Annotated in this window: 95 protein-coding genes, 2 tRNA genes, 5 rRNA genes, 1 pseudogene and 1 riboswitch (2 of these 104 running past the window's edge); of the genes and pseudogenes, 69 read left to right on the top strand and 34 right to left on the bottom strand. The window is 65.6% G+C overall.

Translation table 11 applies throughout. The features are described 5' to 3' along the window. From BSY239_RS18065 to rrf (BSY239_RS18035), 7 genes are all read left to right on the top strand, one after another. A 23S ribosomal RNA gene (locus BSY239_RS18065) occupies positions 1-2,747 on the top strand (it extends 132 nt beyond the left edge of the window). A 173-nt stretch (positions 2,748-2,920) separates the two neighbouring features. Beyond that, positions 2,921-3,033, top strand: a 5S ribosomal RNA gene (gene rrf / locus BSY239_RS18060). Positions 3,034-3,380: 347 nt separating this feature from the next. Beyond that, positions 3,381-4,909 (top strand): 16S ribosomal RNA (locus tag BSY239_RS18055). Positions 4,910-5,023: 114 nt separating this feature from the next. Further along, positions 5,024-5,100: transfer RNA gene (locus BSY239_RS18050), tRNA-Ile, on the top strand. A gap of 26 nt (positions 5,101-5,126) precedes the next feature. Next, positions 5,127-5,202: transfer RNA gene (locus BSY239_RS18045), tRNA-Ala, on the top strand. 367 nt (positions 5,203-5,569) lie between these two features. Then, positions 5,570-8,448: ribosomal RNA gene (locus tag BSY239_RS18040) — 23S ribosomal RNA — on the top strand. 173 nt (positions 8,449-8,621) lie between these two features. After that, positions 8,622-8,734: ribosomal RNA gene (rrf, locus tag BSY239_RS18035) — 5S ribosomal RNA — on the top strand. The 16S, 23S and 5S rRNA genes sit together here with 2 tRNA genes alongside, the layout of an rRNA operon. 104 nt (positions 8,735-8,838) lie before the next feature. Here rrf (BSY239_RS18035) and BSY239_RS18030 read toward each other — a convergent pair. Continuing rightward, positions 8,839-9,792: an MBL fold metallo-hydrolase gene (locus tag BSY239_RS18030; protein WP_069048016.1), complete on the bottom strand. Its 954-nt coding sequence runs from the start codon at positions 9,790-9,792 to the stop codon at positions 8,839-8,841. Between the two features lie 51 nt (positions 9,793-9,843). Continuing rightward, positions 9,844-10,581, bottom strand: a complete 738-nt coding sequence (locus BSY239_RS18025) for an FFLEELY motif protein (protein WP_069048015.1) — start codon at positions 10,579-10,581, stop codon at positions 9,844-9,846. A 241-nt stretch (positions 10,582-10,822) separates the two neighbouring features. Here BSY239_RS18025 and BSY239_RS18020 point away from each other — a divergent pair, with 241 nt between their 5' ends. Continuing rightward, on the top strand, positions 10,823-11,671 hold the full coding sequence (locus tag BSY239_RS18020; RefSeq protein WP_236944100.1) for an esterase/lipase family protein: 849 nt from the start codon (positions 10,823-10,825) through the stop codon (positions 11,669-11,671). Here the strand turns inward: BSY239_RS18020 and phhA are convergent. Beyond that, positions 11,593-12,447, bottom strand: a complete 855-nt coding sequence (phhA, locus tag BSY239_RS18015; RefSeq protein WP_069048013.1) for a phenylalanine 4-monooxygenase — start codon at positions 12,445-12,447, stop codon at positions 11,593-11,595. The genes BSY239_RS18020 and phhA overlap by 79 nt on opposite strands. 11 nt (positions 12,448-12,458) lie before the next feature. Next, a complete protein-coding gene (hppD, locus tag BSY239_RS18010; RefSeq protein ID WP_069048012.1) occupies positions 12,459-13,589 on the bottom strand; it encodes a 4-hydroxyphenylpyruvate dioxygenase in 1,131 nt (376 codons plus the stop codon). A 124-nt stretch (positions 13,590-13,713) separates the two neighbouring features. On the opposite strand from hppD, the gene BSY239_RS18005 reads away from it, so the two are divergent. The 10 genes from BSY239_RS18005 (at position 13,714) to BSY239_RS17960 (ending at position 25,019) form a co-directional block, all read left to right on the top strand. After that, the gene (locus tag BSY239_RS18005) at positions 13,714-14,187 is read left to right on the top strand and encodes an Lrp/AsnC family transcriptional regulator (protein WP_069048011.1); all 474 of its coding nucleotides are present in this window, start codon (positions 13,714-13,716) and stop codon (positions 14,185-14,187) included. 107 nt (positions 14,188-14,294) lie between these two features. Further along, positions 14,295-15,032, top strand: coding sequence for a GNAT family N-acetyltransferase (locus BSY239_RS18000; RefSeq protein WP_083240061.1), 738 nt, complete (start codon positions 14,295-14,297; stop codon positions 15,030-15,032). A gap of 97 nt (positions 15,033-15,129) precedes the next feature. Next, the gene (locus tag BSY239_RS17995; RefSeq protein WP_083240060.1) at positions 15,130-15,996 is read left to right on the top strand and encodes an HlyC/CorC family transporter; all 867 of its coding nucleotides are present in this window, start codon (positions 15,130-15,132) and stop codon (positions 15,994-15,996) included. A 73-nt stretch (positions 15,997-16,069) separates the two neighbouring features. Then, entirely contained in the window at positions 16,070-17,908 is a 1,839-nt protein-coding gene (lnt, locus tag BSY239_RS17990) for an apolipoprotein N-acyltransferase (RefSeq protein ID WP_069048009.1), read from the top strand. 125 nt (positions 17,909-18,033) lie between these two features. After that, positions 18,034-19,494 (top strand): hypothetical protein, encoded by a 1,461-nt coding sequence (locus tag BSY239_RS17985; RefSeq protein WP_069048008.1) that lies wholly within the window; start codon positions 18,034-18,036, stop codon positions 19,492-19,494. Between the two features lie 104 nt (positions 19,495-19,598). Next, the gene (glyQ, locus tag BSY239_RS17980; protein WP_069048007.1) at positions 19,599-20,504 is read left to right on the top strand and encodes a glycine--tRNA ligase subunit alpha; all 906 of its coding nucleotides are present in this window, start codon (positions 19,599-19,601) and stop codon (positions 20,502-20,504) included. Positions 20,505-20,525: 21 nt separating this feature from the next. Further along, a complete protein-coding gene (glyS, locus tag BSY239_RS17975) occupies positions 20,526-22,673 on the top strand; it encodes a glycine--tRNA ligase subunit beta (RefSeq protein ID WP_069048006.1) in 2,148 nt (715 codons plus the stop codon). A gap of 100 nt (positions 22,674-22,773) precedes the next feature. Continuing rightward, positions 22,774-23,358, top strand: coding sequence for a D-glycero-beta-D-manno-heptose 1,7-bisphosphate 7-phosphatase (gmhB, locus tag BSY239_RS17970; RefSeq protein WP_069048005.1), 585 nt, complete (start codon positions 22,774-22,776; stop codon positions 23,356-23,358). A gap of 9 nt (positions 23,359-23,367) precedes the next feature. Beyond that, positions 23,368-24,117 carry a lysophospholipid acyltransferase family protein gene (locus BSY239_RS17965; RefSeq protein ID WP_069048004.1) on the top strand — a complete coding sequence of 250 codons (750 nt, stop codon included), beginning with the start codon at positions 23,368-23,370 and terminating at the stop codon, positions 24,115-24,117. Between the two features lie 8 nt (positions 24,118-24,125). Beyond that, a complete protein-coding gene (locus BSY239_RS17960; RefSeq protein WP_069048003.1) occupies positions 24,126-25,019 on the top strand; it encodes a M48 family metallopeptidase in 894 nt (297 codons plus the stop codon). 137 nt (positions 25,020-25,156) lie between these two features. Here the strand turns inward: BSY239_RS17960 and BSY239_RS17955 are convergent, their stop codons facing one another. After that, positions 25,157-26,338 carry an MBL fold metallo-hydrolase gene (locus BSY239_RS17955; protein ID WP_069048002.1) on the bottom strand — a complete coding sequence of 394 codons (1,182 nt, stop codon included), beginning with the start codon at positions 26,336-26,338 and terminating at the stop codon, positions 25,157-25,159. A 129-nt stretch (positions 26,339-26,467) separates the two neighbouring features. On the opposite strand from BSY239_RS17955, the gene BSY239_RS17950 reads away from it, so the two are divergent. Next, the gene (locus BSY239_RS17950) at positions 26,468-26,869 is read left to right on the top strand and encodes a MerR family transcriptional regulator (RefSeq protein ID WP_069048001.1); all 402 of its coding nucleotides are present in this window, start codon (positions 26,468-26,470) and stop codon (positions 26,867-26,869) included. Between the two features lie 24 nt (positions 26,870-26,893). Beyond that, the gene (locus BSY239_RS17945; protein ID WP_069048000.1) at positions 26,894-27,259 is read left to right on the top strand and encodes a DUF1304 domain-containing protein; all 366 of its coding nucleotides are present in this window, start codon (positions 26,894-26,896) and stop codon (positions 27,257-27,259) included. A 4-nt stretch (positions 27,260-27,263) separates the two neighbouring features. Here BSY239_RS17945 and BSY239_RS17940 read toward each other — a convergent pair whose 3' ends face one another. Continuing rightward, positions 27,264-27,860 (bottom strand): IMPACT family protein, encoded by a 597-nt coding sequence (locus BSY239_RS17940; protein WP_069047999.1) that lies wholly within the window; start codon positions 27,858-27,860, stop codon positions 27,264-27,266. A 176-nt stretch (positions 27,861-28,036) separates the two neighbouring features. Here BSY239_RS17940 and BSY239_RS17935 point away from each other — a divergent pair, with 176 nt between their 5' ends. From BSY239_RS17935 to BSY239_RS17895, 9 genes are all read left to right on the top strand, one after another. Then, on the top strand, positions 28,037-28,420 hold the full coding sequence (locus BSY239_RS17935) for a PaaI family thioesterase (RefSeq protein ID WP_083240218.1): 384 nt from the start codon (positions 28,037-28,039) through the stop codon (positions 28,418-28,420). A gap of 33 nt (positions 28,421-28,453) precedes the next feature. Further along, positions 28,454-29,635: an isovaleryl-CoA dehydrogenase gene (locus BSY239_RS17930; protein WP_069047997.1), complete on the top strand. Its 1,182-nt coding sequence runs from the start codon at positions 28,454-28,456 to the stop codon at positions 29,633-29,635. A gap of 28 nt (positions 29,636-29,663) precedes the next feature. Continuing rightward, positions 29,664-30,323, top strand: coding sequence for a carbonate dehydratase (can, locus tag BSY239_RS17925; RefSeq protein WP_069047996.1), 660 nt, complete (start codon positions 29,664-29,666; stop codon positions 30,321-30,323). Between the two features lie 39 nt (positions 30,324-30,362). Then, positions 30,363-32,150 carry a bifunctional isocitrate dehydrogenase kinase/phosphatase gene (gene aceK / locus BSY239_RS17920; RefSeq protein WP_069047995.1) on the top strand — a complete coding sequence of 596 codons (1,788 nt, stop codon included), beginning with the start codon at positions 30,363-30,365 and terminating at the stop codon, positions 32,148-32,150. Positions 32,151-32,180: 30 nt separating this feature from the next. After that, positions 32,181-33,365 carry an acetyl-CoA C-acyltransferase gene (locus BSY239_RS17915; RefSeq protein WP_069047994.1) on the top strand — a complete coding sequence of 395 codons (1,185 nt, stop codon included), beginning with the start codon at positions 32,181-32,183 and terminating at the stop codon, positions 33,363-33,365. Positions 33,366-33,383: 18 nt separating this feature from the next. Beyond that, a complete protein-coding gene (locus BSY239_RS17910; protein ID WP_069047993.1) occupies positions 33,384-34,511 on the top strand; it encodes an acyl-CoA dehydrogenase family protein in 1,128 nt (375 codons plus the stop codon). A gap of 116 nt (positions 34,512-34,627) precedes the next feature. Further along, positions 34,628-36,019 (top strand): Trk system potassium transporter TrkA, encoded by a 1,392-nt coding sequence (trkA, locus tag BSY239_RS17905; protein ID WP_069047992.1) that lies wholly within the window; start codon positions 34,628-34,630, stop codon positions 36,017-36,019. A 17-nt stretch (positions 36,020-36,036) separates the two neighbouring features. Continuing rightward, on the top strand, positions 36,037-37,509 hold the full coding sequence (locus tag BSY239_RS17900; RefSeq protein WP_069047991.1) for a TrkH family potassium uptake protein: 1,473 nt from the start codon (positions 36,037-36,039) through the stop codon (positions 37,507-37,509). Positions 37,510-37,518: 9 nt separating this feature from the next. Further along, a complete protein-coding gene (locus tag BSY239_RS17895; protein ID WP_069047990.1) occupies positions 37,519-38,982 on the top strand; it encodes a TrkH family potassium uptake protein in 1,464 nt (487 codons plus the stop codon). Positions 38,983-39,096: 114 nt separating this feature from the next. Here the strand turns inward: BSY239_RS17895 and BSY239_RS17890 are convergent, their stop codons facing one another. Continuing rightward, on the bottom strand, positions 39,097-39,801 hold the full coding sequence (locus BSY239_RS17890; protein ID WP_069047989.1) for a glutathione S-transferase N-terminal domain-containing protein: 705 nt from the start codon (positions 39,799-39,801) through the stop codon (positions 39,097-39,099). Positions 39,802-39,903: 102 nt separating this feature from the next. Between BSY239_RS17890 and BSY239_RS17885 the strand changes: the two genes are divergently transcribed. From BSY239_RS17885 to BSY239_RS17875, 3 genes are read left to right on the top strand one after another with little or no spacing between them, the layout of a single operon-like run. Next, complete coding sequence (locus BSY239_RS17885) at positions 39,904-40,329, top strand: rhodanese-like domain-containing protein (RefSeq protein WP_069047988.1); 426 nt, start codon at positions 39,904-39,906, stop codon at positions 40,327-40,329. After that, complete coding sequence (locus BSY239_RS22905; protein ID WP_069047987.1) at positions 40,326-40,700, top strand: YchJ family protein; 375 nt, start codon at positions 40,326-40,328, stop codon at positions 40,698-40,700. Before BSY239_RS17885 ends, BSY239_RS22905 begins: the two co-directional genes overlap by 4 nt. Further along, a complete protein-coding gene (locus BSY239_RS17875; RefSeq protein ID WP_069047986.1) occupies positions 40,697-41,365 on the top strand; it encodes an HAD family hydrolase in 669 nt (222 codons plus the stop codon). The genes BSY239_RS22905 and BSY239_RS17875 overlap by 4 nt, the downstream gene beginning before the upstream one ends. Here the strand turns inward: BSY239_RS17875 and BSY239_RS17870 are convergent. Continuing rightward, positions 41,339-42,391, bottom strand: coding sequence for an AraC family transcriptional regulator (locus BSY239_RS17870; RefSeq protein ID WP_442905753.1), 1,053 nt, complete (start codon positions 42,389-42,391; stop codon positions 41,339-41,341). The genes BSY239_RS17875 and BSY239_RS17870 overlap by 27 nt on opposite strands. 114 nt (positions 42,392-42,505) lie before the next feature. Between BSY239_RS17870 and BSY239_RS17865 the strand changes: the two genes are divergently transcribed. From BSY239_RS17865 to BSY239_RS17825, 9 genes are read left to right on the top strand one after another with little or no spacing between them, the layout of a single operon-like run. Further along, the gene (locus tag BSY239_RS17865; RefSeq protein ID WP_069047984.1) at positions 42,506-44,128 is read left to right on the top strand and encodes a carboxyl transferase domain-containing protein; all 1,623 of its coding nucleotides are present in this window, start codon (positions 42,506-42,508) and stop codon (positions 44,126-44,128) included. A gap of 4 nt (positions 44,129-44,132) precedes the next feature. Further along, positions 44,133-44,636, top strand: a complete 504-nt coding sequence (locus tag BSY239_RS17860) for a DinB family protein (RefSeq protein WP_069047983.1) — start codon at positions 44,133-44,135, stop codon at positions 44,634-44,636. A 31-nt stretch (positions 44,637-44,667) separates the two neighbouring features. Then, positions 44,668-45,804 (top strand): acyl-CoA dehydrogenase family protein, encoded by a 1,137-nt coding sequence (locus tag BSY239_RS17855; protein WP_069047982.1) that lies wholly within the window; start codon positions 44,668-44,670, stop codon positions 45,802-45,804. 2 nt (positions 45,805-45,806) lie between these two features. Continuing rightward, on the top strand, positions 45,807-46,598 hold the full coding sequence (locus tag BSY239_RS17850; RefSeq protein ID WP_069047981.1) for an enoyl-CoA hydratase/isomerase family protein: 792 nt from the start codon (positions 45,807-45,809) through the stop codon (positions 46,596-46,598). Between the two features lie 6 nt (positions 46,599-46,604). Beyond that, the gene (locus tag BSY239_RS17845) at positions 46,605-47,234 is read left to right on the top strand and encodes a DUF4126 domain-containing protein (RefSeq protein ID WP_069047980.1); all 630 of its coding nucleotides are present in this window, start codon (positions 46,605-46,607) and stop codon (positions 47,232-47,234) included. Then, entirely contained in the window at positions 47,234-49,240 is a 2,007-nt protein-coding gene (locus BSY239_RS17840) for an acetyl/propionyl/methylcrotonyl-CoA carboxylase subunit alpha (RefSeq protein ID WP_069047979.1), read from the top strand. The genes BSY239_RS17845 and BSY239_RS17840 overlap by 1 nt, the downstream gene beginning before the upstream one ends. 44 nt (positions 49,241-49,284) lie before the next feature. Further along, complete coding sequence (locus BSY239_RS17835; RefSeq protein ID WP_069047978.1) at positions 49,285-50,205, top strand: 2-hydroxyacid dehydrogenase; 921 nt, start codon at positions 49,285-49,287, stop codon at positions 50,203-50,205. Positions 50,206-50,218: 13 nt separating this feature from the next. Beyond that, positions 50,219-51,127: a hydroxymethylglutaryl-CoA lyase gene (locus BSY239_RS17830; RefSeq protein ID WP_069047977.1), complete on the top strand. Its 909-nt coding sequence runs from the start codon at positions 50,219-50,221 to the stop codon at positions 51,125-51,127. A gap of 13 nt (positions 51,128-51,140) precedes the next feature. Then, the gene (locus tag BSY239_RS17825) at positions 51,141-51,782 is read left to right on the top strand and encodes a LysE family transporter (protein ID WP_069047976.1); all 642 of its coding nucleotides are present in this window, start codon (positions 51,141-51,143) and stop codon (positions 51,780-51,782) included. Between the two features lie 27 nt (positions 51,783-51,809). Here BSY239_RS17825 and BSY239_RS17820 read toward each other — a convergent pair whose 3' ends face one another. Further along, positions 51,810-53,744, bottom strand: coding sequence for a hypothetical protein (locus BSY239_RS17820; protein ID WP_069047975.1), 1,935 nt, complete (start codon positions 53,742-53,744; stop codon positions 51,810-51,812). Between the two features lie 33 nt (positions 53,745-53,777). Then, complete coding sequence (locus BSY239_RS17815) at positions 53,778-55,679, bottom strand: hypothetical protein (RefSeq protein WP_069047974.1); 1,902 nt, start codon at positions 55,677-55,679, stop codon at positions 53,778-53,780. Positions 55,680-55,836: 157 nt separating this feature from the next. Between BSY239_RS17815 and BSY239_RS17810 the strand changes: the two genes are divergently transcribed. Genes BSY239_RS17810 through BSY239_RS17800 form a run of 3 tightly spaced genes read left to right on the top strand, consistent with a single transcriptional unit; the run spans position 55,837 to position 57,271 of the window. Then, positions 55,837-56,340 (top strand): YbaK/EbsC family protein, encoded by a 504-nt coding sequence (locus tag BSY239_RS17810; RefSeq protein ID WP_069047973.1) that lies wholly within the window; start codon positions 55,837-55,839, stop codon positions 56,338-56,340. Positions 56,341-56,354: 14 nt separating this feature from the next. Further along, positions 56,355-56,594 carry a DUF1289 domain-containing protein gene (locus tag BSY239_RS17805; protein ID WP_069047972.1) on the top strand — a complete coding sequence of 80 codons (240 nt, stop codon included), beginning with the start codon at positions 56,355-56,357 and terminating at the stop codon, positions 56,592-56,594. A gap of 5 nt (positions 56,595-56,599) precedes the next feature. Continuing rightward, positions 56,600-57,271, top strand: coding sequence for a 2-hydroxychromene-2-carboxylate isomerase (locus BSY239_RS17800; protein WP_069049077.1), 672 nt, complete (start codon positions 56,600-56,602; stop codon positions 57,269-57,271). Position 57,272: 1 nt separating this feature from the next. On the opposite strand, the gene BSY239_RS17795 is transcribed toward BSY239_RS17800, so the two are convergent. Beyond that, positions 57,273-58,001 (bottom strand): aspartate/glutamate racemase family protein, encoded by a 729-nt coding sequence (locus BSY239_RS17795; RefSeq protein WP_069047971.1) that lies wholly within the window; start codon positions 57,999-58,001, stop codon positions 57,273-57,275. A 430-nt stretch (positions 58,002-58,431) separates the two neighbouring features. On the opposite strand from BSY239_RS17795, the gene BSY239_RS17790 reads away from it, so the two are divergent. The 8 genes from BSY239_RS17790 to BSY239_RS17755 all read left to right on the top strand — a co-directional run bounded on the left by BSY239_RS17790 (position 58,432) and on the right by BSY239_RS17755 (position 67,238). Beyond that, positions 58,432-60,006: an ABC transporter substrate-binding protein gene (locus BSY239_RS17790; protein ID WP_236944210.1), complete on the top strand. Its 1,575-nt coding sequence runs from the start codon at positions 58,432-58,434 to the stop codon at positions 60,004-60,006. A gap of 67 nt (positions 60,007-60,073) precedes the next feature. After that, positions 60,074-61,024, top strand: a complete 951-nt coding sequence (locus tag BSY239_RS17785) for an ABC transporter permease (RefSeq protein WP_069047970.1) — start codon at positions 60,074-60,076, stop codon at positions 61,022-61,024. A gap of 16 nt (positions 61,025-61,040) precedes the next feature. After that, positions 61,041-61,934 carry an ABC transporter permease gene (locus BSY239_RS17780; RefSeq protein WP_069047969.1) on the top strand — a complete coding sequence of 298 codons (894 nt, stop codon included), beginning with the start codon at positions 61,041-61,043 and terminating at the stop codon, positions 61,932-61,934. Then, complete coding sequence (locus tag BSY239_RS17775) at positions 61,931-62,974, top strand: ABC transporter ATP-binding protein (RefSeq protein ID WP_069047968.1); 1,044 nt, start codon at positions 61,931-61,933, stop codon at positions 62,972-62,974. The genes BSY239_RS17780 and BSY239_RS17775 overlap by 4 nt, the downstream gene beginning before the upstream one ends. Next, the gene (locus tag BSY239_RS17770; RefSeq protein WP_069047967.1) at positions 62,971-63,963 is read left to right on the top strand and encodes an ABC transporter ATP-binding protein; all 993 of its coding nucleotides are present in this window, start codon (positions 62,971-62,973) and stop codon (positions 63,961-63,963) included. Before BSY239_RS17775 ends, BSY239_RS17770 begins: the two co-directional genes overlap by 4 nt. A 22-nt stretch (positions 63,964-63,985) precedes the next feature. Then, the gene (locus BSY239_RS17765; RefSeq protein ID WP_069047966.1) at positions 63,986-65,191 is read left to right on the top strand and encodes an amidase; all 1,206 of its coding nucleotides are present in this window, start codon (positions 63,986-63,988) and stop codon (positions 65,189-65,191) included. Positions 65,192-65,235: 44 nt separating this feature from the next. Beyond that, positions 65,236-65,973 carry a GntR family transcriptional regulator gene (locus tag BSY239_RS17760; RefSeq protein WP_069047965.1) on the top strand — a complete coding sequence of 246 codons (738 nt, stop codon included), beginning with the start codon at positions 65,236-65,238 and terminating at the stop codon, positions 65,971-65,973. Next, on the top strand, positions 65,970-67,238 hold the full coding sequence (locus BSY239_RS17755) for a Zn-dependent hydrolase (RefSeq protein WP_069047964.1): 1,269 nt from the start codon (positions 65,970-65,972) through the stop codon (positions 67,236-67,238). The genes BSY239_RS17760 and BSY239_RS17755 overlap by 4 nt, the downstream gene beginning before the upstream one ends. Position 67,239: 1 nt before the next feature. Here the strand turns inward: BSY239_RS17755 and BSY239_RS17750 are convergent, their stop codons facing one another. Continuing rightward, positions 67,240-68,310, bottom strand: a complete 1,071-nt coding sequence (locus BSY239_RS17750; RefSeq protein ID WP_069049075.1) for a substrate-binding domain-containing protein — start codon at positions 68,308-68,310, stop codon at positions 67,240-67,242. Positions 68,311-68,377: 67 nt separating this feature from the next. On the opposite strand from BSY239_RS17750, the gene BSY239_RS17745 reads away from it, so the two are divergent. The 3 genes from BSY239_RS17745 (at position 68,378) to BSY239_RS17735 (ending at position 73,457) form a co-directional block, all read left to right on the top strand. Further along, positions 68,378-70,093 carry an NADH-ubiquinone oxidoreductase-F iron-sulfur binding region domain-containing protein gene (locus tag BSY239_RS17745; protein ID WP_069047963.1) on the top strand — a complete coding sequence of 572 codons (1,716 nt, stop codon included), beginning with the start codon at positions 68,378-68,380 and terminating at the stop codon, positions 70,091-70,093. Further along, positions 70,090-72,924, top strand: a complete 2,835-nt coding sequence (locus BSY239_RS17740) for a molybdopterin-dependent oxidoreductase (protein WP_069047962.1) — start codon at positions 70,090-70,092, stop codon at positions 72,922-72,924. The genes BSY239_RS17745 and BSY239_RS17740 overlap by 4 nt, the downstream gene beginning before the upstream one ends. A 95-nt stretch (positions 72,925-73,019) precedes the next feature. Then, positions 73,020-73,457 (top strand): universal stress protein, encoded by a 438-nt coding sequence (locus BSY239_RS17735; protein WP_069047961.1) that lies wholly within the window; start codon positions 73,020-73,022, stop codon positions 73,455-73,457. A 123-nt stretch (positions 73,458-73,580) separates the two neighbouring features. Here the strand turns inward: BSY239_RS17735 and BSY239_RS17730 are convergent, their stop codons facing one another. After that, positions 73,581-74,714, bottom strand: a complete 1,134-nt coding sequence (locus BSY239_RS17730) for an ABC transporter substrate-binding protein (RefSeq protein ID WP_083240057.1) — start codon at positions 74,712-74,714, stop codon at positions 73,581-73,583. A 131-nt stretch (positions 74,715-74,845) separates the two neighbouring features. On the opposite strand from BSY239_RS17730, the gene uvrA reads away from it, so the two are divergent. Continuing rightward, positions 74,846-80,866, top strand: a complete 6,021-nt coding sequence (gene uvrA, locus BSY239_RS17725; RefSeq protein WP_083240056.1) for an excinuclease ABC subunit UvrA — start codon at positions 74,846-74,848, stop codon at positions 80,864-80,866. On the opposite strand, the gene BSY239_RS17720 is transcribed toward uvrA, so the two are convergent. After that, the gene (locus BSY239_RS17720) at positions 80,867-81,769 is read right to left on the bottom strand and encodes an SMP-30/gluconolactonase/LRE family protein (RefSeq protein WP_069047960.1); all 903 of its coding nucleotides are present in this window, start codon (positions 81,767-81,769) and stop codon (positions 80,867-80,869) included. Positions 81,770-81,870: 101 nt separating this feature from the next. Between BSY239_RS17720 and BSY239_RS17715 the strand changes: the two genes are divergently transcribed. Continuing rightward, positions 81,871-82,191: a hypothetical protein gene (locus BSY239_RS17715; protein ID WP_083240055.1), complete on the top strand. Its 321-nt coding sequence runs from the start codon at positions 81,871-81,873 to the stop codon at positions 82,189-82,191. Here BSY239_RS17715 and BSY239_RS17710 read toward each other — a convergent pair whose 3' ends face one another. Genes BSY239_RS17710 through BSY239_RS17700 form a run of 3 tightly spaced genes read right to left on the bottom strand, consistent with a single transcriptional unit; the run spans position 82,192 to position 84,716 of the window. Next, positions 82,192-82,575: a hypothetical protein gene (locus tag BSY239_RS17710; protein WP_069047958.1), complete on the bottom strand. Its 384-nt coding sequence runs from the start codon at positions 82,573-82,575 to the stop codon at positions 82,192-82,194. 57 nt (positions 82,576-82,632) lie between these two features. Beyond that, positions 82,633-83,907, bottom strand: a complete 1,275-nt coding sequence (locus BSY239_RS17705) for an MFS transporter (RefSeq protein WP_069047957.1) — start codon at positions 83,905-83,907, stop codon at positions 82,633-82,635. Next, on the bottom strand, positions 83,904-84,716 hold the full coding sequence (locus BSY239_RS17700; protein WP_069047956.1) for an HAD-IIB family hydrolase: 813 nt from the start codon (positions 84,714-84,716) through the stop codon (positions 83,904-83,906). The genes BSY239_RS17705 and BSY239_RS17700 overlap by 4 nt, the downstream gene beginning before the upstream one ends. 100 nt (positions 84,717-84,816) lie before the next feature. After that, positions 84,817-84,905: riboswitch (S-adenosyl-L-homocysteine riboswitch) on the top strand. A gap of 63 nt (positions 84,906-84,968) precedes the next feature. Here BSY239_RS17700 and ahcY point away from each other — a divergent pair. The 5 genes and pseudogenes from ahcY (at position 84,969) to BSY239_RS17675 (ending at position 89,194) form a co-directional block, all read left to right on the top strand. After that, on the top strand, positions 84,969-86,402 hold the full coding sequence (gene ahcY / locus BSY239_RS17695) for an adenosylhomocysteinase (RefSeq protein ID WP_069047955.1): 1,434 nt from the start codon (positions 84,969-84,971) through the stop codon (positions 86,400-86,402). Positions 86,403-86,407: 5 nt separating this feature from the next. After that, positions 86,408-87,175 (top strand): TlyA family RNA methyltransferase, encoded by a 768-nt coding sequence (locus tag BSY239_RS17690; RefSeq protein WP_069047954.1) that lies wholly within the window; start codon positions 86,408-86,410, stop codon positions 87,173-87,175. Between the two features lie 42 nt (positions 87,176-87,217). Further along, a complete protein-coding gene (gene metF, locus BSY239_RS17685) occupies positions 87,218-88,048 on the top strand; it encodes a methylenetetrahydrofolate reductase [NAD(P)H] (RefSeq protein ID WP_069047953.1) in 831 nt (276 codons plus the stop codon). A gap of 134 nt (positions 88,049-88,182) precedes the next feature. Next, a pseudogene (locus BSY239_RS17680) lies at positions 88,183-88,449 on the top strand (septal ring lytic transglycosylase RlpA family protein); the annotation flags it as partial. Positions 88,450-88,594: 145 nt separating this feature from the next. Beyond that, complete coding sequence (locus tag BSY239_RS17675; RefSeq protein WP_069047951.1) at positions 88,595-89,194, top strand: OmpW/AlkL family protein; 600 nt, start codon at positions 88,595-88,597, stop codon at positions 89,192-89,194. A gap of 20 nt (positions 89,195-89,214) precedes the next feature. On the opposite strand, the gene BSY239_RS17670 is transcribed toward BSY239_RS17675, so the two are convergent. The 5 genes from BSY239_RS17670 to paaA form a co-directional block, all read right to left on the bottom strand. Further along, positions 89,215-90,327: a 2Fe-2S iron-sulfur cluster-binding protein gene (locus BSY239_RS17670; protein ID WP_069047950.1), complete on the bottom strand. Its 1,113-nt coding sequence runs from the start codon at positions 90,325-90,327 to the stop codon at positions 89,215-89,217. A 155-nt stretch (positions 90,328-90,482) separates the two neighbouring features. Continuing rightward, positions 90,483-91,010, bottom strand: a complete 528-nt coding sequence (gene paaD / locus BSY239_RS17665; protein WP_069047949.1) for a 1,2-phenylacetyl-CoA epoxidase subunit PaaD — start codon at positions 91,008-91,010, stop codon at positions 90,483-90,485. A 9-nt stretch (positions 91,011-91,019) separates the two neighbouring features. Continuing rightward, the gene (gene paaC, locus BSY239_RS17660; protein ID WP_069047948.1) at positions 91,020-91,871 is read right to left on the bottom strand and encodes a 1,2-phenylacetyl-CoA epoxidase subunit PaaC; all 852 of its coding nucleotides are present in this window, start codon (positions 91,869-91,871) and stop codon (positions 91,020-91,022) included. Next, a complete protein-coding gene (paaB, locus tag BSY239_RS17655) occupies positions 91,871-92,164 on the bottom strand; it encodes a 1,2-phenylacetyl-CoA epoxidase subunit PaaB (protein ID WP_069047947.1) in 294 nt (97 codons plus the stop codon). Before paaB ends, paaC begins: the two co-directional genes overlap by 1 nt. Beyond that, complete coding sequence (gene paaA / locus BSY239_RS17650) at positions 92,161-93,174, bottom strand: 1,2-phenylacetyl-CoA epoxidase subunit PaaA (protein WP_069047946.1); 1,014 nt, start codon at positions 93,172-93,174, stop codon at positions 92,161-92,163. The genes paaB and paaA overlap by 4 nt, the downstream gene beginning before the upstream one ends. 276 nt (positions 93,175-93,450) lie before the next feature. Here paaA and BSY239_RS17645 point away from each other — a divergent pair, with 276 nt between their 5' ends. Continuing rightward, a complete protein-coding gene (locus BSY239_RS17645) occupies positions 93,451-93,951 on the top strand; it encodes a CAP domain-containing protein (protein ID WP_236944099.1) in 501 nt (166 codons plus the stop codon). Positions 93,952-93,962: 11 nt separating this feature from the next. Here BSY239_RS17645 and BSY239_RS17640 read toward each other — a convergent pair whose 3' ends face one another. Continuing rightward, a complete protein-coding gene (locus tag BSY239_RS17640) occupies positions 93,963-94,880 on the bottom strand; it encodes a 23S rRNA (adenine(2030)-N(6))-methyltransferase RlmJ (RefSeq protein WP_069049071.1) in 918 nt (305 codons plus the stop codon). A gap of 205 nt (positions 94,881-95,085) precedes the next feature. Here BSY239_RS17640 and rplM point away from each other — a divergent pair, with 205 nt between their 5' ends. From rplM to erpA, 5 genes are all read left to right on the top strand, one after another. Further along, on the top strand, positions 95,086-95,517 hold the full coding sequence (gene rplM, locus BSY239_RS17635) for a 50S ribosomal protein L13 (protein ID WP_056267763.1): 432 nt from the start codon (positions 95,086-95,088) through the stop codon (positions 95,515-95,517). Between the two features lie 12 nt (positions 95,518-95,529). Then, positions 95,530-95,922: a 30S ribosomal protein S9 gene (gene rpsI, locus BSY239_RS17630; protein WP_069047945.1), complete on the top strand. Its 393-nt coding sequence runs from the start codon at positions 95,530-95,532 to the stop codon at positions 95,920-95,922. A gap of 149 nt (positions 95,923-96,071) precedes the next feature. After that, positions 96,072-96,731 carry a DUF6776 family protein gene (locus BSY239_RS17625; protein WP_335583408.1) on the top strand — a complete coding sequence of 220 codons (660 nt, stop codon included), beginning with the start codon at positions 96,072-96,074 and terminating at the stop codon, positions 96,729-96,731. A 31-nt stretch (positions 96,732-96,762) separates the two neighbouring features. Next, on the top strand, positions 96,763-97,161 hold the full coding sequence (locus BSY239_RS17620) for a bactofilin family protein (RefSeq protein WP_069047943.1): 399 nt from the start codon (positions 96,763-96,765) through the stop codon (positions 97,159-97,161). Positions 97,162-97,271: 110 nt separating this feature from the next. After that, the gene (erpA, locus tag BSY239_RS17615; RefSeq protein WP_069047942.1) at positions 97,272-97,637 is read left to right on the top strand and encodes an iron-sulfur cluster insertion protein ErpA; all 366 of its coding nucleotides are present in this window, start codon (positions 97,272-97,274) and stop codon (positions 97,635-97,637) included. A gap of 69 nt (positions 97,638-97,706) precedes the next feature. On the opposite strand, the gene BSY239_RS17610 is transcribed toward erpA, so the two are convergent. Beyond that, the gene (locus BSY239_RS17610; RefSeq protein ID WP_069047941.1) at positions 97,707-99,062 is read right to left on the bottom strand and encodes a peptidoglycan DD-metalloendopeptidase family protein; all 1,356 of its coding nucleotides are present in this window, start codon (positions 99,060-99,062) and stop codon (positions 97,707-97,709) included. A gap of 200 nt (positions 99,063-99,262) precedes the next feature. Here BSY239_RS17610 and tyrS point away from each other — a divergent pair, with 200 nt between their 5' ends. Next, on the top strand, positions 99,263-100,525 hold the full coding sequence (tyrS, locus tag BSY239_RS17605) for a tyrosine--tRNA ligase (protein ID WP_069047940.1): 1,263 nt from the start codon (positions 99,263-99,265) through the stop codon (positions 100,523-100,525). 73 nt (positions 100,526-100,598) lie between these two features. Here the strand turns inward: tyrS and BSY239_RS17600 are convergent, their stop codons facing one another. The 10 genes from BSY239_RS17600 to glgB form a co-directional block, all read right to left on the bottom strand. Further along, entirely contained in the window at positions 100,599-101,279 is a 681-nt protein-coding gene (locus tag BSY239_RS17600; RefSeq protein WP_069047939.1) for an ankyrin repeat domain-containing protein, read from the bottom strand. Beyond that, complete coding sequence (locus BSY239_RS17595; protein WP_069047938.1) at positions 101,276-101,767, bottom strand: GlcG/HbpS family heme-binding protein; 492 nt, start codon at positions 101,765-101,767, stop codon at positions 101,276-101,278. The genes BSY239_RS17600 and BSY239_RS17595 overlap by 4 nt, the downstream gene beginning before the upstream one ends. 104 nt (positions 101,768-101,871) lie before the next feature. Beyond that, the gene (locus BSY239_RS17590) at positions 101,872-102,510 is read right to left on the bottom strand and encodes a response regulator transcription factor (RefSeq protein WP_156775527.1); all 639 of its coding nucleotides are present in this window, start codon (positions 102,508-102,510) and stop codon (positions 101,872-101,874) included. Further along, positions 102,507-103,979 (bottom strand): sensor histidine kinase, encoded by a 1,473-nt coding sequence (locus BSY239_RS17585; protein ID WP_069047936.1) that lies wholly within the window; start codon positions 103,977-103,979, stop codon positions 102,507-102,509. The genes BSY239_RS17590 and BSY239_RS17585 overlap by 4 nt, the downstream gene beginning before the upstream one ends. Before the next feature lie 38 nt (positions 103,980-104,017). Then, the gene (locus BSY239_RS17580; protein ID WP_069047935.1) at positions 104,018-106,486 is read right to left on the bottom strand and encodes a glycogen/starch/alpha-glucan phosphorylase; all 2,469 of its coding nucleotides are present in this window, start codon (positions 106,484-106,486) and stop codon (positions 104,018-104,020) included. Positions 106,487-106,542: 56 nt separating this feature from the next. Then, the gene (gene glgA / locus BSY239_RS17575) at positions 106,543-108,063 is read right to left on the bottom strand and encodes a glycogen synthase GlgA (RefSeq protein ID WP_069047934.1); all 1,521 of its coding nucleotides are present in this window, start codon (positions 108,061-108,063) and stop codon (positions 106,543-106,545) included. Then, positions 108,060-109,319, bottom strand: coding sequence for a glucose-1-phosphate adenylyltransferase (gene glgC / locus BSY239_RS17570; RefSeq protein WP_069047933.1), 1,260 nt, complete (start codon positions 109,317-109,319; stop codon positions 108,060-108,062). Before glgC ends, glgA begins: the two co-directional genes overlap by 4 nt. A gap of 89 nt (positions 109,320-109,408) precedes the next feature. Beyond that, a complete protein-coding gene (gene malQ / locus BSY239_RS17565) occupies positions 109,409-110,914 on the bottom strand; it encodes a 4-alpha-glucanotransferase (RefSeq protein ID WP_069047932.1) in 1,506 nt (501 codons plus the stop codon). 7 nt (positions 110,915-110,921) lie between these two features. Then, on the bottom strand, positions 110,922-113,078 hold the full coding sequence (glgX, locus tag BSY239_RS17560) for a glycogen debranching protein GlgX (RefSeq protein ID WP_069047931.1): 2,157 nt from the start codon (positions 113,076-113,078) through the stop codon (positions 110,922-110,924). Then, positions 113,078-113,679, bottom strand: partial view of a 1,4-alpha-glucan branching protein GlgB gene (glgB, locus tag BSY239_RS17555; protein ID WP_069047930.1) — the 3' end only. 1,324 nt of this gene lie beyond the right edge of the window; the window shows 602 of its 1,926 coding nt (coding positions 1,325-1,926); the start codon falls outside the window, past its right edge; it ends in the stop codon at positions 113,078-113,080. The genes glgX and glgB overlap by 1 nt, the downstream gene beginning before the upstream one ends.

Here is a 113,679-nt window from a genome sequence, read left to right as displayed (position 1 = left end):
CTAGCAGTAGGTATCGCATGATGAATACATAGTCATGCGAGGCGAACCGGGTGAACTGAAACATCTCAGTAGCTCGAGGAAAAGACATCAACCGAGATTCCGAAAGTAGTGGCGAGCGAAATCGGAAGAGCCTGTTAGTGATAGCACAAGACTTAACGGAACGCCTTGGAAAGGGCGGCCATAGCGGGTGATAGCCCCGTACGTGAAAAGACCTGTGTGGTACTGAGCTAACGACAAGTAGGGCGGGACACGAGAAATCCTGTCTGAATATGGGGGGACCATCCTCCAAGGCTAAATACTCATCATCGACCGATAGTGAACAAGTACCGTGAGGGAAAGGCGAAAAGAACCCCGGGAGGGGAGTGAAATAGATCCTGAAACCGCGTGCTTACAAAAAGTAGGAGCCTCGAAAGGGGTGACTGCGTACCTTTTGTATAATGGGTCAGCGACTTACATTCAGTGGCAAGGTTAACCGAATAGGGAAGCCGTAGAGAAATCGAGTCCGAATAGGGCGATTCAGTCGCTGGGTGTAGACCCGAAACCAAGTGATCTATCCATGGCCAGGATGAAGGTGCCGTAACAGGTACTGGAGGTCCGAACCGACTAGTGTTGCAAAACTAGCGGATGAGCTGTGGATAGGGGTGAAAGGCTAAACAAACTTGGAAATAGCTGGTTCTCTCCGAAAACTATTTAGGTAGTGCCTCAAGTATTACCATCGGGGGTAGAGCACTGTTTTGGCTAGGGGGTCATGGCGACTTACCAAACCAAGGCAAACTCCGAATACCGATGAGTACAGCTTGGGAGACAGAGCACCGGGTGCTAACGTCCGGACTCAAGAGGGAAACAACCCAGACCGCCAGCTAAGGTCCCTAAAACGGGCTAAGTGGGAAACGAAGTGGGAAGGCTAAAACAGTCAGGATGTTGGCTTAGAAGCAGCCATCATTTAAAGAAAGCGTAATAGCTCACTGATCGAGTCGTCCTGCGCGGAAGATGTAACGGGGCTAAGCCAGTTACCGAAGCTGCGGATTTGCAATTTATTGCAAGTGGTAGGAGAGCGTTCTGTAAGCCTGTGAAGGTGTCTTGTAAAGGATGCTGGAGGTATCAGAAGTGCGAATGCTGACATGAGTAGCGTTAAAGGGGGTGAAAAGCCCCCTCGCCGTAAGCGCAAGGTTTCCTACGCAACGTTCATCGGCGTAGGGTGAGTCGGCCCCTAAGGCGAGGCAGAGATGCGTAGCTGATGGGAAACAGGTCAATATTCCTGTACCGATTACAAGTGCGATGTGGGGACGGATCTTAATAGGTTATCCGGCTGTTGGATGTGCCGGTTTAGACAGATGTAGGCGACACGTAGGCAAATCCGCGTGTCATATACCGAGGCTGTTGATCGAGCGAGCTTGCTCGCGAAGTAACTGAACGAGGTCCCAGGAAAAGCCACTAAGCTTCAGCTTGTAATTGACCGTACCGCAAACCGACACTGGTGCGCGAGATGAGTATTCTAAGGCGCTTGAGAGAACTCAGGAGAAGGAACTCGGCAAATTGACACCGTAACTTCGGAAGAAGGTGTGCCCTAGTAGTGTGATGAGAACATCTGAGCACGAATGGGTTGCAAAAAATTGGTGGCTGCGACTGTTTATTAAAAACACAGCACTCTGCAAACACGAAAGTGGACGTATAGGGTGTGACGCCTGCCCGGTGCTGGAAGATTAATTGATGGGGTGCAAGCTCTTGATCGAAGTCCCAGTAAACGGCGGCCGTAACTATAACGGTCCTAAGGTAGCGAAATTCCTTGTCGGGTAAGTTCCGACCTGCACGAATGGCGTAACGATGGCCACACTGTCTCCTCCTGAGACTCAGCGAAGTTGAAATGTTTGTGATGATGCAATCTCCCCGCGGAAAGACGGAAAGACCCCATGAACCTTTACTGTAGCTTTGTATTGAATTTTGAACAGATCTGTGTAGGATAGGTGGGAGGCTTTGAAGCAGGGTCGCTAGATCTTGTGGAGCCAACGTTGAAATACCACCCTGGTGTGTTTGAGGTTCTAACCTAGGTCCATTATCTGGATCGGGGACAGTGCATGGTAGGCAGTTTGACTGGGGCGGTCTCCTCCCAAAGTGTAACGGAGGAGTTCGAAGGTACGCTAGGTACGGTCGGACATCGTGCTAATAGTGCAATGGCATAAGCGTGCTTAACTGCGAGACTGACAAGTCGAGCAGATGCGAAAGCAGGACATAGTGATCCGGTGGTTCTGTATGGAAGGGCCATCGCTCAACGGATAAAAGGTACTCTGGGGATAACAGGCTGATACCGCCCAAGAGTTCATATCGACGGCGGTGTTTGGCACCTCGATGTCGGCTCATCTCATCCTGGGGCTGTAGCCGGTCCCAAGGGTATGGCTGTTCGCCATTTAAAGAGGTACGTGAGCTGGGTTTAAAACGTCGTGAGACAGTTTGGTCCCTATCTTCCGTGGGCGCTGCAGATTTGAGGAAGCCTGCTCCTAGTACGAGAGGACCGGAGTGGACGCACCTCTGGTGTACCGGTTGTCACGCCAGTGGCATTGCCGGGTAGCTAAGTGCGGAAGAGATAACCGCTGAAAGCATCTAAGCGGGAAACTCGTTCCAAGATGAGATCTGCCGGGGCCTTGAGCCCCCTAAAGAGTCGTTCAAGACCAGGACGTTGATAGGTTAGGTGTGGAAGCGCAGCAATGCGTTAAGCTAACTGATACTAATTGCTCGTGAGGCTTGACCCTATAACTTTGATAAAATCTCAAAGTCAAATGTCAAACGACAGAAATGTCATGTGTATGCCGGTATGAATCGATACGTCGATTCAACTCGTTGGCAGCAATCAAAAATCAGCTGATTCGAAGCTCTATGAATTCGTTCCGGTTGTGCACTCGCACAGCCAGAACAACAAGTTATGCCTGACGACCATAGCGAGGTGGTACCACTCCTTCCCATCCCGAACAGGACAGTGAAACGCCTTTGCGCCGATGATAGTGCGGGTTCCCGTGTGAAAGTAGGTCATCGTCAGGCTCTTACCCAGCCCCCAAACCCCCTCGCGCCTCCCGGTGCTTGGGGGTTTGGGCTTTATAAGTGTAGGGGTATGTTTTTGGCCAGATAAGTTTTTCAAAAACTTTGACAGCGAAGCAAAAACTGATGTATACTACGAGGCTCAGCTGATCGCAGCTAAGCAAGCAGACGAAAGTGGTGAAAGTCGCTGAATCTGACGGATCATTAAAAATACACAGCCGATAAGCGTGGGCGTTTGAAGGCGATTGCGAAGCGGACTCGAAAGAGTCCAAGTCGCAAGACTTTAAACGCTCATGAGAATAGAAGTGAAGTTCACTTCAATTCCGTTTTTATGAGTAATTTTCAAGATCGAACTAAAGAGTTTGATCCTGGCTCAGATTGAACGCTGGCGGCATGCTTTACACATGCAAGTCGAACGGTAACAGGCCGCAAGGTGCTGACGAGTGGCGAACGGGTGAGTAATGTATCGGAACGTGCCCAGTCGTGGGGGATAACGCAGCGAAAGCTGCGCTAATACCGCATACGATCTATGGATGAAAGCGGGGGACCGTAAGGCCTCGCGCGATTGGAGCGGCCGATATCAGATTAGGTAGTTGGTGGGGTAAAGGCTCACCAAGCCAACGATCTGTAGCTGGTCTGAGAGGACGACCAGCCACACTGGGACTGAGACACGGCCCAGACTCCTACGGGAGGCAGCAGTGGGGAATTTTGGACAATGGGCGCAAGCCTGATCCAGCAATGCCGCGTGCAGGAAGAAGGCCTTCGGGTTGTAAACTGCTTTTGTACGGAACGAAACGGTCCTGGTTAATACCTGGGGCTAATGACGGTACCGTAAGAATAAGCACCGGCTAACTACGTGCCAGCAGCCGCGGTAATACGTAGGGTGCAAGCGTTAATCGGAATTACTGGGCGTAAAGCGTGCGCAGGCGGTTTTGTAAGACAGGCGTGAAATCCCCGGGCTTAACCTGGGAATGGCGCTTGTGACTGCAAAGCTGGAGTGCGGCAGAGGGGGATGGAATTCCGCGTGTAGCAGTGAAATGCGTAGATATGCGGAGGAACACCGATGGCGAAGGCAATCCCCTGGGCCTGCACTGACGCTCATGCACGAAAGCGTGGGGAGCAAACAGGATTAGATACCCTGGTAGTCCACGCCCTAAACGATGTCAACTGGTTGTTGGGTCTCTTCTGACTCAGTAACGAAGCTAACGCGTGAAGTTGACCGCCTGGGGAGTACGGCCGCAAGGTTGAAACTCAAAGGAATTGACGGGGACCCGCACAAGCGGTGGATGATGTGGTTTAATTCGATGCAACGCGAAAAACCTTACCCACCTTTGACATGTACGGAATTTGCCAGAGATGGCTTAGTGCTCGAAAGAGAGCCGTAACACAGGTGCTGCATGGCTGTCGTCAGCTCGTGTCGTGAGATGTTGGGTTAAGTCCCGCAACGAGCGCAACCCTTGTCATTAGTTGCTACGAAAGGGCACTCTAATGAGACTGCCGGTGACAAACCGGAGGAAGGTGGGGATGACGTCAAGTCCTCATGGCCCTTATAGGTGGGGCTACACACGTCATACAATGGCCGGTACAAAGGGTCGCAAACCCGCGAGGGGGAGCTAATCCATCAAAGCCGGTCGTAGTCCGGATCGCAGTCTGCAACTCGACTGCGTGAAGTCGGAATCGCTAGTAATCGTGGATCAGCATGTCACGGTGAATACGTTCCCGGGTCTTGTACACACCGCCCGTCACACCATGGGAGCGGGTCTCGCCAGAAGTAGTTAGCCTAACCGCAAGGAGGGCGATTACCACGGCGGGGTTCGTGACTGGGGTGAAGTCGTAACAAGGTAGCCGTATCGGAAGGTGCGGCTGGATCACCTCCTTTCTGGAAGAAGAGCAATCAAGCTCAAACGCTCACACTTATCGGTTGTTGGAAGGAAGTCGCCAGCGATCCAGTTCATTCGCAAGAGTGGATCTGGGGAGATCAAGCGACCGGCTTGGGTCTGTAGCTCAGTTGGTTAGAGCACCGTCTTGATAAGGCGGGGGTCGTTGGTTCGAGACCAACCAGACCCACCATCCCCTCCAATGAGTCAAGACATCCTGGGGGATTAGCTCAGCTGGGAGAGCACCTGCTTTGCAAGCAGGGGGTCGTCGGTTCGATCCCGTCATCCTCCACCATCACTTCAGGTTGCGACTTGCAACCCCTTGTCTGTTTCAACATCAAAGCGTCCTGTGCTGCAGGGTGCTTTGATGTTGATCGGTATCTATCGATCAATAGATTGCCCTCGGGTGATCACGGCTGTTCTTTAAAAATTCATAGAGTCGAATCAGCGTTGCTGATGGAAAGCACATATTCGTAAAGGTTTCATGTGCACCGTGCCATCAGCAACAAGAATTTTTGATTGCGTCAACGAATATTCAATTTAGTCGAAAGATATGAATTGAAACGGCATAACGCGTCAGGTGCAAGACCTGACAGACATTTGCTTGATGTGATTTTGTGTTTTGCTGGGTTGAACGACCTGGTGAGACGTCAAAGTTATAGGGTCAAGTGAATAAGAGCACGTGGTGGATGCCTTGGCGATGATAGGCGACGAAGGACGTGATAGCCTGCGATAAGCTTCGGGGAGCTGGCAAATTAGCTTTGATCCGGAGATTTCCGAATGGGGAAACCCACCTAGCAGTAGGTATCGCATGATGAATACATAGTCATGCGAGGCGAACCGGGTGAACTGAAACATCTCAGTAGCTCGAGGAAAAGACATCAACCGAGATTCCGAAAGTAGTGGCGAGCGAAATCGGAAGAGCCTGTTAGTGATAGCACAAGACTTAACGGAACGCCTTGGAAAGGGCGGCCATAGCGGGTGATAGCCCCGTACGTGAAAAGACCTGTGTGGTACTGAGCTAACGACAAGTAGGGCGGGACACGAGAAATCCTGTCTGAATATGGGGGGACCATCCTCCAAGGCTAAATACTCATCATCGACCGATAGTGAACAAGTACCGTGAGGGAAAGGCGAAAAGAACCCCGGGAGGGGAGTGAAATAGATCCTGAAACCGCGTGCTTACAAAAAGTAGGAGCCTCGAAAGGGGTGACTGCGTACCTTTTGTATAATGGGTCAGCGACTTACATTCAGTGGCAAGGTTAACCGAATAGGGAAGCCGTAGAGAAATCGAGTCCGAATAGGGCGATTCAGTCGCTGGGTGTAGACCCGAAACCAAGTGATCTATCCATGGCCAGGATGAAGGTGCCGTAACAGGTACTGGAGGTCCGAACCGACTAGTGTTGCAAAACTAGCGGATGAGCTGTGGATAGGGGTGAAAGGCTAAACAAACTTGGAAATAGCTGGTTCTCTCCGAAAACTATTTAGGTAGTGCCTCAAGTATTACCATCGGGGGTAGAGCACTGTTTTGGCTAGGGGGTCATGGCGACTTACCAAACCAAGGCAAACTCCGAATACCGATGAGTACAGCTTGGGAGACAGAGCACCGGGTGCTAACGTCCGGACTCAAGAGGGAAACAACCCAGACCGCCAGCTAAGGTCCCTAAAACGGGCTAAGTGGGAAACGAAGTGGGAAGGCTAAAACAGTCAGGATGTTGGCTTAGAAGCAGCCATCATTTAAAGAAAGCGTAATAGCTCACTGATCGAGTCGTCCTGCGCGGAAGATGTAACGGGGCTAAGCCAGTTACCGAAGCTGCGGATTTGCAATTTATTGCAAGTGGTAGGAGAGCGTTCTGTAAGCCTGTGAAGGTGTCTTGTAAAGGATGCTGGAGGTATCAGAAGTGCGAATGCTGACATGAGTAGCGTTAAAGGGGGTGAAAAGCCCCCTCGCCGTAAGCGCAAGGTTTCCTACGCAACGTTCATCGGCGTAGGGTGAGTCGGCCCCTAAGGCGAGGCAGAGATGCGTAGCTGATGGGAAACAGGTCAATATTCCTGTACCGATTACAAGTGCGATGTGGGGACGGATCTTAATAGGTTATCCGGCTGTTGGATGTGCCGGTTTAGACAGATGTAGGCGACACGTAGGCAAATCCGCGTGTCATATACCGAGGCTGTTGATCGAGCGAGCTTGCTCGCGAAGTAACTGAACGAGGTCCCAGGAAAAGCCACTAAGCTTCAGCTTGTAATTGACCGTACCGCAAACCGACACTGGTGCGCGAGATGAGTATTCTAAGGCGCTTGAGAGAACTCAGGAGAAGGAACTCGGCAAATTGACACCGTAACTTCGGAAGAAGGTGTGCCCTAGTAGTGTGATGAGAACATCTGAGCACGAATGGGTTGCAAAAAATTGGTGGCTGCGACTGTTTATTAAAAACACAGCACTCTGCAAACACGAAAGTGGACGTATAGGGTGTGACGCCTGCCCGGTGCTGGAAGATTAATTGATGGGGTGCAAGCTCTTGATCGAAGTCCCAGTAAACGGCGGCCGTAACTATAACGGTCCTAAGGTAGCGAAATTCCTTGTCGGGTAAGTTCCGACCTGCACGAATGGCGTAACGATGGCCACACTGTCTCCTCCTGAGACTCAGCGAAGTTGAAATGTTTGTGATGATGCAATCTCCCCGCGGAAAGACGGAAAGACCCCATGAACCTTTACTGTAGCTTTGTATTGAATTTTGAACAGATCTGTGTAGGATAGGTGGGAGGCTTTGAAGCAGGGTCGCTAGATCTTGTGGAGCCAACGTTGAAATACCACCCTGGTGTGTTTGAGGTTCTAACCTAGGTCCATTATCTGGATCGGGGACAGTGCATGGTAGGCAGTTTGACTGGGGCGGTCTCCTCCCAAAGTGTAACGGAGGAGTTCGAAGGTACGCTAGGTACGGTCGGACATCGTGCTAATAGTGCAATGGCATAAGCGTGCTTAACTGCGAGACTGACAAGTCGAGCAGATGCGAAAGCAGGACATAGTGATCCGGTGGTTCTGTATGGAAGGGCCATCGCTCAACGGATAAAAGGTACTCTGGGGATAACAGGCTGATACCGCCCAAGAGTTCATATCGACGGCGGTGTTTGGCACCTCGATGTCGGCTCATCTCATCCTGGGGCTGTAGCCGGTCCCAAGGGTATGGCTGTTCGCCATTTAAAGAGGTACGTGAGCTGGGTTTAAAACGTCGTGAGACAGTTTGGTCCCTATCTTCCGTGGGCGCTGCAGATTTGAGGAAGCCTGCTCCTAGTACGAGAGGACCGGAGTGGACGCACCTCTGGTGTACCGGTTGTCACGCCAGTGGCATTGCCGGGTAGCTAAGTGCGGAAGAGATAACCGCTGAAAGCATCTAAGCGGGAAACTCGTTCCAAGATGAGATCTGCCGGGGCCTTGAGCCCCCTAAAGAGTCGTTCAAGACCAGGACGTTGATAGGTCAGGTGTGGAAGCGCAGCAATGCGTTAAGCTAACTGATACTAATTGCTCGTGAGGCTTGACCCTATAACTTTGATAAAATCTCAAAGTCAAATGTCAAACGACAGAAATGTCATGTGTATGCCGGTATGAATCGATACGTCGATTCAACTCGTTGGCAGCAATCAAAAATCAGCTGATTCGAAGTTCTATGAATTCGTTCCGGTTGTGCACTCGCACAGCCAGAACAACAAGTTATGCCTGACGACCATAGCGAGGTGGTACCACTCCTTCCCATCCCGAACAGGACAGTGAAACGCCTTTGCGCCGATGATAGTGCGGGTTCCCGTGTGAAAGTAGGTCATCGTCAGGCTCTTACCCAGCCCCCAAACCCCCTCGCGCCTCCCGGTGCTTGGGGGTTTGGGCTTTGTGGGGTCCGCTTTAGGTGCGCGTGAATGGCATCCAGCGTTGGTTAACTCAGGCGTCGACGATCCTGTCGCCCTGCACCCGCAGTGCATTGCTTTTGGCCAGATCGGCAATCAGTGAGTTGAGTGATTCGTGCAGGGCCTCGGTATCAGGTGACACGGGGCGCCGCTCAAGGCTGCGTATGTACGGTGTCTTTGTATACCAGGCAAGCAAGTCGTCAAAGGTGACGGACTGCCACTCCAGCAGTTTGAACTTGAGCAGTACCTTCAGTGCATATCTGCGGTGTTTCTCGGGGGTTTTCACGAACTGATCCAAGCGGCTGCGCGCACGTTGCAGCGCGCCCTCCACGTCGTCAAACACTGCCCCATGGCCCGGTATCACTGCCGCGGGCTTCAACGCTTCGATCACAGACAATGTGTCGGAAACTTCCTCGAAGGCGTCGATGCCTTCCAGCTCGGGAAACACCACGCCAAAGCCGTTCTCCCACAAGGCGTCGGCTGAAATCAACACCCTGCTGGAAGGCTCGAACAGGACAATGGAATGGGGATCGTGCCCTTTGGCCGCATGGATCTCCCAGTGGGCATGGCCCAGCCGGATCGTGTCGCCGGGAAACAGGACTCCATGGAAGTTGAAGGCGGGACAGGTCTGTCCCGTGGGTTCGTGGGTGAGTGTTACCGGGTCCCAGTTTGCAACCGCCTCAGCCTGGCCCGGAGGAATCCGGGTTTTGAGTTGGGGAAACGCCGCCTGAAGTGCTGCGTTGCCACCGCAGTGATCGCTGTGCAGATGGGTGTTCAGGAGCAAATCCAGTGGCCGTGTCTGCAGCGCGTCCTGAACAAGGGAGACGGTCTGACTTGAGTGCGTGCAATAGCCCGAGTCCACCAGTGCTGTTGATTCATCACCTTGAAACAGCACATTGTTGGACGACAGCCAACCGCGCTCGAAGACAGTGATGCCCAGGCGATTCAAGCGTGATGCGGTGCATGCAGGCGAATTCGTTTCATTCATGAGAGAGAGACCTTCGGTTGATCATCAGCGTTTCTGAAAGGGGCGTGTTCTTCAGGCTCTGCTATCGAGTTCTTCGTCCAGTCTGCGGCGGCAGGCCGCCAAATCTTCGTCAAACAAGGCTTGTACCCAGCCCGATTCCCTTCCTCGAATCGTGTCGAGGAAAGGGCGCGCGTCGCCCAACGCGGCAAACGCGTCAAAACCAGTCTCCAGAAAGTGCTGCAGTGCATCGAGCCCCGCGGCCCTCGCAGGATTGCGCATCATGCGGAGCCCGAGTCGCAGGGTTTTCATGCGGGTGAGACGCTGCAACTCGAGCCCCATGTGTTGCACCACCGCGAGCTGGCGCTCGCGCGATGCGCGCGCGTCCGTGCTCCGCCAGGCGACGATGTAGCGCTCGGACGGCGAATGGGCTGCATCAAGGCTGAGCCAATGGGTGGCCAGCTGATGATCCAACACCTCGGTCAATGCGTGGGTTTCGGACAGGTCGGTTGCCAGCTGTGCCACCGCTTCTGGAAAAAGGCGCTCCAAGGCGCCAGCGATCCGGGCAAACTGGGCATCGCGCCTGGCGAAATCGTGCACGCCGTAGAGCTCGTCCAGAAAGAAACGTGTCGCCGGTGCGTATTTGGGGTGTTCCAGAAAGTCGGCGTAAGTCCCGCGAAAACGGCGCGCCTGCAGGTGCTTGATCTCGTCCACCGCGGCCTGCAAGCCTTCGGCTTGCGCTTGAGCGCGCAACTGGCTGACGCGCGAAAGGTGCGAGCGGATGAGGTCGGAGGCACTGGTGGGCGGGCTCATGGGCAGTCTGGAGACAGTCTAGCCCCACCGGGAGTGCCAGGGTGTCACGCAGGGAGATCGGTCCGGCACTTCAGTCAACCCGTGCCATAGTTTGCCCATGCACACCCTGCCGCCCAACAGCATCAACGATCAAGAACGTCGAACCTCTTCGCTCGCACGCCTGCAACAAACGCTGCTGTTGGTCGGTGTCGCCAGCGGGCTGGCCTGGGTTTGGTGGTCCTGGCCTCGTTCCCTGACGGCCATGCTTGCAGGCACGGCCCTGATGACCCTGGGCTATGCGGTGATCCTGGGCATCGAAACCGTGGCCGCTGCGACCGTCAACCGCACCGACGGCGCGCAGCGAGCCAGTGCCGCCGAGTGGTTGGGCGCTTGGTGGCAAGAGGTGAAGGTGGCGCCTGAGGTTTTCGCCTGGCGCCAACCGTTTCGCTGGCGTCAATGGCCCGACACCACCACGGCGCCGCCGGCTTCGCCGCCCGCGGTGGTGCTCGTGCACGGCTTCTTCTGCAATCGGGGGTTCTGGTTGCCCTGGATGGAGCGGCTGCACGAGCGCGGTGTGCCCTTCGTCTCGGTCAATCTGGAGCCGATCTTCGGATCGATCGACGACTACGCATCGACCGTCGATGAAGCTGTGACGCGCGCCACAAGCTTGACGGGCCACGCGCCCACCCTGATCTGCCACAGCATGGGTGGACTGGCGGCTCGGGCCTGGTTGGCGGCCACGCCCGGCGCGGTATCACGGGTTCAAAAGATCATCACGATCGGTACACCGCACCGCGGCACCTGGCTGGCACGTTTCAGCCACCTGGCCAACGGGCGCCAGATGCGCCACGACTGCGACTGGCAGAAGAGCCTGCTCGAGCGCGAGTTGGTGCTTCACCCACAGCGCAACGCTGACCGGTTTGTCTGCTGGTACAGCAACACCGACAACATCGTCTTTCCGGCCTCCACCGCCACCCTGCCGGGCGCAGACAACCGACTCGTGGCGGGCGCCGCCCACGTGGCACTCGCCTTTCACCCGAAAGTGATGGAGGAGTCGCTGGCGATGGTGTCGTCGGCCGACAAGTCGCCGAGCGAACGCACGGCTTCGTAGAGTGGCGCGAAGTCGGGCGCCGTCATGTCGAACAACTGATCGAAGCTGTCGATGACGAAGTAGATGGCTTGATAGTCGTCGATCTTGTAGCGCGTGCGCATGCAACGCAAGAGATCGAGAGCGATGCGCTTCGGCTGCAGGCTGGTGACGCTGTGCCGCAGCTCACCCGACGAGCTCAGGATGCCGGCGCCATAGGCGCGCAGTCCGCCGGCCTGGCGGATCAACCCGAACTCGATCGTGTACCAGTACAGCCGCGAGAGCAGCTCGCCCGCGCCCAGGTCGTGCGCCTTCAGGCCACCCGCGCCGTAGCGCTGCACATAGTCCGCGAACACCGGGTTGAACAGCAGCGGTACGTGGCCAAACAGGTCGTGAAACACATCGGGCTCGACCACGTAATCGAACTCGTCGGGTGTGCGGATCCAGTCCGTCACCGGAAAACGCCGATTCGCCAGCAGGTCAAAAAAGGGGCGTTCGGGAATGAGGCCAGGCACCGCCACCAATTCCCAGCCGGTGGCGGGCTTCAGGCGTTTGTTGATGTCCTCGAAGCGCGGGATGCGGTCGCGGGCCCCCAATGAAGGGAGGGCTTCGATGAAGGCATCGCAAGCCAGGCCTGGCAGCAGCGCTGTCTGGCGCTCGTAGAGCCGGCGGTAGGTGTCGTGGTCGGCATCCGAGTACGCGGCCCAGTTTTGCGCGCAGGTGTAGTCGGCCTGCGCGCGCGCATAGTCGCCGCGCGGCGGGCGCTCGCTGGCGCCATAGACAACGGGTTCAACGGCCATTGCAATGCCTCTCAGGCTTTCAACACACCGCGGCGCACCTGGTCGAGCTCCATCGTCTCGAACAAAGCCTTGAAGTTGCCCTCTCCGAAGCCTTGATTGCCTTTGCGCTGGATGAACTCGAAGAAGATCGGGCCGAGCTGGTTTTCGCTGAAGATCTGCAGCAGCAATTCACCTGGCGTGCCGTCCACGAGGATGTTGCGCTGCTTCAGCGCTTCCACGTCTTCACCGTGGTTCGGGATGCGCTTGGGCAGCAGCTCGTAGTAGGTCTCGCTGGTGTTGAGCAGCTTCACGCCACTGAGTTCCAGCGCGTCCACCGTGTCGTACAGGTTGGTCGAACCCATGGCGATGTGCTGGATGCCTTCGCCGTGGTAGCGGTCCAGGTACTCCTGGATCTGTCCGGCCTTCTCGTTGCCTTCTTCGTTGATCGGGATGCGGATCTTGCCGCAGGGGCTGGTCATAGCCTTGCTCTTCACGCCGGTGGCCTGGCCTTCGATGTCGAAGTAGCGCACCTCGCGGAAATTGAACAGGCGCTCGTAGAAGCCCGCCCATTCGTCCATGCGGCCGCGGTGCACGTTGTGCGTGAGGTGGTCGATGTAGGTCAGACCATGACCCACCGGGTTGAGCTCGGCGCCGGAGTTCTCGGCGATGGGCTGGAAGTCCACGTCGAAGAAACCGATGTTGCCGATGTCGCCCGTTTGGGCGCCGTTCTTGCCGCGCCACTGGTCGATGAAGTAGATGATGGAGTCGCCAATGCCCTTGATGGCCGGGATGTTCAGCTCACCTGGGCCGGCCGACTGCGCGTAGCCCCAGGCGCCCAGGGAGATGGCGCGTTCGTAGGCTGCCTTGGCATCGCCCACACGAAAGGCAATGGCGCAGACGCTCGGGCCGTGCAGACGTGCGAAGCGCTGGGCAAAACTGTCGGGTTCGGCGTTGATGATGAAGTTGATCTCGCCCTGGCGGTACAGCGTCACCGCCTTGCGGCGGTGCCTTGCAACCGGCTTGAAACCCATGCGCTCGAACAGCGCGCCCATGGCCACGGGGTCGGGCGCAGCGTACTCGATGAACTCGAAGCCGGCGGTGCCCATGGGGTTCTCCCATTCGGTGGCGGCGGTTTGTGCGACGTCGGGCAATGCGTTGTTCATGTCTGTCTCCGGGAGCGTGGGAAATGTCGGGCTGTGGGCCACTGTATCGGCGCAGCCTGTCACGATTCCGGCGTTTTGGGGCGCTCCGCTTGTCGTTCTTGCAGGAAAGCTGCATAGTTGGCTCATGGAAGCATTGGACAAGCTTGATCGCCACATATTGCGCAGCCTGCAGGCCGATGGCCGCGCCACCTACGACCAGATTGCCGAGACGGTGGGCCTGTCGCCCAGCGCCGTACTGCGGCGTGTGCGCCGCCTGGAAGAGGCGCAGGTGATCGACCGTTATGTGGCGCTGGTGCGGCCGGAAGCGGTGGGCCTGGGCCTCACGGCCCATGTGAACGTGCGGCTGGAGAAACACGCCGGCAGTGGCAAACGCAACCCCATGGACGAGTTCCGGGCCAGCGTCATGGCGTGGCCCGAGGTGGTGGAGTGCGCAGCGCTCACTGGCGAAATGGACTTTCAGTTGCGCCTGGTGGTGGCCGACATGGCGGCGTATTCGCGCTTCATGATGGACACCTTGCTCAAACACCCCAGCGTGCAGGACTGCAAGACCAGTTTTGTCATGGACCGTGTGAAAAGCACGACCGCGCTGCCGCTGTAGAGCACGCGCCGCACGACCGGCGGTCGCTCGCTGCCCGCCCATCGGGAAACCGCCCGTTTAGGGACTTCAGTCCTTGTCGATATAGGGATAACCCTTACAGTCTTGCCATGGTCAATCCCTCCCGTTGGTTCAAGTTCGCAACCCCACCCGCCCAGGCGACGGTGGGCACGGTTGCGAGCGCCGCGCGAACGTCGGACGATCGCCACTTCCCGTCCAGCAGCGTGGTGGTGCCCATCCGCTCCATTGGCCCTGGCCAACGAGAACGCATCCTCGATCACTTGCTCGCCCTCGAGCCTCACGACCGCTACCTGCGCTTCGGTTACGCCGCCAACGACGAGCAGATCACGCGCTACGTGGACCAGCTCAACTTCGATCGCGACGAACTCTTCGGCATCTTCAACCGCCGGCTCGACCTGATCGCCATGGCCCACCTGGCCTTCTCGATCGACCCGCAATACACCAGCTGCGCCGAATTCGGTGTGTCGGTGTCCAAGAGCGCGCGCGGCCGCCGTTATGGCAGCCGCTTGTTTGAACGCGCGGTCATGCACGCGCGCAACGAAGGGGTGACACAGCTGTTCATCCATGCGCTGTCCGAGAACACCGCCATGCTGAAGATCGCGCGCCACGCAGGCGCCATCATCGAGCGCGACGGCTCGGAGTCCGAAGCCCACTTGCGGCTTCCACCGGCCGACTTCGACTCGCGCGTGACCGAACTGGTCAACCAGCAAGTCGCCCTCACCGACTACCACCTCAAGGTCCAGGCCAAACAGTTCTGGCGCTTGCTGAGCGTGTTGCAGGACATCCGCCAGGGCGTGCGCGATGCCCGTGATCGGGTGCGCGGCTGACAGCTGGTCGGTGGATCGGTGCGGCCTGGCCGCATTTTTGCTTTGAGTCACCGGCTTGCGGTATCCTTTCGCACCGTTACAACTCCCCCAACCTTCAGTGGCCGAATCCTCTCCCAGTGGTGGGCCGCAGCGCAGCCTGCGGCATGTCGACAAGCGTGGTTTCCTGCAAAAGCTCGCGGAGTTCATCCACCCCGGGCCGGACTCCAAGGACGAGCTGATCGAAACCCTCGCCGACGCCGAGGACAACGACATCATCAACGCCGAGTCGCGGGTGATGCTCGAAGGTGTGATCCGCATCGCCGACATGACCGCTGGCGACGTGATGGTCGCCACCCCGCGCATGGATGTGCTGGACATCGACGCGCCCTACGACGAGTTGCTTCATCTGGTCATCGACACAGCGCACTCGCGCTTTCCGGTGTTTGAGGGCGAGCGCGAAAACATCATCGGCATCCTGCTGGCCAAAGACTTGCTCAAGCTGCAGCGCGCGCCCGAGCTCAACATCCGCGCCTTGCTGCGCCCGGCCACCTTCGTGCCCGAAACCAAGGGTCTCAACGATCTGCTGCGCGAGTTCCGCGGCAACCGCAATCACCTGGCCATCGTGATCGACGAGTTTGGCCGCGTGGCCGGCCTCATCACCATCGAAGACGTGCTGGAAGAAATCGTCGGCGAGATCGAAGACGAGTTCGATGTGGCCGAGGACGAAGGCGATGTGTTTGCGCTGGCCGACAGCACCTGGCGCGTCAGCGGCGACACCTCGATCGAGCGCATCAACGAATCGTTCGGCCTCAAGCTCTCCGAAGACGACTTCGACACCATCGGCGGCATGATCGCCCACGCCATGGGACATGTGCCCAAGCGCGGTGAGGTGCACGAGCTCGAAGGCCTGCGCTTTGTCGTGCTGCACACCAAGGGTGGTGCGGTGAAGTGGTTCAAGGTCTCGCCGGTTCCGGCCGAGCCCTGAGCCGCGCCCCGAGCCCGACCCGGTCATGCGCAGCCTCTTTGGATCGCTCCACACCCCGTCGAGCTTCAACCCGATGAGCCGCCGCCCTCCGGGGCGCAGCGCACGCGGCAGCGGTTTTTTCTGGTTCTGGATATGCCTGCTGGGCGGCGTGTTGCAGGCCGCGTCCATCGCCTGGCCGTTCACCGGCTGGAGCCTGCCGGGCATGACCGCCGGGCAGCCCAGTGGCTTCTGGCAGATCGTCTCGTTGTCCCTGCTGGTTCTCGCATTGCAGTACGCCACGCGCGTGGGGCAGGCGGCCTGGCGGGGCTGGGTGTTTTCCACCGCCTGGCTGTCGGGCACCTTCTGGTGGCTGTTCATCTCGCTGCACACCTTTGGGGGGCTGCCGGCCTGGCTGGCGGTACTCGCGGTGCTCGCGCTCGCCGGTCTGCTGTCCATTTATTACGCCGTGGCCGTGGGCCTGCTCTGCAGTTGGGCGCCTGTGTCGCGCACCGCGCAGGCGCTGTTGTTTGCGTCGCTCTGGACCCTGGCCGAGCTGGCGCGCGGCCACTGGTTCACCGGTTTCCCCTGGGGGGCGGGCGGCTACGCACAGGTGGACCTGATGGCGCCCTGGGCACCGCTCGTGGGCGTGTACGGCATGGGTTTCCTGGCGGCGATCCTGGCCTACGCCGTGGCCTCCATGGTCTCGGGTCTGTGGCGGCGCCTGAGCACCTGGCTGGCATCGCCGGTGAGCCGGCCGGTCAGTCGCACAGCCGCGGGTTCCCGCATGGCTGCACCGGGTGCGCGCGTGCAGGCCCGTGTGGTGCCGGGCTTGACCGACGGATGGTGGGGCCTGGCGCGCTCATTGATCTTGCTGCTTCTGGTGGGTGGTTTGCTGGTGAGCATGCTCGGGGGTGGGCAGGCCTGGCGGACCCTGGGGCAGCGCGGCACTGCGAGCACCGGCGAGCTGCGGGTGTGGCTGTTGCAAGGCAACATCCCGCAGGACCAGAAATTCGTGCCTGGCACCGGCATCGCACAGGCCTTGTTCTGGTACCCGCAGCAGATCGGCCTGGCGGTGGAAGCCGCGCGCGCCAACCCCGCCATTGGGCCGCAGCTCGTGGTGGCGCCCGAGACCGCTGTGCCGCTGCTGCCCAACCAACTCGGCGCTGAATTCTGGAAGCCCTTGCTCGGCGGCCTGGCCGAGCAGCCCGCCGCCGGCGTGAGCGCCATGGTCGGCCTGCCATTGGGCAGCCTGGAGCAGGGCTATACCAATTCGGTGTGGGGCCTGACCCCCGCGACGGCCGCGAAGGAGCGGGCCCGGGTCGATGTACCGGGTGCGCTGGGTGCCGGCATCTACCGCTACGACAAAAACCATCTCGTGCCGTTCGGTGAATTCATCCCGCCGCTGTTCCGCTGGTTCACCGATCTCATGAACATCCCGCTGGGCGACTTCAACCGCGGTGGTCTGGCCCAGCCTTCGTGGGCAGCGGCGGGGCAGCGCATCGCGCCCAACATCTGTTTTGAAGACCTGTTTGGCGAAGAGCTGGCCGCGTCGTTCACCGACGCCGCCACCGCGCCCAGTGTCTTGATCAACCTCAGCAACATCGCCTGGTTCGGCGACTCGGTGGCCATCGACCAGCACCTGCAGATCTCGCGCCTGCGCGCCATCGAGCTGGGCCGGCCCATGCTGCGGGCCACCAACACCGGCGCCACGGCGGTCATCGACCACAACGGCGTGGTCACGCACCAGCTGGAGCGCCTCACGCGCGGCCGGCTGGAGGCCACCGTGCAGGGACGCAGCGGCATCACACCCTACGCACAGTGGACCGCGCGCTGGGGTCTGATGCCGATGTGGGTCGGCTGCCTGGTGCTGGTGCTTGTCATTGCGTCGTTGCGCAGCCTGGGTCGCCGCGGCGGCCGCACCCGCCGGCGCTGAGCCGCTGCGAGGCATCAGCGATTCGGCAGGAATCGCTCAGAAGTCCATCAGACACCACGCCGGGGGCGTTGGTACAACTCAGGACCCCCGACCGTGTTGGCGGGGCATCCTTGAGGGCTTTCTCCATGGCGTCATCCATTCCGTTCGACCATCCCGCGCTGGTGCTGGGACACGTCGTCAACACCGATCTGCTCAGCCGGCTGGAGAAGATCGCCGGTCTGCAGGCCAAGACCGATGCCGCGTTCGAGCGCATGAACTCCTTCATAGCCATGCGGCGCGGGCTGAGCATGACGATCAACGAGCTGGTCAGCCTGGGGGTGGACATCACCGAACTCAAGGCACGCATTGCCGAACTCAACCAGCACGTGAGCGACGCCGCGCGCGACTACATGACGGCACGCATCACCAACGACACCGGTGTGCAGCAACTGCGCGAAGAGGTGGCGGCGATTGAAAACGTGGCGGGGCTGGAGAGCCCGCTGGACTTTTCAGGCGTGCAGGTCGAGCGCCTGCCGCTGGCGTCCGACTCCATCAAGATCGATCTCCAGTACTTTTCATACGGCAGCAACGACGACACCAGCGCGACGGCGATTGCCAACATCGAGAGCGTGATCAGGGAATCGACCTCGTCGCTGGGCCCGGCGGCGCGGGACGTGCCCAAGGCCGCTGCGGCGCAGGTGCATCAGCAGCTCAAGAACCACAGCCTGATCGGCACCATCGTGATCACCGCCAGCGCCACCCACCGTTCCTCGGCGATGTTGCAACCGCTCAATCTCGACGTGGACAAGGCGGTGGAGGTGTGGAACAGCGTGCACGGCAAGGCGGGCGAGGGCATCAACACCACCGATCTGGCCTCGATGATCCAGGCCTCCGAAGCCCAGGGTGGCACCGCCGACGCCAACAGCCTCACCCTGCTCACCGGTGCGAACTACGGCTCCAGCTTCATCGGCATGGTGCACATGGTCAACAACGAAATGACCGGCACCGGCCTGGGCGCCGAGCAGGAAGAGGCGGTGCAGGACCAGATGCGCATGGGGGGCTGGCTCAAGGCCGCGACCGGGGGTTTTGGCGTGGACGAATCGGTGCTGGACAACGTGCGCAAGCTGCTCAGCACACAAAACGTGTCCACCCACGTCAACCTCATCGTGCTGGGCAGCGTGCCCTCGCTGGCCTCGTCGCAGTTGCGCATGGGGGTGGCGAGCTTGCTCGACGACCCGCAGCGCACCGGCGCCAGCGTGCCTGGCCGGTCCTACGACTCACACCAGACCGCAAGCTCCATGGCCGAGGGTTCGCTCAAGGGCGGCCAGCAGGTGGCCCTGCAGAGTGGACTGATGCAAAGTGTCATCCAGGGGCTGGGCAGCATCGACCACGGCAGCAACAAGGTCGTTGACCTCAACACCTTGATGAACTCGTTCGACAACTACATCACCCAGGTCTCGGACGTCAAATCGGTGGGCATTCCGATCAGCTTTTTCTTCAAGAAGATCTCCAAGGCCCACATCGCGCGCCTGTGGCTCGACAAGTACTTCGCCCTGGCCAAGACCAAGGGCGATCCCAGCGCCGCGAAGAACGCCGCTGCGAAGTGAACAGGCGCGCCCGGCCGGGCAGGGCGCGCCCGTAAAATCGGGAGTTTGCGTGGCCGTGCCCGGCGCGCTCCTTCTTTCTTCTGCGCGGCCCACGCGCCAGCCCCATGTTGACCTTCCAGCAAATCATCCTGACCTTGCAGTCCTACTGGGACAAGCAAGGCTGCGCCCTGCTCCAGCCCTACGACATGGAGGTGGGCGCCGGCACCAGCCACACCGCCACCTTCCTGCGCGCGCTCGGCCCCGAGCCCTGGAAAGCCGCCTACGTGCAGCCCAGCCGCCGCCCCAAGGACGGCCGCTATGGCGAAAACCCCAACCGCCTGCAGCACTACTACCAATACCAGGTGGTCCTGAAGCCCGCGCCGAGCAACATCCTGGAGCTCTACCTCGGCAGCCTGGAAGCGCTGGGCTTCGATCTGAAAAAGAACGACATCCGCTTCGTGGAAGACGACTGGGAGAACCCCACGCTCGGCGCCTGGGGCCTGGGCTGGGAGGTCTGGCTCAACGGCATGGAGGTCACGCAGTTCACCTACTTCCAGCAGGTGGGCGGCATCGACTGCAAGCCCATCACCGGCGAGATCACCTACGGCCTGGAGCGACTGGCCATGTACCTGCAGGGCGTGGACAACGTCTACAACCTCCAATGGACCAACACCTTGAGCTACGGAGATGTGTACCTGCAGAACGAGAAGGAGCAGTCGGCCTACAACTTCGAACACAGCGACGCCGACTTTCTGTTCACCGCCTTCACCGCGCACGAGAAGCAGGCCAAACACCTGATGGAGCAGCAGCTCGCACTGCCTGCATATGAGCAGGTCTTGAAGTGCGCACACAGCTTCAACCTGCTGGACGCGCGCGGCGCCATCAGCGTGACCGAACGCGCCGCTTACATCGGCCGCATCCGCAACCTCGCGCGTGGCGTGGCCCAGAGCTACTACGAGAGCCGCGAGCGCCTGGGTTTCCCCATGGCGCCGCGCGAGTGGGTGGACCAGATGGTGAAGAAGGCCGCGTGAGCGCCCGGAGAAAGAACAAGAATGACCGCACAGAACCTGCTCGTTGAACTGTTTGTTGAAGAGCTGCCCCCCAAGGCTTTGAAGAAACTTGGCGACGCCTTCGCCACCGTGCTGGCCGACCAGCTCAAGGCCCAGGGCCTGGCATCGGCCGATGCGGTGGTGACGGCGTTTGCCTCCCCGCGCCGCCTGGCCGCGCACGTCACGGGCTTGCTGGGCCGTGCAGCCGACAAGGCCGTGTCGCAAAAGCTCATGCCGGTGAGTGTGGGCCTGGACGCCAGCGGCCAGCCCACGCCCGCGTTGCTCAAACGCCTGGGCGCGCTCGGTGCCGACGCAACCGCCGTGGCCGGCCTCAAGCGCGCACCCGACGGCAAGGCCGAGGCGCTGTTCTTCGAGAGCGTGGCGCCCGGCGTCGAGTTGGCTGCGGGCCTGCAGAAAGCGCTGGACGAATCGCTCGCCAAGCTGCCCATCCCCAAGGTCATGAGCTACCAGCTGGAGACCGATTGCGAACTGCCCGGCTGGAGCAGCGTGAACTTTGTGCGGCCGGCACACGGGCTGGTCGCTTTGCACGGCAGCAGCGTGGTGCCGGTGAAGGCGCTGGGGCTCACCTCGGGCAACAGCACACAAGGCCACCGCTTTGAAGCTGCGGTGTCGCCGGTGGTGTTGAAAGACGCCGACAGCTATGCGGCCACGCTGCTGAAGGACGGCGCCGTGATCGCCTCGTTCGCCGAGCGCAGGGCCGAGATCGTGCGCCAGCTCGCTGCCGCCGCCGCGAAAGTGGGCGGGGGCTGCAAGCCCATTGAAGACGACGCGCTGCTCGACGAAGTGACCGCGCTGGTCGAGCGGCCCAACGTGCTCATCTGCGCGTTCGAGCCGCAGTTCCTCGGCGTGCCGCAGGAATGCCTGATCCTCACGATGAAGGCGAACCAGAAATACTTTCCGCTGCTCGACGCCGCCGGCAAGCTCACCAACCAGTTCCTGGTGGTCAGCAACATCAGCCCGAGCGATGCGAGCGCGGTCATCGGCGGCAACGAACGCGTGGTGCGCCCGCGCCTGGCCGACGCCAAGTTTTTCTTCGACCAGGACCGCAAGAAGACGCTGGCTTCGCGCGTCGAGGGTCTGGGCAAGGTGGTCTACCACAACAAGCTGGGCACGCAGGGTGAGCGCACAGAGCGTGTGCGGGCAATTGCCGAATGGGTAGCGGCGAAAATTGGCGCCGATGTCGAGCAAGCGGGAAGAGCAGCAACGCTGGCCAAGGCCGATTTGCTGACCGACATGGTGGGTGAGTTCCCCGAGCTTCAGGGCATCATGGGTGGCTACTACGCCCGCCATGACGGTGAACATGCGGATGTTGCCGCTGCTATTGCTGATCAATACCAGTTGCAGCGTGACCATACCAACGCAGCGAACTTGATCTCGATGACATTGGATATCGCAGACCGCGTTGAGACTCTCGTTGGAATCTGGGGCATTGGCCTCAAGCCAACGGGTGAGAAAGATCCCTTTGCGCTGCGGCGCCACGCTCTGACGTTGATCAATCGCTTCGAATTGCTTGGACTGGCGTCGAGTCTCGGAGCTGGCCACATGCAACTACAACTGTCGAGCCTGCTTGACTTTGCTAAGCAGCAGTTCAAGCCTGGACTCATCAGTGCCGAGGTGTGCACTGAGTTGACAGAGTTCATCTACGACCGTTGTCAAAACCGCTTGGTGGCAACTTTCAAGCAACGTGTCGAGGTTGCCGATGCAGTCGTTTCAATGCGCCCACCTTTGCATGACATCTCAGCTCGCATTCAAGCAGTAGAGAAATTCTCAAAGCTGCCCGAAGCCCCCGCCCTCGCCGCCGCCAACAAACGCATCGGCAACATCCTCAAGAAATCCGAAGGCGACGTGGCGGCCACGGTGAACGAAGCCGTCCTGATCGAGCCAGCCGAGAAAGACCTGTTTGCCGCCATGCAAACCACCGTGCCCGCCGCCAACGCGAAGTTCGACGCCGGCGACTACACCGCCAGCCTGCAGTCCCTTGCCGCGCTGCGCGCCCCGGTCGATGCCTTCTTCGACGGCGTCATGGTCAACGCCGACGACCCAGCCCTCAAAGCCAACCGCCTCGGCTTGCTCAAGCAACTGCACGACGCCATGAACCGCGTGGCCGACCTCTCGCGCCTGGTGGCATGAGGACCCCCACGCTCCACCGCTTCGCGGGTCGCTGCCCCCCATGGGGGTGCGGCCTTGCTTGGGGCGGCCCTGCGCTGCGCCCCTCCTTCGGAAGCCCGCCATGAAACTCCTCATCCTCGACCGCGACGGCACGCTCAACCGGAGCCGCGACGACTACGTCGCTTCGCCGGACGAGTGGGAGGCGCTGCCGGGTGCGTTGGAGGCGGTGGCGCGGCTCAACCAGGGGGGCTGGCGTGTGGTGCTGGCCACCAACCAGTCCGGCATCGGGCGGGGTCTGTTCGACATGGCGTCGCTCAACGCCATCCACGCCAAGATGCACCGCCAGCTGGCCGCGGTCGGCGCGCGGGTGGACGCGGTGTTTTTCTGCCCGCACGCGCCCGATGAAGCTTGTGCGTGCCGCAAGCCCTTGCCCGGCCTGTTCACCCAGATCGGCGAGCGTTTCGGCGTCTCGCCGGCATCGGTGCCGGCGGCCGGCAATGCCTTGCGCCATGTGAAGGCTGCCGCCGCCGCGGGCTGCCCGCCCCACCTGCTGCTCACCGGGCAGTCCGAGCACCTGCGCGGCCGCGTGGGTCACGGCACGAACACCGATCTCGCCGCGCTCGCGCCCGACCTGCCACCGGGCACCCACACCCACGACGACCTCGGCGCCTTTGCCGACTGGCTGCTCGCGCAGCCCACGACCTGAACGCCTTCCATGTACCTCCTCAATTTCCTGCGCTCGGTCCTGCACACGCTCTTCATGGTGGTGACGGTGATCCCTTGGGGGCTGGCGGTGCTGATTGCTGCGCCCTTTCTCAACAGCACGCAGATCTACTGGATGTGCGCCGGCTGGCTCAAGCTGGCGGTCAGCGGCGGCACGGTCATCCTCGGCATCAAGAACCACGTGATCGGGTTCGAGAACCTGCCGGTGGGCAGCACCGCACCGGCGGTGTTGCTGGTCAAGCACCAGTCCACCTGGGAGACCTTCAGCATGCCCGCGCTCATGCCGCACCCGCTGGCCTATGTGTTCAAGAAAGAGCTGCTGTACGTGCCGTTCTTCGGCTGGGCCATGGGTCGCATGGACATGATCCACATCGACCGCAGCAAACGCGCCCAGGCCTTCAACAAGGTGGTGGAACAAGGCCAGCGCCTGCTCAACCAGGGCACCTGGGTGATCATGTTTCCCGAAGGCACACGCATCCCGCGCGGCCAGAAGGGCACCTACAAAAGCGGCGGCACGCGCCTGGCGGTGGAGACCGGCGCGCCGGTGATCCCGATCGCCGTGACCTCGGCCAAGTGCTGGCCGCGCAAGGCTTTCGTGAAGAAGCCGGGCACGGTGGAGTTTTCCATCGGCAAACCGATCCCCAGCCAGGGCCGTCAGCCCGACGAGCTGATGCGCGAAGTCGAGGACTGGATCGAAGCCGAAATGCGCCGCCTCGACCCCACGGCCTATCCACAGGGCTGAGCCAGGCCATGCAGCGCTTTCTTCAGCTGGCGCTCGACTTCCTCGGTGGCCCCGACCCCGAGCCGCTGCGACCTGCGCCAACGCCGCGGGCCGACGTGGCCGCCGCACCCGCGCTGCCGATGGCCCAGGTGTTCCAGCCAGCGACCTGGCACCACCCGCGTGCCAACCGAACGCTGCGCCTGGGCTCGTGCGACGTGGCTTACGAATTCAAGCGCGGCAAACGCCGCACCATCGGCCTGTCGGTGAGCCCGGACGGCCTGAGCGTGAGCGCGCCGCGCTGGACGCCGGTGGGCGAGGTCGAAGCGCTGCTGCACGACAAGTCGGCCTGGGTGCTGGAGAAACTGCAGAGTGCGCGCGAACGCGCAGGCGACCTGGCGCAGGCCCGCATCACCTGGGCCGACGGCGCCGAGTTCGACTACCTGGGTGAACGCCTGCGCCTGGTGCTCGACCCGGCGCACGGCTTCACGCAGGTGGGTGCGGTCTTTGAAGCGGCCACCGGCCCCGGCGCGCTCGCCACGCTGCGGCTGGGGCTGGCGGGCAACGCGAACGAAGCCCAGATCCGCGACGCCGCGCAGGCCTGGTTGATGAAGCGGGCCAAGGCCTTGTTCGCCCAGCGGCTGGACCACTTTGCGCCGCAACTGGGGGTGAGCTATTCCAGGCTGCGCCTCTCCAGCGCGGGCACACGCTGGGGCAGCGCCAGCGCCGACGGCACCATCCGCCTGAACTGGCGCCTGATCCACCTCAAGCTGGAGATGGTGGACTACGTGGTGGTGCACGAGCTCAGCCATCTGCACCACATGGACCACAGCCCGCAGTTCTGGGACGTGGTGGCCAGCGTCATGCCCGACCACGCGTCAAGGCGCAAGGCGCTGCGCAGCGCGGCCGTGCCGCTGGGCGAGTGAGGGTTGTGCCCCCACGCTCCACCGCTGCGCGGGTCGCTGCCCCCCGAGGGGGCTAAGCCTGCCTTGGGGCGGCCCGGCGGCTGGCTCGTTGAGCCCCCACGCTCCGCCGCTGCGCGGGTCGCTGCCCCCCGAGGGGGCTAAGCCTGCCTTGGGGCGGCCCGGCGGCTGGCTGGGCTGAAGCGCCAGACGCCGGCAGCGTCCTGCTCGCGCAGCAGCTCGCCCGCCATCCACAACCAGTGCAGATGCGCCACGGCCTCGCCCATGGCGAAGGTGGTCTGGTGCAGGTCGAGCGTGCGGGGAAACAGCACCGGCAGGATGTCGGCACCACTGCAAGGTTTTTCCCGGCAGGCCACGCGCACCTCGTCGAGCCGGTCGCGGTGGTGGTCCTGCAGCTGCTGGATGCGTTCGTGCAGACCCGTGAAAGGTTTGCCGTGCGAGGGCAGCACCAGGGTGTCTTCGGGCAGCGGCAGGTACTTCGTGAGCGAGTCCAGAAACAGCGTGAGCGAATCGGCCTCGGGCTCCTGGTCGTAGACGCTGACGTTGGTGGAGATGCGTGGCAGCACCATGTCGCCGCTGATCAGCACACCGAGCGCCTCGCAGTGCAACGCCATGTGTTCAGGTGCGTGACCGTAGCCGCTGATGCAGCGCCACAGGCGCCCGCCGACGGGCACTTGCAGACCTTCGTACAGCCGGCGGTACTGCGCCGGCACGGAGGGCACGAGGTTGGGGTAGTAGCTGGCGCGGCCGCGGATCTTCTCCAGGCTCTCGGGGTCGCTCAGGCCTTGCGAGGCGAAGAAGGCGGCCGCGGCTTCGCCACCGAAGCCGGTGGTGCTTTGTGAGCCGATGCGCGCCATGGTGAAGTCTGTGGCGCTGATCCAGAGCCTGCAGACTGGTGCCCCCACGCTTGCGGCTTCGCCGTTTCGCTGCCCCCCAAGGGGGCTGGCCTCGCCTTGGGGCGGCCCGGCGGCGCGTCCGCCCCATCGCGTGCACAGCCAGTCGGCCAGCCCGATGTGATCGGGGTGCATGTGCGTCACGATCACACGCAGCACGGGCAGGCCGTCGAGTTCGTTGGCAAAGATCGTTTCCCACTGTGCCTTGGCCGCGTCGTGCGAAATGCAGCAGTCCACCACGGTCCAGCCCTCACTGCCGTCGAGGTGGTCGCGCAGCAGCCAGAGGTTGATGTGGTCCAGCGCAAAGGGCAGGGCCATGCGGATCCACTTCACGCCGGGCGCCACTTCCAGCGTGTGGCCGGGCTCGGGCAGCGTCGCGCCCAGGGGGTAGTGCAGGCGTGCTTCGAGCTGTTCGCGGGTGGGGTTCATGCGGGCGGGATTCCGTTAAGATGCCGAGGTGACGTTGACGTAAACGTCAACCAACAGGGCATTCTACGGAGCGGCACCGCCGCGCACTGTCTGCAACCCGACACGGCCTGAAACGACAGCTCTGATCCCATGGCGACGAACCCGACCTACACCATCAGCGATCTGGCGCGCGAGTTCGACCTCACCACCCGCGCCATCCGTTTCTACGAAGACATGGGGCTGCTGGAGCCTCAGCGCGAAGGCCCGGGCGGGCGCAACCGGGTGTATTCGGCGCGCGATCGCACGCGACTCAAGCTCACCCTGCGCGCCAAGCGCCTGGGCTTGTCGCTGACCGAAGCCAAGGACATCATCGACACCTACGACAGTCCGCGCGACACCGGTCCGCAGCTGCGCAAGTTCCTCACCGTGCTGGCCGACCACCGCCGCCAGCTCGAAGAGCAGATGGCCGATCTGGTGGCCAACCTCGACGAGGTGAAGGTGCACGAAAAAGAGGCCCGCGCGTTGTTGGCCAAGCTGGACAAGAAGTCCTGAGTTCATTTTGTGGGAGGGGTCGCCATGTCCTTGATTGCCGGCGTTGTTGTGGCGCTCGTCGCGCTGCTGCATTTCTACTTTCTCGTGCTCGAGATGTTCCTGTGGGACAAGCCGGCGGGTCTCAAGGCCTTCGGCCAGACGCCTGCGTCGGCCGCGGCCACGAAGGTGCTCGCCGCCAACCAGGGCCTGTACAACGGCTTTCTGGCGGCCGGCTTGCTCTGGGGTTTGTGGTTGGGGCCCGAGGGCTTCGGCGTGAAGGTGTTCTTTCTGCTGTGTGTGCTGATCGCCGGCCTGTATGGCGCGGCCACGGCCAGCCGCAAGATTCTTTACGTGCAGGCGCTGCCGGCGGCGGTGGGTCTGGTGCTCGTCGTCCTGAGCCGCGGGGCCTGACGCCTCAGTCGGGTTCTGCGTTGCGCCACAGCACCCGACCTTGCCCGGCATCGTTGATGCGCGCCACCAGCGCTGCCGCGCGCGATTCCGGCACACGCAGCGTGGCGTCCACCCCGTCACCGTGCTGCACCTCGGCCAGCGTGGCGCCAAAGCCGTCGAGTTCTCGCCGCAGCCAGCCTTCCAGCGCATAGGGCAACACACAGCGCAGCCGCTGCCAGCGAATCACCGGCACCTTGTCCGCGGTCAACAGGGCCTGGGCCACGCTGTCGGTGTAGGCGCGCACCAGCCCACCTGCGCCCAGCGGCGTGCCGCCGTAGTAGCGCACCACCGTGGCCAGCACACCTTCCAGGTCCTGGTGGCGCAGCACCTCCAGCATGGGGCGCCCGGCCGTCCCGCCGGGTTCGCCGTCGTCGTTGGCGGCCGAGTGCCCGCCAGCCATGAGCGCCCAGCACACATGCGTGGCGCCGGGGTGCTCCGCGCGCAACCCGGCCACGCGCGCCAGCGCTGCGGCGCGGTCGGCCACCGGCTCCACGCAGCCGATGAAGCGGCTTTTCTTGAGGGTCTGGTCGCTGTGGACCGGGGCGTTGAGGGTGAAGGGCATGGCGGGTCGAGCATAGCCCTGCGTCCAGGCGCTTGAAATTGACGTTTACGTAAACGTCAACGTAGAATCCAGGGCTGCCCCCACGCACCGAGAACGCTGTGAACCCACCCACCTTCGAACCCCGCAACCCCGACTTTGACGCCCGCGTGCGCGAGAGCTTTGCCCGCCAGGCCGCCATGCGCACCCTGGGTGCCACGCTCGCGGTGGTGAAACCCGGGCAGGTGGAGATCACGCTGCCCTGGGCCGAGCCGCTGACGCAGCAACACGGCTTTCTGCATGCCGGCATGGTGGCCACCGCACTCGATTCGGCCTGCGGCTACGCCGGGTTCTCACTGATGGCATCCGACGCGGCGGTGCTCACGATCGAGTTCAAGATCAACCTGCTGGCGCCCGCGCAGGGCCAGCACTTCCGCATGGTCGGCACCGTCATCAAACCCGGGCGCACCGTCACGGTGTGCGAGGGACAGGCCTGGGCCATCGACGGCGGACAGGAGAAACTGGTGGCCACCATGGGCTGCACGCTCATGGCCGTCGTCGGCCGCGACAACATCCAGGGCTGAAGCCCGCTTTCATCTTCTTTGGAGACACGCCCCATGACCAACCTGCCCGGCCTCAATTTCCAGCTCGGTGAAGACATCGATGCGTTGCGCGACGCGGTGCGCGATTTTGCGCAGGCCGAGATCGCCCCGCGTGCGGCCGAGATCGACCAGAGCGACCAGTTCCCCATGGACCTGTGGCGCAAGATGGGCGACCTCGGCGTGCTCGGCATCACCGTGGGCGAGGAGTACGGCGGCGCCGGCATGGGCTACCTGGCCCACATGATCGCCATGGAGGAAATCTCGCGCGCCTCGGCCAGCGTGGGTCTGAGCTACGGGGCGCACAGCAACCTGTGTGTGAACCAGATCAAGCGCAACGGCAGCGAGGCGCAGCGCGCCAGGTACCTGCCCAGGCTCATCAGCGGTGAACACGTGGGCGCACTTGCCATGAGCGAGCCGGGCGCCGGTTCGGACGTGATCAGCATGAAGCTGAAAGCCGAAGACAAGGGGGGCTACTACCTGCTCAATGGCAGCAAGATGTGGATCACCAACGGGCCTGATGCCGACACCATGGTGGTCTACGCCAAGTCCGAACCCGAGATGGGTGCGCGTGGCGTCACCGCTTTCATCGTCGAGAAGGGCATGAAGGGTTTCAGCACCGCACAAAAGCTCGACAAGCTCGGCATGCGCGGCAGCCACACCGGCGAGATGGTGTTCAACAACGTCGAGGTGCCGGTCGAGAACATCCTGGGCGGCCTGAACAACGGCGCCAAGGTGCTCATGAGCGGGCTGGACTACGAGCGCGCCGTGCTCACCGGCGGGCCGCTGGGCATCATGCAGGCGGTGATGGACAACATCGTTCCCTACATCCACGACCGCAAGCAGTTCGGCCAGAGCATCGGCGAGTTCCAGCTCATCCAGGGCAAGGTGGCCGACATGTACACCGTGCTGCAGGCCGGCCGCTCGTTCGCCTACACCGTGGCGAAAAACCTCGACCTGCTCGGCGCCGAACACGTGCGCCAGGTGCGCAAGGACTGCGCCTCCGTCATCCTGTGGTGTGCCGAAGAAGCCACCAAGATGGCGGGCAACGGCATCCAGATCTTCGGGGGCAACGGCTACATCAACGAATATCCCCTGGGCCGACTGTGGCGCGACGCCAAGCTGTACGAAATCGGCGCCGGCACGAGCGAGATCCGCCGCATGCTGATCGGCCGTGAACTGTTCGCCGAGACCTGCTGACGCACGACCGACGCTCTAAGATCGCGCCATGACTTCCGAACTCAAAGACCTTTTCGAGCGCAACCGCGTCTGGGCCGCCGACATGGTGGCCGCGCGCCCCGGCTTCTTCACCGACCTGCTGGCCCAGCAGAGCCCGCAATACATGTGGATCGGCTGCTCCGACAGCCGCGTGCCTGCGAACCAGATCACCGGTCTGGACCCGGGCGAGGTGTTCGTGCACCGCAACGTGGCCAACGTGGTCGTGCCCACCGACCTCAACTGCCTCTCGACCATCCAGTACGCGGTGGACATGCTCAAGGTGCAACACCTCATGGTGGTGGGCCACTACGGTTGCGGTGGTGTGCAGGCCGCACTGCGCGATGTGCGCGTGGGCCTGGCGGACAACTGGCTGCGCCACATCAAGGACGTGCGCGACCGGCATTCGGCCTTGCTGGACGCCACGCCCGAGCAGCACCGCGCCGACGTGTTGTGTGAACTCAATGCCATCGAGCAGGTGATGAACGTGGCACAAACCACGGTGGTGCAGGACGCCTGGGCGCGGGGTCAATCGCTCACGCTGCACGGCTGGGTGTACGGCCTGCGCGACGGCCTGCTGCACGACATGCACATGACGGTGGACAACAAAGACCAGATCGACGCCGCCTACCGCAAGGCCGTGGCCGGCGTGGGCTCGGTGCGCCAGAGCTGAGCGGCGGCACCTCCCGTTTCACCCCCGACGGGACACGCCATGTTCCCCCAGCGCCTCGACTCGACCCTGGCCTACGCGATCGCCAAGGCCATGATGGACGGCTTCAACCGGCACTACCGGCTGTTCCGCACCGAGTCGTCGCGCGCCCAGCACCGGTTCGAGACGCGCGACTGGCTGGGCCAGCAGCGCGCCCAGCGCGAGCGCATCGAGTTCTACGACCTGCGGGTCAAGGAATGTGTGATGCGGCTCATGAAGGAGTTTGGCGCCGACACACAGCCCATGGACGTGTGGGAGCAGGTCAAGCTGCATTACATCGGGCTGCTGGTGAACCACCACCAGCCCGAGCTGGCCGAGACCTTCTTCAACTCGGTCACCACCAAGATCCTGCGCCGCGCCTACTTTCAGAACGACTTCATCTTCGTGCGCCCGGCGGTCTCCACCGAGTACATCGAGAACGACGAACCCAGCGCGAAGCCCACCTACCGCTGCTACTACCCCACGGCAGAGACGATGCAGGCCGAGGTGTTGCGCATCCTCCAGGACTTTGACCTGCGCGTGCCGTTTGAAGACCTGGAGCGCGATGCCGCTCTGGTGCTGGCTGCGATGAAGCGGCATTTCGACCACGTGAAGCTGCGCGCGAATTTCCAGTTTCAGGTGCTCTCGGGCCTGTTCTTCCGCAACAAGGGCGCCTACGTGGTCGGCAAGATCATCAACGGCTTTCAGGACGTGCCGTTCGCCCTGCCCATCCTGCACAACACCGACGGGAAACTGGTGGTGGATGCGGCGCTGTTTGGTGAAGACGACCTGCTGATCCTGTTCAGCTTCGCGCGTGCTTACTTCATGGTCGACATGGAGATACCGAGCGCCTACGTGCAGTTCCTGCGCAGCCTGATGCCGCGCAAACCGCGCGCCGAGTTCTACAACGCGCTCGGCCTGGCCAAACAGGGCAAGACGCTGTTCTACCGCGACTTCCTCTCCCACATGCGGCACAGCACCGACAAGTTCAGGATTGCGCCCGGCATCAAGGGCATGGTCATGCTGGTGTTCGACCTGCCGAGTTTCCCGTTTGTGTTCAAGGTCATCAAGGACTTTTACCCGCCGCAGAAGGACACCACGCGCGAGCAGATCCGCAACAAATACCTGCTGGTGAAACAGCACGACCGGGTGGGTCGCATGGCCGACACGCTGGAGTTCTCCGAGGTGGGTTTTCCGCGCGACCGTTTCACCGACGAGCTCATCGCCGAGATCCAGAAGTTCGCGCCCAGCCAGCTCGAGATCAGCGACCGCGATGGTGATGGAACGACCGAGGTGATCCTCAAGCACTGCTACATCGAGCGCCGCATGATCCCGCTCAACATCCACCTGCAGGAAGCCTTCGACGCGGGCGCGCGCGCGCAGATCGAGCACACGGTCATCGAATACGGCAACGCCATCAAGGACCTCGTGGCCGCCAACATCTTCCCGGGCGACATGCTGTGGAAGAACTTCGGCATCACGCGCCACGGCAAGGTGGTGTTCTACGACTACGACGAGATCGAGTACATCACCGACTGCAATTTCCGACGCGTGCCGGCGCCGCGCACCGAGGAAGACGAAATGTCGGGCGAGGTCTGGTACACGGTGCGCAAGCACGACGTGTTTCCCGAGACCTTCGGCCCGTTTCTGCTCGGCAACCCGGTGGTGCGCGAGGTCTTCATGCAGCACCACGCCGACCTGCTGGATGCCGCCTTCTGGCAATCGCATAAGGAACGCATCGCCGCCGGGCATGTGTTCGATGTTTTTCCCTACGAGCGCGAACGGCGTTTTCTGTCGCACGCGCTCGCCTGAACTTTTTCCACCCCTTCAAGGAGATCCACCATGTCCCAAGACCCCATCGTCATCGTCGGCGCCGCCCGCACCCCCATGGGCTCGTTCCAGAGCGACTTCGCCAGCCTCTCCGCCCACGACCTGGGTGGCGCCGCCATCAAGGCAGCGGTCGAGCGCGCCGGCGTGAAGCCCGAGCAGGTGGACGAAGTGCTGTTCGGCAACTGCCTGATGGCCGGCCAGGGCCAGGCACCCGCGCGCCAGGCCGCTTTCAAGGGCGGTCTGCCGAAATCGGCCGGCGCCGTGACGCTGTCCAAGATGTGCGGCTCGGGCATGAAGGCCACCATGCTCGCGCACGACATGATCCTTGCCGGCAGCGCCAGCGTGATGGTGGCCGGCGGCATGGAGAGCATGACCAACGCGCCCTACCTGATGCTCAAGGGTCGCGGCGGCTACCGCATGGGGCACGACAAGATTTACGACCACATGATGCTGGACGGCCTGGAAGACGCCTACGAGGCCGGCCGCTCGATGGGCACCTTCGGCGAAGACTGCGCGGCCAAGTACAGCTTCACCCGCGAGCAGCAGGACGCCTTTGCCATTGCCTCGGTCACGCGCGCCAAGGCCGCCACCGAGAACGGCGCCTTTGCCGCCGAGATCACGCCCGTGACGGTGAAGGACCGCAGTGGCGAGCGCGTGGTGTCCACCGACGAAGGCCCGGGCAAGGTCAAGCTCGACAAGGTCACCAGCCTCAAGCCCGCGTTCAAGAAAGACGGCACCATCACCGCCGCGTCGAGCTCGTCCATCAACGACGGTGCTGCCGCGCTGGTGCTCATGCGCGAATCCACCGCGAAGGCTCAGGGCCTGAAGCCACTGGCGCGCATCGTGGCGCACAGCACCCACGCCCAGGAACCCAACTGGTTCGCCACCGCCCCGGTGGGCGCCACGCAGAAGCTGCTGGCCAAAACCGGCTGGAGCGTGAATGAGGTGGACCTGTGGGAGATCAACGAAGCCTTCGCCGTGGTGCCCATGGCGCTCATGACCGAGCTGAACATCCCGCACGAGAAGGTCAACGTCAACGGCGGCGCCTGCGCGCTGGGTCACCCCATCGGCGCCAGCGGTGCGCGCATTCTGGTGACGCTGCTGCACGCGCTGCAGGCGCGTGGCGGCAAGAAGGGCGTGGCCACGCTGTGCATCGGCGGCGGTGAAGCCACGGCGATGGCGATTGAGCTGGCTTGACCCGGACACGACCTGGCCATGCTGAACCAAGACCAACTCATGATCCGCGACGCGGTGCGCAGCTTTGCCCAGGAGCAGCTCTGGCCGCACGCGGCGAAGTGGGACAAGGAACACCACTTTCCGACCGACGTGCACAAGGGCCTGGCCGAGCTCGGCGCCTACGGCATCTGCGTGCCCGAGGCGCTGGGCGGCGCGGGGCTGGACTATGTGACGCTGGCCGTGGTGCTCGAAGAAATCGCGGCCGGTGACGGCGGCACCAGCACCGCGATCTCGGTCACCAACTGTCCGGTCAATGCGATCCTGATGCGCTACGGCAATGCGCAACAACAAGAGCAATGGCTGCGCCCGCTGGCCGCCGGCCAGATGCTCGGTGTGTTCTGCCTGACCGAGCCGCACGTGGGATCGGATGCGTCTGCCCTGCGCACCACGGCGACGAAGGAGGGCGATGAATACGTGCTCAACGGTGTGAAGCAGTTCATCACGAGCGGCAAGAACGGGCATCTCGCGATCGTGATTGCGGTCACCGACAAGGGCGCAGGCAAGAAGGGCATGAGCGCGTTTGTCGTGCCCACGAGCACACCGGGTTATGTGGTCGCGCGGCTGGAGGACAAGCTCGGCCAGCACAGCAGCGACACCGCACAGATCAATTTCGACAACTGCCGCATTCCGGCCGGGAACCTGATCGGCGCCGAGGGCGAGGGCTACAAGATCGCGCTGTCTGCCCTGGAAGGCGGTCGCATCGGCATTGCAGCGCAGAGCATCGGCATGGCGCGCAGCGCGTTCGACTGTGCGCTGGCCTATTCCAAGGACCGCTCCAGTTTTGGCCAGCCCATCTTCAACCACCAGGCGGTGGGGTTTCGCCTGGCGGACATGGCGACACAGATCGAAGCGGCGCGCGCGCTCACGCACCACGCGGCGGCCCTGCGCGACGCGGGTCAGCCGTGTTTGAAGGAAGCGGCCATGGCCAAGCTCTTTGCCAGCGAAATGGCCGAGGCGGTGTGCACGGCGGCCATCCAGGTGTTTGGCGGTTATGGCTATGTGAGCGACTTCCCGGTGGAGCGCATTTACCGGGATGTGCGGGTGTGCCAGATTTACGAAGGCACGTCGGACATTCAGAAGATCATTATTCAAAGAGCGCTGGCCTGACCTCCGGCGCGAGGTGTCTGCGTTCCAGGATGCCGTGGAACCGGCTTTGCCGGGCCACAGGCATCGCCCCCTGGGGGGTGACGCCGCAGGCGGCGCGGGGGGTACCATCCATCACCATGAACATCATCATCCTGGGTGCCGGCCGAGTCGGCGAAAGCGTTGCCGAGAGCCTGGTCTCCGAACAGAACGACATCACCGTCATCGACATGGACCCCGCCCGGCTGCGCAGCCTGGAAGAACGCATCGACCTGCGCGGGGTGGTGGGCAACGGCATCCAGCCCTCGGTGTTGCGGGAGGCGGGCGCCAAAGATGCCGACATGGTGATCGCCTGCGCCGCCAACGACGAGACCAACCTCGTGGTCTGCAAGGTGGCGCACGACATCTTCAACGTGCCCAGCACCATCGCACGGCTGCGCTCGCCCGAGTTCATTGAAGGCGACGAACTGCTCGGCAAGAACGGCTTTGCGGTGGACCACGTGATCTGCCCCGAAGAGTCGGTCATGCGCTACCTGCACCAGCTCATCAGCTACCCCGAAGCGCTGCAGGTGCTCGAGTTCGCCGACGGCCGTGCCAGCCTGATCGCGATCCGTGCCACCCACGGCGGTGCGCTGGTGGGCCACACCATCGGTGAGTTCCGCGAGCGCTTTCCCCATGCCGAGATGCGTGTGGTTGCGCTGTACCGGCTCGACACCGAGATGGAGGCCACCAAGACCACGCGCATCCTGGCGGGGGATGAGGTGTTCGTGCTGGCGGACACGAAAAAGATCCGCTATGTGCTGGGCGCCATCCACAACATCGACGAACCGGTCAAACGCATCATGATCGCGGGCGGCGGCAAGGTGGGTCTGCGCCTGGCGCGCTCGCTGCAAGGCCAATGCCAGGTGAAGATCATCGAGCGCTACAAGGCGCGCTGCGAATACCTGGCCAGCCAGTTGCCCTCCAGCATGCTCATCCTCAACGGCGATGGCGCCGACGAAGACCTCTTGCTCGAAGAAAGCGTGGGCGAGATGGACATGTTCCTCGCGCTCACCAGCGACGACGAGGACAACATCATGTCGGCCATGCTGGCCAAACGCATGGGCGCCAACCGCGTCATGGCGCTCATCAACCGCCGCGCCTACGCCGACATGATGCAGGGCAGCACCATCGACATTGCGATCTCCCCGTCGCAGACCGTGATCGGCGAACTGCTCACCCACCTGCGGCGCGGCGACGTGGCTGCGGTGCACAGCCTGCGCCGTGGCGCGGCCGAAGCGCTCGAGGGCATTGCGCGCGGTGACGTGAAAACCAGCAAGCTGGTGGGGCGCAAGGTCGAAGAGCTCAAGCTGCCCAAGGGCGTGCGCATCGGTGCCATCGTGCGCGGCGAAGGCAACAAGTCGGAAGTGCTCATGCCCCACCACGACATCGTGATCGAAACCGACGACCACATCATCATGTTCATCCCGAACAAGCGCCTGGTGCGCGAGGTCGAAAAGCTGTTCCAGGTTGGCGCCACCTTTTTCGGCTGACGCCGGGACCTGTCTTCATGCCGCTGCTGCGTGTCTTCCCGGTGCTGGGCGCCATCGTGATGGTGTTCTCGCTCACCCTGCTGGTTCCCTGGCTGGTGTCTTGGCGGTACCAGGACGGTGCCCAGGCTGCCTATCTGCCGGCGATCGCCGTCACGTTCCTGGCGGGGCTGCTTCTGCGCAGCGCCGTGTTCAAGGTGGGCCGCAAGGTGGAACTGCAGACGCGCGACGGCATCTTGCTGGTGGGGCTGGTCTGGACCCTGTTGCCCTTGTTTGCCAGCATGCCCCTGCTGCTGTATTTCGGCCAGACGGCCACCCCGATCAGCGCGACAGACGCCTACTTCGAGGCCATGTCGGGCCTGACCACCACCGGTGCCACCGTGATCACCGGTCTGGATGCCTTGCCGGGTTCGATCAACCTCTGGCGCTGTTTCCTGCAGTGGCTCGGCGGCATGGGCATCCTGGTGCTCGCGGTGGCCATCCTGCCCATGCTGGGGGTGGGCGGCAGCCAGCTGTTTCGCGCCGAGGCCACCGGCCCCATGAAGGACGCCAAGCTCACGCCGCGCATCACCGAAACCGCCAAGGGCCTGTGGACGGTCTACTGCCTGCTGTCGGTGGCGTGTGTGCTGGCTTACTGGGTAGGGGGCATGACACCGCTGGACGCCTGGGCCCACATGTTCACCACCATGAGCCTGGGTGGGCTGTCGACGCACGACAGCAGCTTCGGCTTTTTCCAGTCACCTGCGCTGGAGTGGGTCGCCATCCTGTTCATGCTGGTGGCCAGTTGCAATTTCGCGCTGTATTTCGTGGCCCTGGCCAAGCGCCAGCCCGGGCGCATCTGGCGCGACGCCGAATGGCGCGGCACCATGTTCCTGCTGCTGGGTGCCAGCGTGTTCGTGGCCGGGCTGCTGCTGGCCAAGGGCACCATGACCGATCCGCTGGAGAGCCTGCGGGTGGCGCTGTTCAACGTGATCTCCATCGGCTCGACCACCGGTTATGCGACGGCGGACTACACCACCTGGCCGGTTTTTGCGCCGCTGTTCATGATCATGTTGTCGGGCATTGCCACCAGCGCGGGTTCCACCGGCGCCGGCATCAAGATGGCACGGGTGCTGATCCTGCTCAAGCAGGCGAAACGGGAGATTTCGCGCATCATCCATCCGCGCGCCGTGTACCCCGTGCACCTCGGCGGGCGTGTGGTGGAGACCGGAACGCTGCTGTCGGTGCTGGGTTTCATGCTGGTTTACGGTGGAACGATCATCGGTCTGACCATGCTGTTGCTGCTCTCCGACCTCCCGTTCGACACCGCGTTCTCGGCGGTGGTGGCCAGTGTGAACAACATGGGTCCCGGCCTCAACGAGGTCGGGCCGGCGGGCAACTTCCAGGGGTTGACCGACTTCCAGACCTGGGTGTGCACGCTGGCCATGCTGCTGGGCCGCCTGGAAATGCTGTCTTTCCTCGTTCTGTTCACCCCTGGCTTCTGGCGCAAATAGACTGACTGCATGCTCTTTACCTTGCTGCCCGTCCTCTCGGTGTTCTCGCGCATCCTGCTGGCATTCGCGCCCGCGTTTCTGGTGCCGCTGGCCTGGGCCTGGTTTCTGGATGCACAGCACCATGCTCTGGTCTGGGCCTACGGCTTTGCCTTCACCACCGTGTGTGGTCTCGTGCTGTGGCGCAGTACCCACCGGTTTCGGCGCGAACTCCAGGCCAAGGACGGCTTCTTGCTCGTCAACATGGTGTGGACGCTGTTGCCCGCTTTCGCCGCGGCGCCGCTCATGTTCACCGTGCCCGACATCAGCTGGACGAAAGCGTATTTCGAGGCCATGAGCGCGCTCACGGCCACCGGCGCCACCGCGCTGTCGGGGCTGGACGAGTTGCCGGTATCGGTCAACGTCTGGCGCTGCTTTTTGCAACTGCTGGGTGGGCTGGGCATCATGCTGCTGGTGGTGGCGGTGCTGCCGCTGCTCGGCCTGGGTGGGGTGCAGCTCTACCGCGCGGAGACACCGGGACCCATGAAAGACACCAAGTTCACGCCCCGCATTTCCGAGACGGCGCGGGGTCTGTGGGGCGTGTATGTGCTGTTTTCGGTGGCCTGCATGGGGGCCTACCGCTGGGCCGGCATGAGCTGGGCCGACGCCTTCATGCACATGTGCACCACCATGGGCCTGGGCGGATTTTCGTCGCACGACGCGAGCTTTGGTTACTGGGATTCGCCGACGATAGAAGCCGTGGCCACGGTGTTCATGGTGCTGGCCGGGGTGAGCTTCATGCGTTACTTCATCGTGCTGCGCCAGCGCTCGCTGCGGCCTTTGACGCGCGACCGCGAGATCCGCACCTATGTGAGCGTGCTGGTGGTGTCGGTGTTGTTGGTGGCTGTGCTGCTCACGGCGCAGGGTGTGATCCCCGACTTTCCCGAGGCTTTGCGCACCAGCGCGTTTCACGTGGTGTCGGTGGCCACCACCACCGGTTACGCGTCCACCGACTACGCGCAGTGGCCGGTGTTCGCACCGGTGCTGCTCATGTTCCTGGGGTGTTTTGTGTCGTGCGCCGGCTCCACCGGCGGTGGCATCAAGCTGGTGCGCATGGTGCTGCTCATCAAGCAGGCGCGGCGCGAACTGGTTCGCATCGTGCATCCGCGCGTGGTCAACCCGGTCACGCTGGGCGGGGCCATCATGCCCAACGCGGTCATGACCGCCGTGTTCGGCTACATGCTGATTTACGGTGCTGCCACCATGGGCTTGACCATGCTGCTGCTGTTCACCGGACTGGACATCGTGACCTCGTTTTCGGCTGTGGTGGCCACGGTCAACAACATCGGCCCCGGTCTGGGCCTGGTGGGCCCGGCGAGCAACTTCGGCGTGCTCAACGATTTCCAGATCTGGGTGCTGACGTTCGCGATGTTGCTCGGCCGGCTCGAACTGCTGACCGTGCTCGTTCTGTTCACCGGCCACTTCTGGAGGAAGTAGGTCCACCCCCGCGCCGCGCTTTCAGCGCGTCACCCCCTCAAGGAGGCGATGCCTGCGGCCTGGCAAAGCCAGTTCTGCGGCATCCTTGGTTGGTGGTACCTCTCTCGTTGCGCTTCAGCTTCTGGCGGGGATGCTCAGGCCGCGTTGCACCGCGGGTCGTTGTTCGAAGGCCGCGAGCACGCGCGGCAGTTCGGCAAAGTCGCTGAAGCCCACCAGATCGCCCGCGCCGTAGAAGCCCACCAGGTTGCGCACCCAGGGCCAGATGGCGATGTCGGCAATCGTGTAGTCCTGTCCCATGATCCAGTCGCGCCCGGTCATGCGCTGGTTCAGCACGCCGAGCAGGCGCCTGGTCTCGGCGGCATAACGGTCGCGCGGGCGCTTGTCCTCGAAGTCCTTGCCGGCGAATTTGTGGAAGAAGCCGAGCTGGCCCAACATCGGGCCCACGCCTCCCATCTGGAACATGAGCCACTGCAGGGTCTCGTAGCGGGCCGCGGGGTCCTTGGGCAGGAACTGCCCGGTCTTCTCGGCCAGGTAGACCAGGATGGCGCCCGACTCGAACAGCGCCAGCGGCTTCCCACCCGGCCCGTCGGGGTCGAGGATGGCAGGAATCTTGTTGTTCGGATTGAGCGAGAGAAAGGCCGGCGACATCTGGTCGTTGGTCTCGAAGCTCACCAGGTGCGGCTCGTAGGGCAGGCCGGTCTCTTCCAGCAAGATGGAGACCTTCACGCCGTTGGGCGTGGGCAGCGAATACAGCTGCAGGCGGTCGGCAAACCGGGCCGGCCATTGTTTCGTGATGGGGAAGCTGTCCAGTGCGTTCATGCGGGTTCTCTCGGGTCTGGCAAAAGCCGCATTGAACACCCGCAGCGCAAGACCCGGCCGCTGCAAGGGCATCGATAATTCCGTACCCAACGGAGACACAACATGCCCATCACCAAAGGATCCCAGGCGCTCGTGGCCGAGGCCAGCGCACAGATCACCACCCACAGCGTGGCCGAGATCCAGGCGCGGCTGGCGGCTGGCGATGCCCGCCTGCAGTTGGTGGACATCCGCGATGTGCGCGAACTCGAACGTGAAGGCACGGCGGTCGGTGCCTTGCACGCGCCGCGCGGCATGCTCGAGTTCTGGGTCGACCCGGCCTCACCGTACTTCAAGCCGGTGTTCGCCGACGAGAACAAGGAGTTCGTGCTGTTCTGCGGCGCCGGCTGGCGCAGCGCCCTGGCCACCAAGGCCCTGCAGGACATGGGTATGACCAACGTGGCCCACATCGGTGGCGGCTTCGCCGACTGGGTGAAGCAAGGCGCGCCGGTCGAGACGCTCGAGCAGCGCAAGGCCAGGAAGGCCGGATGAAGGATCCGTGCCCGTGCGGTCGAAATGCGACCTTCGAGGCCTGCTGCGGCCGCTACATCGGCACCGGTGTGCCCGCGCCCGACGCCGAATCGCTCATGCGCTCGCGCTACACCGCCTTTGTGCGCGGCAACGCGGCGCACCTGCTGGCCACCTGGCACACGAGCACGCGCCCGCCATCGCTTGATTTCGATGCGGGCGTGAAATGGCTGGGGCTGGAGGTGAAGCGGCACACGCCTGTCGACGCCGCCCACGCCGAAGTGGAGTTTGTCGCCCGCTCGCGCCTGCAGGGCAGAGGGCAACGCCTGCACGAGCGCAGCCGCTTCGTGCGCGAAGACGGGCATTGGTTGTATGTGGATGGAGACCTGTTGTGACGCGATTCGAGGGCGTTCTGTTTGATTGCGACGGTGTGCTCGTGGACAGCGAGCCCATCACCAACGGCGTGCTGCGCGAGGTGCTCAACGAGAGCGGCTGGGCGCTCACGCAGGCCGAGTGCATGCAGATCTTCATTGGCAAGGCGGTTCGCGACGAACGCGAGCGCATCGAGGCCGAAACCGGGCAGCCGCTGACCGAGGCATGGATGCGCGCGTTTTACGCACGGCGCGACGCACGTCTGCGCGCGGAGCTGCAGCCGGTGGTGGGTGCGATCGACGTGGTGATGGCTGCGCACCGCCACGCGGGTGGGCGCATCGCCTGCGCCTCGGGTGCGGACCGGCCGAAGGTCGTGATGCAGATCGAGATGGCGGGCATGGAGCCCTACTTTGGCGACCGCATCTTCAGCGGGCACGACCAGCCCCGCTCCAAGCCCGCGCCCGACGTGTACCTGGCCGCAGCGGCGCACCTGGGCGTCGACCCGGCGCGTTGTCTTGTGATCGAAGACACCGGCACCGGCGCGCAGGCCGGCCTGGCGGCGGGCGCCACGGTGTGGGGCTATTGCCCCGAGGGCCATGGCCGCGCCTTTGCCGGACTGCCCGTACACCGTGTGTTCCACCGCATGCACGACCTGCTCGATTCACTGGCTCCGGAAATCGCCCGGTGACTTGCCGGTCCAGCCCTTGAAGGCACGGATGAAACTTTTCTCGTTCAGAAAGCCCGCCGCCTCGGCCACCTGCTTGATGGGTTTGTGACTCCGCAACAGCAGCTCGGTGGCGAGTTGCCTGCGCACCTCGTCTTTCAGGCGCTGCAAGGACGCGCCTTCGTCTTTCAGTTGCCGGTGCAGCGTGCGCGGTGAGGTGTTGAGCAGCGCGGCCAGGTCGTTGGCGTTGTGGGCGTCTTGCGCGCGGCTGGCCAGCAACTGACGCACGCGCTGCACCAGCAGGCGGTCGCGCCGGTAGGAACGCACCGTCAGGGGCAGGGCGCGCTGCAGCAGCTGGTTCATGGCCACCTCATCGCGGCGCACCGGCAGGCTCAGGTAGCGCGCGTCGAAGCGGATGGCCGCGTGCTCCGCGTCAAACCGTATCGGTCCGTCGAACAGCACGGCGTAGGCCTCGGCGTGGCGCGGCGCGGCGTAAGGGAACTGCGCGCCGAGCAAGGCGACGCGTGAATCCACATACCAGCTCGCCAGACCATGGATGTTGCGCAGCAGCGAGACCGCACAGAGTTCTGCCATGGGCCCCGGGTCGCGCTGCAGGTGCAGCGCGATGCTGGTCACCTCGCCGTCCACTTCCACCGCCAGAGATGCATCGGGTGCCAGCAGGCGATGGTGGCGACACCAGCGTTTGAGCGCCACGCCCAGCGTGGGGCTGGAGAGCGACGCGCGCGCGAGCATGCCGTAGCTGCCCCAGGGCAGGGGCCGGGAAAAACAGCCCAGGGCTTCGTCATCGAGTTCGCGCATGGCCGCCCCCGAGATGACCTCCATCTGGGTGGCGGTGATGCTGGCACCCGGTTTCCTGAGTTGTGCTGGCGTTATTTGTGCCTGCTCCAGCGCGTCTGACGGGTCCATGCCGCGCGCCTGGTAGGCCAGCACCATGCCCCGAACCAGGGCCATCGGCGTGAGAGCCGGGCCTCCGATCAACCGGGCAGCGTCGGTTGGTTGGGCGGGGCGTCGGTGGGTGGCTTGGGACATACCCGGATTTTCAAGCCCGTTGGCAGCATTTGCAACCCATGTGACCGCCACGGCACCGCCGCTATCCGACAAAATGACCCGATCCCCCACAAGACAACCTGACAGGACCGCACCATGTCGACCCTGGAGACACAACTCAACGCCCGCTCTGCCGACTTTCAGGCCAATGCCGCCGCCATGCGCGCGGTGGTGGACGACCTCAGGGCGCAGGTGGCCAAGTCCACCTTCGGCGGCGGCGAGGCCGCACGCGCCAAGCACACCAAACGCGGCAAGTTGCTGCCGCGTGATCGCGTGCAGATGCTGCTGGACCCGGGCACGCCGTTTCTGGAACTGAGTCCGCTGGCCGCGCTCAACATGTACCCCGACCGCGACGGCACCGACAGTGCGCCCTGCGCCGGCGTGATCACCGGCATCGGCCGCGTGAGCGGGGTTGACTGCCTCATCGTCTGCAACGACGCCACGGTCAAGGGCGGCACCTACTACCCCATGACCGTGAAGAAGCACCTGCGGGCGCAAGAGGTGGCGATGCAGAACAACCTCACCTGCATCTACCTGGTGGACTCGGGCGGTGCCAATCTGCCGAACCAGGACGACGTGTTCCCCGACCGCGACCACTTCGGGCGCATCTTCTACAACCAGGCCAACATGAGCGCCAACGGCATCGCGCAGATCGCGGTGGTCATGGGCTCGTGCACGGCCGGCGGGGCGTATGTGCCCGCCATGAGCGACGAGACCATCATTGTCAAGAACCAGGGCACCATCTTTCTCGGTGGCCCACCGCTGGTGAAGGCGGCCATTGGCGAGATCGTGAGCGCCGAAGACCTGGGTGGTGGCGATGTGCACACGCGCCTCTCGGGTGTGGCCGATCACCTGGCGCAGAACGATGCACACGCGCTCGCCCTGGCGCGCCAGGCCGTGGCCACGCTCAACAAACGCAAGATCGCCACGCAGGCCCTGCGCGAGCCGCGCGCACCGCTCTACCCCACCGAAGACATCTACGGCGTGATCCCCACCGACACGCGCAAGCCATACGACGTGCGCGAAATCATTGCCCGCATCGTCGACGGCAGCGAGTTCCATGAATTCAAGGCGCGCTTCGGCGCCACGCTGGTCTGCGGCTTCGCGCACATCGAGGGCATGCCGATCGGCATCGTCGCCAACAACGGCGTGTTGTTCTCCGAGAGCGCGCAGAAGGGCGCGCACTTCATCGAACTCTGCTGCCAACGCAAGGTGCCGCTCTTGTTCCTGCAGAACATCACCGGCTTCATGGTCGGCAAGAAGTACGAGAGCGAAGGCATTGCGCGCCACGGTGCCAAGATGGTCACCGCCGTGGCCACCGCCAGTGTTCCGAAGTTCACCGTGATCATCGGCGGCAGCTACGGCGCCGGCAACTACGGCATGTGCGGCCGTGCCTACAGCCCGCGTTTCCTCTGGATGTGGCCCAACGCGCGCATCTGCGTCATGGGCGGCGAGCAGGCCGCCGGCGTGCTGGCCACCGTCAAGCGCGACGGCATCGAAGCCCGCGGCGGCACCTGGAGCGCCGAGGAAGAGGCCGCCTTCAAACAGCCGGTGCTCGACCAGTTCGCCCACCAGTCGCACCCTTATTACTCCAGCGCGCGCCTGTGGGACGACGGTGTGATCGACCCGGCCGACACTCGGCGTGTGCTGGGCCTGGCCTTGTCCGCCGCGCTCAACACGCCGATCGGCGAGCCGAAGTTTGGTGTTTTCCGGATGTGACGCCATGGACGCGCACCAGCACTTCACCCAGCTCGCCCGCTACAACGTGTGGGCCACCGAGCGGTTGATCGCAGCCATCGAGCCCGTCAACGAATTCGATTACCGGCGCGACCTGCGCCTGTTCTTCAAAAGCATCCACGGCACGCTCAACCACCTGCTGGTGGGCGAGCACATGCTCTGGCAGCGGCGCTTTGCTCGGGGCGAGAGCCCGAAAGTCGAACTTGAAATGGAGGTCGAACCCGAGCGCGACCGCCTGGCGCAGGCCCTCAAAGGCGGCGCCAAGGTGTGGGAGCCGCTGATCACCAGCTGGCCCGCCGAGCGCTTCGATGGAAAGCTGGCGTACACCAACATGCGCGGCCAGGCGATGAGCCTGCCCTTCGCCGCCACGCTGGCGCACGTGTTCAACCACGGCACGCACCACCGGGGCCAGATCAGCGCGGCGCTCACCGTGCTCGGCCAGCCCGCACCCGAGCTGGACCTGGTGTATTTCCTGCAGCAGACCGCCTGACGACGACAAACACAACGAACGAGACACACCCATGACCGCCACCATCTACGACAACCCCGACCACGAACTGTTGCGCGACCAGGTGGCGCGTTTTCTCGAGCGCGAGGTGGAACCCCATGCAGCAGCATGGGAAGAAACCGGCATGGTGCCGCGCGACGTGTTGCGCCGCATGGGGCAGGCCGGTTTGCTCGGCATCGCGTTTGAGGAGGCTTACGGCGGCGCCGACGCCGACGCCATGACCAACCTGGTGTTCGCCGAAGCGCTCTCGCAGAGCACCTTTGCCGGTTTCATCATCACCGTGCTCGTGCACACCGACATGGCCGGCCCGCACCTGCACCACGCCGGCACACCCGCCCAGAAAGCGAAATACCTGCCCAAGGTCACCGCGGGTGAGCTCATCACCGCGGTGGGCATCAGCGAACCCGGCGCGGGCTCGGACGTGGCGGGCATGCGCACGACGGCCCGCCGTGAGGGCGACGAGTGGGTCATCAACGGCACCAAGATGTTCATCACCAACGGCGTGCACGGCGACCTGTATTTCGTGGCCGCCAAGACCGGCACCGCGCGGCACGACATGTCGATGTTCATCGTCGAAAAAGGCACGCCGGGGTTCACGGTGGGCCGCGCGCTCAAGAAGACCGGCTGGCTCTCCAGCGACACGGCCGAACTCGTGTTCGACAACGTGCGCATTCCTGCGGGCAACCTGCTGGGCGAGGAGGGCAAGGGCTTCTACTCGGTGATGAAGAACTTCCAGACCGAGCGCATCGCCCTGGGCGCCATGGCCATCGGCCATTGCACGCAGGCGCTCAAGATCACGCTGGACCACGTGCGCCAGCGCCAGGCCTTCGGTGCCACGCTGTGGGACCAGCAGACCATCCGCCAGCGCCTCTCGATGCTCGACGCAAAAGTGCGCGCGGCGCGCCAGTTCATGTACCACTGCGCCTGGAGCGTGACGCAGGGCCACGACATCGTGCAGGAGGTCTCCATGCTCAAGGCGCTCACCGGCGAGCTGGTCAACGAGGTGGTGCAGACCTGCCAGCAGTTCCACGGCGGCATGGGCTTCATCCGCGAGACGGCGATCGAACGCCTGTGGCGCGATGCGCGGGTGCTCGCCATCGGCGGCGGTGCCACCGAGGTGATGCTCGAAGAAGTGGCGAAGAGGTATTGAACATGACCAACGTGCTGGATGTGACCCGCCCCGGCGCCCATGTGGCGCATGTGTGGCTCAACCGCCCCGATGTGCGCAACGCGTTCAACGACGACGTGATCGCTGCGTTGACCGCCACCTTTGAAACCCTGTCCAAAGACGACGACCTGCGCGTGGTCGTGCTCGGTGCCCACGGCAAGGCCTTCTGCGCCGGCGCCGACCTCAACTGGATGAAGGCCATGGCCGGCTACAGCTGGGACGAGAACCGCGCCGACGCGCAGAAGCTCGCCGACATGCTGTGGACGCTGGACCAGTGCCCGGTGCCGGTGGTGGGCCGGGTGCAGGGCGACTGTTACGCTGGCGGCATGGGGCTGGCCGCCATTTGCGACGTGCTGGTGGCGGTGGAGGGGGCGACCTTCTGCCTCTCCGAGGCGCGCCTGGGCCTGCTGCCCGCGACCATCAGCCCCTACGTGGCGCGAGCCTTGGGCGTGCAGGCTTCGCGCCGCTACATGCTCACAGCCGAACGCTTCAGCGCGGTGCGCGCGCACGCGCTGGGCATGGTGCACGAGCTGGCCACGCCCGAGACGCTGGATGCGAAGGTCGACGAGATCGTGGCCACGCTGGTGGCCAACGGTCCCAAGGCTTCGCGCGAGTGCAAACGCCTGGTGCGCGACGTGAGCGGCGTGCCCATCACGGCCGAGCTGCGCAGCGAGACCGCGCGCCGCATCGCCGACGTGCGCGCCAGCGATGAAGGCCGCGAAGGCCTGCAGTCGTTTCTGGGCAAACGCCCGCCCGGCTGGTTGCCCCAGAGCTGATCGTTCATGACGGAAGCCCTCGCGTCCCTGGGAACGCCCGAGCTGATGGCTCTGGCGGGCGCGCTCGGCTGGGCCAGTGGTTTCCGTCTGTACGCGGTGGTGTTCCTGGTCGGCATGGCAGGTGCGGCGGGCTGGATGGAGCTGCCCGCCGGCCTGCAGGTGCTGCAGCACCCGGCACTGCTCGGGGCCAGCGGCTTCATGCTGTTCGTCGAGTTCTTCGCCGACAAGATTCCAGTGGTCGATTCGCTGTGGGACATGGTCAACAGCGTGGTGCGCATTCCTGCCGGCGCCGCGCTGGCGGCCGGCGTGTTCGGCGCCGACAGCGGTGCCATGGCCCTGGCCGCCGCGCTGCTGGGCGGCTCGCTCGCCGCCACCAGCCAGGCCGCCAAGACCACCACGCGCGCGGCCATCAACGCCTCGCCCGAACCGTTTTCCAACATCGCCATGAGCCTGGTGGAAGACGGCCTGGTGGTCGGTGCCATCTGGCTGGCCACGAACCACCCCGTGGCCTTCGGTGTGCTGCTGCTCATCACCGTGGTGCTGATGTGGATCGTCACCTGGATGCTTTTCAAATTCCTGCGCGCGGTGTTTCGCCGTGCGCAGCGTTTCTTCTCCGGACCTGTCAAGGAAGCCTGATGTTCACCAAGATCCTGATCGCCAACCGAGGCGAGATTGCCTGCCGTGTGGCCGCCACCGCCCGCCGCCTGGGCGTGCGCACCGTGGCCGTGTATTCCGACGCCGACGCCAGCGCCAAGTTTGTTGCGGCGTGCGACGAGGCGGTGCACATCGGCGGCAGCGCGCCCAAGGACAGCTACCTGCAGTGGGAACGCATCATCGAGGCCGCCCAGGCCACCGGCGCGCAGGCCATCCACCCGGGCTACGGTTTCCTCAGCGAGAACGATGCGTTTGCCAACGCGTGTGCCAACGCCGGCATCGCCTTCATCGGCCCGCCCGCGTCCGCCATCCTGGCCATGGGCCTGAAGGCCGAATCCAAGCAGCTCATGGAAAAGGCCGGTGTGCCGCTGGTGCCCGGTTACCACGAGGCCGACCAGGACCCGGCCATGCTGCAGCACGAGGCCAACCGCATCGGTTACCCGGTGCTCATCAAGGCCAGCGCCGGTGGCGGTGGCAAGGGCATGCGCGCGGTGGACAAGGCCGAGGACTTCGCGGCCGCGCTCGCCAGTTGCCAGCGCGAGGCGCGCAACAGCTTCGGCAGCGACGCGGTGCTGATCGAAAAATACGTGCAGCGCCCGCGCCACATCGAGATCCAGGTGTTCGGCGACACGCACGGCAACTGCGTGTACCTGTTCGAGCGTGACTGCTCGGTGCAACGACGCCACCAGAAGGTGCTGGAAGAGGCGCCCGCGCCGGGCATGACGCCCGAGTTCCGCCAGCAGATGGGGCTGGCCGCGGTGGCGGCGGCCAAGGCGGTGAACTACGTGGGCGCCGGCACGGTGGAGTTCATCGTCGAGCAGCCACCCGAAGGCGGCATGCGCTTCTTTTTCATGGAGATGAACACGCGCCTGCAGGTGGAGCATCCCGTCACCGAAGCCATCACCGGACTCGATCTGGTGGAGTGGCAGCTGCGTGTGGCCAGCGGCGAGCCGCTGCCGCTGAAGCAGGACGAGTTGCGCATCCATGGCCACGCGATCGAGGCGCGCATTTGCGCCGAAACGCCCGACAACAACTTCCTGCCGGCCACCGGCACGCTGGCGGTCTACCGCAAGCCCGCTTGCACCGCCTTCGAACGCGGCGTGGTGCGTGTGGACGACGGCGTTCGCGAAGGCGACACCATCAGCCCGTTCTACGACTCCATGGTCGCCAAGCTCATCGTGCATGGCGCGACCCGCCAGGAAGCACTGGCCCGCATGGACGCGGCGCTGGCCGAGACACGCATCGTCGGCCTGTCGACCAACGTGCAGTTCCTGCGCCATGTGGTCAACAGCGCGTCGTTTTCGCAGGCGAACCTGGACACCGCACTGATCCCGCGCGAGGCGGCGGTGCTGTTTCACCAGGACAAGGTGGGCCTGGCGCTCGCGGTGGCTTCGGCCGTGGCACAAACGCTGGTGGCCGAACGCGCGCAGGCATCCACCGACCCCTTCTCGTGCCGCGATGGCTGGCGCCCGCACGGTCTGACCGTGCGCCGTTTCGACTTCGAGTACATGGGCGAACCCCTGCTCGCGCACCTGACCTACCTGCACGACGGCGCCTTGCAGCTCGCTTTCGGCGAGGTGAGCGGGGGGCTCCAGTTCGAGACCTTGCCCACCGAGGGCGGCGCCCGCATGGACCTGCAGTTCCAGGGCCAGCGGCAGACCGTGCAGACCTGGCAACAGGGCGAGATCGTGCACATCTTCTGCGCGCTCGGCGCCACGCAGATCACCGAAATCGACGCGCTGGCCCACGCCGGTGTGGCCGCGGCCGACGGTGGGCGGCTCACCGCGCCCATGCCGGGCAAGGTGCTGTCGTTCGCGGTGAAGGCCGGCGACGTGATCAAGAAGGGCCAGGCGCTGGCCGTGATGGAAGCCATGAAGATGGAACACACCATCGCCGCGCCGGCCGACGGCACCGTGGCCGAGCTGCTGTACGCGCCCGGCGACCAGGTGAACGAAGGCGCCGAGCTGCTCAAGATCACCGCCGTGTGATGGGGGTGACTGCGCGCCTGGGCCGCTTCTCTTAAGCTCGGCGCATGAACATCACCATCTGCGTTGCCCAAACCAAAGCCGCCCCCTGGGAAGAGGGCTTTCGCGCCCTGCTGCCCGATGCCCGAGTCAGCACCTGGAAAGCCGGCGACCCGCAGGCCGACTACGCCATCGTGTGGTCGCCGCCCCAGGAGTTCCTCGACGAACAAGCGGGCCTCAAGGCCATGTTCAACATCGGCGCCGGGGTGGACGCGATCATGAAACTGCGCCTGCCGCCGCAGACCCAGGTGGTGCGGCTGGACGACGCCGGCATGTCGGTGCAGATGGCCGAGTACGTGTGCCACGCCGTCATCCGGCACTTCCGCGAGTTCGACGGCTACGAGGCCGACATCGCGGCCGGCCAGTGGTCCTACCGCAAGCCGCGCAGCCGTGCCGACTTCTCCGTGGGCGTGATGGGCATGGGCGTGCTGGGCGAGCGTGTGGCGCGTGCCTTGCGCGTGTTTGAATTTCCGGTGCACGGCTGGAGCCGCACGCCCAAGGCGGTGGAAGGCGTGGTCTGCCACGCAGGCACCGACCGTTTCGACACCTTCCTGTCGTCTTGCCGCGTGCTGGTCAACCTGCTGCCGCTCACGCCCGACACGCAGGACATCCTCAACCGCAAGACGCTCTCGCGCCTGCAGCCCGGCGGCTATGTGATCAACGTCGCGCGCGGCGCGCACCTGGTTGAAGACGACCTGATCCACCTGCTCGACAGCGGCCACCTGAGCGGCGCCACGCTCGACGTGTTCCGCACCGAACCGCTGCCCGCCGACCACCCCTTCTGGCAACACCCCAAGGTCACCGTGACCCCGCACACCTCGGCCCGTACCCTGCGCGACGAAAGCATCGCGCAGATCGCCGGCAAGATCGTGGCGCTGTCGCGCGGCGAGCCGATTGCGGGCGTGGTGCACCGCGACCGCGGCTACTGAAAGCGAGTCCCCCATGAACATTCCTTCCCGCGTCCACCTCATCGACGTCGGACCGCGCGACGGCCTGCAGAACGAAAAGCAGCCGGTGCCCGCGGCCACCAAGATCGAACTGGTGCACCGCCTGCAGGCCGCTGGCCTCAGAGAGATCGAGGTCACAAGTTATGTGAGCCCCAAGTGGGTGCCGCAGATGGCGGACAACCACGAGGTGATGGCGGGTCTGTCGCGCCAGGGCGGTGTGCGTTACTCGGTGCTCACCCCCAACCTCAAGGGATTCGAGGCGGCCGTGCTCGACCGGCCTGACGAGATCGTGGTGTTCGCCGCGGCCAGCGAGGCCTTCAGCCAGAAGAACATCAACTGCTCGATCGCCGAGAGCATCGAACGTTTTGCGCCGGTGGTGGAAGCCGCGCGCGCGGCCGGCATTGCGGTGCGCGGCGCCATGAGCTGCACCGTGGGCTGCCCGTATGAAGGTGACATTGCGCCCGAGCGGGTGGCGTATCTCGCCGGGCTCATGAAGGGCATCGGCGTGCAGCGCGTGGACGTGGCCGACACCATCGGTGTGGGCACGCCGCGCAAGGTGCAGGCCGCACTGGAAGCCACCTTGCAGCATTACGGCATCGACGAGGTGTCGGGCCACTTCCACGACACCTACGGCCAGGCCTTGTCGAACACGCTCGCCGCGCTGGAGCTGGGCGTGTGGAACTTCCAGTCGTCCGTGTCCGGTCTGGGCGGCTGCCCGTACGCCAAGGGCGCCACCGGCAACGTGGCCACCGAAGACGTGGTCTACCTGCTGCATGGCATGGGGATCGAGACCGGCATCGATCTGGATGCGCTGGTCGACGCCGGCGCCTACATCAGCGAACAACTGGGCAGGCCGAGCGGCTCGCGCGTGGCGCGTGCCCTGTTGGCCAAACGGGCGGGCTGAAGGGCGAACGAATATGGAACTGCAAGTCTGGCTGGCGTATTTCCTGGCCTCCTGGGCCATTGCCCTGTCGCCGGGATCGGGCGCGGTGCTGTCCATGACGCACGGCCTGGCCTACGGTGTGCAAAAGACCAGCGCCACCATCGCGGGCCTGCAGCTGGGGCTGGCGGTGATCCTGCTGGTGGCCGGGGTGGGCGTGGGCGCGCTGCTGCTGGCGTCGGCCACGGCCTTCACGGTGGTCAAGTTCGCCGGGGCGGGCTACCTGATCTGGCTGGGTTTGAAGCAGTGGCGCTCGTCGGTGAGCGCCACCGTTGTCAGCGGTGGGCATGTGACGGCGCAGGCGGGTGTGCCGTCCGCGCGGGAACGCTTTGTCACCGGCTTCTTCACCAACGTGACCAATCCCAAGGGCATCGTGTTCATGGTGGCGGTGCTGCCGCAATTCATCGATCCGCAGCGCTCCTTGTGGCTGCAGTTGCTGGTGTTGTTGGTCACGACCATCGGGGTTGATCTCGTGGTCATGCACGGTTACGCCTTCCTCGCCTCGCGTGCGCAGCGCTGGCTCGCCACGGCCCGGGCCCGGCGGGCGCAGAACCGCGTGTTCGGCGGTGTGCTCATGGCCATGGGGGCCAGCTTGTTGCTGGTCAAGCGCGCGGCCTGAGCGCGCGCGGTGCTGGGCGTCGTGAGCTCACCTGGCCTGGGGCACGTGCAACACCAGGCAGGGAATGTAGGTGTCGAACCAGTCGGCGGTGTTCATCGCCGCCAACGGCTCGGTGCTGAGCGCCGGCGGTGTGGTGCACCCGGCCCTGCGGCGCCACAGGTGCACTGACACATCGAACAGGTATTTGCTCTCGCTGCTGGCGGTCACATACAGCGCCAGCGCCTGGTCTTCGCGCAAGGAAAGCCTGGTTGTGCTGTCCTGCCACAGGGTGTGCGATGGTGCCAGGCGCTTGCCGTGCAGGCGCTGGACAACATCACCCCATTCGACCGGTTGAAGCGGGAAGGCAATCTCGCCGCCATGGCGTTTGCCCAGCACGATCGGGTTGCGCTTCAGGGCGGTGAGCAGGGCGTCTTGAAAGCGCTGCAACCGGCTGTCCAGTGTCCGGGCGTGGCCAACGCTGACACGCAGCGCGTCAAGTGCGCTCTCGGCGCGGGCCAGCAGGTCCCTTGCAGCGGTTTCCGACGGGGTGGTGGGGTCGGTGGCCAGCGCCTTCAGATCGGCCAGCAGCGCCTGGCAGGGCCGCACTGTTTTGTCGGGAATCTGGAGCCGTTTCGCTGCGGTCACGAGATCGCGGCAATCCCCCAGGAAAAACTCGGCCGTGGCGGCCAGACCGTTCTGGATCAGGTGGTCCACCTCTGCCAGCGTCTCCGGGTCTTCGGGTGCTTCTTCCGCAGCCTGCGATGGCGGCTGGGCAGGGCCTGCCGGCACTGCGCGCGAACGTCTGGCGGCCTGGGCCACCCGCCGCCGGTCCAGCGCCACGGCGCGGTTGGCGGGCTGGGCCAGCGGGCCTTCGATCCAGGCCAGCAGGCGGTCCACCGACCATGAAGACACGGCGTCGGCCGTGGCCTGGTCAGCCGTTCGCTCGACGAGTGCGACCACCATGTCGGCTGGCCGTGCATCCTGCAACCAGGCCGCCTGCAGCGCTGCCATGCGGTGGTCGTTCTGCGCGTCGATCTCGCGCATCCGGGTCAAGGCCTGGCGGCTCTCGGTGGTCTTGGGTTCGCCCAGGGATTGGCCCGCGTCGACCGTCTGCACCGCGCGGCGCAGTGTCTCGTCCACGTTCAGCTGTTCGATTTCGGCAAGCCAGTCCACAGCGGTGTTGGCCACCTGGGTCAGTGGCGTCATGCTGTCCATTGCCGCGTCTTTAATGCCCTGGGCCACCACGTCGTGCAGGTTGACCCACGGCAGGCTGGCAGGCAGGCGGCGGCGCTCCTCCACCACCGCCTGCACGATCCCGAGCCGGTGGGTTTTGATCAGCTGATCGATGTGCCGCCAGGTGTCGGGCAGTGCCACCACCGGGCGGGTCAGCACCACGCGCCGGACTTCTTCCAGGACCGAATCTGCTGCCGGAACTTTTTGAGAAACCAGCGCGTTGCCGAGTCTGTCGAATGAGCTCGCCCAGGTCTTGAACGGCGCTTCTTTGGGGTGCTGCTCGTACAACGACTGGCGCAACTGCAGCAGCGGGCCACGCGTGCACTGGCGCAGGTATTGGGGCGGCAGCAGGCAGGCCAGCTGCCGCCAGGCTTTCAGCGCTGTGGCGTGGGGTGCAGCCAGTGACCCGAGAAGTGTGATCTCCTGGTCAATCTGGCTGTTGACGATGGCGATGCGATCGCTGCGGGTTTCCGCCCGGTGGTGGGCGAGGTAGGCGTTCAGGGCGAACGACAGGTGCTCGTCGGGGACGAACGGCAGCAAGCTCTTCAGGCCGAGGAAAGCTTCACCTTTGGCCGTGGTTTCGGCGGGCCGGTCCTTGTAGGCGAGGGTCAGGAATTCCATCATTTCCCGGTTGCGCTCTGTCGTGCGCTGCGGAGTGAAGTCCGGTGGCGACAGGAAGGTCCAGTCGGGCCACCGGGCCTGCAGCTCGGCGCCGCTGGCGTCCTCCATCAATTCCAGCCATGTCAGCATCGTGTGTCCTTTCGGAATGGGGTGGTTGTCCGTTCAGTGGGTGGACGGGATGTGCAGCACGCAGCAGGTCACGTAGGTGTCGAACCAGTCCTCGGTGTTCATGGGGGGATAGACGCCCTGGTCGTCGCTGGGCAGGCTGGTCTTGCCGAGCCGGCGGCGCCACAGGTGCACCGACACATCGAAGGCGTACTGGCTCAGGCTGCTGCCCGTGACATACAGGGCCAGGGCCTCGTTCACATCGAGCCGCACCCATTGACCCGCGATGCGCAACGCCTTCGCACTCGACAACCACCGCTGGTGGTACTGCTGGGCAACCCAGCCCCAGGCGTCGGCTTGCATCGGACAGGCGATCACGCCGCCTTCACGGCGGCCCGGCGACAGCGGTTCCATGGCCAGTGCGGCGCCGAGCGCCTGGTCAAACCGCGCCCGCAGATCGGCCGTGGCTTGCGCGATCCGGATGCTCGCCCGCAGCGCCTGTATCCGTTGCTCGGTTTCGGTCAGCAGTACCTGTGCGTGCTCCACATCCACGCCGCCATGCGCCTGGGCGAGCTTCTGAAGATCGCCCACGATGGCCTGGCAGGCGTTCTGCGGCCCTTCAGGCGCCCTCAGCTGCACTCCCAGCGCCAGCAGGTCGTGGATGTCGCCGAGGAAAAACACCGCAGCGGCCGTGTAGGCCTCGGCCTCGATGCGCCCGACATCGTCTTCGGTCAGGGGAGGGTCCTCGTCGGGCGCCGCGAGGGAAGGCGCGCCCGGCCGCGGGGGACGCTGCACGGGTTTCCGGGCGGGCGTGGATTGGGCGACCACCTGCCGGCGGTCGACCGCACGACCGCGCCGGGCGCCGACCAGCGGACCGTCGATCCAGCGCACCAGCTGCTCGACGGACCACGACTGCAGGATGTCGCGGCTCGGCAGCGTCGGGTCCGGGCGCGCGCCAGCCTGGCGCAATTGCCGCTGCAAGGCGTTTGTCTGGCGCCGCTGGCTGGCGGACGCGGCCTCACGCAGTTGCCGCAGCACCGCGCGGCTGCTGTCGGTGTGTTCGCCGAGCATCACACCGGCGTCCACCGCGGCCACGGTGGTGCGCGCGAGCACTTCGTTTTCCAGCTGGTTGTGGGCGGTGATGTTGGCGAACGCCGTGAGTGCGATGTCGGCGGCAGAGCGCTCGGGCTGGGCCTGTGCGTCCAGCAGGCCCTGGCGCAAGCCGCGGTCGCGCCAGCAGCGCAGCAAGGTGTCTTCGTCGGCACTGTGGCGCTCCGCCAGGTGCTGAAACACGTCGATCCGCCGTGCTTTCAACAAGGCCGTGATGGCCTGCGTCAAGGGCGCCAGCCCGGCCTTCGGGCTGGAGACCAGGGCCAGGTGGATGGTGGTCCAGACCGCGTGGCGCATTTCGACGGCAACCACCAGCTTGACCTGATCGGCCAGTTGTGTGGCCGACGCGCGCAGCGCCATCAGGCCGCGGCTGTGGGGTGTGCAGAAGACGTCGTTGCGGCGCTCGGTGCAGAAGGTGTTGACCATGAGGGGGCGGCTGATGTCGGGCAGCAGGAAGCCCACCGCCTTGAGGCGCTGCACCATCTGCCCGATGCCAGGGCTTGCGTCGGGCGGCTCCCCGCCCAGTTCGGCATCCACGGTGGCGGCTATCACGCCCTGCGCCTGCACATGGTCGGCGCGGTGCACCTGGTAGAACGCGATGCCCATGGCGATGGCGTACGAGAGGTACTCGTCGGGGATGTGCGGGCAGGCCGCGAGCAGTGCTGCGCGCGCCGCCTGTTTCAACGCCAGGTCCGCCGGGGCCGGCCACGCCGCCTCCAGGGCGGCCGACACCTGCTGCAAGCGCGCCGCCGTGTCGAGGGTGGCCGGATCCGGCGCCACGGCGAAGTTCCATTCCGGAAAGTTGATTTCCAGGACGCCTGTGTCGCTCAAGGTCAGCCAGCCGTACATGGGAGCTCCGCAAAGTGTTGTGCTGCAAGGAACGGGCAGTCTTGCACCGGTGGCGCCGCACGGGATCACGCAGCGGTCAAGGATTCATGACCTGCATCCCTAGGGATTGCTGCCGCGGTTCTGTCAGGTCCGCGGAGGACCGATACCATCGGAGCGCATGAACGACGTGTCCTTCTCCACCACCCTGGCGGTTCAACGCGTGACCGATCACCTGCGCGCACTGAACCACCCGCACCCGCCCCGCATGCTGGAAGACGCCGCGCGCACCGCGCAGCAGGCGGCCGACGCATTGGGGGTGGCGCTGGGGCAGATTGCCAAGAGCATCGTGTTTCGCCGCAAGAGCGACGGGGTGGCGGTGCTGGTCGTCACCTCGGGTGACCTGCGTGTGGACGAAAAAAAGGTGCAGGCCATCGTGTGTGCCGACGGTGGCAAGCTTGGCCGGGCCGATGCCGATTTCGTCAAGAGCAGCACCGGCTTTTCCATCGGCGGGGTGTCGCCACTGGCGCACGCCACGGCGGTCGTGACCTTGATCGACGCGCAGCTGTTCCGCTTCGACACCGTGTGGGCCGCTGCCGGCCATCCGCACGCGGTGTTTCCCCTCACGCCCCAACAACTCCAGGCCCTGACCGGTGCGCCCGTGCACGACGTCACCGTGGTCTGAAACACCGATTCAACATGTCCCTGCCCATCCGCCCTCCCGTCACACTGCAAGCCGCCCGCGCCAAGGCGGGCATCGCCCCCGGTGTGCCCTCACCCTGCATCTCGGTGTGCGAGATGGACGAAGCCCGATTTGCCTGCAAGGGCTGCTTTCGCACGATTCCCGAAATCTCGCAGTGGAGCCGCATGGCCGACGCCGAGAAGCTGGCGGTGTGGCAACTGATCGAAGCCCGGCAGGTGCCGGTGGCCGCACCATGACCGCCTTGCGCGAGATCGTCTTCCACTACGACCCGATCTCGCCCTACGCGCATCTGGCCTTCGAGCGCCTGCCCCAGGCGCTGATGGGCCACAGCGTGGCGGTTCGCTGCAAGCCGGTGCTGTTTGCCGCGCTGCTCAAGGCCCACGGCCAGCTGGGGCCCGCCGAGATCCCCGCCAAACGCGACTGGACCTACCGCCAGGTGGCTTGGCTCGCGCACCAGCACGGCGTGGTGCTCGATCTGCCGGCGGCGCACCCGTTCAACCCGTTGCCACTGCTGCGCCTGGGCCTGGCCTGCGCCACCGACGACGCGCCGGGCGACACCAACCGCTTTGTGACCGAGCAGCTGTTCCACCACGTGTGGCACGGCGGGCTGGACGCCACCGACCCGGCCCGCCTGGCCGATCTGCAAGCCCGTTTGCAGGACCACATGGCCCAGCGTGGGAAGCCCTGGAGCCCGCCCGAGGGCGAGGTGGTGAAACAGCGACTGCGTGCCAACAGCGACGAGGCGCTTGCTCTCGGTCTGTTCGGCGTGCCGGCCATGGTGGTGGACGGGCGCGTGTTCTGGGGGCTGGACGCGCTGCCCATGCTGCGCGCCTACCTCGACGGTGACGCCTGGTTCGAGACCCAGTGGGCCGCCGCGGCCGACCGGCCCGTGGGCGTGCGGCGCCCGAGCTGATTCAGCCCTCCAGCGACTTCGCCCAGCCGGTCCAGGCCTTGGGCGGCGGCGGGGCGTAATCGCCGTGTTTGCTGGTTCGCAGGCCCAGCGCGACCAGCGACTCGGCCATCTTCACCGCCACGCTCACACCGTCGATCACCGGCACGCCCAGGCGCTCGCTCAAGGTGGCGCACAAAGGCGCCATGCCCGCGCAGCCCAGCACGATGGCGCCGCTGCGGTCGCGCGCCAGCGCTTCGCGCGCGGCCGCCTCGATGCGCGCCACCAGGGCCTCCCCCGCGCGCTCCAGCTCCAGCACCGGAATGTCGGTGCCGTGCACGCCGCGGCAACGCCGCTCCAGCCCATAACGGTGCAGCAGGTGCTCGGCGGTGATGCAGGTGCGCGTCATGGTGGTCACCACCGAAAAGCCGGTGCACAGGAACGAGGCGGCGTGAAAGGCGGCTTCCGCGATGCCGATCACCGGTGCGTCGGTGGCTTCGCGCGCCGCGTCCAGCCCCGGGTCGCCAAAACAGGCGATCACCACCGCATCGGGCCGCGGGTTCGCCAGGCGCACCTGCTCGGCCACGCCGGCTGCGGCAATGGTTTCCTCGAAGTGGCTCTCGATGGATTCGGGCCCGAAGCCGGGCTGCACCGCGTGGATGCGTGTGCCGGGCGCGGCCACCGCCCGCGCGGCCTCGGCAATGGCCTGTGTCATGGCGGTGGAGGTGTTCGGGTTGATCAGGAGTAGGTTCATGTGGTGTGGCTTTTGGGGCCCCATTGCGGTGAATATTGCATACAAAAAATTCAAAGTGCTGCCACATCCTGGGGCGAAACCGGTTGTGTCTGCGCCAAGCTGGTGCAAGAATAAATCACGAAAAAGCCCAAAACCAGCTGTTTTTCCCATGAAAACAGGGGGTTGAGCGGGAAGTTTCGCTTTCGTCGAATCGGTGGTGGCACGCAGGTTGCATACAAAAATCTTGCCAGGCCATTCTTCGGCTGCGCACCTGCCTGGGGCAGGAGGCGCACCGTGATGAGCGTGCCCACCCAAGGTCTTGCCCTTTGTTCCACCCGAAACCGCTGGAGTCACGATGAACCGGAAATCCACCTCGCCCCGCTTTGCAGCCCGACCCTTGGGCTTCGCTCTGGCCGCCGGCCTGATCGCCACCCTGGCCTCGCCGACCGTGATGGCGCAAGAAAAGGTCTTGCGCATCGCCATGACCGCGGCCGACATTCCGCGCACGCTCGGCCAGCCCGACCAGGGCTTCGAAGGCAACCGCTTCACCGGCATCCCGATGTACGACGCGCTCACGCACTGGGACCTGTCCAAGGGTGATGCGGCCAGCGTGCTGATCCCCGGCCTGGCCACCTCGTGGACCACCGACGCCGCCGACAAGACCAAGTGGGTTTTCAAGCTGCGCCCCGGTGTGAAGTTCCACGATGGCTCCGACCTCACCGCCGACTCGGTGGTGTGGAACGTGCAGAAGGTGCTCGACAAGGACGCCCTGCATTTCGACGCCAGCCAGGTCGGTGTGACCGCCTCGCGCATGCCCACGCTGCGCAGCGCCCGCAAAATCGACAACCTCACGGTGGAGCTCACCACCAGCGAGCCCGACGCGTTTCTGCCGTTGAACCTGACCAACCTGTTCATGGCCTCACCGGCCCACTGGCAGAAGAAGTTTGAAGCCGCCGCCGGCGCCACGCCCGCGGAGAAGTCCAAGAACGCCTGGGTCGCGTTTGCCGCCGATGCGTCGGGCAGCGGCCCCTTCAAGATGGCCCGCTTCCTGCCGCGCGAGCGCCTGGAGATGGTGGCCAACAAGACCTACTGGGACCCCAAGCGCACGCCCAAGATCGACCGTGTGGTGATGGTGCCCATGCCCGAAGCCAACGCCCGCACGGCCGCGCTGCTGTCCGGCCAGGTCGACTGGATCGAAGCGCCCGCGCCCGACGCCATGCCGCAGATCACGCAGCGCGGCTTCAAGATCTACAGCAACGCCCAGCCGCACGTGTGGCCGTGGCAGCTGTCGTTTGCCGAGGGCTCGCCCTGGCTCGACAAGCGCGTGCGCCACGCGGCCAACCTGTGCGTGGACCGCGAAGGCCTCAAGACCTTCCTGGGCGGCATGATGGCCGTGCCCAAGGGCACCGTGCCGCCGGGCCACCCCTGGTGGGGCAACCCCAAGTTCGACATCAAGTACGACGTGAAGGCCGCTCAGGCGCTCATGACGCAGGCCGGCTTCTCGGCCGCCAAACCCATGAAGGCCAAGGTGCAGATCTCCGCCTCGGGTTCGGGCCAGATGCAGCCGCTGCCCATGAACGAGTTCGTGCAGCAGTCGCTGAAAGCATGCTTCATCGACATCGAATTCGACGTCATCGAATGGAACACGCTGTTCACCAACTGGCGCAAGGGTGCCAAGGACCCGTCGGCCAACGGCAGCCACGCCACGAACGTGAGCTTCGCCGCCATGGACCCGTTCTTCGCCATGGTGCGTTTCACCAGCACCAAGACCTTCCCGCCGGTGTCCAACAACTGGGGCTACTTCGGCAACCCCGAGTTCGACAAGCTGATCGCCGATGCACGCACCAGCTTTGACGACAAGGAGCGCGACGCCGCATTGGCCAAGCTGCACGCCCGCATCGTGGAAGAGGCGCCGTTTGTGTGGATCGCGCACGACGTGGGTCCACGCGCCATGAGCGCCAAGGTCAAGGGCGTGGTGCAGCCGCGCAGCTGGTTCATCGACATCGCCCCGATGTCGGTGGACTGATCCGCCTCCACCCCGTGGCCCGTGTGGGCCGCGGGGTCTGACAGGTTGTTGACCGGAGGTTCGCGCGATGCTGACGTTTCTCTTCCGGCGTGTGATCTACACGCTGCCCATCATGCTGGGCGTGGCACTGGTGTGTTTTGCCCTGGTGCACCTCTCGCCGGGCGACCCGCTGGTCTCCATCCTGCCGCCGGACGCGTCGGTCGAGCTGCAGCAGCAGCTGATCGAGCTCTACGGCTTCAACCGCTCGTACCCCGAGCAATTCGTCAGCTGGGTCTGGCGCGCGTTGCAGGGTGACCTGGGCACCTCCATTGCCTCGGGCCGGGCCGTCACCGAAGAGGTGATGCGCGCGGTGGTCAACACCTTGCGCCTGGCCGTGCTGGCCACGCTGATCGGATTCATCTTCGGCTGCCTGTTCGGTTTTGTGGCGGGTTACTTCCAGAATTCCTGGCTCGACAAGGCCGCCTCGCTCACCTCGGTGCTGGGCGTGAGCGTGCCGCACTACTGGCTGGGCATGGTGTTGGTCATCGTCTTCTCCAGCATCCTCATGTGGCTGCCGCCCGGCGGCGCCGGCCCGGGTGGCTCCAGCGAATGGATCTGGGACTGGGAGCATGTCAAACACATGATCCTGCCGGCCGTGACCATGAGCGTGATTCCCATGGGCATCATCGCGCGCACCGTGCGCGCGCTGGTGGCCGACATCCTGGCGCAGGAATTCATCGTCGGACTGCGCGCCAAGGGCCTCACCGATGTGGGCGTGTTCACCCACGTGGTGAAGAACGCCGCGCCCACCGCACTGGCCGTCATGGGCCTGCAGCTGGGCTACCTGCTGGGTGGCTCCATCCTCATCGAGACCGTGTTCTCGTGGCCGGGCACCGGCTTCCTGTTGAACTCGGCCATCTTCCAGCGCGACCTGCCGCTGCTGCAGGGAACCATCCTCGTGCTGGCCATGTTCTTCGTGGTGCTCAACCTCGTGGTGGATGTGATCCAGACGCTGCTCGATCCCCGCATTGCCCGCTGAACCGAAAGACACACCCATGCTTCAAGTTGCAGTGGATCCGGGCAAGGTGCCCGCTCTCGTGTTCGAACGGTCACCGGGTTACTGGCAGACCGTGGGTCGGCGTTTCATGCGCGACCGCGTGGCCATCGGCGCGGCGGTGGTGGTGCTGATCCTGCTCATCCTGGCGGTGTTCGGCCCCTGGCTGGTGCCGTCCGATCCGTACGCCTCGTCGATGATGAAGCGCTTGAAGCCCATCGGCTTCGAAGGCCACCCGCTGGGCACCGACGAACTCGGGCGCGACATGCTCTCGCGCCTCATGGTGGGCGCGCGGCTCTCGCTGTTCATGGGCATCACGCCGGTGGTCCTGGCGTTTGTGGTGGGCTCGCTGATCGGCATCACCGCGGGCTACGCCGGCGGCACGCTCAACACCGTGATGATGCGCACCATCGACGTGTTTTATGCCTTCCCCTCGGTGCTGCTGGCCATTGCGCTCTCGGGCGCACTCGGCGCAGGCATCACCAATTCGCTGATCTCGCTGACCATCGTGTTCATACCGCCGATTGCGCGGGTGGCCGAGAGCGTGACCACGCAGATACGCGGACGCGACTTTGTGGACGCGGCGCGCGCCTCGGGCGCCAACGCCTTCACCATCGTGCGGGTGCACGTGCTGGGCAATGTGCTCGGGCCGATCTTTGTGTACGCCACCAGCCTGATCGCGGTGGCCATGATCCTGGCCTCGGGCCTGAGTTTTCTGGGCCTCGGTGTGAAGCCGCCTGAGCCCGAGTGGGGCCTGATGCTCAACACCTTGCGCACCGCCATCTACGTGCAACCGTGGATCGCGGCTTTGCCCGGCGTGATGATCTTCATCACCTCGATCGCCTTCAACCTCCTGGCCGACGGCCTGCGTTCAGCGATGGAGATCAAACAATGAGCCTGAGCACCCCCGACATCGGCGGCCCGGCACAACCCCTCATGGGTGTGCGCGGCCTGGTCAAACATTTCCCGCTCAAGAAAGACGTGTTCGGTCGCGGTGGCGGCGTGGTGCGTGCGGTCGACGGCATCGACTTCGACGTCTTCAAGGGCGAGACCCTGGGCGTGGTGGGCGAGTCGGGCTGCGGCAAGTCCACCACCGCGCGCCTGCTCATGCAGCTGATCCGGCCCGACCGCGGCGAGATCGTGTTCGATGGCCAGACCGTGGGCGGCGCCGCGCTCAGCCTCAAGCAATTCCACCGCCAGACGCAGATGGTGTTCCAGGACAGCTACGCCTCGCTCAACCCGCGCCTGACGATGGAGGACTCGATCGCCTTTGCACCGCAGGTGCACGGGCTGCCGCGTCAGGAGGCGGTGGAGCGCGCGCGCGACCTGCTCGCGCGCGTGGGCCTGGAGCCGCGGCGGTTCGCCGAGCGCTACCCGCACGAGCTGTCGGGCGGTCAACGCCAGCGCGTGAACATCGCGCGTGCGCTGGCCCTGCAGTCGCGCCTGATCATCCTGGACGAAGCCGTCTCGGCGCTGGACAAGTCGGTCGAAGCACAGGTGCTCAACCTGCTGCTCGACCTCAAGGACGAGTTCGGCCTGACCTACATCTTCATCAGCCACGACCTCAACGTGGTGCGCTACATGAGCGACCGCGTGATGGTGATGTACCTCGGCCAGGTGGCCGAGATCGGCGAGAGCGAAACCCTGTTCGACCACCCGGCCCACCCGTACACGCGCGCGCTGCTCTCGTCCATTCCGTCCATGGACCCGGACCACCGCACCGAGGTGCCGCCGCTGGCCGGCGATCCGCCCAACCCGATCAACCCGCCACCGGGCTGCCGTTTCCACACCCGCTGCGCGCACGCGCAGGCCCTGTGCAGCGAACGGGTGCCCACGCTCAGCCCCATCGAGCAGGGCCAGGTCGCGTCGTGCTGGATGCACGTGGCCGACAGCGGCCACACCGAAGCGCCTGTGTTGTTGAAGGAAGCCGCATGAGCACAGACACCGACAAACCCTTCGTCGACGTGCGCAACCTGCGCGTCACCTTCACCGGCGGCAAGAAGCCGGTGGAGGCCGTCAACGGTGTGGACCTGCAGGTCAAGCGCGGTGAGGTGGTGGCGCTCATCGGCGAATCCGGCTCGGGCAAGAGCGTCACGCTGCGCAGCCTGCTGCGGCTGCACCCGCCCGGGCGCAGCCGCATCGAAGGCGCCATGCGCGTGGGCGACCAGGACGTGCTCGCGCTCGGCACCCAGGCCCTGGCCGACTACCGCGGCAAGGTCGCGTCCATGATCTTCCAGGAGCCGCTGCTCGCGCTCGACCCGGTGTATTCGGTGGGCGCGCAGATCACCGAGGCGATCCGCCGCCATGAAAACGTGAGTGCGGCGCAGGCCCAGCAACGTGCGCTGGAACTGTTCGAGCGCGTGCGCATCCCCAGCCCCGAGCGGCGGCTGCAGGCCTACCCGCATGAAATGTCGGGCGGCATGCGCCAGCGCGCCATGATCGCGCTGGCCCTGGCCTGCCGGCCCCAGCTGCTGCTGGCCGACGAGCCCACCACCGCGCTGGACGCCACGGTGCAGATCCAGATCTTGCTGCTGCTGCGCGAGCTGCAGCGCGAGCTCGGCCTGTCGGTGATCTTCGTCACCCACGACATCGGGGCCGCGGTGGAGGTGGCCGACCGCATCGCGGTGATGTACGCCGGGCGCATCGTGGAAGAGGGCGCTGCGGCCACCCTGTTGCGCGCGCCGCGCCACCCCTACACGCTGGCCCTGCTCAAGAGCCGCGCCAGCGGTGCGCTGCCCAAGGGAACGCGGCTGGAGACCATCGCCGGTTCACCGCCCGACCTCACCGCCTTGCCCGCCGGCTGTGCGTTTTCCGACCGCTGCCGCATGGTGCAGGACGCCTGCAAGACCACCCGCCCCGAGATCAGCTGGCTCGCTGCTGGCCACAGCGTGCGCTGCCACCGCGTGGCCGAAACGGCTCTCTGACCTCATCCATCACAAGAACCCCATGACACCCCACGCCGACGTTCTGCACGACCCCGCCCGCGCCTTCATGCCCTACCCCGCCGTGCCGGTTCCGCGCGCGGCCACCGGCCCGCTCGCCGGCCTGGGCTTCGGCGTCAAGGACCTGTTCCACATCCACGGTTACCCCACCAGCGGTGGCCAGCCCTTGCTGCTGGCGTTGCTCGGCGTGCAGAGCCGCACGGCGCCCACCGTGCAGACCTTGCTGGACGCGGGCGCGCGCTTTGTGGGCAAGACCATCACCGACGAGCTGGCGTTCTCCATGAACGGACAGAACGCTCACTTCGGCTCGCCCATCAACGGCGCCGCACCCGACCGCATTGCCGGCGGCTCATCGTGTGGCTCGGCGGCGGCCGTGTCGCACAGCCTGTGCGACTTTGCGCTGGGCACCGACACCGGCGGCTCGGTGCGGGCCCCCGCCAGCCACTGCGGCCTGGTCGGCCTGCGACCCAGCCACGGCCGCGTGAGCCTGCAGGGCGCACTCGACCTCGCGCCCAGCCTGGACACCTGCGGCTGGTTCACGCGCGACGTGCCCACCTTCGCGCGCGTGGCCAACGTGCTGCTCGGCGACGACGCAATGCCGCTGCCGAAAAACCTGCGCCTGCTCGCCCCGGCCGACCTGTGGGCGCTGGCCACACCCGAGGCCCGCAAGGCGCTGGCGCCCGCGCGCAGCCAGATCGAGGCGGTGCTCGGCAAGGCCGGCAAGGCGCAGGTGGTGCTGGACAGCCTGGACGCGATGTACTGGCACTTCCGCCACATTCAGGGCCACGAGTCGTGGCAGGTCGATGGCGATTTCATCCGCCGCTTTGCGCCGCCCTTGGGCCCGGGCGTGGCGCAGCGCTTTGAGTGGAGTTCCAACGTGACCGACGCGCAGGCTGCCGAGGGCCGTGTCTTCCGTGAGCGCTTCACCGACCACCTCACGCAACTGCTGGGCGACGACGGCGTGCTGGTGCTGCCCACCATGCCCGACATCGCGCCGCGTGTGGCCGACCCGGACAGCGCGCTGGAGGATTACCGCAACCGCGCCATCCGCCTGCTGTGCGTGGCGGGTTTGTCGGGCTTTCCGCAGCTCAGCCTGCCGCTTGCGCGCCGCGCCGGTGCGCCGCTGGGCATCTCGCTGCTGGGCCCGCGCGGCAGCGACCGCAGCCTGGTGCGCCTGGCCGAACGCATCAACCGGGGAACGGGCAAATAGACCCCCAAGGCGCCGGTTGGCCAAGCCTGATCCAATGTTGATCCATGAACACCGAGCTGCCCCTGTCGCCCCCGCCCACCGACCCTGACGGCACCGCCACCGACCGGGTGTACGAGGCCATCTACCTTGCCGTTCTCGAACACCGGCTCGCGCCCGGCGAATGGCTGCGCGAAGCCGAGTTGGCCACCGAATTCAAGGTCTCGCGCACGGTGGTGCGCCAGGCCCTGCAGCGCCTGGCGCAAGACCAGGTGATCGAGCTGCGCCACAACCGCGGCGCGCGCGTGCCGCTGCCCAGCCTGGAAGACGCGGTCCATGTGTTCGAAGCGCGCCGCATTGTTGAATGCGAGGTGGCGCGCCGCCTCGGCGGCCGGTTGACACCTGAGCAACTGGCCGAGCTGCGCGCGGTGGCGCAGGCCGAGCAGGCCGCCGACCAGCGCGGCGACCGGGCCGAAGCCATCCGCATGTCGGGCGAGTTTCACCACGCGCTCACGCGCATGCACGGCAACCCCGTGTTCGGCCGCCTGCTCAACGGCCTGCTGCCCACGACCTCGCTGCTGATGGCGCGCTTCAAGGTCGACGGTGGCCAGGTCTGCGTGGCGCACCGCCATGTGGACGTGATCGATGCGCTGCTGCGCGGCAGCGCGCCCGCCGCGGCCGAAATGCGCAAACACCTGGTGGAGCTCGAACGCTCGCTGGTCGACACGCCGGTGCGGGGCCGGCGCCTGCGCGATGCCTTCGCCGCCTACCGCGACACCCCCCAACCCGAAACCGAATTGCCATGAACACCCTCACACCATCTCCTGTCTCCACCGGCCTGCGCATCGACGGCGAACGCCTGTGGGCCTCGCTGATGGAGCTGGCGCAGATCGGCGCCACGCCCAAGGGTGGCGTGTGCCGCCTCGCGCTCACCGACCTCGACCGCCAGGGCCGCGACCTCGTGACGCGCTGGGCGCGCGATGCCGGCATGAGCGTCACGGTCGACAAGATCGGCAACGTGTTCATGCGCCGTCCCGGACGCAACCCGGCGCTGCCCCCGGTCATGACCGGCAGCCACATCGACACCCAGCCCACCGGCGGCAAGTTCGACGGCAACTACGGTGTGCTCGCCGGCATCGAGGTGGTGCGCACGCTCAACGACCACGGCATCCAGACCGAAGCGCCGATCGAGGTGGCGTTCTGGACCAACGAAGAAGGTTCGCGCTTTGTGCCGGTGATGATGGGCTCGGGCGTGTTTGCCAAGGCCTTCACGCTGGAGCACGCTTACGCCGCGCGCGACACCGAGGGCAAGAGCGTGCGCGATGAGCTGGAGCGCATCGGCTACATCGGCGATCAGGAGCCGGGTGATCACCCCATCGGCGCCTACTTCGAGGCCCACATCGAACAAGGCCCGGTGCTCGAGGACGCCGACGTCACCATCGGCGTGGTGCACGGCGTGCTCGGCATCCGCTGGTTCGACTGCACCGTGACCGGGATGGAGGCGCACGCCGGCCCCACGCCCATGGCGCTGCGGCGCGACGCGCTGCAGGTGGCCACGCTGCTCATGCAGGAGGTGGTGGCTTCGGCCTTGCGCCACGGTCCGCACGGGCGCGGCACCGTGGGCATGGTGCAGGTGCACCCCAACAGCCGCAACGTGATTCCTGGCCAGGTGAAGTTCTCCATCGACCTACGCAACAGCACCGACGCGCTGGTGGACCAGCAGGTCGCGGAAGTGCGTGCGCTCGCCGCGCGCCTGAGCGCCGAGACCGGCATGGCGATCGGCATCGAGCTGGTGTCCAGCTACGCGGCGCAGCCGTTCGACGCGGGCTGTGTGCAGGCCGTGCAGAGCGCGGCCGAGCAACTGGGCCTGAGCCACATGCCGGTGGTCTCGGGCGCCGGGCACGACGCCATTTACGCCGGGCAGCTGGCCCCGGCCGGCATGATCTTCATCCCGTGCAAGGACGGCATCAGCCACAACGAGATCGAAGACGCCAAACCCGCGCACATCACCGCCGGCTGCAACGTGCTGCTGCACGCGATGCTGGAGCGCGCTGGCGTCTCGGGCGCTTGAGTCAGTCGGCGAAGGCTTCGCTCAGCGCCAACACCTGGCCGGTGCTCGCGGCTTCGTAGCCCTGCAGCGCGGCCACGCGCGAGCGGAAGGCGGGTGAACGCAGCACGCCGAGCACCGGGCGCAGTTCCGCGCGGTCCATGGCGTCGGACGGCAGGGCAAAGAAGTAGCGCTCTTTGAGCAGCGGAATGAAGTGCAGGCCGAAGCGGTGCGCTGCCGTTTGAACACCGATGCCCACGTCGGCCATGCCGCTGGCCACATAGGCGGCCACAGCGGCGTGGGTCAGCTCGGTGTTTTCAAAGCCGGTCACCGCGTGTGCGTCGATGCCGTGGCGCTGCAGCAGCAGGTCGGTCAGCACGCGCGTGCCCGAGCCTTCGGGCCGGTTGACAAAGCGCAGGTCACGCCGGCTGAGGTCGCCCAGGCCTTGAATGCCCTTCGGGTTGCCCGGTGCACAAAACAGGCCTTGCGTGCGCACGGCCAGGTGCACCAGCCGGTGCTGGTCGCGCTTGAGCCAGGGCAGGTAGCGCTGCACGGCGGCGGCCTGAAACTCGCCCAGCGGCACGTGAAAACCGGCCAGCTCGCAGTCACCCTGTGCGAGCGCGGCCACGGCTTCCAGGCTGTTGCGGTAGCGCAGTTCCACCGGCACCTGGCGCGCGGCCAGCTGCTCGCGCAGCGCGGCCACGGCAAACCCGTGGCTGGCGTGCAGGCGCGGTACCGCGCGTTGCTTGCGTTGCACGCGCCCGAGTTCCCCTTCAAATTCCGAGGCCAGCGATTCCAGCAGCGGCTGCAAGCGCGCGCCGATGCGCGCGTCCGCCCAGATGAGCTTGTCGCCCAGCTCGGTCAGCGCGGAGCCGCGTCCCCGCCCGCGCACCAGCAGCGCCTGGCCAAACAGCGCTTCGGCCTGCTGCAGCAAACCCCAGGCGTGGCGGTACGAGAGGTCCAGTTCGCGGCCCGCCTGCGAGATGCTGCCCGAGGCCTGCACCGCCGCCAGCAGCTGCAGCAAGGTGTTGGCGTCCAGCGCGGGGCCGCCGTCCTGGCTGATTTGCCATCGGGGTTGCAGGGTGATGCGCAGCATGGCGGTGGGCACGGGTTTATGCAATGAAGAACATATTAAAACCCGGCTGCGGTGCTAGTGTGTCGGCATGACCACCGTGATCCCCATCCGCCCCGCGCAAGCCGTGCGCCGCGGCCCGCCGCGCCACACACCCAAAGGCCGCCAGACCTCGCCACAGGCACGCGAGCGCGTGGCTGTTCTGTGCACCGGCCTGGCGCCGCGAGCCGACCTGCTGATCGAACACCTGCACCGGCTGCAGGACGGCGAAGGCGCCTTGCGCCACGGCCACCTGGCAGCCTTGGCCGAACACCTCAAGCTCAGCCAGGTCGAGGTGTTCGAGGTCGCGAGCTTCTACCACCACTTCGAGATCGTGGACGACGACGCGGCCGTGCCCGCCACCGTGGTGCGCGTGTGCGAGAGCCTGTCGTGTTCCATGGCCGGCAGCGCGACCCTGATGAGCGATCTGCAGGCTGCGTTGGCCGACGACCCATCGGTGCGTGTGCAGCCCGCTCCCTGCATTGGCCAGTGCCACCGCGCGCCAGCCGCCTGCGTGGGCCAGCGCCAGCTGCCGCATGCCACGGTTGACGCGGTGCAGGCCTTGCTCAAGAGCGGCGACACCGGTCCCCGCGATCTGCCGGTGCCCGAGGCGTCCGAACTCAAGCAACTGCAACGTCTGCTCTCGGGTGAAAGCGGCCCCGATGCGGTGCTGGCCGAACTCAAGGCTTCCAACCTGCGTGGCCTGGGCGGCGCGGGCTTTCCGGCCTGGCGCAAGTGGGAAACCGTGCGTGCGCAACCCGGCCCACGCCACATGGTGGTCAACATCGACGAAGGCGAGGTCGGCACCTTCAAGGACGGCCACGTGCTCACCAGCGCGCAGGCCGGTGCACCGCAGGTGCTGGAAGGTCTGTTGATCGCCGCGCAGGTGGTCGGCATCGATCACGTGTGGCTGTACCTGCGCGACGAATACCACGATGCCCGCGTGTTGTTGCAGCGTGAACTCGACACGCTGCAAGGGCGCCTGCAGGCGCTCGCCGCGCAGTACCCCGGCTACACGCCGCCCGTGATTGAACTGCGGCGCGGCGCCGGCGCCTACATCTGCGGTGAAGAGTCGGCGCTCATCGAATCGGTGGAAGGCAAGCGCGGCCTGCCGCGCCTGAAGCCGCCCATCGTCGCGCTGCACGGCGTGTTTGGCCGGCCCACGCTGGCGCACAACCCCGAGACGCTGTGGTGGCTGCCCGAGATCCTGGCGCACGGCGGCGCGTGGCTCAACACGCACGGCCGCGCCGGGCGCAACGGCCTGCGGCGCTTCTCGGTGTCGGGCCGCGTGAAGCAGCCGGGTGTGTATCTCGCGCCCGCCGGCATCACGCTGCGCGAACTGATTGACGAACACGCCGGTGGCATGGCCGAGGGCCACACGCTGTACGCGTACCTGCCGGGCGGGGCTTCCGGCGGCATCCTGCCGGCTGCGCTGGCCGACGTGCCGCTGGACTTCGACACCCTGGCCGAACACGGCGCCTTCGTCGGCTCCATGGCGGTGGTCGTGCTGGGCCAGCACGACAAGGCGCGCGACGCGGCACTGAACCTCATGCGCTTCTTCGAACACGAATCGTGTGGCCAGTGCACACCCTGCCGCGCCGGCACCACCAAGGCGGTGGAACTGATCCAGGCGCCGGTGTGGGACGCAGCGCTGCTGGCCGAGCTCTCGCAGGTGATGCGCGACGCCAGCATCTGCGGCCTGGGCCAGGCCGCGCCCAACCCGGTCGACAGTGTGCTGCGCTTCTTTCCCCACGAGGTGAACGCATGAAGACCAACGACCTGCCGCAGAACGCGGCCCCGATCGCCTTCACGCTCAATGGCCGCGCGGTGGAAGCCGCGCCCGGCGAGACCCTGCTGAAAGCCGCGCAGCGCGCCGGTGTGGCGGTGCCGCACCTGTGCCACAAGGACGGCCTGCGCAGCCCGGGCAACTGCCGCGCCTGTGTGGTGGAGATCGAAGGCGAGCGCGTGCTGGCACCATCGTGCTGCCGCGCGCCCGCGCCGGGCATGGTGGTCACCACCGACAGCCCGCGCGCGGCCGCCGCGCAGAAGACCGTGCTGGAGCTGCTGCTGTCGGACGCGCCGGACACGGCCGCGCTCAAGCACGACAGCGAGCTGGCGCATTGGGCGGATGTTGCGGGTGCGAGGGCGGGGCGCTTTCCGCTTCGTGCCGCCGCCGTGCAAGACCTGAGTCATCCGGCGATGGCGGTCAACCTCGACGCCTGCATCCAGTGCACGCGCTGCATCCGCGCCTGCCGCGAGACGCAGGGCAACGACGTGCTGGGCCTGGCGTTTCGTGGTGGCCACGCGCAGATCGTGTTCGACCAGAACGACCCCATGGGCGAGAGCACCTGCGTGGCCTGCGGCGAATGTGTGCAGGCTTGCCCCACGGGTGCGATTGCGCCGGCCAACGGTGCGTACGCCAAGGTTTCAGACAAGACCGTCGATTCCGTTTGCCCGTTTTGCGGCGTGGGCTGCCAGCTCACCTACCACGTGACGGACGAGAAGATCGAACACGTCGAGGGCATCAACGGCCCGGCCAACGAAGGCCGGCTGTGCGTCAAGGGCCGCTTCGGCTTCGACTACGCGCACAGCCCCGAGCGGCTCACGCGTCCGCTGATCCGACGCGCCGACGCGCCGAAAGACCCGCAGGCGGTGATGCGCCGCGACTGGCGCGAACTCTTCCGAGAAGCCAGCTGGGACGAAGCGCTTGACGCGGCCGCCAACGGCTTCAAGCGCGTCATGGCCAGCACCCCCGCGCGCGGCCGCCAGGGCCCGGTGGCCGGCTTCGGTTCGGCCAAGGGCACGAACGAAGAGGCCTACCTGTTCCAGAAGCTGATCCGCACCGCGTTCGCCACGCACAACGTCGACCACTGCACACGCCTGTGCCACGCATCGAGTGTGGCCGCACTCATGGAGGGCCTGGGCTCGGCCGTGGTCACCAACCCGCTGCGCGACGTGGAGCATGCCGACTTTGTGCTGCTGATCGGCGCCAACCCGGCGCAGAACCACCCGGTGGGCGCGACCTGGATCAAGAACGCGGTGAAGAACAACGGCCTGAAGCTCGTGCTGGCCGACCCGCGCCGCACCGAACTCGCGCGCCACAGCTGGAAACACCTGGGCTTCCAGCCGGGCACCGACGTGGCCCTGCTCAACGCGCTGCTGCACACCATCGTGTTCGAAGGCCTCACCGACCCGGCCTACATCGAGGCGCACACGCTGGACTTCGCGCAGTTCAAGGCCCACCTGGTCGACTTCTCTCCTGAAGCCATGGCGCCGGTCTGCGGCATCGACGCCACCACGCTGCGCGAGGTGGCGCGCGCTTACGCCACGGCGAAGAACGCCATGATCCTCTGGGGCATGGGCATCAGCCAGCACACGCACGGCACCGACAACGCGCGCTGCCTGATCGCGCTCTCGCTCATCACCGGGCAGATCGGCCGCCCCGGCACCGGGCTGCACCCGCTGCGCGGACAGAACAACGTGCAGGGCGCGAGCGACGCCGGGCTGATCCCCATGGTGCTGCCCGACTACCAGAAGGTGAGCGACCCCCACACGCGCGAAAAGGCCGAGCGCCTGTGGAACCTGGCCCCCGGCACGCTGGGCAGCGAAGCCGGTCTCACCGTGGTGGAAATCATCGACGCCGCGCACCGCCGCGAGATCCGCGCCATGCTGATCCAGGGCGAGAACCCGGCCATGAGCGACCCGGACGCGGCCCACGCGCGCGAGGCGCTCGCGGGACTGGACCACCTGGTGGTGCAGGACATCTTTCTGACTGAGACCGCGAGCCTGGCCGACGTGGTGCTGCCCGCCACCGCCTGGCCCGAGAAAACCGGCAGCGTGACCAACACCGACCGTTGCGTACAGCTTGGCCGCAAGGCCGTGCGCGCGCCAGGTGAAGCCATGGCCGACGCGTGGATCACCGAACAGCTGGCGCGCCGCCTGGACCTGGACTGGACCTACGGCGTGGCCGCCGACGGCACGGCCGCCTCCGATGCCCACAGCGGCATCGGCGCCGTGTTCGAGGAGATGCGGGCCATGATGCCCAGCATCGCCGGCCTGTCGTGGGCGCGGCTGCAGCGCGAAGGCGCGGTGACCTACCCGGTGAGCAGCGAGGACGACCCGGGCCACCCGGTGGTGTTCACCGACGGGTTTCCCACCGACAGCGGGCGCGCCACGCTGGTGGGGGCCAGTGTCACGCCGCCGGCCGAGGTGCCCGATACCGGCTACCCGATGGTGCTGATCACGGGGCGCCAGCTGGAGCACTGGCACACCGGCAGCATGACGCGGCGCAGCGATGTGCTCGACGCGCTCGAGCCCGGCCCGGTGGTGAGCCTGCACACCACCACCGCGCAGCGGCTGGGATTGGCGGCCGGTGCGCTGGCGCAGGTGCGTTCGCGACGAGGCGAAGTGGCGCTGCCGGTGCGGCTGGACGACGCCATGCCGCTGGACACCGCCTTCATCCCGTTTGCCTACGCGGAAGCCGCGGCCAACCTGCTCACCAACCCGGCCCTGGACCCGGTGGGCAAGATCGCCGAACTGAAGTACTGTGCGGTGGACGTGCGGCCCGCCTTGTCCGTGAAAGAACCCACCCCGGTTTGATCTGACGCAAGCCGGGTGTGCCGGGGCTCTCCTAGGATGAAACGGTGCTGCGGCGAGCGGCCCGTTCCATCCACCCCTGTTCGAGGAGAGCGACCATGTTCAAGAAAATCCTGCTGCCCACCGACGGTTCCGACCTCAGCGTGTTCGCCACCCGCGCCGCCGTGGGCCTGGCCAAGAGCCAGGACGCGCAAGTCGTCGGCGTCTATGTGATCGACCCCTTCCCCTACATCGGCATCGGCGACGCCTCGGCCATCGGCCTGCAGGCCTACCTGACCGAGGCCAAGGCGGCGGCAGGTGTGGCGCTGGACGCCGCGCGCATGGCCTGCGCGGCCGAGGGCGTGCCGTTCGCGGGCGACACCATCGAGCGCAACGTGATCTACGAAGGGATCATTGAAACGGCCGAGGCCGAAAACTGCGACCTGATCGTGATGGGCTCACACGGCCGACAAGGTGTGAAGGCGCTCATCCTGGGCAGCGTGGCGCAGAAGGTGCTGACCCACGCCAAGGTGCCTGTGCTGATCGTGAAATCTTGAGGATCACCAACCTGCAACGAGTGCAGATCTCCCAACCCAGAACACCGCGGAACCGGCTCTGCCGGGCCGCAGGTGTTGCCCCCTGAGGGGGAAGCGCCGCAGGCGCATCGGGGGGAATTGGGTTCAGCGCATGAACTTGCCGCTGGCGTTCACGATGGACAAATCGGAAAAATCCAGACCCGTGTGGTCTGTGGCGCTGTAGCTGATCTGCAGGCCGCCGATGTCGTAGTTGCGAATGCCTTCCAGTGCGTCGCGCAGGGCCACCGGGGTCGGGTTCGGGCCGGCGCGGCGCAGGCCTTCGGTGACCACCTTGGCCGCGGCAAAGCCTTCCATCATCGCGGGCGACACACCGTCCAGGCCCTTGGCCCTGGCCAGGTCCTGCGCTTCCTTGATCAGCGGAAACGCCACCGAACGCTCGTTGGGGAACACCTGCGTGACGATCACGCCGCGCGCGTGTTCACCCAGCAGCTTGATGAAGCCTTCCGAGGCGTTGTTGGACAGCGTGACCAGCTGCGCCCGCGAACCCGCTTCGCGGATCGCCTTCATGCCGTTGGAGGCGTTGCCGGCCGAGCCGATGATCATCACAGCCTGGGCGTTGCTCTTGGCGACGCGGCCGGCGAGTTCGGTGAAGTCGGGCTTGTCGCGCGGGAATTTCTCTTGCAGCACGGGGGTCTGCTTCACGGTGGCAAAGCCCTTGAGCGCACCCGCGGCCGAATCGGCGCCGAAGGAGTCGTCGGTCTCCAGCAGGGCAATGCGCGTCATGCCGATGCTGGCCAGGTGTTCGATGGCCTTGGCGGCTTCGCGCTGGTAGGTGGCGCGCACGTTGAAGACCCAGGGGTTCACCGGTTCGTGCAACACCATGGCACCGGTGCTCGGGCCCACCAAAGGCACTTTGAGCTCGGCCAGCATGGGCAACAGGGCTTGTGAATGCGGCGTGCCCCGGTTCAAAAACAGGGCCAGCACCTTTTGTTCGGTGATGAGCTTGCGCGACACCTCCACCGTGACCTTGGGGTCGAACTTGTCGTCCACCGACACCAGATCGATCTTCTGGCCGTTGACACCGCCGCGCGCGTTCACCGCGTCGAAATACAGCTTGGCGCCGTCGATGTTTTCCTTGACCCCGGCCGCCACCGAGCCGGTGATGCCCGAGGGGTTGCCGATGCGCAGTTGGGCCCACGCGGGAGCAGAAAAGGCGATGAGGCCGGCCAGGCCGAGGGTGCAGAGGCGTTGGGGCCAGGGTTTGATGTGGTTTTGCATGGTTCTTGTCTCGAAAGGTGGGCTCAGTCTAGGCAGCTTGGTCGGGCGGGAAATTGTGGTTATGACGTACACGCCAGGGGGTATGCCGCTCCGCTCCGTAGAATCTTTGCGTCCCCCTCTGGAGCCCCTGCATGTCCGATGCCTTTTTGCCCGCCGAGTTGCCTGCGGGCGCGATTCAACCCGCGTCCGACGATGAGGGGCGCGACCGACCGACGGAAGGTGGCACTGGGCTGATCCGCATCCGCGGTGCGCGCCAGCACAACCTGAAAAACATCGACCTGGACATCCGCACCGGCGAGCTCACGGTGGTCACCGGGCCCAGCGGGTCGGGCAAATCGAGCCTGGTGTTCGACACCCTGTTTGCCGAAGGCCAGCGCCGCTACGTGGAGACCTTCAGCGCCTACGCGCGCCAGTTCCTGGACCGCATGGACAAGCCTGCGGTGGACCGCGTGGAAGGTGTGCCACCGGCCATTGCCATCGACCAGACCAACCCGGTGCGCAGTTCACGCTCCACGGTCGGCACCATGACCGAGCTCAACGACCACCTCAAACTGTTGTTTGCGCGCGGCGCCGAGCTGTTCGACCGCGAGACCGCGGCGCTGGTGCGTCACGACTCGCCGGAGTCGATTTACGCGGAGTTGAGTGCGCGAGCCGCAGCGCAGGGTGACCCACGACTCGTCGTCACCTTCCCGGTGGAGCTGCCCGCGAGCACCACGCCGGAAGAAATCGAACAGTGGCTCTCCGCCAGCGGCTACACACGCGTGCAGGCCGAACGCATCGTGCACCGCGCTGCACCCGCCGCCGCCGCCGATGAAAAAGCCAAGTCCAAGGGCAAGGGCAAGGCCGCGCCAATGGAAGCCATCAAGGTGCTCGACGTGGTGGCCGACCGTTTCCGCATCGGTACCACCGAGCCGGCGCGGGTGATGGAAGCCATCGAGGTGGGCCTCAAGCGCGGCGGCGGCAAGCTCATGGTGTATGCCCTGAAATTGGAATCTGACCCCCAATTGGGTGAGCCCGACATCTGGCGCTTTTCGACCGGCCTGCATTGCCCCGAGAGCGACATCCGCTACAGCGAACCGACGCCGTCGATGTTTTCGTTCAACTCGGCGGTGGGGGCTTGCGAGGCCTGCCGCGGGTTCGGGCGTGTGATCGGGGTGGACTACGGGCTGGTGATCCCGAACGACAAGCTCACGCTGCGTGCGGGCGCGATCAAGGTGTTCCAGACGCCGGCCTGGAAAGAGGCGCAGGACGACATGATGCGGCACGCCGAAGCGGCCGGCATTCCGCGCGACACGCCCTGGGCCAAGCTGACCGAGGAGCAGAAACATTGGGTGCGCGCGGGTTCGCCACAGTGGAACGGCAAGTGGAACCAGCACTGGTACGGCGTGGACCGCTTCTTTGAATACCTGGAAAGCAAGGCCTACAAGATGCACATCCGCGTGCTCTTGTCCAAGTACCGCAGCTACACCGAATGCCCGAGTTGTGGCGGCGCGCGCCTCAAGACGGACAGCCTGCTCTGGCGCCTGGGCACGAAGTTGCAGGCCGATGCGGTGCTGAAGCCAGCGAAGCGTTATTTGCCCCATGGCGTGAAGTGGAGCCGCTCGCAGGTGGAGGCCCTGCCGGGGCTGTGTCTGCACGACCTGATGTTGTTGCCGCTGGACAAGCTGCGCGCGTTCTTCGCCTCTCTTGCTCCCTCCCTCGCGCAAGCCCCCATCCCCGCCTTCCCCCAGGGGGGGAAGGAGCCGAGCACCGGCCAGGCGCAGGCCCTCAAGCTCCTTTTGGACGAAATCAACACCCGCATCCGTTACCTCTGCGAGGTCGGCATCGGTTACCTCACGCTCGACCGCCAGAGCCGCACGCTCAGCGGCGGCGAGGTGCAGCGCATCAACCTCACCACGGCGCTGGGCACGTCCCTCGTGAACACGCTGTTTGTGCTCGACGAACCGAGCATCGGCCTGCACCCGCGCGACATGGCACGCATCAACGACGCGATGCTGCGCCTGCGCGACGCCGGCAACACGCTGGTGGTGGTGGAGCACGACCCGGCCGTGATGCTCGCGGCCGACCGCCTGATCGACATGGGCCCGGGCCCGGGCGAGCGCGGCGGGCAGATCGTGTTCGACGGCACGCCCGAAGCCATTCGCAGCGCCGACACGCTGACCGGCGCGTACCTCGGCGCGCGCAAGACCATCGGCATGGGCTTCAAGCGCGCGGTGACCGACAGCACGCCGCGCCTCATCCTGGAAGGCGCGCGCGAACACAACCTGAAGGACGTGTCGGTCGAGTTCCCGCTGCAGCGCCTGGTGGTGGTCACCGGCGTGTCGGGTTCGGGCAAGTCCAGCCTGATCCAGGACGTGCTGGCGCCCGCGCTGCTGCGCCACTTCGGCAAGTCCACCGACACGCCCGGCGCGCACGACCGCCTGCTGGGCGCCGAACAACTCGGCGAGGTGGTGTTCGTCGACCAGTCGCCCATCGGCAAGACCGCGCGCTCCAACCCGGTGAGTTACGTGGGCGCGTGGGACGCGATCCGCGCGCTGTTCGCCGACGCACCACTGTCGCGCCAGCGCAGCTACACGCCGGCCAAATTCAGCTTCAACAGCGGCGACGGGCGTTGCCCCACCTGTGGCGGCTCGGGCTTCGAGCATGTGGAGATGCAGTTCCTGAGCGACGTGTACCTGCGCTGCCCGGACTGCGACGGCAAACGTTACCGGCCGGAGATCCTGGAGGTGCGCATTGAACGCGGCGATCGTTCACTCAACGTGGCCGACGTGCTCGACCTCACGGTGAGTGAAGCGGCCGAACTCTTCAAGGCCGACCGCGAAGTCATCCGCGTGCTGCAACCCATCGTGGACGTGGGCCTGGAGTACGTGAAGCTCGGCCAACCCGTGCCCACGCTCTCGGGCGGCGAGGCCCAGCGCCTCAAGCTCGCGGGTTTCCTGGCCGAGGCTTCCAAAAGCGCCAGCGCGAGCCGCCAGCCGCTCTCGCGCAAGGGCACGCTCTTCCTCTTCGACGAGCCCACGACCGGCTTGCACTTCGACGACATCGCCAAGCTCATGCGCAGCCTGCGCAAGCTGATCGACGCCGGCCATTCGCTGGTGGTGATCGAACACAACCTGGACGTGATCCGCTCGGCCGACTGGCTGATCGACCTCGGCCCCGAGGGTGGTGACGCCGGCGGTCTGGTGGTGGCCGAAGGCCCGCCGGAGCAGGTGCGTGAACACGCCAGCAGCCACACGGCCAAGGCGCTGCGCGAGTACGCACTCTCCATGGGCGCGGTGCACGCGGTGCGCGAAGGCCGCGCGGCCGACTACCTGGGCCAGTCCAGCGGCCTGGCCGCCGCCGCGCGCCGCAGCGACCAGCATGGCAACGCCATCCGCATCGTCAATGCCAAGGAACACAACCTCAAGAACCTGAGCGTGAACATCCCGCGCGGCCAGTTCAACGTGATCTCGGGTGTGAGCGGTTCGGGCAAGTCCACGCTGGCCTTCGACATCCTGTTCAACGAAGGCCAGCGCCGCTACCTGGAGAGCCTGAACGCCTACGCGCGCAGCATCGTGCAGCCGGCGGGCCGGCCCGAGGTGGACGCGGTCTACGGCATCCCGCCCACGGTGGCGATCGAGCAGCGCCTCTCGCGCGGCGGGCGCAAGAGCACGGTGGGCACGACCACCGAGGTCTGGCATTTCCTGCGCCTGCTCTATGTGAAGCTGGGCACGCAGCACTGCGTGCACGACGGCGCAGCCGTGATGCCGCAGAGCGCCGACAGCATTGCGGCCGCCATCCTCAAGCGCTACGCGGGTCAGCACATCGGCCTGCTGGCGCCGCTGGTGGTCAACCGCAAGGGCGTCTACACCGAGCTGGCCGACTGGGCGCGCCCGCGGGGTTACACCCACCTGCGCGTGGACGGCGAGTTTTTGCCCACCACCGGTTTCCCGCGCATCGACCGCTTCAAGGAACACACCATCGAGCTGCCGGTGGCCGACTTCGTGGTGAGCGCCGACAACGAGGCCCAGCTGCGCAGCCAGCTCACCAAGGCGCTGGAGATCGGCAAGGGCGTGGTGCATGTGCTGCACCCGCTCGACGGCCTGGCCCGTGCGCTCGAAGAAGGTGCGTCCACCCGCGAACTCGGCCAGCTGGAGGTGTTTTCCACCACGCGCGCCTGCCCGGTTTGCGCCACCAGCTACCCCGAACTCGACCCGCGCCTGTTCTCGTACAACAGCAAACACGGCTGGTGCCCCGATTGCGTGGGCACGGGCCTCAAGCTCTCGCGCGACCAGCGCACCGTGTTGGACGATTCGGTGCGCGACGACAAGGAGCGCGGGCGCGAACAGAGCTTTGCCGAACCCGAGGTGGAAGACCTCGTGGACGAGGTCTGCCCCGGTTGCGCGGGCACGCGCCTGAACGCCCAGGCGCGCGCGGTGAAGTTCAGCGCGGTCGGCATCACCGACGTGGCGCGCTTGTCGGTGCGTGAGGTTCGGAGCTGGGTGCAAGGTCTCATGAAAGAGGCCGTGATGTCCACGCGCGAAACCGGCATCGCACGCGACCTGCTGCCCGAGATCGAAAGCCGCCTGGCCTTTCTGGAAGAGGTGGGCCTGAACTACCTCACGCTGGACCGCGGCGCGCCCACGCTCAGCGGCGGCGAGGCGCAGCGCATCCGCCTGGCGGCGCAGCTCGGCAGCAACCTGCAGGGCGTGTGTTACGTGCTCGACGAACCCACCATCGGCCTGCACGCGCGCGACAACGCGATATTGCTCAACGCGCTGCACAAGCTCGGTGACATGGGCAACACCCTGGTGGTGGTGGAGCACGACGAAGACACCATCCGCCGCGCCGACCACATCATCGACATCGGGCCGAGCGCGGGCAAACGCGGTGGACGTGTGGTGGCGCAGGGCACGGTGGACGACTTGTCGGCCAACCCCGAGTCGGTGACCGGGCGCTATTTGCTGCATGCGATGAAACACCCGCTGCAACCGCGCAGGGCTGTTGACTCCTTCCCCCTTTGGGGGAAGGCAGGGATTGGGGCCGGCGCTCCGAGCGCAGTTCCTCAGGCGAGCCCCCACCCCAACCCTCCCCCAGCGGGGGAGGGAGCAAGTCATTGGCTGCGCGTGCATGGCGCCCAACTCCACAACCTCAACCAACTCGACGCCGCCGTTCCCCTGCAGCGTCTGGTGGTCATCACGGGTGTCTCCGGCTCCGGCAAATCGACGCTGGCGCGCGACGTGCTGCTGACCAACGTGGCCGCCGCCGTTGCCCAACGCAGCACCAAGGCCGGCCGCGACGCCATGGACAGGGGCGAGTACCCGGCGTGGTCCGGTTGCGCCAGCGTGAGCGGATACGAGTCGGTGGACCGTGTGCTCGAAGTCGACCAGACACCCATCGGCAAAACACCGCGCAGCTGTCCCGCGACCTACATCGGTTTCTGGGACACGGTGCGCAAGCTGTACGCCGATACGCTGGAGGCCAAGGCGCGCGGGTATGGCCCGGGCCGCTTCAGTTTCAACACCGGCGAAGGCCGCTGCCCCGGCTGTGAAGGCCAGGGCATGCGCACCATCGAGATGAGCTTTCTGCCCGACGTGAAGGTGCCCTGCGAGGTCTGCCACGGCGCTCGCTTCAACCCCGAGACCCTGGCCGTGACCTGGAAGGGAAAAAGCATCGGCGACGTGCTGCAGATGGAGGTGGACGAAGCGGTCGATTTCTTTGCTGCCATGCCCAGCATCGGCCACCCGCTGCAGCTGCTCAAGGACGTGGGCCTGGGTTACCTCACGCTGGGCCAGCCCAGCCCCACGCTCAGTGGCGGCGAGGCGCAGCGCATCAAGCTCGTGACCGAGCTCAGCAAGGTGCGCGACGACATCACGCGCCGCGGCCAGAAGCCGCCGCACACGTTGTACGTGCTGGACGAACCCACGGTGGGCCTGCACATGGCAGACGTGGAAAAGCTCATCCGTGTGTTGCACCGCCTGGTGGACGGCGGCCACAGCGTGGTGGTGATCGAGCACGACCTGGACGTGATGGCCGAAGCCGACTGGATCATCGACCTCGGCCCCGAGGGTGGGGGCGGCGGTGGCCTCATCGTGGCCGCCGCACCGCCCGACGAGGTGGTGCGCCTGGACACGCACACCGGGCGCGTGCTGGGGCCGGTGCTGGCGCGCTGATCAGGGTCGCCCGGCGCCGGGCACGCTCACCTCGGTGGTCCACACCGACGCTTCGCGCGCCTGCTGGCGGGCGTGTTCGTTGAAGTCGGGCGCCACGCAGATGAACAGCGTGCGTCCGTCCGGGCCACCAAGCGTGCAGGCGAAGGCGCCGAGGGCGCCGGTGGAGATGCTCTCCAGGATTTCGCCGCCGGGCGCCATGCGCACCACCCGGTTGGCGATGGCATCGGCAAACCAGACAGCACCCTCGGCGTCCAGGGTGGCGCCGTCGGGCGCTGCCTTGAGACTGCCCAGCACCGTGCCGATGTCGGTCAGTGTCGGCAAGGGGCCGAACGAAGCCCAGTCTCGGCGCGGACCCAGGGCCCCGTCGGCCTGAATGTCGAAGGCCGAGATGCGGTTGCCCATGGTCTCGCCAACAATGAGTGTCTTTTCATCGGGCGTGATCATGCTGCCGTTGGGAAAGTACAGATCGTTCGCCACGACACGCACCGAACCATCGGGGTCCACCCGTGCCAGCGTGGCCGCTTGCGGTGTGCCGCCACCCATGAGGTCGAAGCCGAAGTTGCCGACGTATGCGCGACCGTGCGAGTCAACCACCATGTCGTTGGCGTGGCCCCCCGCCACAGAAGACAGGTCGGTGTGGGTGACGAGTCGGCCGTCGGCCTCCTGCCGCAGGATCCTTCGATCGCGCATGGACACCACCAGCAAGCGCCCGTCGGGCAACCAGCCCATGCCTGAAGGCTGTCCAGGCACATCGGCGACATTCTCCACCTGGCCCTGCAGGTCCACGCGAACGACCTGGTGCGTGTAGAAGTCCGACAGCCAGAGGCGGTTGTTGTGCCAGCGGGGGCTCTCCAGGAAGGTGTATCCCGAAACGAGAACCGAGAAACGCGGATCGATGGCCATGTTGTCTCCTGTGTGTTGTTGAGCGATGACCATAGACCCGCAGGGCAGTGCCGTGCAAGCGGCGACCCTCACACAGGTGACACCTGCGTTACGCTCGCGCCGTGCAGCACCAGGTCATCCACATCCACCCGTCCGCCCCGCCGCAGCCCGCGCTGGGCGCGCCGTGCAACGGTTGCGGGGTGTGCTGTCTGGCCGAGCCGTGCCCGCTGGGGCAGGTGATCTCGCGCAAGCGCAGCGGGGCGTGTGATGCCTTGCGATGGGACGCGGTGCAGGCGGTTTACCGCTGCGGCGCCATCACCGATGCGGCGGGTGTGCTGGGCCCGCGCTGGCGCTGGGCGGCGCCGGTGTTGCAGAAGCTGGCGGGGCGCTGGATTGCCGCCGGTGTGGGGTGCGACGCCCAACTGAAGAGCGAACGGGACTGATCAGCGCACGAACAGCACGATCGCGCCGATGGCCAGCGCGGCGATGAAGACCATCAACACGCGCGTGCGCACACGCAGCAACTCCACGGCCGCCACGAGCCGCGCGTTCTGCTCGGCCAACTCAGCCAGGGTCTGCGCCATCTGGTTCTGCGTTTGTGCCTGCTGGTCGATCAGCTGGCGCGCTTCGATCAGGCGGTTGCGCAGCTCACCCAGGCTGGGTGGTGTGTCCGCCACCAGGTCCATGGGCGTGGCGTTGGCGGGCGCGGCCTCGGGCGACTTCTGCCGGTCCATCAGCTTGCGGGCGGCGTTGAGCACCTTGGGCGCGTGTTCGATCACGTCGCCCCAGGGAATCACTTTGAGGGCGAGCAGCCAGGGGAGGGCCATGGGGAGTCCTTTCGCGGGGCTTGTGGCAGGGGGGCGGCGTGCACCCTTGGGAGCAGCTTAACCCGGTGGGGTTCCCGGAGATGGGGACGTTGCGGCGCGTCTCAACAACCACCAACCCAGGCCGGCCACCCCCACCAGCAACACCGGGAAGCCCACCGTGGGCGCCCACTGCAGCGCGGCGGCGCCGAGTGCGGGCGCCAGCACACCACCCAGCGTGTACGACAAGACCAGCACGGCGGTGCTGTTGACCAGCGTGATGCCTTCTTCGCGCGAGCCGATGTCGATCATGGCCAGCGTGTAGAGGCTGCCGCCGGCCCCGCCCCAGAGAAACGCCACCGGCGCGGCCAGCCAGGGCGTGCCGGCCACAAACGGGATGACGAGGGTGGCCAGCAGCGTGATCAGGGCGCACAGCCGCATGATCTTCAGGCGCGTGTCGCGTGCGTTGCCCCAGCGCTGCGCGGGGTGGTGGGCCAGCCGGTCGGCCAGCAGGCCGGCGGGCAGCATCATGATGGCGCTGCCCAGGCCGCTGGCCGAGACCAGCAGGGCTGCTGCGGTGGCTCCCAGTCCCAGCGCCAGGCCGTACAGCGGCAGGATGGACGTGAGGCCGCTTTCGAAGAAGCCGCCGACAAAACCCACCGTCATGATCAGCGGGTGCAGGCGCAGCGCGTGCCACACGCCCGACAGGCCCACCTTGGCGTCGTGCGCATCGGCGGCGGCCGGCAGGCGCGGGATGAGCAGGCTCCAGCCCAGGCCGAACACGGTGAGCGCCAGCGCGAGCCACAGCGCGGCATCGCTCTGTGCGCCAAACCAGGCCAGCACCAGCGGGCCGAGCACAAAGGTGGTGCCGACCATGGTCTCGAAAATGCCGACGTTGCGTCCGCGCTGCGAGGGCGGTGAAAACTCGGCCACGATCGCTTCAGCCAGCACCCAGCGCAACCCGGCGGCCATGCCTTCGATGAGGATGCAGACGAACCACAGCACCAGCGAGTTGCTGAACAGGAAGCCGGTGATGGCGATCACCGGCACGAAGGCCGCGAGCCAGAGCGAAGGCCGACGCCCCAGGCGCTGCGTGATGGCCGAGGCGAACGGCGTCATGGCGAAGACGCCGAGCCAGCCGGTGGCCACGAACACGCCCGCCAGCGCGGTGGACACGCCGTCGCCCTTGAGCCGCAGCAGCAGCAGTGGCATGAGCATGAAGTAACCCACCAGCTGGAAGAAGGTGGAGCCGAAAATGGCCACCAGCCCGAGCCGGGCCTGTGCCGGCACAAGCGCGGGCGGCGCTGCGCCCGTGAGGGCCCGGCTGTGCTGCGGGGGCAGCGGGTGTTCGGTCATGACGGTCTGGCCGAGAGCACCGCGTTGGCCACCTCGGCAAAACCCGCGCCGCGTTCGCCCTGCGCCACAAAGCGCGGGTGGTGGCTGAGCGCGGCCCAGAAGCGCGCCACGTTGGCCACGCCCACGCTGTGCTGGAAATGGCCGAACATGCGCGCGTCGTTGGTCGAGTCGCCCACGTAGACCCAGCGGTCGAGTTCGGCGTCGAGGTCGCGGCCCAGGCGCGTGCGCACGATCCAGCGCGCGCCGGCCAGCTTGTCGTGGTCGCCGATCCAGCCGTTGATGTGGATCGAGCTCACCGTGGCATTCAGCCCGTCACGGCGCATGAGCGCCACCACCTGCTCGATCTCCGCTTCGTTCAGGTGCGCGAATTCGCTGTGGTCGATCGCGATGTCGGTCTCGCGCCCGGGGCTGTCGGTGGCCAGGCGGGTTTGTGGCAGTTCGCGCAGCACGCGCTGTGCCGTGTCCTGGAGCCGGACGAAGTTGTCGGTTCGTGTGGTCGGGTCCAGCAAATAGTCCCGGCAGAGTTGCCCACCGTCCCCGCGCCACAGCGCCACGGCGCCGTTTTCCGCCACGATCGCGTCCACCGGCCAGGCCAGGGCAAAGGCCTCGCTCCAGCCGGCCGGCCGTCCGGTGATGGCCAGCACCGGCAGACCGGCGGCGCGCAGGCGGTACAGGGCGTCCAGCGCGTCGGGCGTGATCGCGCCGTCGGTCGTCAGGGTGTCGTCGATGTCGGTCAACACCCCGTGGATTCGGCTGCGCTCCGAGGTGGGCCACAGGGCGAGCGGGGAGGGGGTGGGGAGGCTTGGCATGGGGCCGGCAGTGTCGCACAGGCTTTCTCATGAACGTGTTGGAAGTCCGGGATGGAGACCCCACAAACACCCGCCCGGGGACATGCTGGGCTAAAATCCCGCATCCGAGGAGCGTTGCAGCGCCCCCACTGACCCAGTCAGCGGCGAGGCGTGAGGCTCGGACCATCCATGCAACGACGCTCATCCACATCCCGTGCGATGAGCTTTTTTTCGCCCGTCGATGTGGTTTATCCATCCTCACTGGAGCGAACCATGAATGCCCGTCTGAACAACCCCACCTTCACCGATTGCGCGATCGCCGACATTGCCCTGGCCGACTGGGGCCGCAAGGAAGTCAAGATCGCCGAAACGGAAATGCCCGGCCTGATGGCCATCCGCGAAGAGTTTGCCAAGGCGCAGCCGCTCAAGGGCGCGCGCATCACCGGCAGCATCCACATGACGATCCAGACCGCCGTGCTGGTCGAGACCCTGCAGGCGCTGGGTGCCAGCGTGCGCTGGGCGTCGTGCAACATCTTCTCCACGCAGGACCACGCTGCCGCTGCGCTGGTGGCCAACGGCACGCCGGTGTTCGCGCACAAGGGCGAGTCGCTCGACGAGTACTGGGACTTCACCCACCGCATCTTTGAATTCGGCGCCGCTGGCACCGAAGGCGAAGGCCCCAACATGATCCTGGACGACGGCGGCGACGCCACCTTGCTCATGCACCTGGGTCAGCGCGCCGAGAAAGACGCCTCCGTTCTGAACAACCCACAGAGCGAAGAAGAGATCTGCCTGTACAACGCCATCAAGGCCAAGCTGGCCGTGGACAAGACCTGGTACACCCGCAAGGCGGCCCAGATCATCGGCGTGACCGAAGAGACCACCACCGGCGTGCTGCGCCTCAACGAGATGTCCGCCAAGGGCACGCTGCAGTTCCGCGCGATCAACGTCAACGACAGCGTGACCAAGAGCAAGTTCGACAACCTGTATGGCTGCCGCGAGTCGCTGGTCGACTCCATCAAGCGCGCCACCGACGTGATGATCGCCGGCAAGGTTTGTGTGGTCGCTGGCTACGGCGACGTGGGCAAGGGCTCGGCCCAGGCCCTGCGCGCCCTGAGCGCCCAGGTGTGGGTGACCGAGATCGACCCCATCAACGCCTTGCAGGCCGCGATGGAAGGCTTCAAGGTCGTGACCATGGAATACGCTGCCGACAAGTGCGACATCTTCGTGTCCGCCACCGGCAACAAGAACGTGATCCGCTACGAGCACATGGCCGCCATGAAAGACGAAGCCATCGTCTGCAACATCGGTCACTTCGACAACGAGATCGACGTGGCTGCGCTCGAGAAGTGCGAGTGGGACGAGATCAAGCCCCAGGTCGACCACATCACATTCCCCGACGGCAAGAAGATCACCCTGCTGGCCAAGGGCCGCCTGGTGAACCTGGGTTGCGCCACTGGCCACCCCAGCTTCGTGATGTCGTCGAGCTTCGCCAACCAGACCATCGCGCAGATCGAGCTGTTCACGAAGCAGGACCAGTACGAGGCCGGCAAGGTCTATGTGCTGCCCAAGCACCTGGATGAGAAGGTCGCGCGTCTGCACCTGAAGAAAGTCGGCGCCATGCTGACCGAACTGAGCGACGAGCAGGCGGCCTACATCGGTGTGAGCAAAGCCGGCCCGTACAAAGCCGACACGTACCGCTACTGATCCGCATGCGGGCAGACCAACTGCTCGTCGAGCGCGGGCTGGCGGCGTCCAAGTCGCAAGCGCAACGCCTGATCGCATCGGGCGTGCGCTGGCGGCTGCTGCCGGGCGACTGGACAACCATCTCGAAGAATGGCCAGGAGCTGCGCGAGACGGTGGAGCTGCAGGCGGTGGACAACGCGGAGACGCGGTTCGTTTCGCGCGGCGGCCTCAAGCTTGACGGCGCCTTGCAACGCGTGGCTTTCGATGTCCGGGGTCTGCGCTGTCTTGATGTGGGCCAGAGCAGCGGTGGTTTCACCGACTGCCTGCTGCAGCGCGGCGCTCAGCAGGTGGTGGGCGTGGACGTGGGCCAGGGCCAGTTGCACCCGCGCCTGCGCGGTGACGCGCGCGTGGTCTGCATCGAACGCTGCAATGCGCGCGACCTCACGGCCGATGCGTTGACGGATGCGGGCGGCGAATCGGCCGCTGCACCGTTCGACCTCATCGTGGGCGACTTGTCCTTCATCTCGCAGACTCTGGTGTGGCCGGCGCTCGTGCCCTTGCTCAAACCGGGCGGGCATGTGCTCATGCTGGTCAAGCCGCAGTTCGAGTTGCAGCCCGAGCACATCGGCAAGGGCGGCCTGGTCAAGAGCGACGCGAGCTACCCGCTGGTGCGTGAGCGCATCGAGCAGGTGGTGAAAGACGGCGGCCTGGTGCTGCTGGATTATTTTGAAAGCCCGATCACCGGGGGTGACGGCAACCGCGAATTTCTGGTGTTCGCCCGCCAGCCCGCCTGAGGGCCGCTGGCTGGGCCAACTCCCCCATCTTTGGAGAATCCCATGGGCCTGCCCGTGAGTTTTGAATTTTTCCCGCCCAAGACGCCCGAAGGCGTGGAGAAGCTGCGCGCGGTGCGCCAGCAGCTGTATCCCCTGAAGCCCGAGTTCTGCTCGGTCACCTACGGCGCCGGTGGTTCCACGCAGGAAGGCACCTTCAACACGGTGCGCGACATCCTCGCCGAGTCGGTGCCGGCGGCCTCGCACTTCTCGTGCATCGGCGCCACCAAGACGTCTGTGCGCGAACAGCTCGCCACGCTCAAGGCCATGGGTGTGAAGCGCCTGGTGGCGCTGCGCGGTGATCTGCCCAGCGGCTACGGCGCCGGCGGTGAGTTCCATTACGCGAGTGACCTCGTGGCCTTCATCCGCAGCGAAACGGGTGATGACTTCCACATCGAGGTGGCGGCGTATCCGGAGGTGCACCCGCAGGCGAAATCGCCCGAATCGGATTTGCAGGCCTATGTGACCAAAGTCCGTGCGGGCGCCCACTCGGCCATCACCCAGTACTTCTACAACAGCGACGCCTATTTCCGCTTCGTGGACGACGCCTACAAACTGGGCGCCGACGTGCCGGTGGTGCCCGGCATCATGCCCATCACCAGCTCCACGCAGCTCATGCGCTTCTCGGACGCCAGTGGCGCCGAGATCCCGCGCTGGATCCGCTTGCGCCTGCAGGCCTTTGGTGACGACACGGCCTCCATCAAGGCCTTCGGCCTGGACGTGGTGACCGACCTGTGCGACCAGCTGCGCAACGGCGGCGTGCCGGCGCTGCACTTCTACACCATGAACCAGAGCGTGGCGACGCTGGAAATCGCCAACCGGCTGCAGCTGTCATGAGCTTCAAGTCCGCGTTCACGCTCGCCCTGGCCACCGTGTTGTGGCTGGGCGGCTGTGCGACGCAGGTGGCCCCGACGCTGCCCACGCCCGACGGAGAAGAGCCCGCTGCGGTGCGGGATGAGCAAGAGATCGAGCGAGGCCGCGCCTCGTGGTACGGCGAGCCCTTTCATGGCCGGCGCACCGCCAGTGGCGAAGCGTTCAACATGCACGAGCTCACCGCTGCGCACAAGACCTTGCCCTTCGGCACGCGCGTGCGGGTGCGCAATCTGATCACCGGTCAGGACGTCGTGGTGCGCATCAACGACCGTGGCCCGTTCACCAAGGGCCGTGTGATCGACCTCAGCCGCAAAGCCGCCGAGCAGATCGGCTTGATCCGGTACGGCGTGGCCCCGGTCGTGGTGCTGCGGGACTGAAGTTTTGATCTGGGTCAAGGGCCTGTGCCGTGACTGCCTCGGTGTGCGCCGGCATTGACGCACCGCAACATGCAGGCGGCCGGGGTCTTCTGTAATCGGTCGCGGGAATGTTCCCGGTTCGATCACTGAAACCATGAAAAAGACCACTCTGGCCCTGGCCTCCCTCGCACTGCTGGCATCGGGTGCTGCTGTTGCGCAAGATTTCACCGCGGGCTCTTTGCTGGTGCGCGCACGCGCCGTTCACCTGGACAGCGCCAACAAGGACAGCACCGGCCTGAACCTGTCGATCAACGACAAGACCTTGCCCGAAGTCGACTTCACCTGGTTCTTCAGTCCCAACCTGGCGGCCGAACTGGTGCTGACCGTGCCGCAGAAGCAGCGTGTGTACGCCGGCGCCACGCAGATCGGCACGCTGAAGCACCTGCCGCCCACCCTCACGCTGCAGTACCACTTCAACCACGCCAGCGGCATCAAGCCCTACGTGGGTGCGGGTCTGAACTACACCCGCTTCAGTTCGGTGGATCTGCTCGGTGGTGCCGCCGATATCAAGCGCAACAGCGTGGGTCTGGCGTTCCAGGCGGGCGTGGACTTTCCGCTGTCCAAAAACCTGTACCTCAATGTCGACGTGAAGAAGGTCTACATCAAGACCGACGTGATCTCTGGCGGCAGCAACATCGGCACCTTCAAGGTCGACCCTGTGCTGGTCGGTGTCGGTCTGGGCTGGCGCTTCTGAGAGGCCGCTGAGGCAGCGCCTCAGCGCTCATCAAAGCTGATCACGAGGGCGTCGCTCGTGGGGCGCGCCTGGCAGCTCAGCACAAAGCCCTTGTCGGTTTCCCAGGGCTCCAGGGTGTAGTTTTTCTCCATCGCCACGGAGCCTTCCATCACCTTGGCGCGGCAGGTGCAGCACACGCCGCCGCGGCACGACCAGGGCAGGTCCAGCCCCGCGTTGAGGGCCACGTCGAGCACGCGTTCGTCGCGGTTCATGCGCAGCGCGTGGGGTTTGCCGTCGAGCAGCACGGTGAGGGCCACCTCGCCTTCGGTGCGCACCGCCGCATCGGCGTGACCCAGCACCACCGCCTTGCGCGTTTCGGTGGGCAGGGCTTCCAGCGTGGGTGATGTGAAGCGTTCGGTGTGCACCCGGTCGGGCCGCACGCCGGCGTCGAGCAAGGCTTTCTCGGTCGCGTCGATCATGGCTTCGGGTCCACAGATGAAGACCTCGTCCATGCTGCCCACCGGCAGCAGTGAGGCAATGAGGGCGCGCACCTTGTCGCCGTCGATGCGGCCTTCGAGCAGCGGCACCTCTTGCGCCTGGCGCGAGAGGATGTGGATCAGCGTGAGCCGGCCGGCGTACTGGTCTTTCAGGTCCTGCAACGCTTCGTTGAACATCACGCTGTCCATGCGCCGGTTGCCATAGACCAGCGTGAACTTCGACGTGGGCGACTCCTCCAGCGTGCTCGCCATCAGCGAGAGGATGGGTGTGATGCCCGAGCCCGCTGCAAAGGCCACGCGATGCAAGGCGCGCGGCTTGTGCACGGTGAAGCGTCCATCGGGCGGCATCGCCTTCAGCGTGTCGCCCGCCTTGAGTTCGCTCGCCGCCCAGTTCGAGAACACGCCGCCTTCCACTGGCCGGATGCCCAAGGTGAGTTCACCTTGTCGCGTGAGCAGGCTGCGCGGGCTGCTGATGGAGTAGCTGCGCCGCACGTCCTGCCCGCCGATGGTGGCTCGCACGGTGAGGAACTGGCCCGGCTCGAACGCAAACGCCGTGCGTTGCTCGGGCGGGATCGCCAGGGTGATGGCCACCGCACCCGCGGCCTCGGGGCTGATGCGTGCGACGGGCAGCTCGTGGAAGCGGGCGACGGCATTCATGGAGATTCCTCGGTCTTGGGTGTGACTGGACACATGCCACGCATCGAGCGACGTGCCTTCAACCAGCAAACACCGCGGAACCGGCTTTGCCGGGCCGCAGGTGTTGCCCCCTTGAGGGGGTGACGGCCTGAAAGGCCGGCGCGGGGGTGTTCCATCTAGTAGGGTTTGAAGTAGTCGAAGGGCTCGAGACAGTCGAGGCAGCGGTACATGGATTTGCACGCGGTGGAGCCGAAGGGCGAGGTTTCGGTTGTGTGGGTCGAGCCGCATTGCGGGCAGGGCACCACGTCGCGTTGCAGCGCCTGGCGCGAAAACTTCAGCACGTTGCTGCCGGCGTGGGTGCTGCTGCCGCATTGCGGCGGCGCGATGCCATAGGCGCGCAGCTTCTCGCGCGCGGCCTCGCTCATCCAGTCGGTCGTCCATGCGGGGGCGAGTTGCGTGACCACGCGTGCGTTGATGCCTGCGTTGCTCAGGGCTGTGCGCACGTCGTCCTCGATCTGTCCCATGGCCGGGCAGCCGCTGTAGGTGGGTGTGATCACCACCTCGGACGTGCCGTCGGCGCCGGTGCGCACCCCGCGCAGGATGCCGAGTTCGCTCAGGCTGACCACCGGGATTTCAGGATCGCTCAGATCGGCGAGCGCGGCCCGGATGGCGGCGTGCTCAAGTTCTGCGTCGGTGGCGTGCATGGTGTTGCTTCACCACACCGCTTGCGGGTGCGTGCGCGCCAGGCTCTGCATCTCGGCCAGCAGAAAACCCATGTGTTCCGAGTGCACGCCGAGCTTGCCCTGCGGCACGTAGCCCTTCACGGCAGGGCGCGTGAGCGTGGCCGCTTGCACCGTGTCGTTCACCAGCGCATCCCATTCGGCCTTGAGACTGGGCAGGTCGGCGCCCGTCCCACTCTGAACCGCTTGTGTTTCTGCATCACTGCCGATCCAGAATTCCTGGCAGTACGGCAGCAGGTGGTTCAGAGCGGCTTGTGCGCGGGCGTGCGACTCAATGGTGCCGTCGCCGAAGCGCACCAGCCAGTCGCTGGCGTGGCGCAGGTGGTAACGCACTTCCTTCAGCGACTTGGCCGCGATGGCGGCCAGATGCGCGTCGGCGGATGTCTGCAGGCGGTCCCACACCAGCACCATGAGTGCGCTGTAGAGGAAGTTGCGCGAGATGGTGGTGGCGTAGTCCCGGTCGCCCGAAGCGGTGGCGGCCAGCGGCCCGCTGTGCGGCAGTTCCAGCAGCGTGAGGTTGCGGAACTCGTGCGTGTCGCGGAAATAGGCCAGGGTGTCTTCGGTCACGCGGCCTTCGGCCCGTGCGCCTTGCAGGTGCTGGAAGCGCTGCGCGAGGTCGGCGTCGTCGTTGATGAGCGCGGCGGCGTGCTGGTACAGCATGCGGGCCTGTCCGAGCAAATCAAGGCTGTTGTTGGCCAGGGCCAGATCCTCTTCGAGGATGGGCCCGTGGCCGCACCATTCGGCGTTGCGCTGGCCGAGCACCAGCGCGTTGTCGGCCAGGTGCAGCAGGTAGTCCACCGGTGCGTGTGTCGGTGCCGAGACCATCACATGTGCCCCACTTTGTCGGGGATCTCGTAGAAAGTCGGGTGGCGGTACACCTTGTCGGCGGCCGGGTCGAAGAAGCTGTCCTTGCTGTCGGGCTCGCTGGCCGTGATGCTGTTGGACGGCACGACCCAGATGCTCACGCCTTCCTGGCGGCGCGTGTACACGTCGCGCGCCATTTGCAGCGCGTGGGGCGCGTCGCTGGCGTGCAGGCTGCCGCAGTGCTTGTGCTCCAAGCCTTGTTTGCTGCGCACGAAGACCTCCCAGAGGGGCCATTCTTTCAGTGCAGTGTTCATGCGGCCTCCTTCATGGCGCGTGCCTGTTGTTTCGCTGCGTGGGCCAGCGCCGCTTCACGCACCCAGGCGCCGTCGTTCCAGGCTTTCATCCGCGTGGCCAGGCGTTCCTTGTTGCAAGGTCCATCGCCGTTGACCACGGCCCAGAACTCGTCCCAGTCGATCTGCCCGTAATCGTGGTGACCACGTGCCTCGTTCCACTTCAGGTCGGGGTCGGGCAAGGTCACGCCCAGCACCTCGGCCTGCGGCACGGTGGCATCGACGAACTTCTGGCGCAGGTCGTCGTTGCTGATGCGCTTGATGCCCCAGCGCATGCCCTGCACGCTGTTGGGGCTGTCGGCGTCGGGCGGGCCAAACATCGCCAGACACTTCCACCACCAGCGGTTCACCGCGTCCTGCACCATGGCCTTCTGCTCGGCCGTGCCCTGCATCATGGTCATCAGCGACTCGAAGCCTTGGCGCTGGTGGAAGCTCTCTTCCTTGCAGACGCGGATCATGGCGCGCGCATAGGGCCCGAAGCTGCAGCGGCACAGCGGAATCTGGTTCATGATCGCCGCGCCGTCCACCAGCCAGCCGACCACACCGACATCGGCCCAGGTCAGGGTGGGGTAGTTGAAGATGGAGCTGTATTTGGCCTTGCCCGAGTGCAGCGCGTCGAACATCTGGTCGCGGCTGGTGCCCAGGGTCTCGGCCGCGCTGTAGAGGTACAGGCCATGGCCGCCTTCGTCCTGCACCTTGGCCACCAGAATCGCCTTGCGTTTGAGGCTGGGCGCGCGGCTGATCCAGTTGCCCTCGGGCAGCATGCCCACGATCTCGCTGTGCGCGTGCTGGCTGATCTGGCGCACCAGCGTCTTGCGGTAGGCGTCGGGCATCCAGTCGCGCGGCTCGATCTTGCCGTCGGCGTCGATCACGGCGTCAAAGTGGGTCTGCAGGGCGGTGTCGTGGGGCACCGCTTTCAGCGGCGTGCCGGGCTGGGCGTCGGCGTCGGGAACGTTGAACGACTGGGTGTACATGCGCGTCTCCTGCGCCGCTGGCCGGGCGCGTGGATCGCAGTATAGCCAGTTAACCGACCGAGCGGTCGGTGAATTTTGAGGCTACATCCGCTTACGCCGGGGTGGTCGCCTCACCGTACAGTGCGCTGCATGCACGCATGCCCTTTCACCAAGCGCCGTTCCCTCCCGACCAACTGTTCAATCGTTCTCGGTCTGGTGCTCTCCCTGGCAGCGTGTGGAGGAGGCGGGGGCGACGAAGCGTCCGTCGCTGCGCCAGCCACCGTGGGCCCGACACCCGTGAGCGCCACGGGTGCGGCGCCGTCCACCGGCGGCGCCACGTCGCTGATTGCGCTGGACGCCACCACCTCCTGCGGCCTGGCCAGCTTTCGCGCCGAGCTCTTGCAGCAGATCAACGCGGCGCGCGCCCAGTCCCGCACCTGCGGCAGCAACACCCTGCCTGCAGCGACCACACTGGCCTGGAACGATCGTCTGTTCTCGGCCGCCGCCCGCCATTCGCGCGACATGGCGGTCAACAACTACTTTTCTCACACCAGCCTGGACGGGCGCACATTCTCCCGCCGCATGACCGATGAAGGTTACGCGTGGTCCTGGTCGGGCGAAAACATCGCGGCCGGTCAGGCGAGTGTGTCGGACGTGGTGTCGGGGTGGTTGGCCAGCCCGGGCCATTGCGCGAACATCATGCGTGCCGAGTTCCGCGACGTGGCGGTGAGCTGTGTTTCGCAGGCCGGGAGCAACTACGGCCGCTACTGGACCATGTCGCTGGCCCGGCCGCTCTGAGCGTCGGCCGCTCAGCCGCCCGATTCGAGCGCTTGCGACTTGCCCCGACCCCGGCCCAGGTGGGTCAGCAGCTGAGGCAAGGCCACCTGCAGCACGGCCTTGAGCGTGTGTGGTGGGTTGATCACGAACATGCCGCTGGCGGTCAGCCCCGGCCGGTCGTCCGGGCCGTGCGTCGGGTCCTGACCGATGGCCAATGTGGCGTTGAGCCAGGGCTTTTGGGCCTGGTTGGCCAGCGTCTTGAGCCGGCGCGGGAGATCGTGCGCCTCAGGCCGCGGAATCACCGGGTACCAGACCAGGTAGGTTCCAGTCGGAAAACGTTTGATCGCCTCGTGTATGCAGGCGCTCACTTTGCCGTAATCGCTCTTGATCTCGTAGCTGGGATCGATCAGCACCACGGCTCGTTTGGAGCCGGTGGCCGACGGCGGCGGCGGCAGCAGCGGACGCAGGCCTTCAAAACCGTCCTCCCGCGCCACCGCGATCTGCCGTCCGGCGTCAAGCTGGGCGATGTTGGCCGCCAGCGTCTTGCTGTCGGTGGGGTGCAGTTCAAACAGCTTGAGCCGGTCGCGCGACTCGGTGCGCATGAGCTGCTGCATCACAAACGGCGACCCGGGGTAAACGCGCAGCGTACCCGACGGGTTGAAGCCGGCGATGATGTCGAGGTAGTCGTCGATCGCAGGCGAGACGTCCTTGGCCGGTGGCTGGTCGGCGGCGCGCAAGGCCGCCATCAGCTTGACCACGCCGTCCTTGGCCTCGCCCCCGGTCTCGGTGTAGTCGCCGTCCAGGCGGTACAAGCCGGCACCGGCATGGGTGTCGACCAAGGTGATGCCGGCCTCTTTCTGCATCAAATGACGCAGCGTGGCGATGAGGGTGGTGTGCTTGAGCACGTCGGCGTGGTTGCCGGCGTGGAAGGCGTGTCGGTAGCTGAACATGCACGGATGGTAGCCGTTTGGCCACACACCCTGGCCCTTGCGCACGATGCATTTGCCAAGGAAGGCGGGAATTTCGTACAATCGTGGGCTTCGCAGCGAACTGCTGGCTCCGCGGCGAAGTCTTCAAACCCACCTAAGAGCGTTCCGTCAGAGAACGACCGACCGTGGAAAAGAGCCGCCAAACCACCTCTTCAAGAGAAAACTCATGACCAAAACGTTCAGCGCAAAACCCGCTGACGTGACGCACGAGTGGTTTGTGATTGACGCGACCGACAAGGTCCTCGGACGAGTTGCCAGTGAAGTGGCTCTCCGTTTGCGCGGCAAACACAAGGCCATTTACACGCCTCACGTCGACACCGGTGACTTCATCGTCATCATCAACGCAGCCAAGATCCGCGTCACGGGCAACAAGGCCCTCGACAAGGTCTACTACCGCCACTCGGGTTATCCCGGCGGTATCTACGGCACCAACTTCCGCGACATGCAGGCCAAGCACCCTGGCCGCGCACTCGAAAAGGCTGTCAAGGGCATGCTGCCCAAGGGCCCGCTCGGCTACGCCATGATCAAGAAGCTCAAGGTGTACGGTGGCGCAGAGCACCCGCACACCGCCCAACAGCCGCAAGTGCTGGAACTGTAAAGGAGCCTTGAGATGATTGGTGAATGGAACAATGGAACCGGCCGTCGCAAATCCAGCGTCGCCCGTGTCTTCCTGAAAAAAGGCTCTGGCCAGATCGTGGTCAATGGCAAGGACATTCAGGCCTACTTTGGCCGTGAGACCTCCATCATGATCTGCAAGCAGCCTCTGCTGCTGACCAACCACGCCGATACCTTCGACGTGATGGTGAACGTGCACGGCGGTGGCGAATCCGGCCAGGCCGGCGCCGTGCGCCACGGCATCACCCGCGCCCTGATCGACTACGACGCCACGCTCAAGCCAGGCCTGTCGCAAGCCGGTTTCGTGACGCGCGACGCCCGCGAAGTCGAACGGAAAAAAGTCGGTCTGCGCTCCGCGCGCCGTCGCAAGCAGTTCAGCAAACGCTAATCTGTCTGGCCTCAACTGCAAAAGCCGCCTTCAAGTCGAACTTGGGGCGGTTTTTGCTTTCTGGGCCTGGGTTGCGTTTGCTTTCACTTTGAAAGGTTTGCATGCGGTTTCGGCTTCTGCGCAGAAAACTCACCGTCAGCGCACCGCGCATGGCCGTCCGCAGTGCGTTGCCGTGGCCGTTTCGCTGGTTGTTGGGCGCGGTCGTGCTCGGTTTCTCGGGATCGTTGGCCATGTGGGCCTTCGAGTTTGGCCGCGACATTGCCGGTCTGGACCGCGAATCGAAGCAGGAGCTCAGCCGCCTGCGTGGTGAAGTCCAGACCTTGCGCGCCGACTTGCTGGTGGCCCAGTCGGTGGCGAACACGTCGGAGAGCCTGCTCACCACCGAACGCAGCGCGCAGGAGCAGCTCGCCATGCGCATCCGCCAGCTCGAAGCCGACAACGAAGCCCTGCGCAGCGACCTTGGTTTTTTCGAGCGCCTGATTCCGGGCGCGGACAGTGGAGCACTCAGCATCCGCGGCTTGCAGGCGGAGCGCTTGTCGGACACCCAATGGCGCTGGCAGGCGCTCATGATGCAGGCCACCAAAAACGCACCCGATTTCAAGGGCGGGCTGGAGATCACCTTCACCGGCACGCTCAATGGCAAGCCCTGGTCTATGGCGCATTCGCCCACACCGCAGTCGGTGTTGATCAAGGGCTATCTGAGGCTTGAAGGCATCGTCGACGTACCGCCATCGGCCATGGTAAAAAACGTGACGGCCCGCGTGCTGCAAGGCAATTCGGTGCGGTCGGTACAAACATTCCAGCTGTGACCAACAGCGATCTGTCGTTTGGAGAATCCCCATGTTTGGCAAGAAGAAACAACCGCCCATCAAGAGCCTGATCGCTCAGGGCACCCGCATCGAAGGCAATGTGCTGTTTCATGACGGCCTGCGCGTCGACGGCGAGGTGGTGGGCGACATCCGCGCCAGCGACGAACAACCCAGCATCCTGGTGATCAGCGAGGTGGCGGTGGTCACGGGCCAGATCCTGGCCGACCACGTGATCATCAACGGGCATGTCAAGGGCCCTGTGCAGGCCTTCGAGCTGCTGGAGCTGCAGCCCAAGGCGCGCATTGAAGGTGATGTGTCCTACAAAGCGTTGGAAATGCACCAGGGCGCCACCATCACCGGCCAGCTCAAACCCATGGCCGGAGACCTGGAAGACAAACCCACACTGAAGCTGGCGGCAAACAACGGCTGAGCACAATCCCGAGCGATTTGATTTAGTATCTACAGACGTTCCGGACGCATTGCGCGTCCCGCCTTCCCCAGTGGACCTGATCGAGGGCCACACATCCCAAGAGGTCATCCATGAGTGCAGTGGCAGAAAACATCCAGACTGAAATGCCGGCCCCGCTGGTGTTCACCGACAGCGCCGCCGCCAAGGTCGCCGAGCTGGTGGCCGAAGAGGGCAATCCCGATTTGAAGCTGCGCGTGTTCGTGCAGGGTGGCGGATGCTCCGGTTTCCAGTACGGCTTCACGTTTGACGAAGTGGTCAACGAAGACGACACCACCATGTCGAAAAACGGCGTGTCGCTGTTGATCGATGCCATGAGCTACCAGTACCTGGTGGGCGCCGAGATCGACTACAAGGAAGACTTGGAAGGCGCGCAGTTCGTGATCAAGAACCCGAACGCCAACAGCACCTGCGGTTGCGGCTCCAGCTTCAGCGTCTGACAACTGCGCCTCGCGCGTCCACAAAAAAGGGGAGCTTCAAGCTCCCCTTTTTCATGACTGCGAACCGACCTATTCGGCGCTGGCCTGCTGAACGCTGGCCGCGGCGTTGAGCTGCACCCGCTGCAGCTGTGCAACGGCGTCAAAGCGCGAACGGGCGGCGGCGTTGATCGGCACAGATTCGCTCTGTCGCGCGATCACCAGCGGATCCTGGTGCACACCGTTGTCGCGGAACTCAAAATGCAGGTGCGGGCCGGTGGAAGCGCCGGTGGAGCCCACGGCACCGATCCACTCACCCTGGTCGACCTTCTGGCCCTGGCGCACACCAATGCGGCTCAGGTGGGCAAACAGCGTGGTCTGGTTGCTGCGGTGGCGAATGATGATCACATTGCCGTAGCCGCGCTGCACCCCGGCGAACTCGACCACGCCGTCGGCGATGGTGCGCACGGGCGTGCCTGTCGGCGCGGCGTAGTCCACACCCAGGTGGGCCTTGCGGGTGCCGGAGATGGGGTGGAAGCGCATGCCGTAGCCGCTGCTCACGCGCGAGAACTCCAGCGGCGAGGACAGGTAGAACTTGCGTGAGCTTTCGCCGTTGAAGCCGTAGTAGGCGCCGCGCTGGCCGGGCTCTTCGAACCACACGCCTTCGTGTTTGCGACCGTTGTTCACGAACTCGGCGCTGAGCACGCGGCCGGTGCGCATGGCCTCGCCGTCGGCCTCCAGGCTTTCATAGACCACGCTGAAGCGGTCACCCTGGCGCAGGTCGCGTCTGAAGTCGATGTCGCTGGAGAACATCTCCGCCAGTTGCACAGCCACCGGGTCGGGGATGTTGGCCGCGTCGGTGGCGGCGAACAGCGAACTGCGAATGACACCGCTGGCCAGACGGGCCGAGGCGGTGAGTTCACCGGTCTCCAGGCGCGACTTGAAGCCTTCGGGACTGTTCTCGATCACCAGGCGGGAGAACTTGCGGTCGTCGTTGGCGATCCAGCGCGAGGTCAGGCGCTGAAGTTCCTGGCGGTCGTTGGTCTCCACACTGACCAGGCGGCCGCCACGGCCTTGCAGCAGCTGGCGGGCGGTGGCGTCGGTGCGCAGGAAGCCCTGGGCTTCGGTGTCCACCACCCCAAGGCGCTGCAGCAGGCTCTGGGCGGTGTCGTCGCGGCGCGTCACGTCGCTGCGGAACAGCACGAAGTCGTTGGAAGAAGCGGCCAGCACGCTGGGCACTTCGAAGGTGGGGGGGGTGAGGGTCTCGACGACCTGGCGGACCGGAAGGTCGGCGGCGTCGGGAGCCAGCGGCGCGATGCCGAAAGCGGTGACGCCGGTGCCCAGCAGCAGCACACCAATGCCACCGGTGATGCGGCGCGGGTGCTTGATGAGACTTTGGTGGGTGGCTTCGGCGACCCGGGTCAGCGAGTGGATCAGTGGGCGGATCAAAATCGGTGTTTCCTGAAAACGTGACCAACAGTCTGTTGGATGGGACACACAGGCTGATGAGCCCACGCGGAACAAGTTCACATCAATTGCGCCTGGGCGATGAACCGGATCCAACATGTGCAAAAACTGCGCCAACTAAAATCCGTCACTGGGCGCGAAGTATATCGACCACCCTGTAGCCCGCACATCAAAAAACGCTTATGAATCCCAGCACCCAAGCATCACAAAGTACTCACCTGAACCATCCCGTTGAGGGCGTACTGACGGACGGTGTGAAAAATGCCTTGAGCGTGACACTTCGCGGGTGCGAAGAATTGATTCCCCAGACCGACTGGGTCAAAAAATTGTCACAGTCGGAAAAGAGCGGACAGCCCTTGCGCATCAAACTGGGGCTGGACCCGACCGCTCCCGACATCCACATCGGCCACACGGTGGTGCTCAACAAGATGCGCCAGCTGCAGGACCTGGGTCACCAGGTGATCTTCCTGATCGGCGACTTCACCAGCCTGATCGGCGACCCCTCGGGCCGCAACAACACGCGCCCCCCGCTGACCACCGAGCAGATCCAGGCCAACGCCGAGACCTACTACAAGCAGGCCAGCCTGGTGCTGGACCCGGCCAAAACCGAGATTCGTTACAACAGCGAATGGAGTCTGCCGCTGGGCTCGATGGGCATGATCCAGCTCGCCGCCAAGTACACGGTGGCCCGCATGATGGAGCGCAACGATTTCCACGACCGCTTCAAGGCCGGCACACCGATCAGCGTGCACGAGTTCCTGTACCCGCTGATGCAGGGCTACGACTCGGTGGCGCTCAAAAGCGACCTCGAGCTTGGCGGCACCGACCAGAAGTTCAACCTGTTGATGGGCCGCCACCTGCAGGCCGAGTACGGCCAGGAGCCGCAGTGCATCCTGACCATGCCGCTGCTGGAAGGTCTGGACGGCGTGGACAAGATGTCCAAGAGCAAGAACAACTACATCGGCATCACCGAGCCTGCGAACTCGATGTTCGCCAAGGTGCTGAGCATTTCCGACACGCTGATGTGGCGCTGGTACACGCTCTTGTCGTTCCAGTCGCTGGAGCACATCGAATCGTTGAAGCAGGCCATTGCCCAGGGCGCGAACCCGAAGGACGCCAAGGTGGCGTTGGCCAAGGAGATCACCACACGGTTCCACAGCAAGGCAGCAGCCGATGCGGCCGAGCAGGACTTCATCAACCGCAGCAAGGGCGGTGTGCCGGACGAGATTCCCGAGGTGTCCTTGTCGGGTGCGCCGATGGGCATCGGGTCGTTGCTGAAGTCATCGGGCCTGGCGCCTTCCACCAGCGAGGCCAACCGTTTGATCGAGGGTGGTGGGGTGCGGGTGGATGGGGCGGTGATCAGCGACAAGGGCTTGAAGCTGTCTGCGGGGACGTTTGTGGTGCAGGTGGGGAAGCGGAAGTTCGCCCGCGTTTCGCTTGCCTGACTTCCGTTTCGTTCATTGACCTCGCGGGCTCGGAGCGGCAAGGCGCTCCGCCCCGGTTCAGCCAGCGAAGAGGCTACCGACCCCCGGCCATCTCCAGCATGCGGACCATCGCAGAGTAGCCACGCGAGCGCGCCAACGCCAGCGGCGTTTGACCATGCCGATCGGCCAGCTGCAGGTTCGCACCCGCATCGATCAAGGCCTTGAGCGTGGCCTGGTGACGCGGACCTCCGTCGCCCAGCACCACCGCTTCGATCGCGGCGGTCCAGTGCAGGTTGTTCACGTGGTCCAACGGCGCACCGGCAGCGATCAACTGGCGCACCACACCGTCGTGGCCGAGATGGGCCGCAGCGATGAGGGCGGTGCCGTCGTAGCGGCTGGTGGTCTGCTTGGCGCTCGCGCCCAGTTGCAGCAGCACACGCAGCGTCGCTTCGTCGTCGGCCACCGAGGCGATCGTCACCGCGTCGTAGCGGTCGTTCTCCAGCCGGTTGATGTCGGCACCCGCCTTGACCAGCGCTGCGATCGCATCGCGTTGTCGAGCGAAGGTGGCCACGTGCAGCGGCGTGCGGCCGTGTGCGTCCGTCGCATTCACCGCCGCACCGCCGGCCACCAGCCGCGCGATCTTGGCGGCATCACCCCGGTGGGCCGCGGCGTGCAACCCGGTGTAGGCCACCGCCTCGGCCGCGCTGGGCGCGACCTGGGCCTGGACCGCGGCACCGGTCAACGCCAGTGCCAGAGCCAACAGCAGCGTTTTCATTTCAACAACTCGGCCACTTTGGCAATGCCCGCGTTCGCGCACTGCTCGTCCAGATGGCCACCGGGCGCACCGCCCACGCCCACGGCGCCGATGACCTCGTTGCCCACCTTCACCGGCACGCCGCCGCCCAGCACCAGGAAGCCCGGGATGTCCACCAGTGTGGCGGCGCCGGGGTTCTTCTGCACGCTCTCCAGCATGGCGGCGGTGGTGTTGCGCGCCGAGGCCGAGGTGTAGGCCTTGCCTTGCGCGGCACCCACCGTGTGCGGGCCGGCGTTGTCGGCGCGCTGCAGGGCGCGCAGGGAACCGGCGCGGTCCACCACGGCGGCCGTCACGTTGTAGCCGCTGGCGCTGCACGCGGCGACGGTGGCCGCCGCGATCTGGTTGGCCAGGTCCAGCGACATGTTTTTCTCCACGCGCACGGCCTGGGCACTGGCAGCGGTGGCGATGAGGGACAGGGCGATGACGCAAGTGTGGGCGATGAATTTCATGGTGTTCTCCGGTGGTGTTGAACGGTTCGATCAACCGTGGGAGAACTGTAAAAATTCGCGCGGACAACCACCATTCGGGCGGTTACGCGCGGCCCTCCGTAGAACTACGCAGTGCCCGCGTCACCCGCATCGACCAGTGCGGCGTAGTGGCGGATCAGCTGCGCCAGCGACGGCGCCTGCAGTTTGGCGAAGAGGTTGGCGCGGTGGGTTTCCACCGTGCGGGGCGAGAGGCCGAGTGCGCGACCGATTTCCTTGTTGGTCAGGCCCTCGACGATCAGGCCCAGCACCTCGCGCTCGCGCTCGGAGAGCTGCGCGAAACGCTCGCGCGCCGCGCGGTCGGCCTGGTGGCGCTGGCGCGAGCGCACGTGCTGGCGCACGGCGTTCTGCAGGGCTTCGAGCAGGGCCTCGTCGTTCACCGGCTTTTCCAGAAACTCGGCCGCGCCCGCCTTGAACGCGCGGCGACACATGTCCACCGTGCCGTGGCCGGTGAGCATGATCACCGGCTGGTCCACGCCCTGCGCCACCAGGGTGTCGAGCACGGACAGACCGCTGATGCCGGGCATGCGCACGTCGAGCACGATGGCGCCGATGGCCTCGCGGTCGAAGGTGTTCAGGAAGGCCTGGGGGTCGCTCCACGGCTGCACGCGCAGGCCCACGGTGCCGATCAGCAGGGCCAGGCTCTCGCGCACGGCCTGGTCGTCGTCGATCAGGTGCACGGTGGGGGAGAGGGTGTCCATGCTCATGCCGGGTTGTTGGCGAGCGGCAGTCGCAACCGGAACACCGCGCCGCCGGTGGCCGCGTTGGCGGCCGAGAGCGAGCCGCCCATGCCGCTGGCCAGGGTTTCGCACAGGCTCAAGCCCAGACCCAGGCCGCCTTCGCGCGTGGAGAAAAACGGCTCGAACAGACGTGGCAACACATCGGGTGCGATGCCTGGCCCGCTGTCGGCCACCGCGAGTTCGCCGTCGTCCGCGACCGTGCGCAGGGTGAGCGTGAGCCGGCGCTGCGCGGCGGGCACCTGCTCCAGCGCCTGCAGCGCGTTGAGGATCAGGTTGTGCACGATCTGGTCGAGTGCGACCGGGTCTGCCATGACGCTGAGCACAGGCAAGCCTTCCAGCACCGGCGCCACGCTGCGCCGCTGGCACTCGGGCTCCAGCAGATACAGCGCGCGGCGCACGGCCTCCACCGCGTCCACGGTCTGGCGTTGCCCACCGCTGTCGGGCCGCTCCACCGCGCGGCGCAGGCGGCCCACCACCTCGGCGGCGCGCCGGGCTTGCGCGGCGGCCTGCGCCATGGCGCCACGCGCCGTGGCGAGTTCGGGTGGGTCGTCGTCCAGCAAACGCTGCGCGGCCTGGGTGTTGGCCAGCACGGCGGTGAGCGGCTGGTTGAGTTCGTGCGCCATGCCGGCGGCCAGTTCGCCCAGCGTGTTCAGGCGCGCCACTTGGCCCAGGCGCAGCAGCTCTTCGGCGCGGCGGCGCGCCAGGCGTTGGCGCTGCAGGTGCCGCACCGCCGCGAGCAGCGCCACCACCGCGAGCGTCCAGGCGAGCATGCGGGCCCACGGCCACTGGCGCCAGCCCACGGTTTGTGTGGCCACCACGTCGAAGGGCTGGCTCTCGGCCGCCACCACCTTGTGGAACTCGAAGCGCGAGGCGGTGCCGGACTGCAGCCGGCCCGGCTGGACCACGTGCCGCTGACCCGCGTGCACCAGCTCGACCCGCACCGCGCTGGTCTCGGCCACCATCGGCCACTCCGTCCACGGGACCAGCGCCTGCAGGTCGATGGTGAGTGCGTAGCTGGCGGGTGCGGAGGCGAGCACCAGCCGGTAGCGGCCAGAGGATAGGTCCAGCGGCGCAAGCGCAGCACGCCCGCTCAGGCGCGACAGGCGTTCGGCCTCGGCCAACGCGGGATCCGGCCATGGAGTGGCGGCATCGCTGCGCTGCACCGAGAGGATGCGCGGGTACAGCGCGGGCAGGCGCTGTTCGGGGGAACCGGTCCCGATGGCGACGGGCGCAGGCTGCAGCAGCGCCAGCGTGGCCAGGATCGCGTCGTGCTGAACCACCTGCTGACTCAGCAGCCGGTGCACGATGCGCGCGTCGGTTTCGAAGAGTGCGCGTTGTTGATCGAGCGACTGTCGCGCGATGGCGGCCGCGCCGGCCAGGGCGATCACCGCCCCGCCGACCACCCACCACCCAGAGAATCGCCAAGACTGCCGCATGCGGCGGATTCTGGCACGCGCCTTGTGTGCCCCGGCGCTCAGGGGAACAGCGGTTTGACGTTCCAGATCTCGCTGGCGTACTCGCGGATGGTGCGGTCCGACGAGAACGCGCCCATGCCCGCCACGTTCAGCACCGCGTGGCGTGTCCACTCGTCCGGAGTCCGGTAGAGCGCGTCGACCTTGTGCTGCGTGGCCAGGTAGTCGGTGTAGTCGGCCAGCAGCAGGTAGTAGTCGGACTCCAGCAGCGTGCGCGTGATGTCGTGGAAACGCCCCGGCTCCTCGGGGCTGAAGGCGCCCTCGGCGATGCGGTCGATGGCGGTCTTGAGGTCGTAGTTGTGGTCGTAGTAGCGGCGTGGGTTGTAGCCGCTGGCGCGCAGGGCCGCCACCTGTTCGGTGCGGTGGCCGAAGATGAAGATGTGCTCCAGCCCCACGTGCTGGGCGATCTCGATGTTGGCGCCGTCCCAGGTGCCGATGGTGAGTGCGCCATTGAGCGCAAACTTCATGTTGCCGGTGCCCGAAGCCTCGGTGCCGGCGGTGGAAATCTGCTCGGACAGGTCGGCTGCGGGAATGATCACCTCGGCCAGCGACACGCGGTAGTTGGGGATGAACACCACCTTGAGCTTGTCGCCCACGCGCTTGTCGTGGTTGACCACACGCGCCACGTCGTTGATGAGCTTGATCACCAGCTTGGCCATGAAATAGGCCGAAGCCGCCTTGCCGGCGAACACCACCGTGCGCGGCACCCAGTCGGCGTGTGGGTGCGCCAGGATCTGCTGGTAGCGCGTGACCACGTGCAACACGTTGAGCAGCTGGCGCTTGTACTCGTGCATGCGTTTGATCTGCACGTCGAACAGGCTGGCCGGGTTCACGATCACACCGGTCTCGGCCGCGATGCGTTCGGCCAGACGCAGTTTGTTCTGCGCCTTCGCGGCCTGGAATGCGCTGACGAATTCGGGGTCGGTGGCCAGCGGGCGCAGCTGTTCGAGCTCGTCGAGGTTGCGCCGCCAGGTGGTGCCGATGCGCGCGTCGATCAGGCTGGCCAGCGGTCGGTTGGCCTGCGAGAGCCAGCGCCGTGGCGTGATGCCGTTGGTCTTGTTGCAGAAGCGTTCGGGGTAGAGCCGCGCGAAGTCGGCAAAGATGGTCTGCACCATCAGCTGGCTGTGCAGGGCCGACACACCGTTGATCTTGTGGCTGGCCAGCACCGAAAGGTAGGCCATGCGCACGCGGCGCTGCCCGCGTTCGTCGATCAGCGACACGCGGCGCAGCAGGTCGTTTTCACCCGGAAAACGCTCATGCACCTCGGCCAGAAAGATGGCGTTCAGGTCGTAAATGATGCGCAGGTGGCGCGGCAGCAGGCGGCCCAGCAGCTCCACCGGCCAGGTCTCCAGCGCCTCCTGCATGAGCGTGTGGTTGGTGTAGCTGAAGACGCGTCTGCAGATGTCCCAGGCGGTGTCCCACTCCAGGCCCTGCTCGTCGACCAGCAGGCGCATGAGCTCGGGCACGGCCAGTGCGGGGTGGGTGTCGTTGAGGTGGATCGCCACGCGGTCGGCGAACAACTCGAAGTTGCCCTGGTGCTTGAGGAAGCGGCGCACGATGTCCTGCAGCGAGGCGCTGACGAAGAAATACTCCTGCCGCAGGCGCAGCTCCTTGCCGTGCTCGGTGCTGTCGTCGGGGTAGAGCACGCGCGAGACGTTTTCCGATTCGTTCTTGGCCTCCACCGCGCGCATGTAGTCGCCTTTGTTGAAGGCGTCCAGGTTGATGCCGCTGGTGGCGCGCGCGGTCCACAGCCGCATGGTGGCCACGCTGCTGAGTTCGTGGCCGGGCACGCCGCTGTCGTAGGCGGTGGCGATCACGTCGTCGGTCTCGATCCAGCGCACATGCGCTTCGGTCTGCACCAGGCGGCCACCGAACTGCACCGTGTAGCTGAACTCCGGGCGCATGAATTCCCAGGGATTGCCGTTGACCAGCCAGTAGTCGGGCTCCTCGATCTGGCGACCGTCGACGATGCGCTGCGCGAACATGCCGTAGTCGTAGCGGATGCCGTAGCCCATGCCCGGCAAGCCCACAGTGGCCATGGAGTCGAGGAAACACGCGGCCAACCGGCCCAGGCCGCCGTTGCCCAGCCCGGCGTCGGCTTCCAGATCGATCAGCGAATCGAAGTCGACCCCGAGCTGGATGCAGGCGGTGCGGGCCTCGTCGAGGATGCCCACCGAGAGCAGGGCGTTGGTCAGTGCGCGCCCGGTGAGGAACTCCATGGACAGGTAGTACACGCGCTTGGCGTCGCTGTCCTGCGAGGTGGCCAGGGTCTCACGCCATCGGTGCATCATGCGGTCGCGCACGGCGTGGAGCAGGGCGAACAGCCAGTCGCGCTGGGTGGCCGAGCGCGGGTCGCGTCCGACCGAGTAGATCAGGCGATTGGCGATGGACTTGCGCAAGGCGTCCACGCCGTTGTCCAGATGGTCGTACTCGAACGGGACGGATTCGATGGTGGGTGCGGTGTTGGGCATGGTGTTGGGGCTCCCGTGGTGGTGCTCAAGGGCAGCAGCAATAAACGTGCAGGCGTTCAGGTGCTGGCCAGGCCTGGCAAGGCCGAGGCGTAGACCCGAAGGTAGTCGCTGGCTGCGTGCTCCCAGCTGAAGCGCAGCGACATGGCGTGGCGCTGCACGGCGCGCCAGTCGGCCGGGCGGCGATACAGTGCAAAGGCCCGGCGCAGGGCCGATTGCAGGCCATTCAGGTCAAGTTGGTGGAAGACAAAACCGCTGGCGCTATCGTCGTCCAGGTGCTCCAGGCTGCAGTCCACCACGGTGTCGGCCAGGCCGCCCACCGCGCGCACCAAGGGCAGTGTGCCGTAGCGCAGGCCGTAGAGCTGGGTCAGGCCGCAGGGTTCGAAGCGCGAGGGCAGCAGGATCACGTCGGCCCCGGCAATCACGCTGTGCGCCAGCGCTTCGTCGTAGCCCACGGTGAGCGCCACCTGGCCGGGGTGGCGCTGGGCGCAGTCGCGCAAGGCCTGTTCGATGGCTGCGTCGCCCGAGCCCAGCACCGCGAGTTGTCCGCCACGACCCACCAGCTCGTCCACCACGGCTGGCAGCAGGTGCAGGCCCTTTTGTTCGGTGAGGCGGCTCACCACCGAGAACAGCAGGGCGTCGGCTTGGGGCTTCAGACCCATGCGCGCTTGCAGCCGGGTCTTGGCCTGGGACTTGCCTTGCAGGTGGTCGGCATCAAACCCGGGCTGCACCAGCGGATCGGTCAGCGGGTTCCACACCGCGTCGTCCACGCCGTTGAGAATGCCGTGCAGCTGCGCCTGGCGCTGGCGCAGCACGCCGTCCAGGCCGCAGCCTTGTTCGGCCCCGGTGATCTCGCGCGCGTAGGTCGGGCTCACGGTGGTGATGGCGTCGCTGTACTTCAGGCCCGCCTTCATGAAGTTGATCTGGCCGTGGAACTCCAGCCCTTGCAGGTGAAAGAGGGTGTCGGGCAGGCCCAGTCGCGGGCGCAGGCCGGCGTTGAACACGCCCTGGTAAGCCAGGTTGTGGATGGTGAACACGCCGACCGGGCGGCGTTCGCCTGCCTGCGCGAATTCGCGCAGGTAGGCGAACGCCAGGCCGGTGTGCCAGTCGTGGCCATGCACGACATCGGGGAACCAGGCGGTGTCCAGACCGGTGCCCAGGAGGGCTGCGGCCCAGCCCAGCCAGGCAAACTGCTCGGCGCTGTCGGGCCAGGGTCGGCCGTGTTCGTCCAGGTAGGGGTTGCCACCGCGCTCGTACAGGCCCGGCGCGTGCAGCAGCCACACCGGCATGCCGCTGTCGGTGATGTGCCCGGCTTGCAGCCACGGCGTGGGGCCGTGCGCGCTGGCGGCGTGTGGACCGAGCCCGGCGGGCAGGCCGCTGCCGCCCCCGGCCGGCACCAGCAGCGTGGGGCCCTCGGGCGTGACGCCTGCGACCACGCCGGGAAAGGCCGGCAACAGCAGGCGCACATCGGCACCCAGGGCCCGCAGGGCGGGAGGCAAGCCTGCGCTCACATCGGCCAGACCACCGGTCTTGAGCAGCGGGAAGACTTCGGAACAGACGTAAAGAACCTTGAGGGTCATTGCAGTTTTTCAAGCATTTCACGGGTCACCAGCACGACGCCGCTGGGCGTGCGGAAAAAGCGGCGCGTGTCTTCGGCCGCGTCCACACCGATCTTCATGCCCGGCGGGATCACGCAGCCGTTGTCGACCACCACCTTGTGCAGTTCGCAGCCGCGGCCGATGTCGACCTCGGGCAGGATCACCGATTCCTCGACCGACGCATACGAGTGCACCCGCACGCGCGAGAACAGCACGGAGCGGCGCACCAGCGCGCCCGAGATGATGCAGCCGCCCGAAACCAGCGAGTCCACCGCGCAGCCGCGGCGGCCGTCGTCATCGAACACGAACTTGGCCGGTGGCAGCTGCTCCTGGTAGGTCCAGATCGGCCACTCGCGGTCGTACATGTCGAGCTCGGGAATGGTGTTGGTGAGGTCGAGGTTGGCGGCCCAGTAGGCGTCGATCGTGCCCACGTCGCGCCAGTAGGCCGGCGCCTCGGGAGAGCTTTTCACGCACGACAGGCCGAAGGGATGCGCCACCGCATCGCCAGCCGCCACCATGGCCGGGATGATGTCCTTGCCGAAGTCGCGGCTGGAGCCGGGCGTGCTCGCGTCGCGCTTCAATGCCTCGAACAGGTGCTCGGTGTTGAACACGTACACGCCCATGCTGGCCAGCGCCACGTCGGGCTTGCCGGGCATGTGCGGCGGTTGGGCGGGCTTTTCCAGGAAGTGAACGATGTTGCGGTCGGCGTCGATGTCCATCACGCCGAAGGCGGTGGCCTCGGCCAGCGGCACCTCGATGCAGGCCACGGTGCACTTTTTGCCCAGGGCCACGTGGTCGGCGATCAGCGTGGCGTAGTCCATCTTGTAGATGTGGTCGCCCGCGAGCACCAGGATGTACTCGGGCTTGTGCGCGCGCAGGATGTCCAGGTTCTGGTAGACCGCATCTGCCGTGCCCATGTACCAGCTCTCGTCGTCCATGCGCTGCTGGGCCGGCAGCAGGTCGATGAATTCGTTGAACTCGTTGCGCAGAAAACTCCAGCCGCGCTGGAGATGGCGCAACAGGCTGTGGGACTTGTACTGCGTGAGCACGCCGATGCGCCGCACGCCCGAGTTCAGGCAGTTGGACAGCGCGAAGTCGACGATGCGGAACTTGCCGCCGAAGTAGACCGCGGGCTTGGAGCGCCGGTCGGTGAGGGCGTGCAGGCGCGATCCGCGCCCGCCGGCGAGCACCAGGGCGATGGTGCGTCGGGCCAGTTGCTGGGGCGATGTCTTTTCCATGTGTGTCTCCGGTGGTGGTGGGCGGGTGCGTCTTGCTGCGCACTGATGCTCGATGGATCGTGACGGGATCGCGTGAACAGACTGTTTGACTAGGGTATTCGGCCGTGCGCGCGGGCCATGGCCAGCAATCGTTCGGCGGGGCGGTGATCGACCTGGCGCCAGTCGAAACGCCATTCCCAGCAGCCGATGGCCTGCCCGGGTGTGTTCATGCGGTGTTTGCCGTCCAGGCCCAACACGTCCTGGAACGGCAGCACCAGCGTGCTGGCCACCGACTGCGAGAGTGCGGTGATCAGCGTCCAGTGCGGTGCGGTGTCCACGGCCGGGCCGAGGTAGGCGCGCACGGCGGCCTTGTCCTGCGTGGAGGCGGCGCGCCACCATCCCAGGGTGGTGTCGTTGTCGTGCGTGCCGGTGTAGGCCACGCAGTTGCGTTCCAGGTTGTGCGGCAGGTAGGGGTTGGCCGGTCCGCCGCCAAAGGCGAACTGCAGGATGCGCATGCCGGGGAAACCGCAGGCTTCGCGCAGCGCCGTGACCTCGGGTGTGATCAGGCCCAGGTCTTCCGCGATGATGGCCAGCGGCCCCAACTCTTCCTGCAAGGCGGCGAAGAGCTGCAGGCCGGGACCGCTTTGCCATTGCCCGGCCACCGCGGTGGGCTCGGTGGCTGGAATTTCCCAGTGCGCCTCGAAGCCGCGAAAGTGGTCCAGCCGCACCACATCGACCTGACGGAACAGGTGGGCCACGCGGTCCTTCCACCAGCGGTAGCCATCGTGTGCCATCGCCGGCCAGTTGTAGAGCGGGTTGCCCCAGCGTTGTCCGGTGGTGCTGAAGTAGTCGGGTGGCACGCCGGCCACCACCTCGGGCTCGAAGTCGCCGCCGAGCAGGAACTGGTTCGCGTGCGCCCACACGTCGGCGCTGTGGTGCGCCACAAAGATCGGTGCGTCGCCCACCATCTGCACGCCCCGGCTGCGCGCGTAGTCGCGCAGCGCCTGCCACTGCACCCAGAAGCGCCACTGCACGAACTGCCAGAAACCCAGCGCCCTGGACGAGTGCTGTCGCACCTCGTCGAGCGCTGCGGGGTCGCGCTGGGCGAGTGGCGCGGGCCACTGGGGCCAGCTGCCGATGTGGCGTTCGCTCAGCACCATGAAGAGCGCGTAGTCGTCGAGCCAGTGCGCGTGTTCGGTGCAGAAGTCGGCCAGCGCGGCGCGGCAGGCGTCGCTGCCGCGCTGGCTGAAACCGTCCCAGGCCTTGCGCAGGCAGGCCATGCGCCAGGGCGCCACGCGGGTGAAGTCGCAGCGGTGGTGGTCGAAGCCCTGCGTGGGCATCCAGGGCAGCCAGCCCATGCGCACCAGATCGTCCAGATCCACCATGAGCGGGCTGCCGGCAAAGGCCGACACGCTCTGGTAAGGCGAATTGCCCGGCCCGGCCGGCGAGAGCGGCAGGATCTGCCACATGGACTGCCCGGCGGAGGCCAGCCAGTCCACAAAGTGGCGCGCGCCGATGCCGAAATCGCCCGAACCGTTGGGACCGGGCAGGCTGGTGATGTGCAGCAGCACACCGCTGGTGCGGCGCGAGAGGAAAGGGTGGATGGCGGTGTTCATGGCTTGTCTACTGGGTGGCGTCGGATACACGCAAGCCCTGGACCAGCACCCACACACTGGCTTCGTGCAGCGCCAGTGGGCCGTTGACCGTGTCGGCGGCTTCGCCCGGCAGCAGCACCTGCGCGCGAGCGCTGTTCAGCAGCAAGACCCAGTCGCCGGGCGGCAAGGGGAGCTGGCAGCGGCCGTGGTCGGCGTGCCAGACGATCAGCAGGCGCTCGTGCGGCGGCGCGTTGCCTTCCCCCACGGTGACCAGGGCGGTGAGTGTGTGGCGGTCGCGGGCCTGCCAGGCGTCGGCCCGCAGGGGCTGGCCGTCGGTGTCGAGCCAGGCGATGTCGGGCAGGGCTGTGTGATCGGTGTTGCCAGCGCCGTCGAACCAGCGCGCGTGGCGCAGACCGGGGTGCTGCCTTCTCAAGGCCGCAAGACGGGCCACGAAGGCGGCGAGCTCGGTGTCGGCGCCCGTCCAGTCCAGCCAGGTGGTCGTGTTGTCCTGGCAGTAGCTGTTGTTGTTGCCGTGCTGGCTGTGGCCCAGCTCGTCACCGGCCAGCAGCTGCGGCGTGCCCTGCGCGCAAAACAGCGTGGCCAGCAGGGCGCGGCGCCACAGGCCGCGGCGGTGCAGCACCTCCGGGTCGTCGGTCGCGCCCTCCACACCGCCGTTGGCGCTCAGGTTGTGGCCGTGGCCGTCGCGGTTGTCTTCGCCGTTGGCGGCGTTGTGCTTGTGCTGGTGGGCCGTGAGGTCGGCGAGGTTGAAGCCGTCGTGCGCGGTCACCATGTTCACGCTCGCGGCGGGCAGCCGGCCGCGCTGGTGGAACACATCGCCGCTGGCACACACCCGGGTGGCGAGTTCTCCTCGCGTGCCGTGGTGGCCGAGCCAGAAGGCGCGCACGCCGTCGCGGAAGCGGTCGTTCCATTCCATCCAGCCGGCCTCGAAACCGCCCAGGTGGTAACCGTTCGGCCCCACGTCCCAGGGTTCGGCGATGAGGCGCACGCTGCGCAGCACCGGGTCGTGCGCCATGGCGCTGAGCAGCGCGCTGCGCGGGTTGAACGCATGGCCCAGCGCTGCGTCGCGGCCCAGCGACACGGCGAGGTCAAAACGGAACCCGTCCACGCCGAAGGCCTGCACCCACCAGCGCAGGCTGTCCAGCACCCACTGCTGCACGCGCGGTTCGCTGAACGCCAGGCTGTTGCCGGTACCGCTGAAGTTGTGCGGCACGCCGTGCTTGTCCATGGCGTACCAGCGGTTCTGGCCCAGCCCGCGCCAGCTCAGCGTGGGGCCGTCAAGATCGCTCTCGGCCGTGTGGTTGAACACCACGTCCAGCACCACCTCGATGCCCGCGCGGTGCAGGGTGTCGACCATGTGGCGGAACTCGGCGCGCACGGCGGCGGTGTCGTCGGCGCCGGCCGCGGCGTAGGCCGGCTCGGGCGCGAACGCGTTGAGCGTGTTGTAGCCCCAGTGGTTGCTCAAGTCCCGTTCGATCAGGTGGCGCTCGCTGATGTGCTGGTGCACCGGCAGCAGGCACACGGTGGTGATGCCCAGGCCTTGCAGGTGCTGCACCACGGCGGGGTGGGCCAGGGCGGCGTAGGTGCCGCGCTGGTGCTCGGGCAGCTCGGGGTGCAGGCGGGTGAGGGCCTTCACATGCGCCTCGTAGATCACCACGCGGTCGGCGGCGATGGCGGGGCCGGGTGCGATGGCCAGGCCTGCGGCCAGCTCGGCCTGCGCGTCCACCACCACGCAGCGCGGCATGTGGGCGGCGTTGTCTGCCGGGTCGGGCTGGTGTTCGCTCCAGGCCTGTGTGGGGTGCATCGGGTCGGCGCAGGTGTGGCCGGTCTGCAAGGCGAGGCGCCCGGTGTCGCCGAGCAGGGCGAGCGCCCAGGGGTCGAGCAGCAGGCGCGCGGGGTTGAAGCGGTGGCCGGCTTCGGGTGCCCATGGGCCGCTCGCGCGCAAGCCATAGAGCTGACCGGCGCCCACACCGGGCGCGAAGGCCGACCACACCCCGTCGCCCGCGGGCTGCAGCGCCACGCGGCGGTGTTCAGCGGGTGCGCCGGGCTCGAACAGGCAGACGTTCACGCCGTGGGCGTCGGGTGCCCAGACGGAAAAGTGCACGCCGTCGACGCCATCTTGTGAACGCAGGTGCGCGCCCAGCGCGGGAACAGCGCAAGGGGGCATCAGTCCACCTCGGGTTGAAGCCACAGCACGGCCAACGGAGGCAGCGTCAGGGCCGCCGACCAGCGCTGGCCGTGCTGCGCCAGATCGTCGGCCAGCACGCGGCCGTGGTTGCCCACGTTGCTGCCGCCGTAGTGGCTGGAGTCGGTGTTGAGCCGTTCCTGCCAGTGCCCGCCGTGCGGCAGGCCCACGCGGTAGCCATGGCGCACCATGGGCGTGAGGTTGGCGATCACCACCACCGTGTCTTCGAGTGCGTGGCCGTAGCGGGCGAAGGCCAGCACCGAGTGGTCGGCGTCGTCCACCACCAGCCACTGGAAGCTGTAGGGGTCGGTGTCGCGCGCGAAGAGGGCCGGCGCGCTGCGGTAGACGTGGTTGAGGTCGCGCACGAGGTGCTGCACGCCGGCGTGCGCCGGGTCTTGCAGCAGCTGCCAGGGCAGCTCGGCGTCGTGGTCCCACTCGGTGGGCTGGGCAAGTTCGGCGCCCATGAAGAGCAGCTTCTTGCCCGGGTGGGCGTACATCCAGGCGTACAGCGCACGCAGGTTGGCCAGCTGTTGCCAGCGGTCGCCGGCCATCTTGTTCAGCAGCGAACCCTTGCCGTGGACCA

Origin of the sequence: Hydrogenophaga sp. RAC07 (assembly GCF_001713375.1) — a bacterium.
GTDB lineage: Bacteria > Pseudomonadota > Gammaproteobacteria > Burkholderiales > Burkholderiaceae_C > Hydrogenophaga.
This window is presented reverse-complemented; position numbering and strand designations above follow the sequence as displayed.

Excerpts from the sequence above, each read along its gene's own strand:
- BSY239_RS18030 (WP_069048016.1), bottom strand. The coding sequence starts at position 9,792 with ATGAATGAAACGAATTCGCCTGCATGCACCGCATCACGCTTGAATCGC.
- BSY239_RS18025 (WP_069048015.1), bottom strand. The coding sequence starts at position 10,581 with ATGAGCCCGCCCACCAGTGCCTCCGACCTCATCCGCTCGCACCTTTCG.
- BSY239_RS18020 (WP_236944100.1), top strand. The coding sequence starts at position 10,823 with ATGCTTGCAGGCACGGCCCTGATGACCCTGGGCTATGCGGTGATCCTG.
- phhA (WP_069048013.1), bottom strand. The coding sequence starts at position 12,447 with ATGGCCGTTGAACCCGTTGTCTATGGCGCCAGCGAGCGCCCGCCGCGC.
- hppD (WP_069048012.1), bottom strand. The coding sequence starts at position 13,589 with ATGAACAACGCATTGCCCGACGTCGCACAAACCGCCGCCACCGAATGG.
- BSY239_RS18005 (WP_069048011.1), top strand. The coding sequence starts at position 13,714 with ATGGAAGCATTGGACAAGCTTGATCGCCACATATTGCGCAGCCTGCAG.
- BSY239_RS18000 (WP_083240061.1), top strand. The coding sequence starts at position 14,295 with ATGGTCAATCCCTCCCGTTGGTTCAAGTTCGCAACCCCACCCGCCCAG.
- lnt (WP_069048009.1), top strand. The coding sequence starts at position 16,070 with ATGAGCCGCCGCCCTCCGGGGCGCAGCGCACGCGGCAGCGGTTTTTTC.
- BSY239_RS17985 (WP_069048008.1), top strand. The coding sequence starts at position 18,034 with ATGGCGTCATCCATTCCGTTCGACCATCCCGCGCTGGTGCTGGGACAC.
- glyQ (WP_069048007.1), top strand. The coding sequence starts at position 19,599 with ATGTTGACCTTCCAGCAAATCATCCTGACCTTGCAGTCCTACTGGGAC.
- glyS (WP_069048006.1), top strand. The coding sequence starts at position 20,526 with ATGACCGCACAGAACCTGCTCGTTGAACTGTTTGTTGAAGAGCTGCCC.
- gmhB (WP_069048005.1), top strand. The coding sequence starts at position 22,774 with ATGAAACTCCTCATCCTCGACCGCGACGGCACGCTCAACCGGAGCCGC.
- BSY239_RS17965 (WP_069048004.1), top strand. The coding sequence starts at position 23,368 with ATGTACCTCCTCAATTTCCTGCGCTCGGTCCTGCACACGCTCTTCATG.
- BSY239_RS17960 (WP_069048003.1), top strand. The coding sequence starts at position 24,126 with ATGCAGCGCTTTCTTCAGCTGGCGCTCGACTTCCTCGGTGGCCCCGAC.
- BSY239_RS17955 (WP_069048002.1), bottom strand. The coding sequence starts at position 26,338 with ATGAACCCCACCCGCGAACAGCTCGAAGCACGCCTGCACTACCCCCTG.
- BSY239_RS17950 (WP_069048001.1), top strand. The coding sequence starts at position 26,468 with ATGGCGACGAACCCGACCTACACCATCAGCGATCTGGCGCGCGAGTTC.
- BSY239_RS17945 (WP_069048000.1), top strand. The coding sequence starts at position 26,894 with ATGTCCTTGATTGCCGGCGTTGTTGTGGCGCTCGTCGCGCTGCTGCAT.
- BSY239_RS17940 (WP_069047999.1), bottom strand. The coding sequence starts at position 27,860 with ATGCCCTTCACCCTCAACGCCCCGGTCCACAGCGACCAGACCCTCAAG.
- BSY239_RS17935 (WP_083240218.1), top strand. The coding sequence starts at position 28,037 with ATGCGCACCCTGGGTGCCACGCTCGCGGTGGTGAAACCCGGGCAGGTG.
- BSY239_RS17930 (WP_069047997.1), top strand. The coding sequence starts at position 28,454 with ATGACCAACCTGCCCGGCCTCAATTTCCAGCTCGGTGAAGACATCGAT.
- can (WP_069047996.1), top strand. The coding sequence starts at position 29,664 with ATGACTTCCGAACTCAAAGACCTTTTCGAGCGCAACCGCGTCTGGGCC.
- aceK (WP_069047995.1), top strand. The coding sequence starts at position 30,363 with ATGTTCCCCCAGCGCCTCGACTCGACCCTGGCCTACGCGATCGCCAAG.
- BSY239_RS17915 (WP_069047994.1), top strand. The coding sequence starts at position 32,181 with ATGTCCCAAGACCCCATCGTCATCGTCGGCGCCGCCCGCACCCCCATG.
- BSY239_RS17910 (WP_069047993.1), top strand. The coding sequence starts at position 33,384 with ATGCTGAACCAAGACCAACTCATGATCCGCGACGCGGTGCGCAGCTTT.
- trkA (WP_069047992.1), top strand. The coding sequence starts at position 34,628 with ATGAACATCATCATCCTGGGTGCCGGCCGAGTCGGCGAAAGCGTTGCC.
- BSY239_RS17900 (WP_069047991.1), top strand. The coding sequence starts at position 36,037 with ATGCCGCTGCTGCGTGTCTTCCCGGTGCTGGGCGCCATCGTGATGGTG.
- BSY239_RS17895 (WP_069047990.1), top strand. The coding sequence starts at position 37,519 with ATGCTCTTTACCTTGCTGCCCGTCCTCTCGGTGTTCTCGCGCATCCTG.
- BSY239_RS17890 (WP_069047989.1), bottom strand. The coding sequence starts at position 39,801 with ATGAACGCACTGGACAGCTTCCCCATCACGAAACAATGGCCGGCCCGG.
- BSY239_RS17885 (WP_069047988.1), top strand. The coding sequence starts at position 39,904 with ATGCCCATCACCAAAGGATCCCAGGCGCTCGTGGCCGAGGCCAGCGCA.
- BSY239_RS22905 (WP_069047987.1), top strand. The coding sequence starts at position 40,326 with ATGAAGGATCCGTGCCCGTGCGGTCGAAATGCGACCTTCGAGGCCTGC.
- BSY239_RS17870 (WP_442905753.1), bottom strand. The coding sequence starts at position 42,391 with ATGTCCCAAGCCACCCACCGACGCCCCGCCCAACCAACCGACGCTGCC.
- BSY239_RS17865 (WP_069047984.1), top strand. The coding sequence starts at position 42,506 with ATGTCGACCCTGGAGACACAACTCAACGCCCGCTCTGCCGACTTTCAG.
- BSY239_RS17860 (WP_069047983.1), top strand. The coding sequence starts at position 44,133 with ATGGACGCGCACCAGCACTTCACCCAGCTCGCCCGCTACAACGTGTGG.
- BSY239_RS17855 (WP_069047982.1), top strand. The coding sequence starts at position 44,668 with ATGACCGCCACCATCTACGACAACCCCGACCACGAACTGTTGCGCGAC.
- BSY239_RS17850 (WP_069047981.1), top strand. The coding sequence starts at position 45,807 with ATGACCAACGTGCTGGATGTGACCCGCCCCGGCGCCCATGTGGCGCAT.
- BSY239_RS17845 (WP_069047980.1), top strand. The coding sequence starts at position 46,605 with ATGACGGAAGCCCTCGCGTCCCTGGGAACGCCCGAGCTGATGGCTCTG.
- BSY239_RS17840 (WP_069047979.1), top strand. The coding sequence starts at position 47,234 with ATGTTCACCAAGATCCTGATCGCCAACCGAGGCGAGATTGCCTGCCGT.
- BSY239_RS17835 (WP_069047978.1), top strand. The coding sequence starts at position 49,285 with ATGAACATCACCATCTGCGTTGCCCAAACCAAAGCCGCCCCCTGGGAA.
- BSY239_RS17830 (WP_069047977.1), top strand. The coding sequence starts at position 50,219 with ATGAACATTCCTTCCCGCGTCCACCTCATCGACGTCGGACCGCGCGAC.
- BSY239_RS17825 (WP_069047976.1), top strand. The coding sequence starts at position 51,141 with ATGGAACTGCAAGTCTGGCTGGCGTATTTCCTGGCCTCCTGGGCCATT.
- BSY239_RS17820 (WP_069047975.1), bottom strand. The coding sequence starts at position 53,744 with ATGCTGACATGGCTGGAATTGATGGAGGACGCCAGCGGCGCCGAGCTG.
- BSY239_RS17815 (WP_069047974.1), bottom strand. The coding sequence starts at position 55,679 with ATGTACGGCTGGCTGACCTTGAGCGACACAGGCGTCCTGGAAATCAAC.
- BSY239_RS17810 (WP_069047973.1), top strand. The coding sequence starts at position 55,837 with ATGAACGACGTGTCCTTCTCCACCACCCTGGCGGTTCAACGCGTGACC.
- BSY239_RS17805 (WP_069047972.1), top strand. The coding sequence starts at position 56,355 with ATGTCCCTGCCCATCCGCCCTCCCGTCACACTGCAAGCCGCCCGCGCC.
- BSY239_RS17795 (WP_069047971.1), bottom strand. The coding sequence starts at position 58,001 with ATGAACCTACTCCTGATCAACCCGAACACCTCCACCGCCATGACACAG.
- BSY239_RS17790 (WP_236944210.1), top strand. The coding sequence starts at position 58,432 with ATGGCGCAAGAAAAGGTCTTGCGCATCGCCATGACCGCGGCCGACATT.
- BSY239_RS17785 (WP_069047970.1), top strand. The coding sequence starts at position 60,074 with ATGCTGACGTTTCTCTTCCGGCGTGTGATCTACACGCTGCCCATCATG.
- BSY239_RS17780 (WP_069047969.1), top strand. The coding sequence starts at position 61,041 with ATGCTTCAAGTTGCAGTGGATCCGGGCAAGGTGCCCGCTCTCGTGTTC.
- BSY239_RS17775 (WP_069047968.1), top strand. The coding sequence starts at position 61,931 with ATGAGCCTGAGCACCCCCGACATCGGCGGCCCGGCACAACCCCTCATG.
- BSY239_RS17770 (WP_069047967.1), top strand. The coding sequence starts at position 62,971 with ATGAGCACAGACACCGACAAACCCTTCGTCGACGTGCGCAACCTGCGC.
- BSY239_RS17765 (WP_069047966.1), top strand. The coding sequence starts at position 63,986 with ATGACACCCCACGCCGACGTTCTGCACGACCCCGCCCGCGCCTTCATG.
- BSY239_RS17760 (WP_069047965.1), top strand. The coding sequence starts at position 65,236 with ATGAACACCGAGCTGCCCCTGTCGCCCCCGCCCACCGACCCTGACGGC.
- BSY239_RS17755 (WP_069047964.1), top strand. The coding sequence starts at position 65,970 with ATGAACACCCTCACACCATCTCCTGTCTCCACCGGCCTGCGCATCGAC.
- BSY239_RS17750 (WP_069049075.1), bottom strand. The coding sequence starts at position 68,310 with ATGCTGCGCATCACCCTGCAACCCCGATGGCAAATCAGCCAGGACGGC.
- BSY239_RS17745 (WP_069047963.1), top strand. The coding sequence starts at position 68,378 with ATGACCACCGTGATCCCCATCCGCCCCGCGCAAGCCGTGCGCCGCGGC.
- BSY239_RS17740 (WP_069047962.1), top strand. The coding sequence starts at position 70,090 with ATGAAGACCAACGACCTGCCGCAGAACGCGGCCCCGATCGCCTTCACG.
- BSY239_RS17735 (WP_069047961.1), top strand. The coding sequence starts at position 73,020 with ATGTTCAAGAAAATCCTGCTGCCCACCGACGGTTCCGACCTCAGCGTG.
- BSY239_RS17730 (WP_083240057.1), bottom strand. The coding sequence starts at position 74,714 with ATGCAAAACCACATCAAACCCTGGCCCCAACGCCTCTGCACCCTCGGC.
- uvrA (WP_083240056.1), top strand. The coding sequence starts at position 74,846 with ATGTCCGATGCCTTTTTGCCCGCCGAGTTGCCTGCGGGCGCGATTCAA.
- BSY239_RS17720 (WP_069047960.1), bottom strand. The coding sequence starts at position 81,769 with ATGGCCATCGATCCGCGTTTCTCGGTTCTCGTTTCGGGATACACCTTC.
- BSY239_RS17710 (WP_069047958.1), bottom strand. The coding sequence starts at position 82,575 with ATGGCCCTCCCCTGGCTGCTCGCCCTCAAAGTGATTCCCTGGGGCGAC.
- BSY239_RS17705 (WP_069047957.1), bottom strand. The coding sequence starts at position 83,907 with ATGACCGAACACCCGCTGCCCCCGCAGCACAGCCGGGCCCTCACGGGC.
- BSY239_RS17700 (WP_069047956.1), bottom strand. The coding sequence starts at position 84,716 with ATGCCAAGCCTCCCCACCCCCTCCCCGCTCGCCCTGTGGCCCACCTCG.
- ahcY (WP_069047955.1), top strand. The coding sequence starts at position 84,969 with ATGAATGCCCGTCTGAACAACCCCACCTTCACCGATTGCGCGATCGCC.
- BSY239_RS17690 (WP_069047954.1), top strand. The coding sequence starts at position 86,408 with ATGCGGGCAGACCAACTGCTCGTCGAGCGCGGGCTGGCGGCGTCCAAG.
- metF (WP_069047953.1), top strand. The coding sequence starts at position 87,218 with ATGGGCCTGCCCGTGAGTTTTGAATTTTTCCCGCCCAAGACGCCCGAA.
- BSY239_RS17675 (WP_069047951.1), top strand. The coding sequence starts at position 88,595 with ATGAAAAAGACCACTCTGGCCCTGGCCTCCCTCGCACTGCTGGCATCG.
- BSY239_RS17670 (WP_069047950.1), bottom strand. The coding sequence starts at position 90,327 with ATGAATGCCGTCGCCCGCTTCCACGAGCTGCCCGTCGCACGCATCAGC.
- paaD (WP_069047949.1), bottom strand. The coding sequence starts at position 91,010 with ATGCACGCCACCGACGCAGAACTTGAGCACGCCGCCATCCGGGCCGCG.
- paaC (WP_069047948.1), bottom strand. The coding sequence starts at position 91,871 with ATGGTCTCGGCACCGACACACGCACCGGTGGACTACCTGCTGCACCTG.
- paaB (WP_069047947.1), bottom strand. The coding sequence starts at position 92,164 with ATGAACACTGCACTGAAAGAATGGCCCCTCTGGGAGGTCTTCGTGCGC.
- paaA (WP_069047946.1), bottom strand. The coding sequence starts at position 93,174 with ATGTACACCCAGTCGTTCAACGTTCCCGACGCCGACGCCCAGCCCGGC.
- BSY239_RS17640 (WP_069049071.1), bottom strand. The coding sequence starts at position 94,880 with ATGTTCAGCTACCGACACGCCTTCCACGCCGGCAACCACGCCGACGTG.
- rplM (WP_056267763.1), top strand. The coding sequence starts at position 95,086 with ATGACCAAAACGTTCAGCGCAAAACCCGCTGACGTGACGCACGAGTGG.
- rpsI (WP_069047945.1), top strand. The coding sequence starts at position 95,530 with ATGATTGGTGAATGGAACAATGGAACCGGCCGTCGCAAATCCAGCGTC.
- BSY239_RS17625 (WP_335583408.1), top strand. The coding sequence starts at position 96,072 with ATGGCCGTCCGCAGTGCGTTGCCGTGGCCGTTTCGCTGGTTGTTGGGC.
- BSY239_RS17620 (WP_069047943.1), top strand. The coding sequence starts at position 96,763 with ATGTTTGGCAAGAAGAAACAACCGCCCATCAAGAGCCTGATCGCTCAG.
- erpA (WP_069047942.1), top strand. The coding sequence starts at position 97,272 with ATGAGTGCAGTGGCAGAAAACATCCAGACTGAAATGCCGGCCCCGCTG.
- tyrS (WP_069047940.1), top strand. The coding sequence starts at position 99,263 with ATGAATCCCAGCACCCAAGCATCACAAAGTACTCACCTGAACCATCCC.
- BSY239_RS17600 (WP_069047939.1), bottom strand. The coding sequence starts at position 101,279 with ATGAAAACGCTGCTGTTGGCTCTGGCACTGGCGTTGACCGGTGCCGCG.
- BSY239_RS17595 (WP_069047938.1), bottom strand. The coding sequence starts at position 101,767 with ATGAAATTCATCGCCCACACTTGCGTCATCGCCCTGTCCCTCATCGCC.
- BSY239_RS17590 (WP_156775527.1), bottom strand. The coding sequence starts at position 102,510 with ATGAGCATGGACACCCTCTCCCCCACCGTGCACCTGATCGACGACGAC.
- BSY239_RS17585 (WP_069047936.1), bottom strand. The coding sequence starts at position 103,979 with ATGCGGCAGTCTTGGCGATTCTCTGGGTGGTGGGTGGTCGGCGGGGCG.
- BSY239_RS17580 (WP_069047935.1), bottom strand. The coding sequence starts at position 106,486 with ATGCCCAACACCGCACCCACCATCGAATCCGTCCCGTTCGAGTACGAC.
- glgA (WP_069047934.1), bottom strand. The coding sequence starts at position 108,063 with ATGACCCTCAAGGTTCTTTACGTCTGTTCCGAAGTCTTCCCGCTGCTC.
- glgC (WP_069047933.1), bottom strand. The coding sequence starts at position 109,319 with ATGGAAAAGACATCGCCCCAGCAACTGGCCCGACGCACCATCGCCCTG.
- malQ (WP_069047932.1), bottom strand. The coding sequence starts at position 110,914 with ATGAACACCGCCATCCACCCTTTCCTCTCGCGCCGCACCAGCGGTGTG.
- glgX (WP_069047931.1), bottom strand. The coding sequence starts at position 113,078 with ATGCCCCCTTGCGCTGTTCCCGCGCTGGGCGCGCACCTGCGTTCACAA.